The 115,343-nt window shown below is 56.9% G+C and carries 95 protein-coding genes and 2 tRNA genes (1 of these 97 running past the window's edge); 52 read left to right on the forward strand and 45 right to left on the reverse strand.

Annotated features, from left to right (window positions below; translation table 11 throughout):
• Positions 1-182 precede the first annotated feature (182 nt).
• The 3 genes from RISK_RS01380 to RISK_RS01390 are packed head-to-tail and all read right to left on the reverse strand — an operon-like array spanning position 183 to position 4,864.
• Positions 183-1,070 (reverse strand): DUF58 domain-containing protein, encoded by an 888-nt coding sequence (locus RISK_RS01380; RefSeq protein WP_047812469.1) that lies wholly within the window; start codon positions 1,068-1,070, stop codon positions 183-185.
• A complete protein-coding gene (locus tag RISK_RS01385) occupies positions 1,067-1,756 on the reverse strand; it encodes an ABC transporter ATP-binding protein (protein WP_047812470.1) in 690 nt (229 codons plus the stop codon). Before RISK_RS01385 ends, RISK_RS01380 begins: the two co-directional genes overlap by 4 nt.
• Before the next feature lie 39 nt (positions 1,757-1,795).
• A complete protein-coding gene (locus tag RISK_RS01390) occupies positions 1,796-4,864 on the reverse strand; it encodes a CRTAC1 family protein (protein WP_160311386.1) in 3,069 nt (1,022 codons plus the stop codon).
• A gap of 642 nt (positions 4,865-5,506) precedes the next feature.
• On the opposite strand from RISK_RS01390, the gene RISK_RS01395 reads away from it, so the two are divergent.
• From RISK_RS01395 to RISK_RS01415, 5 genes are all read left to right on the forward strand, one after another.
• On the forward strand, positions 5,507-6,766 hold the full coding sequence (locus tag RISK_RS01395) for a DUF1559 domain-containing protein (RefSeq protein WP_047812472.1): 1,260 nt from the start codon (positions 5,507-5,509) through the stop codon (positions 6,764-6,766).
• Between the two features lie 85 nt (positions 6,767-6,851).
• A complete protein-coding gene (locus RISK_RS01400) occupies positions 6,852-7,031 on the forward strand; it encodes a hypothetical protein (protein ID WP_150122462.1) in 180 nt (59 codons plus the stop codon).
• A 695-nt stretch (positions 7,032-7,726) separates the two neighbouring features.
• Entirely contained in the window at positions 7,727-8,830 is a 1,104-nt protein-coding gene (locus tag RISK_RS01405; RefSeq protein WP_047812474.1) for a DUF1559 domain-containing protein, read from the forward strand.
• A complete protein-coding gene (locus tag RISK_RS01410; protein ID WP_047812475.1) occupies positions 8,827-9,309 on the forward strand; it encodes an Ig-like domain-containing protein in 483 nt (160 codons plus the stop codon). The genes RISK_RS01405 and RISK_RS01410 overlap by 4 nt, the downstream gene beginning before the upstream one ends.
• Before the next feature lie 291 nt (positions 9,310-9,600).
• Positions 9,601-10,575 (forward strand): YdcF family protein, encoded by a 975-nt coding sequence (locus RISK_RS01415; protein ID WP_236695935.1) that lies wholly within the window; start codon positions 9,601-9,603, stop codon positions 10,573-10,575.
• Positions 10,576-10,589: 14 nt separating this feature from the next.
• Here the strand turns inward: RISK_RS01415 and RISK_RS01420 are convergent, their stop codons facing one another.
• On the reverse strand, positions 10,590-11,372 hold the full coding sequence (locus RISK_RS01420; RefSeq protein ID WP_047812476.1) for an SGNH/GDSL hydrolase family protein: 783 nt from the start codon (positions 11,370-11,372) through the stop codon (positions 10,590-10,592).
• 100 nt (positions 11,373-11,472) lie between these two features.
• Between RISK_RS01420 and RISK_RS01425 the strand changes: the two genes are divergently transcribed.
• Complete coding sequence (locus RISK_RS01425) at positions 11,473-12,813, forward strand: B12-binding domain-containing radical SAM protein (RefSeq protein WP_047812477.1); 1,341 nt, start codon at positions 11,473-11,475, stop codon at positions 12,811-12,813.
• Positions 12,810-14,180, forward strand: coding sequence for a hypothetical protein (locus tag RISK_RS01430; RefSeq protein ID WP_047812478.1), 1,371 nt, complete (start codon positions 12,810-12,812; stop codon positions 14,178-14,180). The genes RISK_RS01425 and RISK_RS01430 overlap by 4 nt, the downstream gene beginning before the upstream one ends.
• Before the next feature lie 23 nt (positions 14,181-14,203).
• Here RISK_RS01430 and RISK_RS01435 read toward each other — a convergent pair whose 3' ends face one another.
• Positions 14,204-16,120 carry a serine/threonine-protein kinase gene (locus RISK_RS01435; protein WP_047812479.1) on the reverse strand — a complete coding sequence of 639 codons (1,917 nt, stop codon included), beginning with the start codon at positions 16,118-16,120 and terminating at the stop codon, positions 14,204-14,206.
• Positions 16,113-17,297 (reverse strand): aldose 1-epimerase family protein, encoded by a 1,185-nt coding sequence (locus RISK_RS01440; RefSeq protein ID WP_047812480.1) that lies wholly within the window; start codon positions 17,295-17,297, stop codon positions 16,113-16,115. Before RISK_RS01440 ends, RISK_RS01435 begins: the two co-directional genes overlap by 8 nt.
• Positions 17,298-17,493: 196 nt before the next feature.
• Between RISK_RS01440 and RISK_RS01445 the strand changes: the two genes are divergently transcribed.
• The 4 genes from RISK_RS01445 to RISK_RS01465 all read left to right on the forward strand — a co-directional run bounded on the left by RISK_RS01445 (position 17,494) and on the right by RISK_RS01465 (position 24,296).
• On the forward strand, positions 17,494-18,744 hold the full coding sequence (locus RISK_RS01445; RefSeq protein ID WP_047812481.1) for a cupin domain-containing protein: 1,251 nt from the start codon (positions 17,494-17,496) through the stop codon (positions 18,742-18,744).
• Positions 18,745-18,999: 255 nt separating this feature from the next.
• Positions 19,000-19,084: transfer RNA gene (locus RISK_RS01450), tRNA-Leu, on the forward strand.
• Positions 19,085-19,326: 242 nt separating this feature from the next.
• A complete protein-coding gene (locus RISK_RS01455) occupies positions 19,327-23,142 on the forward strand; it encodes a secretin N-terminal domain-containing protein (RefSeq protein WP_047812482.1) in 3,816 nt (1,271 codons plus the stop codon).
• 266 nt (positions 23,143-23,408) lie between these two features.
• Positions 23,409-24,296, forward strand: coding sequence for a hypothetical protein (locus tag RISK_RS01465; RefSeq protein ID WP_047812484.1), 888 nt, complete (start codon positions 23,409-23,411; stop codon positions 24,294-24,296).
• Positions 24,297-24,682: 386 nt separating this feature from the next.
• Here RISK_RS01465 and RISK_RS01470 read toward each other — a convergent pair whose 3' ends face one another.
• The 4 genes from RISK_RS01470 to RISK_RS01485 form a co-directional block, all read right to left on the reverse strand.
• Complete coding sequence (locus RISK_RS01470) at positions 24,683-26,107, reverse strand: Gfo/Idh/MocA family protein (protein WP_047812485.1); 1,425 nt, start codon at positions 26,105-26,107, stop codon at positions 24,683-24,685.
• Between the two features lie 412 nt (positions 26,108-26,519).
• The gene (locus RISK_RS01475; protein ID WP_047812486.1) at positions 26,520-27,101 is read right to left on the reverse strand and encodes a histidine phosphatase family protein; all 582 of its coding nucleotides are present in this window, start codon (positions 27,099-27,101) and stop codon (positions 26,520-26,522) included.
• Complete coding sequence (rpe, locus tag RISK_RS01480; protein WP_047812487.1) at positions 27,098-27,805, reverse strand: ribulose-phosphate 3-epimerase; 708 nt, start codon at positions 27,803-27,805, stop codon at positions 27,098-27,100. The genes RISK_RS01475 and rpe overlap by 4 nt, the downstream gene beginning before the upstream one ends.
• A 784-nt stretch (positions 27,806-28,589) precedes the next feature.
• Positions 28,590-29,414, reverse strand: a complete 825-nt coding sequence (locus RISK_RS01485) for a GDSL-type esterase/lipase family protein (protein ID WP_047812488.1) — start codon at positions 29,412-29,414, stop codon at positions 28,590-28,592.
• A 314-nt stretch (positions 29,415-29,728) separates the two neighbouring features.
• Here RISK_RS01485 and RISK_RS01490 point away from each other — a divergent pair, with 314 nt between their 5' ends.
• From RISK_RS01490 to RISK_RS31260, 3 genes are all read left to right on the forward strand, one after another.
• Positions 29,729-30,346, forward strand: coding sequence for a ClpP family protease (locus RISK_RS01490; RefSeq protein WP_047812687.1), 618 nt, complete (start codon positions 29,729-29,731; stop codon positions 30,344-30,346).
• A 58-nt stretch (positions 30,347-30,404) separates the two neighbouring features.
• Entirely contained in the window at positions 30,405-30,992 is a 588-nt protein-coding gene (clpP, locus tag RISK_RS01495) for an ATP-dependent Clp endopeptidase proteolytic subunit ClpP (protein WP_007339633.1), read from the forward strand.
• Positions 30,993-31,149: 157 nt separating this feature from the next.
• Positions 31,150-31,223, forward strand: a tRNA-OTHER gene (locus RISK_RS31260).
• A gap of 369 nt (positions 31,224-31,592) precedes the next feature.
• Here the strand turns inward: RISK_RS31260 and argH are convergent.
• A complete protein-coding gene (argH, locus tag RISK_RS01500; protein WP_047812688.1) occupies positions 31,593-32,975 on the reverse strand; it encodes an argininosuccinate lyase in 1,383 nt (460 codons plus the stop codon).
• 126 nt (positions 32,976-33,101) lie between these two features.
• Here argH and RISK_RS01505 point away from each other — a divergent pair, with 126 nt between their 5' ends.
• Positions 33,102-36,056, forward strand: a complete 2,955-nt coding sequence (locus tag RISK_RS01505; protein WP_236695936.1) for a hypothetical protein — start codon at positions 33,102-33,104, stop codon at positions 36,054-36,056.
• Positions 36,057-36,414: 358 nt separating this feature from the next.
• Here RISK_RS01505 and RISK_RS01510 read toward each other — a convergent pair whose 3' ends face one another.
• Complete coding sequence (locus tag RISK_RS01510) at positions 36,415-37,725, reverse strand: outer membrane protein assembly factor BamB family protein (RefSeq protein ID WP_236695937.1); 1,311 nt, start codon at positions 37,723-37,725, stop codon at positions 36,415-36,417.
• Between RISK_RS01510 and RISK_RS32420 the strand changes: the two genes are divergently transcribed.
• Genes RISK_RS32420 through RISK_RS01525 form a run of 3 tightly spaced genes read left to right on the forward strand, consistent with a single transcriptional unit; the run spans position 37,724 to position 39,990 of the window.
• Positions 37,724-37,906 carry a hypothetical protein gene (locus RISK_RS32420; protein ID WP_047812490.1) on the forward strand — a complete coding sequence of 61 codons (183 nt, stop codon included), beginning with the start codon at positions 37,724-37,726 and terminating at the stop codon, positions 37,904-37,906. The genes RISK_RS01510 and RISK_RS32420 overlap by 2 nt on opposite strands.
• Before the next feature lie 8 nt (positions 37,907-37,914).
• A complete protein-coding gene (locus tag RISK_RS01520; RefSeq protein WP_047812491.1) occupies positions 37,915-39,252 on the forward strand; it encodes a GNAT family N-acetyltransferase in 1,338 nt (445 codons plus the stop codon).
• A 9-nt stretch (positions 39,253-39,261) separates the two neighbouring features.
• Positions 39,262-39,990 (forward strand): GNAT family N-acetyltransferase, encoded by a 729-nt coding sequence (locus tag RISK_RS01525; protein ID WP_047812492.1) that lies wholly within the window; start codon positions 39,262-39,264, stop codon positions 39,988-39,990.
• On the opposite strand, the gene RISK_RS01530 is transcribed toward RISK_RS01525, so the two are convergent.
• The 7 genes from RISK_RS01530 to RISK_RS01560 form a co-directional block, all read right to left on the reverse strand.
• A complete protein-coding gene (locus tag RISK_RS01530) occupies positions 39,973-40,902 on the reverse strand; it encodes an alpha/beta hydrolase (protein ID WP_236695938.1) in 930 nt (309 codons plus the stop codon). The two genes, RISK_RS01525 and RISK_RS01530, sit on opposite strands and share 18 nt — an antisense overlap.
• A 5-nt stretch (positions 40,903-40,907) precedes the next feature.
• The gene (locus RISK_RS01535) at positions 40,908-41,786 is read right to left on the reverse strand and encodes a hypothetical protein (RefSeq protein ID WP_047812494.1); all 879 of its coding nucleotides are present in this window, start codon (positions 41,784-41,786) and stop codon (positions 40,908-40,910) included.
• On the reverse strand, positions 41,783-42,307 hold the full coding sequence (locus RISK_RS01540; RefSeq protein ID WP_236695939.1) for a hypothetical protein: 525 nt from the start codon (positions 42,305-42,307) through the stop codon (positions 41,783-41,785). The genes RISK_RS01535 and RISK_RS01540 overlap by 4 nt, the downstream gene beginning before the upstream one ends.
• Positions 42,308-42,522: 215 nt before the next feature.
• Positions 42,523-44,016, reverse strand: coding sequence for an Asp-tRNA(Asn)/Glu-tRNA(Gln) amidotransferase subunit GatB (gatB, locus tag RISK_RS01545; protein WP_047812495.1), 1,494 nt, complete (start codon positions 44,014-44,016; stop codon positions 42,523-42,525).
• 66 nt (positions 44,017-44,082) lie between these two features.
• A complete protein-coding gene (locus RISK_RS01550) occupies positions 44,083-44,940 on the reverse strand; it encodes an alpha/beta hydrolase (protein WP_236695940.1) in 858 nt (285 codons plus the stop codon).
• Between the two features lie 5 nt (positions 44,941-44,945).
• The gene (locus RISK_RS01555) at positions 44,946-46,133 is read right to left on the reverse strand and encodes a dipeptide epimerase (RefSeq protein ID WP_047812497.1); all 1,188 of its coding nucleotides are present in this window, start codon (positions 46,131-46,133) and stop codon (positions 44,946-44,948) included.
• Positions 46,120-47,127, reverse strand: a complete 1,008-nt coding sequence (locus tag RISK_RS01560) for an NAD-dependent epimerase/dehydratase family protein (protein ID WP_083434719.1) — start codon at positions 47,125-47,127, stop codon at positions 46,120-46,122. The genes RISK_RS01555 and RISK_RS01560 overlap by 14 nt, the downstream gene beginning before the upstream one ends.
• 618 nt (positions 47,128-47,745) lie before the next feature.
• Between RISK_RS01560 and RISK_RS01570 the strand changes: the two genes are divergently transcribed.
• From RISK_RS01570 to RISK_RS32065, 5 genes are all read left to right on the forward strand, one after another.
• Positions 47,746-48,891 carry an RHS repeat domain-containing protein gene (locus tag RISK_RS01570; RefSeq protein WP_083434720.1) on the forward strand — a complete coding sequence of 382 codons (1,146 nt, stop codon included), beginning with the start codon at positions 47,746-47,748 and terminating at the stop codon, positions 48,889-48,891.
• Positions 48,888-49,832, forward strand: a complete 945-nt coding sequence (locus tag RISK_RS01575) for a hypothetical protein (RefSeq protein WP_150122463.1) — start codon at positions 48,888-48,890, stop codon at positions 49,830-49,832. The genes RISK_RS01570 and RISK_RS01575 overlap by 4 nt, the downstream gene beginning before the upstream one ends.
• 438 nt (positions 49,833-50,270) lie before the next feature.
• Positions 50,271-50,978 (forward strand): hypothetical protein, encoded by a 708-nt coding sequence (locus RISK_RS01580; RefSeq protein WP_150122464.1) that lies wholly within the window; start codon positions 50,271-50,273, stop codon positions 50,976-50,978.
• Positions 50,979-51,166: 188 nt separating this feature from the next.
• Complete coding sequence (locus RISK_RS32060) at positions 51,167-51,319, forward strand: hypothetical protein (RefSeq protein ID WP_160311387.1); 153 nt, start codon at positions 51,167-51,169, stop codon at positions 51,317-51,319.
• A gap of 474 nt (positions 51,320-51,793) precedes the next feature.
• Positions 51,794-51,946, forward strand: a complete 153-nt coding sequence (locus tag RISK_RS32065; protein ID WP_160311387.1) for a hypothetical protein — start codon at positions 51,794-51,796, stop codon at positions 51,944-51,946.
• A 308-nt stretch (positions 51,947-52,254) separates the two neighbouring features.
• Here the strand turns inward: RISK_RS32065 and uvrA are convergent, their stop codons facing one another.
• The 4 genes from uvrA to rimO all read right to left on the reverse strand — a co-directional run bounded on the left by uvrA (position 52,255) and on the right by rimO (position 58,365).
• Entirely contained in the window at positions 52,255-54,774 is a 2,520-nt protein-coding gene (gene uvrA / locus RISK_RS01590; protein ID WP_047812503.1) for an excinuclease ABC subunit UvrA, read from the reverse strand.
• Positions 54,771-56,066, reverse strand: a complete 1,296-nt coding sequence (locus RISK_RS01595; protein ID WP_083434721.1) for a CPBP family intramembrane glutamic endopeptidase — start codon at positions 56,064-56,066, stop codon at positions 54,771-54,773. Before RISK_RS01595 ends, uvrA begins: the two co-directional genes overlap by 4 nt.
• Positions 56,063-56,797 (reverse strand): CDP-diacylglycerol--glycerol-3-phosphate 3-phosphatidyltransferase, encoded by a 735-nt coding sequence (pgsA, locus tag RISK_RS01600; protein ID WP_047812504.1) that lies wholly within the window; start codon positions 56,795-56,797, stop codon positions 56,063-56,065. Before pgsA ends, RISK_RS01595 begins: the two co-directional genes overlap by 4 nt.
• A gap of 137 nt (positions 56,798-56,934) precedes the next feature.
• Positions 56,935-58,365, reverse strand: coding sequence for a 30S ribosomal protein S12 methylthiotransferase RimO (gene rimO, locus RISK_RS01605; protein WP_083434722.1), 1,431 nt, complete (start codon positions 58,363-58,365; stop codon positions 56,935-56,937).
• 335 nt (positions 58,366-58,700) lie between these two features.
• On the opposite strand from rimO, the gene lysS reads away from it, so the two are divergent.
• A complete protein-coding gene (gene lysS / locus RISK_RS01610) occupies positions 58,701-60,272 on the forward strand; it encodes a lysine--tRNA ligase (protein WP_236695941.1) in 1,572 nt (523 codons plus the stop codon).
• A gap of 50 nt (positions 60,273-60,322) precedes the next feature.
• On the opposite strand, the gene RISK_RS01615 is transcribed toward lysS, so the two are convergent.
• The 5 genes from RISK_RS01615 to RISK_RS01635 all read right to left on the reverse strand — a co-directional run bounded on the left by RISK_RS01615 (position 60,323) and on the right by RISK_RS01635 (position 65,094).
• A complete protein-coding gene (locus RISK_RS01615) occupies positions 60,323-60,541 on the reverse strand; it encodes a DUF5989 family protein (protein ID WP_047812506.1) in 219 nt (72 codons plus the stop codon).
• 7 nt (positions 60,542-60,548) lie between these two features.
• The gene (locus tag RISK_RS01620) at positions 60,549-60,956 is read right to left on the reverse strand and encodes an SxtJ family membrane protein (RefSeq protein WP_236695942.1); all 408 of its coding nucleotides are present in this window, start codon (positions 60,954-60,956) and stop codon (positions 60,549-60,551) included.
• A 10-nt stretch (positions 60,957-60,966) separates the two neighbouring features.
• Positions 60,967-62,796: a carbamoyltransferase family protein gene (locus RISK_RS01625; protein ID WP_047812508.1), complete on the reverse strand. Its 1,830-nt coding sequence runs from the start codon at positions 62,794-62,796 to the stop codon at positions 60,967-60,969.
• A gap of 259 nt (positions 62,797-63,055) precedes the next feature.
• On the reverse strand, positions 63,056-64,426 hold the full coding sequence (thrC, locus tag RISK_RS01630; protein WP_047812509.1) for a threonine synthase: 1,371 nt from the start codon (positions 64,424-64,426) through the stop codon (positions 63,056-63,058).
• A gap of 161 nt (positions 64,427-64,587) precedes the next feature.
• A complete protein-coding gene (locus RISK_RS01635; protein ID WP_047812510.1) occupies positions 64,588-65,094 on the reverse strand; it encodes a hypothetical protein in 507 nt (168 codons plus the stop codon).
• A 274-nt stretch (positions 65,095-65,368) separates the two neighbouring features.
• On the opposite strand from RISK_RS01635, the gene RISK_RS01640 reads away from it, so the two are divergent.
• Positions 65,369-66,460 (forward strand): substrate-binding domain-containing protein, encoded by a 1,092-nt coding sequence (locus tag RISK_RS01640; RefSeq protein ID WP_047812511.1) that lies wholly within the window; start codon positions 65,369-65,371, stop codon positions 66,458-66,460.
• Positions 66,461-66,672: 212 nt separating this feature from the next.
• The gene (locus tag RISK_RS01645) at positions 66,673-66,870 is read left to right on the forward strand and encodes a hypothetical protein (RefSeq protein ID WP_231845896.1); all 198 of its coding nucleotides are present in this window, start codon (positions 66,673-66,675) and stop codon (positions 66,868-66,870) included.
• Between the two features lie 96 nt (positions 66,871-66,966).
• Here the strand turns inward: RISK_RS01645 and RISK_RS01650 are convergent, their stop codons facing one another.
• A complete protein-coding gene (locus RISK_RS01650; protein WP_047812513.1) occupies positions 66,967-67,725 on the reverse strand; it encodes a metallophosphoesterase family protein in 759 nt (252 codons plus the stop codon).
• 4 nt (positions 67,726-67,729) lie between these two features.
• A complete protein-coding gene (locus tag RISK_RS01655) occupies positions 67,730-68,488 on the reverse strand; it encodes a metallophosphoesterase family protein (protein ID WP_047812514.1) in 759 nt (252 codons plus the stop codon).
• 108 nt (positions 68,489-68,596) lie between these two features.
• On the opposite strand from RISK_RS01655, the gene tsaB reads away from it, so the two are divergent.
• Positions 68,597-69,415, forward strand: coding sequence for a tRNA (adenosine(37)-N6)-threonylcarbamoyltransferase complex dimerization subunit type 1 TsaB (tsaB, locus tag RISK_RS01660; RefSeq protein WP_047812515.1), 819 nt, complete (start codon positions 68,597-68,599; stop codon positions 69,413-69,415).
• Between the two features lie 68 nt (positions 69,416-69,483).
• On the opposite strand, the gene RISK_RS01665 is transcribed toward tsaB, so the two are convergent.
• From RISK_RS01665 to RISK_RS01685, 5 genes are all read right to left on the reverse strand, one after another.
• Entirely contained in the window at positions 69,484-71,169 is a 1,686-nt protein-coding gene (locus RISK_RS01665; RefSeq protein WP_047812516.1) for a BamA/OMP85 family outer membrane protein, read from the reverse strand.
• Positions 71,166-72,617 carry a BamA/OMP85 family outer membrane protein gene (locus tag RISK_RS01670; RefSeq protein WP_047812517.1) on the reverse strand — a complete coding sequence of 484 codons (1,452 nt, stop codon included), beginning with the start codon at positions 72,615-72,617 and terminating at the stop codon, positions 71,166-71,168. Before RISK_RS01670 ends, RISK_RS01665 begins: the two co-directional genes overlap by 4 nt.
• Before the next feature lie 274 nt (positions 72,618-72,891).
• Positions 72,892-73,749 (reverse strand): hypothetical protein, encoded by an 858-nt coding sequence (locus tag RISK_RS01675; protein ID WP_047812518.1) that lies wholly within the window; start codon positions 73,747-73,749, stop codon positions 72,892-72,894.
• A 136-nt stretch (positions 73,750-73,885) separates the two neighbouring features.
• Positions 73,886-76,630: a PAS domain S-box protein gene (locus RISK_RS27820; RefSeq protein ID WP_053061018.1), complete on the reverse strand. Its 2,745-nt coding sequence runs from the start codon at positions 76,628-76,630 to the stop codon at positions 73,886-73,888.
• Positions 76,627-81,453 (reverse strand): CheR family methyltransferase, encoded by a 4,827-nt coding sequence (locus tag RISK_RS01685; RefSeq protein ID WP_047812519.1) that lies wholly within the window; start codon positions 81,451-81,453, stop codon positions 76,627-76,629. Before RISK_RS01685 ends, RISK_RS27820 begins: the two co-directional genes overlap by 4 nt.
• A gap of 552 nt (positions 81,454-82,005) precedes the next feature.
• Here RISK_RS01685 and RISK_RS01695 point away from each other — a divergent pair.
• The 4 genes from RISK_RS01695 (at position 82,006) to RISK_RS01710 (ending at position 83,536) form a co-directional block, all read left to right on the forward strand.
• Complete coding sequence (locus RISK_RS01695) at positions 82,006-82,185, forward strand: hypothetical protein (RefSeq protein WP_047812521.1); 180 nt, start codon at positions 82,006-82,008, stop codon at positions 82,183-82,185.
• A gap of 70 nt (positions 82,186-82,255) precedes the next feature.
• Positions 82,256-82,459, forward strand: coding sequence for a CsbD family protein (locus RISK_RS28895; protein ID WP_053061019.1), 204 nt, complete (start codon positions 82,256-82,258; stop codon positions 82,457-82,459).
• A gap of 145 nt (positions 82,460-82,604) precedes the next feature.
• Positions 82,605-82,940 carry a cupin domain-containing protein gene (locus tag RISK_RS01705; protein ID WP_047812523.1) on the forward strand — a complete coding sequence of 112 codons (336 nt, stop codon included), beginning with the start codon at positions 82,605-82,607 and terminating at the stop codon, positions 82,938-82,940.
• Between the two features lie 152 nt (positions 82,941-83,092).
• A complete protein-coding gene (locus RISK_RS01710) occupies positions 83,093-83,536 on the forward strand; it encodes a GNAT family N-acetyltransferase (protein WP_047812524.1) in 444 nt (147 codons plus the stop codon).
• A 120-nt stretch (positions 83,537-83,656) separates the two neighbouring features.
• On the opposite strand, the gene RISK_RS01715 is transcribed toward RISK_RS01710, so the two are convergent.
• Positions 83,657-85,225, reverse strand: a complete 1,569-nt coding sequence (locus RISK_RS01715; RefSeq protein WP_047812525.1) for a tetratricopeptide repeat protein — start codon at positions 85,223-85,225, stop codon at positions 83,657-83,659.
• Positions 85,226-85,471: 246 nt separating this feature from the next.
• On the opposite strand from RISK_RS01715, the gene RISK_RS01720 reads away from it, so the two are divergent.
• The 9 genes from RISK_RS01720 to RISK_RS01760 all read left to right on the forward strand — a co-directional run bounded on the left by RISK_RS01720 (position 85,472) and on the right by RISK_RS01760 (position 90,933).
• Positions 85,472-86,641, forward strand: coding sequence for a hypothetical protein (locus RISK_RS01720; RefSeq protein WP_236695943.1), 1,170 nt, complete (start codon positions 85,472-85,474; stop codon positions 86,639-86,641).
• Positions 86,642-86,845: 204 nt separating this feature from the next.
• Positions 86,846-87,223, forward strand: a complete 378-nt coding sequence (locus RISK_RS01725) for a hypothetical protein (RefSeq protein WP_047812526.1) — start codon at positions 86,846-86,848, stop codon at positions 87,221-87,223.
• 88 nt (positions 87,224-87,311) lie between these two features.
• The gene (locus RISK_RS01730; protein WP_047812527.1) at positions 87,312-88,013 is read left to right on the forward strand and encodes a hypothetical protein; all 702 of its coding nucleotides are present in this window, start codon (positions 87,312-87,314) and stop codon (positions 88,011-88,013) included.
• Positions 88,014-88,273: 260 nt separating this feature from the next.
• Positions 88,274-88,441, forward strand: a complete 168-nt coding sequence (locus tag RISK_RS28900; protein WP_007327517.1) for a DUF1328 domain-containing protein — start codon at positions 88,274-88,276, stop codon at positions 88,439-88,441.
• A gap of 97 nt (positions 88,442-88,538) precedes the next feature.
• Positions 88,539-88,892 carry a hypothetical protein gene (locus RISK_RS01740; protein WP_047812529.1) on the forward strand — a complete coding sequence of 118 codons (354 nt, stop codon included), beginning with the start codon at positions 88,539-88,541 and terminating at the stop codon, positions 88,890-88,892.
• Positions 88,893-88,910: 18 nt separating this feature from the next.
• Positions 88,911-89,210, forward strand: a complete 300-nt coding sequence (locus RISK_RS01745; RefSeq protein ID WP_047812530.1) for a Rho termination factor N-terminal domain-containing protein — start codon at positions 88,911-88,913, stop codon at positions 89,208-89,210.
• A gap of 46 nt (positions 89,211-89,256) precedes the next feature.
• The gene (locus RISK_RS01750; RefSeq protein WP_047812531.1) at positions 89,257-89,694 is read left to right on the forward strand and encodes a hypothetical protein; all 438 of its coding nucleotides are present in this window, start codon (positions 89,257-89,259) and stop codon (positions 89,692-89,694) included.
• 116 nt (positions 89,695-89,810) lie between these two features.
• A complete protein-coding gene (locus RISK_RS01755; RefSeq protein WP_047812532.1) occupies positions 89,811-90,224 on the forward strand; it encodes a DoxX family protein in 414 nt (137 codons plus the stop codon).
• Positions 90,217-90,933 (forward strand): ZIP family metal transporter, encoded by a 717-nt coding sequence (locus RISK_RS01760; protein WP_047812533.1) that lies wholly within the window; start codon positions 90,217-90,219, stop codon positions 90,931-90,933. The genes RISK_RS01755 and RISK_RS01760 overlap by 8 nt, the downstream gene beginning before the upstream one ends.
• Before the next feature lie 21 nt (positions 90,934-90,954).
• On the opposite strand, the gene RISK_RS01765 is transcribed toward RISK_RS01760, so the two are convergent.
• The 4 genes from RISK_RS01765 to RISK_RS01780 all read right to left on the reverse strand — a co-directional run bounded on the left by RISK_RS01765 (position 90,955) and on the right by RISK_RS01780 (position 94,475).
• The gene (locus RISK_RS01765; RefSeq protein WP_047812534.1) at positions 90,955-91,137 is read right to left on the reverse strand and encodes a YqaE/Pmp3 family membrane protein; all 183 of its coding nucleotides are present in this window, start codon (positions 91,135-91,137) and stop codon (positions 90,955-90,957) included.
• Between the two features lie 77 nt (positions 91,138-91,214).
• Positions 91,215-92,240, reverse strand: coding sequence for an NADP-dependent oxidoreductase (locus RISK_RS01770; protein WP_047812535.1), 1,026 nt, complete (start codon positions 92,238-92,240; stop codon positions 91,215-91,217).
• Positions 92,241-92,243: 3 nt separating this feature from the next.
• On the reverse strand, positions 92,244-93,617 hold the full coding sequence (locus RISK_RS01775) for an NAD-dependent succinate-semialdehyde dehydrogenase (protein WP_047812536.1): 1,374 nt from the start codon (positions 93,615-93,617) through the stop codon (positions 92,244-92,246).
• A gap of 78 nt (positions 93,618-93,695) precedes the next feature.
• Positions 93,696-94,475, reverse strand: a complete 780-nt coding sequence (locus tag RISK_RS01780) for an SDR family NAD(P)-dependent oxidoreductase (RefSeq protein ID WP_047812537.1) — start codon at positions 94,473-94,475, stop codon at positions 93,696-93,698.
• Between the two features lie 308 nt (positions 94,476-94,783).
• Between RISK_RS01780 and RISK_RS01785 the strand changes: the two genes are divergently transcribed.
• Together RISK_RS01785 and sugE are read left to right on the forward strand one after the other, a co-directional pair.
• Positions 94,784-95,482 (forward strand): hypothetical protein, encoded by a 699-nt coding sequence (locus RISK_RS01785; RefSeq protein WP_047812538.1) that lies wholly within the window; start codon positions 94,784-94,786, stop codon positions 95,480-95,482.
• 124 nt (positions 95,483-95,606) lie between these two features.
• The gene (gene sugE, locus RISK_RS01790; RefSeq protein WP_047812539.1) at positions 95,607-95,975 is read left to right on the forward strand and encodes a quaternary ammonium compound efflux SMR transporter SugE; all 369 of its coding nucleotides are present in this window, start codon (positions 95,607-95,609) and stop codon (positions 95,973-95,975) included.
• Positions 95,976-96,016: 41 nt separating this feature from the next.
• Here sugE and RISK_RS01795 read toward each other — a convergent pair whose 3' ends face one another.
• Positions 96,017-96,475: a DUF1569 domain-containing protein gene (locus RISK_RS01795; RefSeq protein ID WP_083434723.1), complete on the reverse strand. Its 459-nt coding sequence runs from the start codon at positions 96,473-96,475 to the stop codon at positions 96,017-96,019.
• A 271-nt stretch (positions 96,476-96,746) separates the two neighbouring features.
• On the opposite strand from RISK_RS01795, the gene RISK_RS01800 reads away from it, so the two are divergent.
• Both RISK_RS01800 and RISK_RS01805 read left to right on the forward strand, forming a co-directional pair.
• A complete protein-coding gene (locus tag RISK_RS01800) occupies positions 96,747-98,549 on the forward strand; it encodes an efflux RND transporter periplasmic adaptor subunit (protein ID WP_047812697.1) in 1,803 nt (600 codons plus the stop codon).
• Entirely contained in the window at positions 98,546-101,893 is a 3,348-nt protein-coding gene (locus RISK_RS01805; RefSeq protein WP_047812540.1) for an efflux RND transporter permease subunit, read from the forward strand. The genes RISK_RS01800 and RISK_RS01805 overlap by 4 nt, the downstream gene beginning before the upstream one ends.
• A gap of 12 nt (positions 101,894-101,905) precedes the next feature.
• Here RISK_RS01805 and RISK_RS01810 read toward each other — a convergent pair whose 3' ends face one another.
• Entirely contained in the window at positions 101,906-102,529 is a 624-nt protein-coding gene (locus RISK_RS01810; protein WP_047812541.1) for an HD domain-containing protein, read from the reverse strand.
• 112 nt (positions 102,530-102,641) lie between these two features.
• Between RISK_RS01810 and RISK_RS01815 the strand changes: the two genes are divergently transcribed.
• The 7 genes from RISK_RS01815 to RISK_RS01845 all read left to right on the forward strand — a co-directional run bounded on the left by RISK_RS01815 (position 102,642) and on the right by RISK_RS01845 (position 111,291).
• Positions 102,642-103,472 (forward strand): PhzF family phenazine biosynthesis protein, encoded by an 831-nt coding sequence (locus tag RISK_RS01815; protein ID WP_047812542.1) that lies wholly within the window; start codon positions 102,642-102,644, stop codon positions 103,470-103,472.
• An 11-nt stretch (positions 103,473-103,483) separates the two neighbouring features.
• Complete coding sequence (locus RISK_RS01820) at positions 103,484-103,960, forward strand: GNAT family N-acetyltransferase (protein ID WP_236695946.1); 477 nt, start codon at positions 103,484-103,486, stop codon at positions 103,958-103,960.
• A 241-nt stretch (positions 103,961-104,201) separates the two neighbouring features.
• Positions 104,202-104,675, forward strand: coding sequence for a MarR family winged helix-turn-helix transcriptional regulator (locus RISK_RS01825; protein WP_047812699.1), 474 nt, complete (start codon positions 104,202-104,204; stop codon positions 104,673-104,675).
• 242 nt (positions 104,676-104,917) lie between these two features.
• On the forward strand, positions 104,918-105,541 hold the full coding sequence (locus RISK_RS01830) for a sigma-70 family RNA polymerase sigma factor (RefSeq protein ID WP_236695947.1): 624 nt from the start codon (positions 104,918-104,920) through the stop codon (positions 105,539-105,541).
• Positions 105,542-105,572: 31 nt separating this feature from the next.
• The gene (locus RISK_RS01835) at positions 105,573-107,906 is read left to right on the forward strand and encodes a serine/threonine protein kinase (RefSeq protein ID WP_047812701.1); all 2,334 of its coding nucleotides are present in this window, start codon (positions 105,573-105,575) and stop codon (positions 107,904-107,906) included.
• Positions 107,907-107,977: 71 nt separating this feature from the next.
• On the forward strand, positions 107,978-109,252 hold the full coding sequence (locus RISK_RS01840) for a glycosyltransferase (protein ID WP_047812543.1): 1,275 nt from the start codon (positions 107,978-107,980) through the stop codon (positions 109,250-109,252).
• A gap of 260 nt (positions 109,253-109,512) precedes the next feature.
• A complete protein-coding gene (locus RISK_RS01845) occupies positions 109,513-111,291 on the forward strand; it encodes a LamG-like jellyroll fold domain-containing protein (protein WP_047812702.1) in 1,779 nt (592 codons plus the stop codon).
• Positions 111,292-111,309: 18 nt separating this feature from the next.
• Here the strand turns inward: RISK_RS01845 and RISK_RS01850 are convergent, their stop codons facing one another.
• The 3 genes from RISK_RS01850 to RISK_RS01860 all read right to left on the reverse strand — a co-directional run bounded on the left by RISK_RS01850 (position 111,310) and on the right by RISK_RS01860 (position 114,809).
• Positions 111,310-111,984, reverse strand: a complete 675-nt coding sequence (locus tag RISK_RS01850) for a DUF4956 domain-containing protein (protein ID WP_047812544.1) — start codon at positions 111,982-111,984, stop codon at positions 111,310-111,312.
• Complete coding sequence (locus RISK_RS01855; RefSeq protein ID WP_047812545.1) at positions 111,977-112,771, reverse strand: polyphosphate polymerase domain-containing protein; 795 nt, start codon at positions 112,769-112,771, stop codon at positions 111,977-111,979. Before RISK_RS01855 ends, RISK_RS01850 begins: the two co-directional genes overlap by 8 nt.
• A gap of 97 nt (positions 112,772-112,868) precedes the next feature.
• A complete protein-coding gene (locus RISK_RS01860; RefSeq protein WP_047812703.1) occupies positions 112,869-114,809 on the reverse strand; it encodes a CotH kinase family protein in 1,941 nt (646 codons plus the stop codon).
• A gap of 210 nt (positions 114,810-115,019) precedes the next feature.
• On the opposite strand from RISK_RS01860, the gene RISK_RS01865 reads away from it, so the two are divergent.
• Positions 115,020-115,343, forward strand: the beginning of a protein-coding gene (locus RISK_RS01865; protein WP_047812546.1) for a prenyltransferase/squalene oxidase repeat-containing protein. Its footprint extends 861 nt past the window's final position; only the first 324 of its 1,185 coding nucleotides appear in the window; the start codon lies at positions 115,020-115,022; its stop codon lies off the right edge, out of view.

Consider the following 115,343-nt stretch of genomic DNA (forward strand, 5'->3'; position numbering starts at 1 on the left):
GGGAGTTGGGGGCGTCCCTCGCTCACGCGTCGGGTTGTGATGGGTGGTTGCTGCAGAAACCCGCCAAAACCCAGCACCAGAAAACTGCACGACCTCTGGCAACGGGCGGGGTTCGCAAGATGCTACGAGCACGGCATTTGAAATGCCGCACGACCTCTGATCCGGGACAGATCAGCGACGCGTCAGAATCTGGCCTGGCGTTGTTGCAAGTACTCGGTCAGAGCACGGTCAAACGGCATGCTGGTGTCCAGCGGCACGTAGTCGATCCGGAGAGCGGCACACCCTTGCGAGTAGGTTTCGCGGAAGGCGGTGATTTGGTCGAGGTACTCGGCGCGAAACCCGGTCGCATCGACGGTGACGAGTTCACCGGATTCAGGGTCTTCGAACTCCACGGGACCTTCGTAGGGAAAGCGAACTTCGGCATCATCGAGGACATGAAAGACGATCACATCGTGGCCGCCATGTCGCAATCGAGCCAGGGCGGCAAGCGTCTCCTCGGGATCGCCTAGCAAGTCGGAGAACAACATCACCAGGCTGTGTTGCTTCAGCATCGCCGCGACCTGGACCAGACAAGTCGGCAGTTCCGTGGTGCCTTCGGGGGTCATGCCGGAAAGAGCCGCCAAGACGTCGCCCAAGTGCCCTCGTCGACTTCGGGCGGGCAGGATCGCGCGCAGTTTGTCGTCGAAGGTGAGCAAGCCAACCGGGTCTTTTTGCAGCGACATCAGATACGTCAGTGCGGCTGCCAAGCACGTGGAGTATTCGAACTTCGTCATCGAAGTTCCTTGGCGGAAACCCATCGATTTGGAAAGATCCATCAACAAGTAGCCGGTCAGGTTGGTCTCGGCTTCAAAGCGTTTGATGTAGTGCTTGTCTGTTTTGGCATACACCAACCAATCGATCAGTTTGGGATCATCGCCACGTGAGTAACGACGGTGATCGCTGAACTGAACCGAAAAACCTTGTAGCGGGCTGCTGTGCAAGCCTTGCAGGAACCCTCGCACGACCATCCGGGCACGCAGGTCGAGTCGTTTGATTTGCTGCAGCGTTTCCGGCGAAAGCGTCGATGTCATGCGGTGATGCCAAAGCGTTCGCGACGAACCAACACGCCCTCGACCAATTCAAAGCGTTCGTCCATTTCGTCGGCCAAGGACAGCGAGTGCGTCACCGTCACCAGCACGGTGTTCTGCTCGGCTTGCAAACGCAACAACAACTCCGTGATCGTTTTCGCGGTCTTGGAATCGAGGTTGCCAGTCGGTTCATCCGCCAGCACGACGGACGGTTGCATCAACAACGCTCGCGCGATCGCGACCCGTTCGCGTTCGCCGCCTGACAATTCTTGCGGCAAGTGAGTTGCGCGGTGGGACAACCCGACGGCCTCGATCAATTCGCTCGCACGCGAAACATCGTCTCGCGTGGGTTTGCCGTTGGCGAGCGCCGGGATGAGGACGTTTTCGGTCACCGACAATTGCGGCAGCAAATGGTGGTCTTGGAAAATGAACCCGATCGTTTGGTTTCGGTAGGCAGCGCGTTTGCGAGCGTCCAGGGCAAAGGGATCTTGGCCGTTGATGTGAACCGATCCGGAATCCGGTTCATCGAGCGTTCCGAGAATTTGCAGCAGCGTGGTTTTGCCACTGCCGCTGGGGCCAACGATGGCCGCCGATTGACCGGGGGTCAATTCCAGGTTGACGCCTCGCAGGACGGACAACGGTTCCCCCGCGGTGGGATACGATTTTGACAGTTCGGAAACGACCAACACGTCCGTGAACTCCGGTTTGACGACTGAAATGCAAGACGGTCAGTCTAGCAGTCTTCCGTCGGATCGTCGCGATGCGTTTGCGTTGTTCCAGACGGGTTGGTTTTCCACCAGGGTGACGCGTTGATCAACGCAATCGCTGGGATTGGGAATGATCTGAGTGAGGCCGGACGGCCAGTGAACCGTGAGAGATTGAATTTCAGCGTCTCCCAAAGAAATCTCGACGACGCTTTCATCGGTGCACATGTAACCGTCGCCCGCGACCACGTAGCCGTTTCGGACACCATCGTTGCACTGCACTTCGATTTGAGTTCCGGTTGCTCCGCGTTCGCTTTGTGAGCCGATCAATTCCAACTGGATCCAGCCACCCTCCCCAACGCACTCGTTGTGTAGCAGTGCGACGTCGCGATCCACGTGATTGACCACCAAGTCCATCCGGTGGTCACGATCAAAGTCCAGTTTGGCCATCGTTCGTCCCAGTGCCGGAGTGGTCCAGTAATCAGTGGGGCAATCAGGGATGACCGAGACAAAACCTGACGGCGTCGACGGGTTGGCGAGGAAGTCGCTGGATTGTCCTGATGAGAAGCCGCCTGAAAGAAAACATTGAGGAGGCATCTCGTACGGTTCACCAGGCATCCGATCGATGTGGCCGTTGACCAAACACACGTCCAGCCAGCCATCGCGATTCAAGTCAATCGCTTTGCATCCGAATCCCACCATCGGCCGGGTAGGCTGGTCCAGGCGTTGCCGCACGCATTGATCAGAAAACGAACCCGACTTGTTTTGAAGGTAAAGCGAAACGGATTCGGTGGAGAAGTTCGTGATGAACAGATCAAGGCCTCCTCGACGATCCAAATCATCTGCGGCGATGCCCATGCTGGCGGATGGCAGGCCGTCCACGGTGTTGGCGAGGCCGATCAGGTTGGCGATTTCTTGCCATCGGTTTTGGGAGGCATCGAACCGCAGCAAATGATTCGGACGACCGTCGTTGCCGACGAAGATTTCATTTTGGGTTGGTGTGGGGGCACTCTTGCTGAGCGGTTCGTTCGATTTTGTCGTCCGAGCTTCTTCCGAAAAGTCACCGACGATCACACCAAGCGATGTGCCTGCACGAGCAACCGATTCATCAATGGTCGTTGGCTGCCAGTTTTGCGTTTCGCTCTGAATCCAAATTCGGTCTGCTTCAGCGAATAGACTTCGCGGTACCTTCTGAGGCACTCGACCGTTTTCGTCGGGAGGCAAGCGAACAAAGAGGTCGTTTTGTTCCACGTAGTTGGCTTCGAAGAGATCGGGCAATTGATCGCCATTGAGGTCGGCGATGACGACGGAGGTTGTGAAAGCACCCGGATGATTTTCAACCGCTTGGTCTCCCAAAGAAGCGGTGTGGTTGGTGAACGTGCCGTCGCCGTTGTTGACATACAGCTGGTTGGTACCCAGTGTCGCGATCAGCAAGTCATCAAAGCCATCTTGGTTGATGTCTCCACAGGCAATCCCAAACGAGTAGCCGAAATTGGAGACGCCGGTCGCCTCGGTTTGCTCAAGGAACTGGCCCGCCAAGTTTCGAAAGAGGGCGTCACTCTGGTCGCCCATCAACTCGGGCGGTTCACTGGCTCCTTGCCCAAACACGATGTCGGGCCAACCATCTCGGTCGTAGTCGAGCACGCCAATTCCTGATCCGAGCGCTTCATGCATCCTCAGCGATTCGGTCCGCGTGCTCATGTCCGCAGCCACGTCCCTTTCATTCTGCCCTTGAGAAAGACGGCGCGGTTGAAAGCGAAAGTTCAGTCCGGCCTCCGCTGCCAAATCAGGCAGTCTTGGCTGGTAGGACTCCAGATCGCTCGACGGTCTAAAGGTGTTGTTGGCTGAGACCTGTGACTGACCGGAGGCGATGGCTTGGAGGGCCTGCGCGGATTGCGTTTCTTGTTCGACCATCGCGGTCCGAAGAGCCGTTTGAAAGGGGAAGTCCTCCGGACGAAGTTGCAAGCAATGTTCCTCGGCCAGGATGGCTGCCAAGTCGGGTGTGCTGGCCAACGCCTGCATCTGTTGGTGAATCAAGGCTCGGCTTTTCGCGACGTTGGATGAGGGGCCGCTATCTGATGGAGGGAGCGTTGGGGCCAAGACGTCGAGTTGGTGCAGTCGCCACTGGAACGATTCAAACGGCCGACCGGCTTCCATCAATGCCTTGGCGAGTTTGTCAGCGAGTCGAGCCCTTTGATCGCGACTGTCGCTGGCTTCTTCGCTGATCGGGTGCAGATGAATCCACTGGTCTCGCAGGTCGTTCGTTTCGGCGATCAGCCTGGCACGCTGGTAGAACAGTGCCGCATCGTGTTCCCGATCGATTGCCAGCAACCAATTTCCAACGCGTTGGGTGCTGAGTTGATCGGTTGGGTTCAGTCGAATTGCTTGCAGCGTGGCCCCGATCGCGGCGTGTGGATGCTGGTGGTGCCCCAGCCAGATTCCCAGCGTCGCCCAGAAGTTGGCTTGCTGACGAGTCGATGGCTCGCTTTGCCGAATCCAATGGGGGATTGCATCGAAATGCTGAGCTTCCGCGAGAACGCGTCCTTGCAACGCCTGTTGATCCGCCGTCACCGATGCAGGGGAGATTTCAAGCAATCGTTCCAGTGCCGCTTCGTATTCTCGGAGGCTGGAATGCCAGACCGCTTGGGACATTGCGGTGGGGCCCGGAGGAGCAAACTTGGCCGGCGGAAAGCTCTGGCCTTGAGCGATCAAGGAGAGAGATTCGTCCAGGGTGGCTTGGCCGGTACGCGAGAGTTGCGAGGCAATTCGGGCAGCTTCCGCCATTTGTCCCGCTTCCAGGTGCTGTTGCCAGCGGCGGTGTCGCTCAGCCATCGGGTCGGGGGATTCAGGGGCCGACGGCGAGAGCGAACGTTGTTGATCGGATCCAGGTTCGCTCAGCGATTCACCGGAGCCGGGCGTTTGGGACGGGCAGCCAACGGTCAATGCCAAGAGCAACAGGACGCCCAAACGCAGCAAGAGAGAATCGTCGGTTGCCGTCATGGTGGCTTTCGCAAAGCAAGTTGGAATATCGGTGCCGCGACGGCATGGGGGATCGAAGTCGGACGGCACGTCCATTTCAGGCGTGGCGTTCAAGAGGTTGAGCCGTCTTCCCATCCTCGACTGGTACGAAGCACGTTTCAACGGTTCTCTCTTCGCATTGGGCGGCCTGAAACGCCGTTCAGCGACAGCGACAGTTGCGAAACGGACCCTAGTCGGAGGAAAAATATAAAATTTTCAGTGGTGTACAAAACATATTTTCCGGCGACGGAGCGAAAGCGATCCGTTTGATTCAGTCACATCTGCGTTTGGCAATATGTGTTAGACGAAAGCGGGTTGAATGTGGGTTGGAGTGTGCGGCGCAACTGAGTTCAAGGGAGTCGTTGAAGGGCTCGGGACCATGTGTTGACGAGTTTGAGTGCGAATATACCGATGGTTTTGAGACCGGTTTCATTCGGGGGGATACCGCGATTCGCCGTAGAAAAGGCGTTGGCCTTCGTGGCGAAGTTTATTTGCTAGCGTGTCTACAAAATGATTCAGTGAAATGCGACAAGGGTGCAAGGAATGGCGTCACGCGGGCCTCCTAAGGGAGGGGTGACTTCGTAGTGCGTCTGTAAGGGTGAGGAATTCGTCTTACTGTAACGGAACAAATGAGTACGATTGGTTACACAGCGGCGTTTCTAGAGACCGTTGCTGAAATATCTTTTGATTTCATTTCCGTTCTTTTGAGGAAAACGAATGACTCACTTCAATCCCCGTTTCGCACCGCAGTCAGCCAAGCGTGGTTTCACGCTGGTGGAACTGTTGGTCGTGATTGCGATCATCGGCGTCTTGGTGGGGCTGTTGTTGCCCGCCGTCCAGGCCGCCCGAGAGGCAGCTCGCCGAATGAGCTGCAGCAACAACTTCAAGCAAATCGGCTTGGCGTTGCACAACTACCACGCTGCCTTCAACATGTTGCCGCAACAAATGTCGGGTCCACACCGGGCCGGAGTTTGGTTGCACAGCCAGGATCCTGCTGGCGGCGAATGGAACTCTGGCAATCCGGCTTACAACGCGATGGGAACCAACAGTTTCCTGGTTGGTATTCTGCCGTTCTTGGAGCAACAAGGTCTGTGGGAGCAAATTGCGAATCCCCGTGACAACGACGGTGACGGAAACATCGATGTTCCTGCGTTCGGTTACGCCGGCGACAGCGATGCAGGCAACAACTATGACCCTTGGTTGACGGAAGTCCCTGGTTTCCGTTGCCCCAGCGACCCTGGTGCCGGAGCGCCTGCTCACGGACGGACCAACTACGGTGCCAGCATGGGGGATGGCTTTGATTACATGACGCAGGGCACCTACGAGTGGGACCTGTCGGCTCGCAAGGGCTGGCCAGCCGAACGCTCGCCTGCTGCGACGCGTGGATTTTTCATTGGTCGTACAACGACTCGATTCCGAGATGTGTTGGACGGGTTGTCGAACACGTTCGCTGCCGGTGAATTGGCGACGGACTTGATGGATTTGGACAACCGCACCAACGCGGCCAACTACACCGAGTGCGAGACCGACGTGAACTTCCAAGAAGCTTACGTGGATCCAACCCGTCCTCAGTTTTACTTGGACACAACCGATCTGAGTGGGAACACCGCGACGTCATGGACGCTGCGTTACGGTCGTGGATTCCGTTGGCACAGTGGTTATCCCGCTCAGTCAATGGTCTCGACGGTCAACCCACCGAACTCTCCCATTTGCGTGTTCCAAACAGGGGATTGGTTCCCAGAACGCGATGGCGGAAACGTTTCGCCCAGCAGTCGTCACCAAGGTGGTGTTCACATGCTGATGGGTGACGGGGCCGTGAAATTCATCACGGAATCGATCGAAGCCGGCAATCAAGAGGCACCTCCAGTGATCTGGAACGGATCCGGAATCAATCGACCTGGTGCACAGAGCCCGTATGGATTGTGGGGTGCTCTTGGCACGCGTGCTGCAAAAGAAACGATCGAAGAAGAATTCTGATTCGAATTCTTCTCTGACTTCTCAAAATCGGTCTTCGTCGCGAGTGGTTCGCGGCGGAGGCTTTTTCATTCCAAAGGACAATAAGTTGATCTCAAGAATTTCTCTGGCTGCGTTGTTTCTCTCGTCATTGTGCGTCATCGGATGCGGCCCAGGACAAACGGAAAAAGTGGTTTCGCCTGAAGACCTCAGCGCTTATGAAACCCCCGCAGGAGCGATGGAAGACGCGATGAAAGACGCAAGTCAGGACGCGAAAAAACGCAACTGAGCGACCGAGCTCGATCTGCCCACTGCCACCTCCGTTGTTGTCGCTGAAGCGATGGCAACGGAGGTTTTTTCGTATTTGGTGACCAAACTCGGCAGATTCCGTGTTCGCATTCCTGTCTGAGAAGCAGAACGGCAGACCACGACGCCGGCTTGGATTGACTGTTGCTGAGGTGGATCGGTGTTGGGGAACACTTGAGGCAAATACGGAGGGGCCGTGTGTTCAGCTCAAACTTAAGTCGATCATGTGTGGTCGGTTCGATGGCTCGCAACTACATCGAGACGTTCCACAACGTTGCGCTGGCTGGTCGCTTGTTGTTTGGGCGTTGCCGCATTGTTTTGAGGCAATCCCGCCAGCTTTTGATGCGAGCTTGATGTTTTGAAGGGCATGGGGGGGGCGACTGGCCCGCAAATAACACATCCGAACCGACAAAAAAAACAAGATTTTCAGTTCGATAGAGGGTGATCCTCGTCACCTAGAGGCTCGCTGCGGTGGGACGGGATCCCTTGTTGCGGGCTGAATTTATCGTGTGCGCATTTTGAAGCAAATTGTTTGCAAACGGTGCTGTCGCAAAATCGCGGGGTTCTGACGCGGAATGATGGTTGCGTGACATCGCGTCATTCAAAGGTTCGAGTTCGCTCGATGCCTTCCAGCCGCGTCCCAGTTTTATTGAGAGTCCGATGTTGAAGTATCCGTCTATGTCATCGCGTTCCCCGATTGTTCCGGCAGGCACTGATCACACGATTCGTACACAACGTGGTTTCACTTTGGTTGAACTGCTCGTTGTCATTGCGATCATTGGCGTGTTGGTTGGATTGCTGTTGCCAGCCGTGCAGTCGGCTCGAGAGGCCGCTCGCCGGATGAGCTGCAGCAACAACATGAAGCAGATCGGATTGGCACTTCACAACTATCACTCCGCGTTCAAATCGTTCCCAGCTTCGGGGCGACCTGAAAACTACACCGCGAATGGTTGGGCTCGGAAGCCATCGTGGTTCATCGCGATTTTGCCGCAATTGGAACAATCCGCCATCTACGACGGCATTGATTTTTCGGGATCGTCCTTTGACGGGACGAACGCGAGTTGGGCGGCACCCGTTGTTCATTGGGAAGAAATGGATCAAGCACGTGTGCCAGGTTTTTGGTGCCCTTCCAGTGTGCTCGCGAAAACGAATCCGTACCCAACGAATGATGCGACTCAAGCGTTGGGTGCACCAGAAAATTTAGAAGTTCAGATTCCTGACTATGCCGGCAACAGCGGTTGCAACTTCACCGGAGGAACCATCGACGATCACCCGACCGCAGTTTGGGATTGGGGTGGCGTTCATGCTGACAACGGTTTCTTTGGCATGAAGATGCGATTCGATTCACCGTGGCCTGGTACCGAGACCCGATTCGCTTCGCTGTTGGACGGAACATCACACACCATCGCAGTGGGTGAGCAAGGCGGCGTTCACGGAACCTTCAACGATCATCGTGCCGGAGCAGTTCTCGGGGGGATGTGGTCGTGCGGAACCGCCACTGCCGGCAGCTCGAAGAACAACTACGTCGTGACTCGTTATCCCATCAATTACTCCGGCGATGATTGGCCGTCGTGGGGCGGATTGAACTGGGACGGCGGTTGGGCGAAGAACGGGATGGAAACCGCGTTCAACAACACCGCGTTTCGATCGCAACACGTTGGCGGTGCCCAATTCGTGATGGGCGACGGTTCGGTGCACTTCATCACGGACAGTATTCAGTTCGAAATTTACACGGCGTTGATGGATCGTGCAGACCGGTCCGCGATGGAAGGACTTGAATGATGAATTGGAATCAAAAAGCAATGTTGGAAAATCAAAGTCGACGTCAACGGAACCGGCTATTGGGCTCGTCATTCTTGCTCTTCGGTTTGTTGAGCGTGTTGTCTGGATGTGGCCCATCGGGCCCCGAGATCGCAGAGGTTTCTGGGGTGGTTACCATGGGCGGGAATCCTGTTCCTGATGCTTCGATCACGTTCTATCCTGTCTCCGGTCGACAGTCGTTTGGTAAGTCGGACCAAGATGGACGCTACACGTTGGAGTATGCCCAGGATCAGCCGGGAGCAGTGACCGGGCAGCACCGAGTCAAAATCATGACAGGAGGGATGGGAGCACCCAGCATGCCGACCGGCCCTGGGGAGAGTCCCAGCAAATCTCGAACGCGTTCCAAAGGGATGACGCCACCGAAGGAAGTCACGCTTCCAGAGATGGTGACGGTTGAGTCCGGTCCGAACGAAATCGATCTGATCATTCCTTCTTCTTGAACGAGTCGTTTAAGCAGGTCGACAGGAATCTTTCGATCTTGGAACCGTTTCAGGAGGCGTTGTGGTGCTCCCAAGTGCAACCGGGGCCAACTCCCAAATGGCTCACGTGATTCGGACCGATCATTCCTGCTCACCTGCTTCGTGTTGAAACTCCGATCACCTCGGCTGCGATTTTTCGCGGTCGAGGTTTTTTGTTTGGTTGATTGCGGGCACCAAGAGCCCACCGGATTTGATCCGGTCATTTTGCTTGCTGGGCAGGACATTTGTCTGTCTTTCACTATGATGTTTGGGATGAATCCATCTCCATCTCATTCGGCAGACGCCGACGAACCAGCTCGCTCGCCAAGCGGACCTCGAACCTTCTTGTCCGAGGTTGTTGTTTCGTTGATCGCTCCGGCCGCTCTCGTTTTCTTGCTCGTCATTGCGACTTGGATGCAGCAAGGGTTTGTCGCTGGGATCCGATGCGGGATGGATTTGATTCAGCCGGTCGGCTTGATTTGGCTGGGCTTGTTGGCGCTGGCGACTCATGCGGTCCGCCAATGGAGACGGGGGACGGTTTCTGGTTTCAAGCCGATAGCATGGTTGGTTGGCTTTGTCCTGTGGGGAATCGTTGGCAATCCGGGGTTTGCCAATTGGGCCAGTTCCCAGGTTGAAAGCCCGCTGGTGTCAGAACCTCACCCGGCGTTGGAGCAGCGGTCGCTGGATCGGCCGCTGGATGCCGTGGTTGTTTTGGGAGGCGGTTCCTCCGCGATTGCACCTGGTTTCTATGAACTGGGGCGAGACGGCGAGCGAGTGATCTCAGCTGCTCAGGCGTACCATGCCAAGGCAACACGCGCGATCATCGTGACGGGATCTTCCACCGATGGTTACGAACCGCCATGGAAGCAATCGACCCAGTTGCTTCTCTCTTTGGGGGTTCCTGAGGAGGTGATTTTCCGGATCGAAGGCGTCAACACTCGAGCGGAGATGAAATCGCTGAAGCAATTGATGGACTCGCCGCCGGCCCAGTGGAAGGATCGTTGGACGGAAGAGTCGATGGAATCCGGTGAGCCCCAGGTGGGGCTGATCACAAGTGCCTTTCACATCCCGAGAGCGATGCGTTTGGCCAGCAACGCATCGTTGGATCTGATCCCGCTGCCTTGCGCGTTCCGCGCCAAAAACAACCCACGACCTTGGTTGGCGTCGTCGCTGGTTCCTGGTGCCGGTTCACTGGATGACGTTGGCAAGATGTTCAAAGAAACCGTCGCGAAAATGGCGGGGCAGTGATCTGAGCCGGATGGCTACAGATTCAGTTTTTGAAAGGTCGGTTCCAGGGCGGCTTTCCATTTGGAGTAACCGGCTTCGTTGGGGTGCAGCAGATCAGGGAATTCTTCCGCTTTGGCATCGCCCTGCTCATTTGCAAACGGCGTCCAGGTGTCGACCACGTGTACCGTTTCATTCTCTTCGGCGATCTCGGTCAGCAGTTCGTTGATGCGTTTGATTTGAGTCGCTGGGCGGGACTTGGTTTCGCTGCTGGGCATGACCAAGCACAGCACGATGGGCATTTCCGCATCGTGTTCTGAGAGTGCTTGAAGAATCAATCGGACGTTGCTGGCAACCGTTTCCGGCGAGGCATGTTCCTCGAGATCGTTGGTTCCCATCAGCATCACGACGGCTTGGGGATCCAGGTCGAGCACGTCCTCTTTCAGGCGATACAACATGCCGCGAGTCGTGTCGCCACTGATGCCGCGGTTGGCGACCTTGCGGTTTTCGAACGTGCCACGGAAATCGTCGCCCCACCCTTGCGTGATCGAGTCGCCAAGAAACACGATCGCGTTTTGGTCTTGTTGCGTGCGGGCGTCAAAGGTGGATCGACGCCGCTGCCAAACCTGCTTCATCCAGTCGTAGCGGCGAACCGGTCCTGAACCGGCCATCGAGTCATTGGTTTCAGGGATCAGGAACTGTTTCTCGACGGTTGCGGTGGCGTCTTGCGTCATCGCCGGCAATCCTGTGAACAGCATTCCAGCTTCCAAGCCAATCAAAGTGCAAAGCAGACGGAGACTGGAAAATCGGCGTTGATTCATGGGGGCAAACTCATCGGGTGGAACGAGGTGGGACCGCAGTAGTTTATCATGGAAGACGCCCGACAATGATGTCGCCGCTGAATCCACAACGGAGGAGCCAATGCCCAAACCGAAGTTAACGTTGGTCTCGATGAGCGGGTTGCGAGTGGGGCATGAAGAGTTGCTTCAACGCGGGTTGAGGTTGCCTGGTTTGGCTCGGCGTGCGTCGGCGCTTTCCCAATTGCCGCCGCTGGGACTGCTGACCATCGCAGGTTTGGTGCCTGAGAGCTGGGACATGGAACTGGTGCTGGACGATGGGGCGAGCGACGAGAGGGAGGTGGCCGATCAGATTTTGCTGGGGACCTCTTCGCCGACACAGCCAGCCGTCGTGGCATTTTCTGCGTTGACGCCTTCGGCCGATCGCGCGGCACGAATCAGTCGACTGGTTCGAGGCCGCAATGTGACGACGGTGATCGGTGGGCTGCATGCCACGGCAGCTCCCGAGCATTGCCGCCCGCATTTTGATGTGGTGGTTCAGGGGGATGGCGAAAGCACGTTCGCGAATTTGTTGACGGATGTCACCGAAGGAAGCTTGGCGAGGTCGTATCAGGCCGATGGATCCTTCTCGCTTGCGGATTCGCCCCTTCCTCGCTGGGATTTGTTGGGAGTTCATTCGCCGCCGCGGTACACGATTCAGTCGATGCGAGGCTGCCCGTGGGCGTGTTCGTTCTGCGCCGCGAGCCGAATGCTGGGGCCGGCGAGAGTCAAACCGGACGAACGGTTCGAAGCGGAGATGCGTGCGATCGCGAGTCAGAAGTCGCGTCCATGGATTGAATTGGCGGACGACAATACGTTCGCCAGCGGACGCGACCATGGACCCATGCTGGAATCATTGCGGCGGCACGGGGCCAGATGGTTCACCGAATCGGATTGGCGAATTGCCAATCAGCCACAACTGCTTTCGCAAATTGCCGAGAGCGGTTGTCGGCAGATCTTGATTGGCTTGGAATCCAACGTGTTTCGCTATCCCGGCATGGGCGCCAAGAACGCGGATTGGCAACGCATGTTGGATGCCGTCGATGCGATCCAAGAGGCGGGCATTGTGGTCAACGGTTGCTTGATCGTCGGGGCGGATGGCGAAACGTCTGAGTCGATCGAAAGACTCGGGGACTTCTTGGAAGAAGCTCCGATGGGTGAGATCCAATTGACGTTGCAGACGCCGTTTCCTGGGACCAGCCTGTACGAATCGTTGTTGCGGTCGCAGCGATTGTTGCCGGGCGACTTTTCTCGTTACACGTTGTTTGATGTCGTGTATCAGCCCGACCAAATGACGGCGGAGCAATTGCAAAGTGGATTCAACGACTTGGTGGAGCGAGTGTTTCGGCCCGAGGCCCAGGCTCGACGCGATGCCATTCAAAAGCGGATTCGATCCTCCCGGCGCACCTCAGGAAAACAAGCATGAATGATTCAGCAGGCACTGATCCAATGACGTTGCGTTTGCGAGATCCGTTGCTGTTTTTGTTGGGTGTGGAGTCGTCCATCCGAAGAGTGCTTCGTTGTCCCTGGTCGCTTCTGTTGGGGTTGGCTCTGGTCGCGACCGCATCGATGGCGCGTGAGTATGACGCGGTCAGTTGGTGGGACGCGCCCCAGGACTTGCTCGGGCCGTTTGCTGCGTCGTTGGTCATCTGCACGATCTTGTTCATTGCGGTGCAGATCTGTTTGGCAATGACAGGCGTGAAGCGAGATTCAAAGACCAGCTTGATTGGTGACTACCGAACCTTCCTGACCGGATATTGGATGACCGCTCCGCTGGCGTGGTTGTACGCGATTCCAATCGAGGTCATGGCGGATGAAATGGTCTCGCTGCGTTTCAATCTGACGCTGTTGTCGATCGTGTCCATTTGGCGAGTGGTGTTGTTCAGTCGTGTGATCGCAATTCAGTTTGGACTTCGAATTGGGGCCACGCTGACTTGGATTCTGGTTCCCTGCATGGTGATCGCGTTCTTTGCACTGCTGTCGGCTCAGTTGTCGATGGTTTCCCTCATGGGCGGCATTCGGTTGACGCAAACGCAGCAGGTATTGAGGAGTTATCAATCGACCGTCGCAGCCGGATGCTTTTATGGCTTCATTCCCGTTCTGATCGCGGCATTGGGTTCGATTGCGATGTCGAGCAAATCGAAGCATCGCTGGGATGAAATTGGTCGTCGCAGCGTCCCGATGCGACGAATCGTTTGGTTGTGGCCCGCGGTGTCAGCGGTGACCTTGCTGGTCGCGGCGACTTTCTTTCAGCCCCAACTCATGCGATCGGCGAAAGTGGACGCAATGCTTCGAAGTGGTGACATCGACGACGCCGTCGCGACGATGCAAGCCTCCGGGGAGGAAGCCTTTCCGATTGTCTGGGATCCGCCTCCAAAGTATCCCGATCGAGCCGACTGGTCGCCGAAAATCTCACTCGTCGCCGATGCACTTCAGACGCAGCAGGTTGAGCGGTGGATTGTGGATCGGTTGATGGTGCAAGCCGACGAGATTGCACTGCGACAAGAAGGATGGTTCGAGGGCACTGCCGATTTGGAGTACTTTCAAGATTACATCGTGCACCGTGACGTGGACACAATCGATCGAATGTTGACGACGCTCGGGAAGCTTCGCACGCTCCAGGTGGGGGACCAGGAAACGCAAAATCATCGGGGCGAGCTGATTCGGGTGATGGAGGTCTCACTCGCGGCAGCGATTCAGCGGCAGGAAGCGGAGGCGAGTGAATTGGCGAGTGACGAAGAGGAACAGACGGAAGGGGCTGCGGCGGAGACTTCGGAGAAGCCCGGAAGCTGAGTTGGGACTCGGTGCGTCCTCACTCACTGAATTGCCGCCAGTTGTTGCTTGGCGTCGTCGACGATTTCGGTTGCCCAGGTTTGTCCTTCGTAGAGCGTGACAATTCCCTCCAGGACCTTGGCTTTGTCTTGCGGTTCGAGCGACAACGCGGTGGTGAGCCGAAGTCGCAAGGCTTGTTGTCGCTGGGTGTTGGCAACCTGATCCGTGGGATCGGAGTTCAGCCGCTCAATTTCGTCACGAACGAGTGTCTCGAGTTGTTGCAACTCTCGAAGCCGAAGGCGATGTTTGAGTTTGTCGCCCGGCGAAAGTATCTCGCCGGCGGCTTCGGGATCGACGTCGAGTGAATAGACGTCCAGCCAAGCTTGCAGGTGCTTCGCTGCGTCAGCTTGAGATGTTTCGCGAAGCGACAACGCATCCAAAAGTGCTTCTTCGGCTGCCGGCAATTGGGAGGCTTGGCCGGTGGACCGGGAGCGATTCTTGAGCTGCCGATAGGTGGATTCGAGCTGGGCGGAACGCTGCCAATGGAGGACTTGTTCGGCGTTTTCGTTGTCCGGGTAAGTTTCCAGAAACAGGTTCATTCGCGGGATTTCCGAAGCCAGCGAACCGTCCATTTCAGCTGCTTCGAACGCCCCGTACAAGGTCGAAGCCGAGGGGGTGCGGATCGAATAGACGAACAGTGCGATGCCACCCAACAAGATCAAGACCATCCCGGCGATGGATGCCCAATGCACCCAATTCGAATCATGGCTTTCGGCACGGTGACGGTCCGACAGGTACCCACCGGGCGTCGCGGTGGAATCGATCGTCTGGAAATGAGTCTTGGCCTGTTCCTCGTTGCGTTTCGATTGCGTCAACGACTCGTTGGTGCTGGTCAGAGCCGGGGCCGTCAACGGATCGGCAAGGTTGCTGGGGTGTTCGTTGGCGACGACGCGTCGACCGGTCACGTGGTTGCCGCCGGTTTCGTTGGTTGGCAGGTCGGGCGAAATTTCGCGGGAGGCATCGGTGTGATGGTGGCCACGCGTGTCCAAGTCACCGGCCAAGTTGGGCGGCAGTTCTGGCGTGAATTCTTCGTCACCCAGTTGGGTACGCGACGCTTGCTCGTTCAGCGTTCGGCCACGTTGCAATCCAGCCCGCGTCGCTTTCAAGCGGTTCATCACCGCCAGCGCCGTCGGGGGACGATTGGCCGGATCTTTTTCGAGCAATTGATGCACGATCTCAACGACTTCGGCGGGGATGTCCGGATTGATCAGATCCAGCGGCACCGGGCGGTCTCGTTGCAACGCCTCCACGACTTGGGTGACCTTCTTGCCTGCAAAGGGGGCTCGTCCAGCGAGCATGGCGTACATCACGCTGCCGAGCGCGTACAGATCGGTGCGAGGCGTGATCGAGTGGCTGCCTGCTTGTTCGGGCGCCATGTAATCGGCCGTGCCCAGCACCGAACCATGCAGTGTTTGCTCCCCAAATCCAAACAGCTTGGCGATTCCAAAGTCGACCAGTTTGACTTCCCCGGCCTCGGTCAGAATCAAGTTGGCAGGTTTGAGGTCACGGTGAATCACGCCGATGTCATGGGCATGTTTGAGCGCCGCGCAAACTTGCGATGCGATGTCCAGCGTCGGCAGCCAACCGAGTCGCTTGACGTCGCGGATTCGTTTTTGCAGCGTTTCGCCGCGGACCAATTCCATGGAATAGAACAGTTGCCCGGCTTCTTCGCCGTAGCCGATCAAGCGGACGATTCCCGGGTGCCGCAGCCGACGCAGGGTTTCGACTTCCGCATCAAATCGGCGGCGGAACCGCATGTCGTCGGCAACATGTTGTGCGATCAACTTCACGGCGACTTCTTCGCCGGTCTTGCCGTGCCGAGCCCGATAGACCGATCCCATGCCACCGCGGCCGATGACGCTTTCAATCTGATACGGTCCGAGTAGTTCAGGCTCAGCCATCAAGGTCCGTCCAATCGCCTCGTGGATCGTTGGAAATTTCGGTCGGCTCGCCTTCATCGGCCAGCGTTTGAATTTTTTGTCGCGTGGTGTCGACGGACTCAGCGTCCATCAAGGGCTGCAGTTTGATGCGAAAGGACTTGGTTTGCCCGGCACCGATGTCGAGCAATCGGCCTTGTTTTTCTTCGAATCCGCGGCGGTTTGGGAAACCGGTGGCAGGTTCCATGCCGGTCACGTACCCGTCCGCTTCGGCGGCTGTGTTCTTCCATAATACAAAGGCGGGCAGCGTCGATGTTTTGTAGCTGACAGCAAAACCCCGGTCCTGTTCGGGCGACGTCAGCATGGTGTGCGTGTAACCGGTTTCATCGGCCCGAGGGCGACCGAAGTAGACCCGTTCCGCTTGGCCGGTGGTGGGGCCGTCGAACTCGTCCCAGCGATCGATTTGGCCCGCCGCGTGAGCGTCTTTGGGGGCCAATTCGTCGAGGGCTGCTACCAGACGGCTGTTTTCGCCCAGAATCGGGGCGCCGATGTTGATGTGGTAAAGCAGTTGCATGGTTTGGGGCGTCTCCAATTCGTTGGTCACGTCGTCGAGCAGTTCGACTTCCGTGCGATCGGCATGGATGCGGATTTTGGATCGCATTCGAAAACGCTTGAAAAACAAGCGGGTTTCGACGGTGTCGGCGATCAATTCGACGCGACCACTGGCCTCGTCAAATTCCACCGATAGAGAGTCCGCTGGCGTGTTGGCGATGTGCCCGTGCAGGGGAAATTCCAGTTGGCCGTTGGCGTCGTGTTGTGGAGCACCATTGCTCTGCAAGCCACAGCGGACGACCAATTCGTCGAAACCCGACAACCACCCCAATCCACTGGGTTCGGAGACGGGCACGTGATTGGGGTGAACCGGCCCAATCACGGGGGAATGCCATCCAAACCGAACGCCATCGCACTCGATTCGCCAGATCGACATGCCCCGGGTTGGCAGCACATCGACATGCATTCGGCTGTTTTTCAGCCGGACAATTTCCACGCCTTCGCTGACGCCACCTCGAAAAACCCCGTGCCGGATCGTCCAGTCGCCTACCCGGGTGGACAAATCCAGGTGCATTGGGCTGGTGGTGTCCCACTGGATTCGTTGCTCACGGTCGTCAACTTCTCGGACAACGATGGATTCGGTGGCCATGAAGGGCTTCCAATTCAATTCGAGGGTGGCGTGCAAAGCGGGGGCATTCTGGACCCGGCCTCTGAACTTGTATAGACCTTCACGTCGGCCTAAAACATGTCGTGGAAACGGTCTGGGCGCAATCCGTGTGGATTGTGTTCCATGCTAGTGATCATCCATCCTCCCCATTCTCACCCGCCTCCCAACCGAGCACCCGATGAGCACCGTGAAGTTAGACGAAGGATTAATTCAGGGCGACAGCGTTTCCAGTATCCTCGATTCTGCCATGGACGCCCATGGTGGTGTACTGCGGTTGACGCCAACCTGGGTCCCACGTTCATTCTTGCATCCCGGCCGACGGATCAAATTGCATCCGTCGGATTACTATCGATTCGGTGCAGATCGCGGCGGGATTGACGAACGCTGGTTCGGAAGCACGACCGACGCGGCCAACGAAGGCCGAGTTTGGCACGAAGGGCAGAGTTTTTGCTTGTTCGAAGGCAAGAAATTCATGCTCAAGGACGCTGTGGCCGAACGCGGCAACGACATCGTCGGCGAAGCGATTTATTCGAAGTATGACCGTTGGCCGGTGTATTCGAAGTTCTTCGACAACATGGGCCCCATCCCGCACCACATGCACCAGTCGTTTGAAGACGCGGAATTGGTTGGCCAGGAAGGCAAGCCGGAAAGTTATTACTTCCCGCCCCAGTTGAACAACGTCGACAACAACTTCTCCTACACGTTCATGGGATTGGAGCCCGGCACCCAGCCTGAGGACGTGCGGCGTTGCCTGGAAAACTGGAACGAAGGCGACAACGGCATCTTGGATCTCAGTCGTGCCTACCGTCTGAAACGTGGGACCGGTTGGTTGATTCCACCGGGAGTTCTCCACGCTCCAGGGTCGTTGTGCACGTATGAGCCACAATGGGGCAGCGACGTGTTTGGCATGTACCAATCGATCGTCGAAGGCCGCTATGTGCCTTGGTCGTTGCTGGTCAAGGACATGCCGGAAGACAAACACCAGGACCTCGATTTCATCGTCGGTCAATTGGACTGGGACAAGAACGTTGACACGCACTTCAAAAACAGCAATTACCTCGAACCGGTTCGCGACGAAAAACGCAGCGGCGACGGGTACGAAGATTTGTGGATCGTCTACGGCACGGTCGATGGGGCTCAATTGTTCAGCGCCAAAGAGCTGACAATCGCTCCGGGTGCCAAGTGCGTTCTCAAAGACGGTGCGGCCAGCAGCTGGATCACCGTTCAGGGCCGCGGCCGGATCGGCAACCTCGACCTGCAAACTCCCGCGATGATTCGCTTTGGCGAGAACACGACCGACGAGGTGTTCATCAGCCACGTGGCAGCGACCAACGGCGTCGAGATCGAAAACCTGGGCAGCGAACCATTGGTCGGTTTGCGGTACTTCGGCCCCAACGCTCACACCGACATTCCAAAAGCCGGTAGCTGAGCCCATTCGTTCCAAACGAATTGAGACCATTCACGAAAAGCGAGCGTTCCTCCGTCTGGGACGCTCGTTTTTTTGCGTCAACTGACAAGGACGGATGGTCGTTGGCAACCAACAGCGGGGGATCTCGGTGGAGAATCTCGATGCTGAATGGAGCGGTGTTGCGGTTCGTACCGGCAATGTTTGCGAGACGTGTCCAAGACAGGATGGATGCGACTTGTCGACTTTGAGTTGAGACGATATCCTGCCGCTTTGCCCGCGGATGTGGCGGAATTGGCAGACGCGCTAGACTCAGGATCTAGTGCCCGATAAGGGCGTGGAGGTTCGAATCCTCTCATCCGTACTTGATTGAAATTCAACGAATTAGCCTCCTTTTGGGCCGCTGTGATTGAAACGGCGCCCGGCAAGGAGGCTTTTTTCGTGCCGTTTTTGTGTTCTGGGCTTTTGTAACAACCGACGCTGCCTCTCAATTTGATTGCAGTGGCTGGTCCGGTTGTGACGATGCAGTGGGTTGTGCGGAGGGGCTTTCTGCACCGGTGAGCGAGAAAACTCGGTCGCCGATTCATTCGAACACAAGGTGGCACCGTGACCGGCAAGCTCATTCGATTCAATCAACGGAAGCGTTCCGCAAAATTGGCGTCCGCGAAACGTGTTGCCCTTGCGTTGGCAATCGCGACGTCCACGGCGATGGGAGTTTCTGCCCAGCGTCCCAATCAGCCTCAGCTGAAGCACCTCAACGTGCCCGGTTCCGTGGCGGATTCCGTGGCGACTCGCTTGAGTCTCCAGTACCTCGACCAACCGGGCGTGACCATCACGCCCGATGACCGTCCCGGCGGTGGGTTGCTGGTGCTGGCTCCACCTGATTTGCAAAACAAAATTGCGGCTGACGCGGCGACGTTGTCCAACAGCTTGGCTCAAGTCGCTGGACCTCAGTCCGCGACGCCCATCACGGTGCACTTGGTCAACATCACGTGGCGGGAAGTGGAAGACGCCCTGCGGATCATCGCTGGCGAAGACGTGCCTGTGACGACCAGCCGCAACGGGGAGCGAGCGTCGTTCACGTTGACGATGGAAAAACGTGGCGGCACGACGACGCGAGTCGAAGTCGATCGACGATCCAACGCGGTGACGTTGACGACCAGCCCGCTGATGCACAACACGTGGCGGAAAACGATCCAAGCGATCGACCAAGCCCCTCGGTTTGCAGGCGAAGAAACTCGCGTGTACATGCTGCAACACGCCAAGATTTCGTCGGTGCAGCGTGCCATTCGTTTGCTGCGAGACCTGGACCCCAAGAGCGGTTCTGGCACCTCGGCACGCCCTGCTTCCAACCGGACTCAGGCCAACTTCCGCACCGCAGCATTTCAGAATGAGGGCGGCACTGCGGCGCCGGACGGAGCCGCTGATGTGGCGGCAGCCGATTCCGACTCGGAGGGCGACGATGCTGCCGGTCCGATCGGCGATCCCGAGATTCAGTTCGTTCCTGAGTCGGGTTTGATCATTGTCAAAGGCAACAAACGCGATATCCAACGCGTCATGGATATCGTCAAAGACATCGAAGAAAAGAGCAAGCTGACTCAGCCTGAGATCCAAGTTCGTCAACTTCAGCATGCCGATTCCAACGCGGTGTCGGCTCTGCTCACGCAGCTCTATGAAGACGTGTTGTCGGCTCGCCAAGGTGACGTCAGCATCACCGCACTGGATTCGCCCAACGCATTGTTGTTGATCGGTCGCAAAGAAGCGATCGAAGCGGTCAACGACTTGATCGAAAAGATCGATCAGCCGATTCCAGACTCGGATCGCTTGCGTGTCTTCCGCTTGCAGCACGCATCGGCAACGGACGCGGAAGCCACCATCCAAGGGTTCTTCACCAATCAACCCGGTGGCGATGAAGAAAATCGTCCTGGATTGGGAGTTCGCGTTCGGGTCACGGCCGACTATCGAACGAACTCGTTGATCGTCAGTGCGTCGCCGCGCGACCTCGCGGAAGTGACTCGATTGGTCGAGGAAATCGACGTCCAGAAAATTGCGTCGACGGCTGAAATCAAAGTCTTTCCGCTCACCAATGCACGAGCCGAAGACATGGTCGAAGTCTTGCAGGATGCGATTTCGGGCGAGCCTGAAAACATCGCCGGTGACACGACTGCCGCTGCATCGTCCTTGTCGATCGTTTCACTGAGTTCACCCGGCAACAAGATCCTTGATTCAGGGGTTTTGAACGGTGCCGTGATCACCGCGGACAGCAACGTCAACGCTGTTGTCGTTCGTGCTCCCGCTGGTGGCATGCCATTGATCGCTGAACTGATTCGTCAGCTCGATCAAACGCCCGGCATTGATTCGCTGGTCAAAGTGTTCACGATCGAAAATGGTGACGCGACGCAGTTGACCACCGCACTGCAGAACTTGTTCGGCGACGATGCTGCGACCAATGGGACCAGCGTTGGTGCAGGCAACCTTGGCAACCTGCAGACGTTGACAGCTTCCGAGAGTGCGTTGACTCCGCTGGTCTTCTCAACCGACATCCGCACCAACAGCATCATTGCCAGCGGTTCGGCCGAAGACTTGGAAGTGGTCGAAAGCATCTTGTTGCGACTCGACAGCGAAGGTTTTGCCGAACGCATCACCGAAGTGATTTGGCTCAAGCACCAAATCGCGGAGAATGTCGCGGCAGCCATCACGAACTATGTTTCGCAGCGTCAGCAATCTCGCAACGTGATCACGCAGTTCCAGCAAGGCCTGGGACCCTTGGACCTGCCAGATCGCGACATCGTCGCGGTTGCCGAAGCTCAAACGAACAGCGTGTTGCTCAGCGTCTCGCCACGGATCTATGAAGAGGTCCGTCAGCTGATCGATCGCTTGGACCGTCGTCCACCGATGGTTTTGATCAAAACCTTGATCGCCGAAGTGGAACTGGACGACGGCTTTGAAATCGGCGGTGAGTTCGGGCTGCAAGATTCGTTGCTGTTCGATCGTGGCAAGGCCACCGGTGCGATTGCCAACCCAGCCTCGGATCCAGGGTTCAACTTTGGTGGCACGAGTCTTCCCAACAGCAACTCGTTCGGACAAGAAAGCCTCGCGTCGCAAGGCTTGACCAGCTTCGGATCCAACGCCAGTCAGTTGACACAGCTCAGCGGTCTTAACTCCGGTGGCTTTGTCTTCTCTGCGGCCAGCGAGTCCGTCAACCTGTTTTTGCGAACCCTGCGAGTTGCCAATCGACTGCAGATTCTCAGCCGGCCTGAGATCATGACGGCCGACAACACGGAAGGCTATGTCCAAGTCGGTCAAAGCTTCCCTCGTCCCACTGAATTGTCCTTCACCGGAGGAACGGGCGGGACGGCGTCTCAACCGATCATCGGGATTGAAGACGAGGAAATCGGGATCATCTTGCGAGTCACTCCGCGGGTTGGTGCGGATGGCCTGATCATGATGGCCATTGATGCCAGTCGCAGTGACATCAACCCGAATGAAGGGCAGATCATTGGTTCGTTCCAAGACGATGTCCCCATTTTCGTGCCGGCGATCGATCGAACACAAGCCCAAGCCACCGTCACTGCGTTTGATGGACAGACGGTTGTCTTCGGCGGATTGATTCAGAAGTTCCGTCAGAACCGGACTCGTCGAGTCCCATACCTGGCCGACATCCCGCTAGTGGGAACGTTCTTCAAGTACGACTCCGAGATCGAAACTCGGAGCGAACTCTTGGTGGTCATGACGCCTATCTTGGTGACCGGCCACGAAGACCTTGAATACGTCAAACAGGTCGAGTCCAGCCGCATGAGTTGGTGCTTGGCCGACGTGGTGGAGATGCACGGTGACGTCGGTTTGTCGGGTGGCTATGGATTGTGGGGACCCGCCGTGGGCCCAACGATCTACCCCGATTTGCATCCCACCGTGGATGTCTTTCCTGCAGCCGATATGCCCGGTGGCAATCGAGCGATGAAGGCGGGCGTGATCCCACCAGGAAGCGTCATCAATTCGGTCGACGGAAACGTGGTCCCCGGTTCGGCAGGGCAATTGCCACCCGATGTGACTTTGAATCCAGGTGAATCAATCATTCGCAATGACTGGATCGAAGCTCCTCAGGGATCCGTGCCAACGCCTCAGCAAGGGTTGCCGGTCGATCAATTGCCCGCACCAGTGATGTCCGCACCGGGTGAGTTTCTGCCAGCCCCTGTTTCAGGTGGCGTTCCCGCAACGGGAGCAGGTTTCACCGGAGCAACGCCGACCAAGCAAGCCAGTAACGGCGCGACATCGCAAGTGCCGGTCAAGCAGGTCTCCGCTCGAATGCCTTCGCAGCCGTCTGCCAACCAGCCGACGAGCACACCTCCCGCTGACACGAAACCTGTGAGCGAAGAAGTGCCTGCCAAGAAACGTTGGTTCAACTTCAATCGATCGAAGTAGTGAGTCCATTGCCAAGTCACGCCGGCGTGAATCGCGTCCTGCACTCACGCTGACGTGACATGGCAACGAAGAAGTGCATCCGTTTGGGAACGTCCCAGCGGATCGTCAAAGACGACGTTGTTGCAAATTCATTCAGAACAATCCCGCAATTGTTCCGGTGATCTTCACCAGCGTTGATGGAATTTGTGTCGTCGTGAATCTTCGTCCCAAGGTGCCAATCGCACGGGGGAGCATTCGCGGTCAACCCTCAAAGCAGAGACCCAGACATGTCATTGAAATCTCGCGCCCGAATTGCATCCCGAGTGACACTCGGGGTTTGCTTGGTCAGTCTGACACTCAGCACCGGTTGTGCGTCGATGACCCAGTCCGACTCCGCGGCTCCGAAGAAAACACTGTTGGAGCGGATGCCCTGGGCCAAAAAGGATCAGGCACCTGAACCGTATCCCAACCCCGCGAAGCTGGCGGCCGTTTGGTCGACGGAGTCACTCACTCAGGTCGGCCGTGTGCCCACGCGTGGTTTTGGCGGACGCATCTTCTTCTACGATGAAAAATCCAAGCCGGTGCCGGTGGAAGGCACGTTGGTGATCCATGGCTTCGATGAAAAATCAAAGGACCCAAAGGCGGCCGTGAAACGGTATGAGTTCACTCCCGAGCAATTGACCAGTCACTTCAGCCAGTCGGACGTTGGTGCCTCTTACAGCGTTTGGGTGCCGTGGGATGCGATCGGTGGCGAACAACGTCACATCTCGTTGGTGGCGTCGTTCAAGACTCAAGAAGGCAAGACCATTCAGGGGCAACCAACCAATGTCTTGTTGCCGGGGTCGAAAACCGACGCTGACATGGCACTCGCCAATCGGTATTCGCCTGACTTCCGAGCGTGGCAGCACGCCTCGTCGGGCAAGACCTCGCCGAGCAGCGGTTTGACAACGACGACGATTTCTCGCCCCACGGTTCGGGATCGCTCGAGCGAGTTGCCACCCTCGGTGGGAAGCTGGAACGTCGCGCGTTCGACTTCTTCCAATTCGATTGACATCGCGATGGTGAACCAAGGCAACGCACCGGAGGACGCCAGTGGCGAACCGGCCGACGCAATCGCTTCGCCGGACAAGACGAGTTCGCCACAAGTCCTGCCGGCATCCACACGATTGAAGTGAGTGAGACCTCGGGGGACGTGTGTAGGCCAGGTCTTACCTGGCTGGGTTTGGACGGGCTGCGTTGAGTTTTGAGGGGTGGTTCGACGCCTCGCTTTGTTCCAAAGCATTGGCGTGAGTGCCAGGTAGAACCTGGCCTACGTCACTGGCCGGTTGATTTGCCAGGGCAGTGACATGCCCGGCCGTGAACACGCCTCGCTTTGTTCCAAAGCATTGGCGTGGATGCCATGTGGGACATGGCCTACGAGCGGATCGAATGTCGGCCAGGTGAGGTTCGGCCTGCATTTTGGGGGAGGTCGGCACGGCAGATCTACAAAAAAAGAGCCCGGTGGATACCGGGCTCTTGGCGTTTGTCATGGGGTTGTCGGCTCAATTAGCCGCAAGGCAGATCAGCCCAAGTTCCAACCGTCGCGGTATTCGCGTTGGACGAACTGGTTGACGGCTTCCACATTGGGGCTCGTCAGATCCTTGGCGTTCCATTCAATGCGTTGGCCTTCGCCGGCACGCATCGCCAAGTTGCCGACCAAGATCGTTTCGGTCAGGCGGCCAGCGTAACCGAAGTTTGACATGGTGCCGGGCTCGTACTCGCCTTTGATCGTGCTGACGAATTCCCATTTGTGACGCTCGTCGCCACTGGCTTTGAAGGGGATGCGAGGCAACCAAGGTTCGGGCTTCTTGAAGTCGACGTACTTGTCTTCTGGAAGCAAGTAGTACTTGGCTCCGTAATCGTCGGGTGAGAACACGAGGCCTTTGCTGCCGACGATGACTGCACCGGATTGTTTCCGGCCGCCGTCGCGTTGAGCTTGAACGCGTTTTTGGAACGACTCGGGCAATTGCGAGATGATGCTTTCAGGTGGCAGGTTGCCGCCGTCGTACCAGTAGAACTTGCATGGTGGCAACGTTTTTCCGTCGGCGCCTTCGCGTTCTGGAAATTCGAACATCAGCGAGCTGCTGCCGGGGTACTGTTCGCCTTCGACGATGCCAGGGTTCTTCACCGCGGTGACCGCGATGGGGTCCCACAGTTGAAGGGCTTTGACGGGCATGTTGGTGGTGTGACAGGCCATGTCACCGAGAGCACCGGTGCCGAAGTCGACCCAACCACGCCAGTTGAACGAGTGGTAAGCGCCTTTCACGAACGGACGCATCGGGGCTGGGCCGATCCAAGCGTCCCAGTTCAACGAATCTGGCACGGGGTCTTCGCCGGCAGGGCGTCCGCCACCTTGTGGCCACACGGGACGGTTGCTGAAGATGTGGATCTCGCTGACGTCGCCAATCGCGCCGCTTTGGATGACTTCCACTGCTTCGCGAAGACCGTCTTCGCTGGTGCCTTGGTTGCCCATCTGAGTGATGACGCCCGTCTTCTCAGCGGTTTCTCGCATCAGGCGAGCTTCGCGAATCGACCAAGTCATGGGTTTTTGGCAATAGATGTGCTTGCCCATGTTCATGGCTTTGACACATGCCGCAGCGTGTGTGTGGTCCGGCGTGCTGCAGGTCACGATGTCGACCTTGTCGCCCATCTTGTCCAGCATTTCGCGGAAGTCATCGAACTGTTCCGCATCTTGGAACTCACGTCCCTTCTTGGCCAGGGTGTCGCGATCGACATCGCACAGGGCGGCGATCTTCACACCTTGGTTGGCGATGTGGCTGGTGTCGCTGCCACCTTTGCCGCCGACGCCGATGCAGGCTGCTGACAACGAGTTCAATGCGGAGGATGACTCATCTTGTGCCACGCTGGTGCCAGCGAAGTAGCCGACTCCTGCGGTCAATGCGGCCGATTGGCCAATGAAACGACGGCGGTTGGTTTTCGAGGTCATGGACAAACAATTCCGAAGGTAGGAAGGGTGGGCGGGCGGAAGTGTGAATCGCCACCGCATCAGGCTGCAGCGAGATTCTGTAACAAGATATCGTAGGTGATCGCAGAGTGGAGCGATGATCCTGCAATCGGATTGTACTTCACCTGAGTGCCTAGATTAACAACTCAATAGAGGCCGTTCAATCTTTCCGCAAGAACGATTGTGAGTCCGCTGGTTCTGGGAATCTCGGAACAGGACAGGGAACAGCACAAATTTGGCGCAGGGGGGAACGAAATGACCATCCAGAAAAAGAGCCGCTCCCGAGAAGAAGCGGCCTGAGGCATTTGTTTTAGGGGGAATTCGCCCGTTTGGGCAGGCGATCACCGGAGGCCGTGTGCCGCAGCAAATCGTCGCCGTTGAGGCGGTTTCTCAATCAGGACGTTTCGATCAGCTGCCAATTGCCGGCATCGGTCTCGACCTTCCAAATTTCCGGGAGTGCTTCGTCTTTCAGTTGGCTGGCGACCAACGATGCCAACGGATCGGGGATCACAAAGGCGACGACTTGATTCCGGTTGCGTTTGAGGATTCGTCGGACGGCTTTGCCAACACGGTGTGCGGCTTCGTGCATCGACTCACCGCCGGGAGGGCAAGTCGACTCTGGTGTGTCGCACAATTCCCGATACAGTCGAGGCTGGTTGCGCCGGATTTCCTCGATCAGTTTGCCGTGCCACAGGCCGTGGTCCACGTTGCGAAACTCATCGATGACCTTGGGACGCAGATCGCGGCCTTCGGAAAGACAGGTTGCTGTTTCCACTGCGGATTGGCAGGGGGCACAGTAGATCGCATTCAAGCGAATGCCCGCCAATTCACTGGCGAGAGCTTCCGCCTGCAAACGACCGCGTTCGCACAACGGCACGTCCAGGTTGCCCTTCATGCGACCTTGTTCATCAAAGGTCGTCGCGCCGGGACGAATCAAAACCAGCTTGGAAGCTGCTTTGGGCCAAAGTGAAATCATGACTGTTCTCCTGATGGAGGAGGCGAACCATGCATGGCTTGGGTCAGTTCGTTGATCGCGGTTTCGTAATCATGCTGGCCGAAGATCGCGGAGCCAACGACGAACAAATCGCAACCGGCCGCGCGAGCGGCGCCAATGGTCTCGGCTTTGATGCCGCCATCGATTTCCAGCAGCAAGTCCGGTTTACGTTCTTTCAGGCTACGCAACCGATCCAGTGACACCGGATTGAATTTTTGGCCGCCGAACCCAGCGTTGACGCTCATCACCAACACCATGTCGACGCAATCCAGGCAGGCGTCCAACTGGGTGAAATCGGTGTCGGGGTTGATGGCAACGCCCACACCCACACCCAGGTCGTGAATCTTTCCCGCCACGTCGACGCTGTCATTCACGGCCTCGACATGGAAGGTCAGCATGTCCGCGCCAGCATCCACCATCGGCTTTGCATACGCCAAAGGATCGCTGATCATCAGATGGACATCCAACGGCATGTCCGTGTGACGACGCAGGCCTTCGACAATGGGCATGCCGTAGGACAGGTTGGGCACAAAGTGGCCATCCATGACATCCAAGTGCAACACACGCGTTCCCGCGGCGGTCAGCTTTTCAACCTCGGTGCGTAAATCACCAAAGTCACATTGCAAAAGGCTCGGCAAAATTGCCGGCCCAGCAGCACGGATGGAATCGAGCTTCGCTCGGCTCATACAGTTGTCTCATCGGGGAATGGATTCACCACGCAGGGATCACGCCAGGTGGCCAATGGAAACGTCCGAAAACGCTCAATCGAGGTCTCGCCGCCAGCTCGGGGAAACCGAGCCGCCTGCGATTTGCGATTGCATCCAGCTGATTTGTCAGCGGAATGCCCACATTGCGTTGGTGTGATGCGATCGACGTGCCAATCTTCGCGGCCAAAATCCGATCCGATCGGAAGGCGGAATACGAAATGACGACACACGATTGCATCGATGGGGCAACAGATTGAACAAGAGCCGGTGCCGCTGTCAATCGGCAGAGGAAACTCAGGGGGAGTCCTCCAAGCCACAATGGCGGACGTAACTCGCAAATTCAAAACAACCGGCATTTGCTAGCAATTGCAATGGCGGGGAATCTTCCGTAGAAATTTGATTGGGAGACGGTGAAGTTTGCGAGTTGGCTGCCTGTCCGGCAAGTTTTGCCTGGCAGGAAGCTTGGATCGCGGCAGCCCACCGACCACGCTTTAGGTCGTGCCGTGTTGCCAAGCGTTTATTATCACCCTCCCTTGGGACGTTCGAACTTGGGACGTTCGAAAAATAAATGGTGGCGGGCGTCTGGGTATCGCCCCGGATGGGGCCGTCATGCTTCGCTCGGGGCGGAAGCTCCGAGAGACCGATGCCGGAAAACAAACGGTCGCCCCGGATGGGGCCGTCGTGGGAGTTGGGGGCGTCCCTCGCTCACGCGTCGGGTTGTGAACTCGAGTGAATTCAACCGGCCGGTCAGGGACGGGACGATTCAATCGTGGGTCTGTTCGCGCAGGACCTCGATCAGGCGATTGCGAATGAGGTCGCCCCAGATGACATAGCCCTCTTCGTTGAGGTGCAATTGATCGCCCACGAACAGGTTTTCTCGCGGTTGGTTGTCGTGCGTCATGAACGTTTCCGCTGTGGAAACGAAGTGCACATTGGGTTCGGTGAAGCAAATCTCTCGCAATCTGGCGTTGAGTTCGCGGATTTGGGGCCACGCGTCGTAGCGTGAACGGGTCGGAGTGATTTCGACCAGCAGCACGGGGGCATCGGGACGGTGCTCGCGAGCGACCGCGACGACGTGGCGAACCAATTTCTCGACCTCGGCGGGGTCGGCATCGTTTTCACGCCCCGAGATGTCATTGGCGACGAAAACCACCACAGCGCGAAAATCATGCGGCGTGATCAGTCGCTCCGCGAACACTGCCAAATCGGAGAACTTCGCTCCGCCATAACCACGTGGGATGACTCGAAACGGGGCCAGATCTTCTGCCGCAGAGTCCCAGCGACGGATGCTGCTGCTGCCAATCAACAGGATCCCGTCAGCTGGATCGGTGGTTTCTGCATCCAGAGTCTCATATTTCTGGATTTCCTTTTCCCATCGCTTGGTGGCCGCGTCGCGGTAGGGCGCTAGGAGGTCGGGATCGGCTTCGGAGGCGTCTGGAGCGGCCGAATTGGGGGCAGACGCGTCTTGGGCTGTCGCGGCGGGAAGGATCGCGACGCACGTCAGTCCGCCCAGAATCCAAGCGGTCAATGGATGGAGTGTGGAACGAGTCAAATGAGGCGGATGGGGAGCGGTGGTTCGCAAACGCATGGTGGGATCGGGGGTGAGGGGAATGGGGCGGGAGCGGTGCCGCCGAAAGGGCACCGCGGAGGGAGTCGAAAGGGCCCGAAAGTTAAAATGCGTAGTTTAGCATGCATCGCAACGGCTTCGGAGAACACCTTCGTGGGTCAACCCGTCTTGTCACCTGGTGTTCAATCGCGAACACTGAACCTTCTTGCCCCGATTGGGCCTTTTGTTCATGACGGCAACCCTGTATTCCACGCCAAAGGCTACCACGAATGTCCGATCCGTTTGGTTCCCCGTTTCCGTCCCTGCATGATCAGAACCTAAACGCGCAACACGCCATGGCTTCGGATCATCGTCTCGCAAATGCGGCTTCCTATCAGAGTTACCAGCGTCAGCGTCAGATGACGCTGGGCGATTTGTTGCTTGAAAACCGAATCGTTTTCATGCAAGGCGAGATTCACTACGCCAACGCCAACGAAATCGTGATGAAGTTGTTGTACCTTCAGAGCGAAAATCGTCGCAAAGACATCCACCTGTACATCAATTCGCCCGGCGGCAGTGTGACCGCGACTTTGGCGATTTACGACACGATGCAAATGCTGTCGTGCCCCGTCGCCACGTATTGCGTCGGCGAAGCCTGCAGCGGAGCAGCCGTGTTGCTGGTCGGTGGTGCCAAGGGAAAACGATTCTGCTTGCCCAACAGCCGCGTGATGATGCACCAACCACTCGGTGGCGTTTCGGGTCAAGTCAGCGACATCGAAATTCAAGCCGCTGAAATGTTCCGTTACCGCGACAAATTGAACGAAATCATTTCCGGCCACTGTGGCAAATCGGTCGAGCAAATTGCCAAGGACACCGATCGCGATTTCTTCTTGGACGCCCAACAAGCCAAAGAGTACGGGCTCGTTGACGACATCTTGCTGGGAACTCCCGTGAGCGAAAACGACGAAGACTGATTCCTCTCAGACTTCGGACCTCCTCTTCTCAACGAACCAAAACAACTAGGACATCATCATGCCCGTCATCCCTTACGTGGTCGAAAGCAACGGCCGCGAAGAACGCACGTACGACATTTACAGCCGGTTGCTGAAGGACCGGATCATTTTTCTGGGGCAACAAGTCGACGACCAAATCAGCAACGCGCTCGTCGCTCAAATGCTGTTTTTGCAAGCGGACGATCCCAAGAAGGACATCCACATGTACATCAACTCGCCTGGTGGCAGCATCACGGCGGGAATGGCGATCTATGACACGATGCAATTCGTTTCGTGTGACGTCGCGACGTACTGCATTGGCCAAGCCGCCTCGATGGGCGCGGTCCTGTTGACCGCCGGTGCCAAGGGCAAGCGATTCGCATTGCCGAACGCTCGGATCATGATTCACCAGCCACTCGCTGGCATGCAAGGCACCGCGCGTGAAGTGGAAATCCACGTCGCTGAGTTGCGCCGAATCAAGCAACGCATGAACGAGATCATGATCGAACACACCGGTCACTCGCTCGAAAAGATCGAAGAGGACACCGACCGTGACCGCTTCATGTCAGCCGATGAAGCTTGCAGTTATGGTTTGATCGACAAGGTGGTCAAAAGCATCGACGACTGATCGATTTTGATTCAGTGAGAGGGCCGGTTTCCGCCGGCCATCTCGCAAACAAACCGTAGTGGACGAGGCAACGAGTCCGGCCGCGCAACGAGCCAGCACCGAGACTCGTTGCCTTGTCCACTACGCGTTGAGATTTTGTCTCAGCGGGTTTTGCCTCGCCCCCTTCGTCTAGTGGCCCAGGACGTCGGCCTTTATCCGGCCGAAACGCTCGTTCGAATCGGGCAGGGGGTACTCTCGCTCTGGAGGCGTTCTTGCAACGCCTGCGTGGTGCTGATTGCAAAGGGCAAGTTGACAATTGCAAAATGCAAAATCGCGGATTCAGGCAACCTGCTTCCAGCGTCACAGCAATTTGAAATTTACAATTGTCAATTTCACTTTTTCAATGCCCTGGTGGTCCCTCGCTCACGCGTTCGGGTTGCGAAGTGAGTGGTAGCTGGACTCGCTAGAATTCAGATGGTTGAGTTGGTGAGCGTCCGAATTCTGGCAAATCCGGCTACGGTCTGTGACCACTTCGCACCGATTCGTCAGGCTGGTGGGGCCTGGCCTACGTTGACCTCCCAGCGAGCGGCGTCGATGGGATACGGGTTGCGACCGCGTTGGTCACGCGTTTTCCAGGCGTGATGTCCAGAGCTGGATCTGCTCACGAACTCGGGCCGGTGCGGTGGAGCCTTCGCTGCGGAAAGCGGCGATCGCATTGGTCGTGCCGAGCACCTCGTAAATCGATTCATCGATTTGATCGCTGAGCTTTTGGTAGGTTGCCAGAGGCAATTCCGACAGCCTCACGTCCTGCTGCATCGCTTCCGAGACGATCGCACCGACCAAGTGGTGAGCAGTGCGTTGGGGCATCCCGCGAGCGATCATCCACTCCATCAAGGTCGTCGCATCGAGGTAGCCCTTCTCGATGCGTGCTGCGATGGAATCGCGTTTGAGTTCGGCTCCGCGAACGATCGGTGCGGCCAGTTCCAACATCGCTCGGGTTGTGTCGAAGGCATCGAACAACGGTGGCTTGTCTTCTTGCAAATCACGGTTGTAAGCCAACGGCAGATTCTTGATCAGCAGCATCAGGGTTTGCAGCGCGCCCATCACGCGAGCCGATTTGCCGCGGGTCAATTCCAAGGTGTCCGGGTTCACCTTTTGTGGCATGATGCTGCTGCCGGTGCAGAAGGCTTGTGGGATTTGGATGAAGTCAAACTCCACCGTGCTCCACAGGATCCACTCTTCCGCCCAGCCACTCAGGTGGGACGCGATCAGTGAGAGCACGAAGGTGGACTCCACCACAAAGTCACGGTCGCTGCTGGTGTCGAGGCTGTTTGCGGTGATGCCTTCGAAGTCGAGTGCTGAGGCGGTGTGATGGCGATCGATGGGAAGCGTTGTGCCAGCGACCGCGGCGATCCCCAGCGAGCATTGGTTGACCCGTTTTCGGCAATCCGCGAGGCGTTGTCGGTCCCGTTCCAGTTTTTCGATGTAGGCGAGCCAGTAGTGCGGCGCCAGCACCGGTTGGGCGCGTTGCAGGTGCGTGTAGGCGGGCAGGATGACGTCAAAGTCATTCTCACAACGCGATAGAAACGCCGCTTGCAGATCGACCAGCAACGCATCGATTTCATCGAGGGATTGCCGGATCCACATTCGGGTGTCCGTGCTGACTTGGTCGTTTCGGCTGCGAGCGGTGTGCAGTTTTCGGCCGGTGTCACCGATCCGATCGATCAGGGCTTGCTCGACATGCATGTGGATGTCTTCGAGTTCGAATCGCATCGGCAATTCGCCGCGGTCGAGTTCGCCTCGAATGGTTTCCAAAGTGTCCCGGATAAGCTTGAATTCCTCTTCTGTGAGCAGCCCGACTTCGCGAAGCATGTTCGCGTGGGCGATCGACCCGCGAATGTCGTGCTCGTACAACCGCGAGTCAAAACTGATGCTTTCGGCGTATGCTTCCAGTCGGGCATCGGTTTCGGCTTGGAAGACACCACTTCGAGACGGGCTGGCCACGGTTGACTTTCTGGGTGAGAGGTTTCGAATGTTCTGGATTCGCGTGCCCAAATTCAGGCCCGAATAGAATGTCGCAAGACACGGCTGGTGAAAACCACGCTGCCAATCTTCCACGAGACTCTGATCATGCCTTCCCCGTCTGAACAATCCAGCCCCATTCGCACTTTGTTTCCCGAGAAGCCATTTCTCGCGATCGTGCTGGCGTCCGTGGGGGGGATGTTGGGCCTGTTGATCGCGGGCGACGTTCGAATCGCCAACGCTCAGTTGCCCGCCACACCTCTGCAGCCCGCCCCGATCCCGCAGACCCCGTTTGCCTCGCCGGGACAGCCCGTTCCGAGGCCGGGTGGGTTTCCGTTTGGAGCGGCGGCGAACAGCGTCAACGTTCGTGCCCAAGCTGTCGTTGGCCAGCCCTACGGGGTCGCTGTGATCGAGATGCCGCTGCAGAATCCGATCGTGGGTCCTGGACCAGGACCGCTGACGATCGATGAAGAACCTGCTCCAGCGTCGACCAGGATCTTTTATCCCGTCAGCAACGACGTGCGGGTCACCATGGGGCGTCCGCCATCGGAGCAACCTGTGCCGCAGATCGGCCGCGGGCGTTTGCTCAATCGAGTCGGCAACCTGATTCGCGAATTGGCGTCCAATGATGACCCGAAAGACCAAACGGTCGGTCGGCGGGTGATGTTTTTGTTCACCGGCGACCAGCCGTTCTCGGTTCCTGTGCGAGATCACCTGGGAACCCTGACGATGGTCGACGTTCGACCGGTGACCGATCCCACGCTCGCTCGAACCCTGCAGACGGCGTGGTGGGAAGAAACCACGGCCGCCGCGAAACGACAAATGGATGCCACCGACACACCGCCGTGGGTCCCAACCTACCTGGTCGCGATGTTGTCGGGGCGTTTGAATCTGCCGTTGCCAGCGTGGTTCGGACGGGGGGACGAAACCGAAACCCAAGACCCGTTGCTTCACACGCTCGAGTGGATTGGTGGCGCGGCAGGAGTCGCCAACGAAGTTTTCGCGACGGCTGCGGCGGGTGGGGCGTTGCAACAAACTCTGAACGACCCTGCACCGGCTCAAGTCGCAGCGTTGCCCTTGCCCGCCTCTCCAGCGTGGCAATCGCCGATGGCGACCGCTCCGGTGGAAACACCTGCGATGGAGGTGTTGGCCGAGCATGTTCCGCCGGAATGTTTTTACTTGCGATACGGCTCGTTTGAAAACTACCTTTGGTTTCGCGACCTGACCTTGGAATACGGCGGCGATATCTCTCGCATGATCACCCTGCGTGGGATCAGCAATGAATCTGCTGAACGTTTGGAACGTCAGTTGGGCGTGCAAACCAACGCGATGAGCCGCTTGCTCGGCCCCAGCGTGATCGAAGATCAAGCCTTGATCGGTCGCGATTTGTACTTGGACGACGGCGCGTCGATCGGCGTGTTATTCCACGCCAAGAATGTGTTCTTGCTTCGCAGCAGTTTGAACAGCGACCGAACGAAGTTGGCGGACAGCAACGATGCGTTGACACTGAAGAAAGTCGATTTGCAGCATGGTTCTGCCACATTGCTTCGGAGCAGTGACAACCGAGTGCGATCGTTCTTGGTCGAGGCGGGCTCTTGCATCTTGGTCACGAACAGCAAAACGATCGCCGATCGTTTTCTGGAAGTTGCCCAGACAGGAGAGTCCTTGGCCGCCACGGCGGACTTTCAATTGGCACGCAGCTACATGCCGTTGGAACGCAACGACACCATCTTTGCGTATTTCTCGGCTGAGATGCTGCAAGGGTTGTTGGAACCGTCGTACTTGATCGAACTGCGTCGGCGGATGCAGGCGGAAGCCGACATTGCGCTGGTGCGTTTGGCTCGCATGGCGGCTCGCTCGAATGCCATTCCGGGTGAACCTCCCATGGAAGAGATCGACACGTTGATCGACATGGGATTTTTGCCTGAGAACTTCGGTGAGCGAGCGGATGGGACCGGTGTGGTTTCGTTTGGCAATCGTTTGGTGGACACTCGCCGAGGGGCTCGCGGAAACTTCTTGCCAATCGCCGACAATCCGGTTGATTTGGTAACCGCTAGCGAATCGCGTTGGTACGGCCAGATCGCGGCCGCCTACAGCGATCAATTCAGTTCCTTGGATCCGATCGTGATCGGCGTCCAACGGGAGGAATTCCCGGTGGATCCGTCGGGCGCTGCCGGTGGAGAACGCCGTGAAAGGTTGACGATTCACGCTGAGATCGCTCCTTGGCAACCCGAAAACTACGGCAGTTGGGCGAGACAGCTTGGGCCACCAACCCAAGTCGCGATCGACTTCGCTCCAGACGATGTGGTGGCGCTGCAGGCTCACGTGGCTTCCGAAACGCTCGGGCCACCAACGCATTTGTTTGCGGCGATCAAGGATTCGTTCCCGCCCGAACCGGAGTCGATCGGTGGTTTGATCAGCAAGTATCGAGCGCTGAAGGTGTTGCCCGGGTACTTGGGCGCATGGCCTCAACCTGGTGCGCTGGACCGATTGCCCTTGGGCCTGGGACGCGGGCAACCGGTTGGTCCAGGCATGAACCGATTGATTGGAGGTGTGTATCGCTACACGGGAGGCGGCTTCAGTGTGTTGTCATTCCAGCCGGAGGTGTTGAACGCATCTCTGTCACATCTGGCCGCGAACGAAGTCGAAGACCCTGCTCAGGTGCGAGGCCGGATCGACAACTTGAAAGGCACCAAACTGGAAGGTTGGGTGAACCAGCAATTGTACGAACGCGCCGCCACGGCCAGTCTGGCGGGAGCCGAGTTCCTGAATTCGTTGGTGGCCCAACTCAGCGTGCCAGTGGACGAAGTGCTCGACCAAGCCGAGTTGGTGTTGGGCGGTCGGCCTCAATGCCCACTCGGTGGCGAGTACCGGTTCGACCCGGCCCGTCGCCGCTTTGTCAGCACGGCTTGGCCGTCGGATGCAACGGGTCCGTCGCCCTATGCTCCGGTCGACTACCAAACGCCTTTGCTGGGTTGGTTCCGAGGGGCGGAGGCGCGTTTGACGCAGTACGCTAACCGCTTGATTGCCGATGCAACGATCGAGATCGCCCGAGCTCAATGAGTGATTCGAAACTCGGGACGACTTTTTCTAAGCAGGTACGCAGGTGTCATCGGGGATGTGAGCCGTTTGGCGTTCGCCACGGTTCCCGCACATTACCGCGGCTAACGCTGGACTGCTGAAAGTTGGTGTTGGAGCTCTGATAGCGGATGCAACTTTTCTTCCGGCTTCCGGCTTTTTCCATCCCGGGAGGGAGAGTGGCGACGCGGGTTGCATGTCCGTCGGTGGCGCTATCGCTTACCGACGGCTACCATCTGACATCCCTACCGGGATGAAAACTTTCGCAAACGAATACGCTCCGCAACACCGAATATTTCGCAGTCCAGGCGAACGCCCAAACGGCTCACGGGATTCAACCCAATCATTCCTGCCCACCTGCTTCCTTCGTTTTGAGGCAGCAGAGTTGGTCGTTGATGCGAAGGAACAAGTGACCTCCGGTGAACGCGGGGGTCGCGCCGACCGGGCCGCCAAGATCGAATTTGCCAGCTTGAGTTGCTGAATCGCTAGCGGACAACACGTGCGCGGTCCCGTCCAGCGAAATGGCCAGCAGTTGATCTCCGACGATGATGGGGGAGGCACCAAAGTTGCCGCCCAATCGTTTCGACCAAACCTTTTTGCCGTCTTGTGTCCAGTCAATGCAGGTGGCGATGCCTGAGTCCGACACCAGGAACATCAGGTTGCCTTTGACTGCGGGTGTTGGCACGTACGGTGCCGCGGTCGTGATCCGAAAGGCTTCCTCGGGTTGTTCCGACGCGCTCTTGGGGATCCGCACGGCGGACAGGTAATTCCCACCACCACCGCTTCCGCAGGTGCCGATGGCCAAGTCACCCACCACCAACGGTGAACTGCAAACTCGTTTGTTGAACACTTTGAGCGACCACAGCATCTTGCCGGTTTCTGGATCGAGGCCAAAGATACCATCGCCAGTGCTGGCACCGATCAGTTGTTGTCCATCCGTGGTTGGCACACCGTACGAAGGCCGCGTGGAGGTCACGGGGGTTTCCCAAATCGTTTTGCCAGTCTTGGGATCGAACGCCAACATGGAACTCTTGCCTGGTGTTTGCCACGCTTCCAATCGGCTGGACTGTTGATCGTTGAACAACAGCAGTTGGGAATCGATCACCACGGGGCTCGCACCAAAACCATGCACTCCCGACCAAGTCCCTAGGTCGCGTGACCAGACGGCTTCACCGTTCACGTTGTACGCCAACAACTCAGCGTGGTTGGCATCTCCGTAGACGAAGTAGACATGCCCTTCGTGCACGACGGGTGTGCTGGAGGCGGCCGTGTTTCGGCTGTGACGATGAGCTTCTTCAAAGGCGTGTGAACGACGCCAGAGGACTTTGCCTGTCGACACATCGATGCTGACCAAGTCCATCGTCATCGATTGATCGGACGGATTGACCGCGGTGTCGAGCAGGAAGACTTGGTTGCCTGCCACGACAGGCGAACCCACATGCCGTGCATTGAGTTGCACCTTCCAAGCGTAATCGTCATCGCTCCACTTGGTTGGCAACGTGCCGGCACCGGCGTCGCCGTAGGAGCTGGGCCCGTGGAATTGAGTCCACGAGGAAGGTGCGGGGCCTGTCGAAGTGGAATCGTTCGCGGGCAAGACGGAGCCGCAAGCGGTGCTGGCCGCGATGCATCCGCCCAAAAGTGTGCGACGGATCATGACGGTCCAACGAGGGGCGGCGTGCGATGCGGAGATGGGCATGGGTTTTGGTGGGATGAAGGATGGCATCGCGGCGGGTTGCGATGATTGTGCGGGTTGGGGTGTGTCTCTGCGTGAAGACGCACTGATTGTAGGTCAAATCAATTCGTTTGTTGCAATGGGCAATCGGGGGGTGGTCTAAAGTTCCGCATGATCCACATTGAAATCACCGATTCGCCCGAAGAACTGTTGTCCGACATGACTGCCTGGGACCGCCTGGCAGGCGGGATTCCGTTTCGGCAGACCGTATGGTTGCAATCCTGGTGGCAGCAGTTTGGCAATGCCGAACGAGCCTTTTTCATGGTCGCCCGAGATGAATCGGGCGTTTGCCGTGGGATGCTGCCTCTGGAGCGAACCGAGGGTGACCTGCGTCGGTTGCAGACCCTCGCCGCCGGCAATGTCTGCACCGATCACGTTTCGATTCTGGCACGCCCCGAGGATCGCGAAGAGATTGCCAACGCTTTCGCAAGCTTTCTGATCGAGTGTTCTTCGGATCGAAAACAGGGATGGGACCAAATCGATTTCGACGGAACCATCGCGGGTGACCCGGCGATGGAAATCTTCTTGCGACGTCTGGCGGCCGAAGAAGTTCCGACCAGCATTCGCACTCGGATGCACCTCTGGTTCAATCGTTGCGAAGCGACCTGGGAAGATCTGTTGGCGACGCGTTCACGCAAGTATCGCAACCGAGTTCGCGGTCTGCTTCGCAAGTTGGATGAAAGCGACGGAGAACTTTTTGTGCGAGATGCGGGATCCCCCGCGGAAGCTCGCCAAGGGGTGTCGAAGCTGATCGAGATGCATCAAAAGCGTTGGCAAGCGGTCGGGGAACCAGGGACTTACGCCGATGAGCGCATGGTTCGTTTTGTGACCGATGCCACGTTGAGAATGAGCGATCGTGGCCGGTTGCTGCTGCCTCAGTTGGTCTACCAAGACGAGGTCGTCGCGACCGAGTTGCACTACATCGGTGACGATGGACGTCAGTACTGCTACAGCACCGGTGTCAATCACGCGTACCCAGATCTCAAACCGGGCATCCTGTTGAACTCGCACATGTTCCGTGAGGCTCACCGTCATGGTCGCGCGGGCATCGACTACATGCGCGGTGACGAAACTTACAAGGGTCGTCTGCACTCCCACCCGACTCCCCTGTTAGAGATCTCTGTGTTTGCCAAGCATGCTCGCGGGCAAGTGCGAATGGCCCAAGATCGTGCAACCCAGTTGCTCAAAGTCCAGTGGCGACGCATGAAAGATCTGCCTCAAGAACAACCGCTCACTCTCGAGGAAGCCTTTGCTGAAGAGCATCGAGCTTTCCTTCCTGATCAAAAGAGCGTGACAGAATCGCTCGCGGTTGTGCCGGCAATTCTTTCGGTGGCACATCAAACCATTGTCGAGGAAAAGGAAGAGCCGTTGGAGTCGGCCATGATCTACTCCATTCAAGACTATCAACGTCCGGGTGCGTTTTCGCATGAACCCGAACCGAGCAATTGAGAGTTCATCATGTCCGCGACTCTAGCAACTCTTTATCGAGCGATACGGCGACTGCATGTGATGGATGTCACGTGTTTGTTGCATGCATCGCCGGTCCAACCGGTGGACGCTGCGGAGCCTCCTCCGATTCGTCCAGCATCCGATGAGTTGGTTGCCCATGTGATTGAGTTCGAAGAACTGGAGCCCCTGCGTCGCGACGACCGGATCAGTCCTGTTGTCGGAACGGGGATCGCTCGCACCGCTGCGTCGAGCGACCATGGACCGGGTGATCAATGGTTGTTTGGGATTCGGAACGACGAGCGAGTCATCTCATTCATTTGGGCTGCGACGGGCTACATTCCCGCCTCTGAAAACTTCAGTCGGAGTGCTCATCTGGGATCTTCGCTCAACATGCCACCGCATTGTGGCTTTCTATTCAATGCCTGGACCGATCCAGAACACCGTGGTCGCGGGCTGATGGCGAATCTGCTTCGTTCATTGATCCACGAAGACGCCTTGGGGTTGAATCTGCAGGATTGGTTCGCCACAACCGATTGGACGAATGTTGCCTCGCAGAGCACGTTTCACAAGTGCGGTTTCCAGCGGGTCGGACGGCTCTATCGCGTTGGTCGTGGACGCATGCAAGCCAGCGTGGTTCCTGACTTGGAACGTCGGATGAAGGAAACTGTGCAGTTAGAAGCCAGCCGTCAAAGGCCGCACATTGCCTCGGATGCGCCGGGGCTACGCTGGTCGTTGTGACCTGCGAATCACCCAGTCGAGCGCATTGTTGATCGCCGGGCGGTGTTCCTCTTCCAGTACATCGTCGTGGCTTAGGCCAGACAGTTCCACCACCAGTTTGGGACCAGCGTAAGCGGCATGGATTGCCTTTTGGTATTCAGGCAACACCAGCGAGTCTTTTTCGGACATCAGGAACACGGCGGGAATCTTGCAGCGGCCTGCCAAGTCGACTGCATCGACGTTTTGGGGCAACACTGCGGAGACATGCTGCATCGCGGTGGTTGCACGCCAGCGAGCCGAAATGTTCAGAATCACGCGACGCAAATCAGGTGGATTTCGCACCCAAAGAACCGCGGAAGGCCACGCCTCCTGAAGCAATGACGCAACGTGCATCGCGGGCAAGCACCCGAGGCTGTTGCCGCACAGCCAAATGCGTGTCTCGTTGCCACTGGAGGATTGCTGGGCACGTGCCGAGAGGACTCTGAGGGACCACTCCGCTGCTGCGTTTGAAAAATTCTGGAGCGTTGCTTTGCCAGGGCTGCCACCATAGCCAGGTGGATTCCAGGTCCACACTTCGGCGGACTTCGAAATCGGTTGCTTGGGTTGCATTGGAAACGGTGTTGACCGCTCCGCTCGTCCGCCCGTTCCGGGGAACTTCAGCACGAGATCCTCGGGTGGCGGGATCTCTCGCCAATCTTCCAGGCGGCTGTTGTCTTGGGCGCTGTTTGCCGAAGTGTTTCCGACGCGATGCACGAAGGATTCAATCCAAGCGTCAGGTGCACGACCGTTGGAATCGGATTTCGAGTGATCCGACAGTGAGACGCGACATCGAATTTGAGGGCGGTGGTCGATCGGGTCCGTGGTTGGGCGGAGGACAAAGCGGTTGAGCAGTCCAAACCGAATGCACCGGGACCAGTTTTGAATTGGACGCATGCGTTTCATCCACTCACGCCTGGGGTCGTTTGGGTTTCCAATGCGGAAGGCGTTTCAGCTTGGGTGCCTGCTCGAGGCAACCATCCGGCCAGCGACAACCCGATCAGCGGGCTCAACACGGAAAACAGCATGAAATTCGAGAACAAGGCAATGGAAGTGAACACGATCGCTCCAATGATTGCCGCCCAGCGAGCGGGAAGCAACCAAACACCCAGGCCCGCGACGGTTTCAATCAAGACCACTTTGCGACTGTAGAACGTCGCGATGGAGCGAAGCGTTTCGGTGTCAAAGTTGCCGCGCAAGAAGTTGAAGACCCAAAAGTCTCGGTCGAGAAAATAGATTTCCCACAACACATCGCCGGACCAGTATTCCGCCGTCCATTTCCCGGAGGCTCCTCCCAGCAACACCACCGAAACGATCACGCGACTGAGGAAGCTTGCTTTGCGTCCGAGTTCCTCTGGCGAGTCAAGTTCCAACCGCGTGGTGTACCAAAACGCCCACAGGCTGCACCACCAAAACGTGACGAAGGTCATGTCGTTGTAGCTGCCCTGATGCCAGATCATCACCGTCGCTGAGATCCACGTCACGCCAGCGGCGAAGCATCGCGGCCAGCGTTGTTCTGTGATCCATGCGGCAACAACGGAGATGGCAGCTGTTAAGAAGGCAACTCGCAACACCGTCGCCGATTGCAACCAAGTCGGGAAGAAATCGTGTTGGATCGGGATGGCTTCATAGATTCGATCGGCCAACAAGTAAAACGTCCACTTCCAAAACAGACCCAGCATCATGCCGACCCATGTTAGATGGAGCGGCGTCAGTGGCGTCCAGGACAGTTTCTTGAGAAGCGTTGAAAGCTGCCTCCTGAATTTGGCGACGAGATTCATTGCGCTGAATCCTCGGCCAGCATCATTCGCCACATCCCAGCGTCATCGCATGACAGCTCGTACGTTGATTGCAGCGATTCGCCACGGTAATGCGATTCCATCACCAACCAACGCGGTTCGCCGTCCTGCAGGTAGCGGACTCGCCCGTTGGCGAAGGTGAATTCACGTGCCGGGTAGTGGTTGATGGTTCGTGTTGCCAAGACGCCCAGTCCGGTCGCGTTCTCGTCCAAGGGTGACAACCAAAGCGGATCGACCAACCCGGCCAGTTCACCTTCCGGCGGCAAGTCACGAATTTCGGTGGTGTTCTTGAAGTTGTACATCGCCGGAATCGGCGTCTGGATCGCCCACCAAGCGAACGAAGGCGTTCGCAAGTGGAACCGCTGCATCGTTGAGTGAATGATTGGCGGGCACACGGGCATCAGCAGCAACCAAGCGGCAACGACCGCAGCGACCGTGATCAGAATGCGATATCCCCAATCCGGCTTCGATCGAAGCGTCGAAGGTTTCGCAGAAGCATTCATGGGGCCATGGCCGATGGAAGAAATTCGACGGGCGCGGTCGGTCAACGACATCACGCCGAGTGGGAATATTCAAACGTACCCCACACCCAATCATCGGCATTGGAGGAGGCGGTTCTGCGACATCACGTCGCCGTTCCAGTCACCGCCGGATCCAGACCGAAACGATTGTGCGGGTTGTGCCGGAACGCCGTCGTTGGCCACTGGCAGTCGGGTGACTACATCTTCGCGATCAGGTCGATCAGCAATTGGCGGACGGCCTGCGGGGATGCGTTGGGATTCTTCTTTTTGGCTTGTCCGATCAAGGCTCCGACCGCTTGTTGCTTGCCGGCCTGCACGTCCGTGACGACTTGTGGGTTGGCCGCCAACAGTTCCTTGCACAGGGATTCCAGTGCGTCGTCGTCGACCGCTTCGATGCCCAGCGACTTGGTGGCTTGATCGATCGTTTCGTCATGCGTGAGCAAGTGCTCAAACACATCGCGAGCACGATTGTTGTCCAGCTTCCCGTCGACAATCATCCGGATCAGTTCACCGAGTCGCTCGGCCGGAACAGGGAAGGCATCGATGTCGAGGTTTCGTTCCTTCATCGTTCGCATGACGTCCTGCATCATCCACGATGCTGTGCGACGTCCGTCGCCGCTGGCTCCCACGGCGGTCTCGAAGTATTCGATCACGTCGGGACCTTGGTTGACGATCACCTCGGCGTCGTAAGGTTTGATGCGGTGCTGCGTCTGCAATCGCTCGCGAGTCACGGCGGGCAATTCGCCCAACGATTCCGCGATGGAATCCACGTATTCGCGAGGCAGGCGGACGGGCAGCAAATCGGGATCGGGGAAGTATCGGTAGTCCGCCGACTCTTCCTTCTCTCGTTGAGCAAACGTTTGCTCGGCGGAGTCATCCCAACCACGAGTGGTCTTGGGAGAGTCATCGATCGTTTGGCGGTTTTCTTCCCAAGCGACGAGTTGACGTTGCACTTCGTAGTCAATCGATCGCTGGACGTTTCGGAAGCTGTTGAGGTTCTTGATTTCAACGATCGGCGTCGCGATTTTTTTGCCTTCGACGTCGATGTGCAAGTTCACGTTGGCGTCGACTCGCAGGCTGCCTTCTTGCATTTCGCAATCGGAAACCTTCAGGTGAGTCAGCAGCAACTTCAGTTCGCTCAGGTAAGCTCTGGCCTCATCGGCAGACCGGAGGTCCGGTTGGCTGACGATTTCCAACAGAGGTGTGCCGCATCGGTTGAGGTCGATCTTCGTATCGCTGATGCCTGACGCTTCATCGTGCATGCTCTTGCCAGCGTCCTCTTCCAAGTGTGCCCGTACGAGCCTGATTCGGCGTTCGGTCTCGCCATCGTCCGTGCTGATTGCCAGGTACCCATCGGCACAGATCGGCAAATCAAACTGGCTGATTTGATAGCCCTTCGGCAAATCGGGGTAGAAGTATTGTTTCCGATCCCACTTGGTCAGCGGGGGAATGTCGCAATTCAACGCCAATCCGGTTTTGACGGACAACGCGATCGCCTCGCGATTCATCACCGGCAGCGCTCCGGGCATCCCCAAGCAAACCGGGCAAACCTGAGTGTTGGGGGGGGCACCAAATTCGGTGGTGCATCCACAAAACAGCTTGGTTTGAGTTTTCAGTTGGACGTGGACTTCCAGCCCGATGATGGTCGTGACGGGATGTTTTTGGCAGGCCAAGATCGCGGAGGCAGTCATGCGGTGAGCCGGTGAGTCAGGAAAAACGGAGATGCACCGGCAATATCCCGCATCCTTCCCATGGGCTCAATCCCCAGCCGTTTTGCGAGCGACCCGAGTCACCCAATTCGTCAGATCACGAAAATAGGGCCGCGGGTCGGGTTCGAACTCAAACGTGTGGGCGGCCTGGTCGTAACACGTGCATTCTTTGTCGCTCGCCGCCATCTGACTGTACATTTCACGTGTTTTCGCGTTGTCGACGATCCGGTCCTGTCCCGCCAGCACCAACCAGGTCGGCGTGCGAATTGTCGGGACGACTTCCCGAGCGTGCTGGGTCAGCTTTCGGTCTTCCAACGCGAATCGGACGCTGACTTTCCGGAGCGTCAGCGAATCCTTTTGGATGAACGATTGCCAGCGAGCGACTCCGGTGAACAACGCGGGATCCTTCAGCGGAATCGGAACCCGCAACCCGCCAAGGCCCAACCGCGAAAGTCCGCCGAGCAATCGATACTTGGCCGGCGAAGGGAACTGCGCCGCGTAGATTCCAGGACAAACGAGTGCCAACCCATCAATCAGCTCAGGATGCTCAGCCGCCAGCACCGATGCCAGTTTGCCGCCCCAACTGATCCCGCCCAGGATCAACGGCACATCACGCGGTTGAGTTTTCAGAAAGCAAACCACGTCGTCGATCCAATGCCGCCAGTCATCGACATCACCGCGACGGTATGGGTTGCCTCCCGAGCCGCGACGGTCCAGGAAGTGGACTTCAAATCCATTTTGAGCCAGAGCATCGCAACTGGCCAAATACCATCCCGAGTGGCTGACGATACCGTGCAAAAACACCACGCGACCGCGCGGACGAGTCACACGCCATCGCCGCGACATCAATCGCAGCCGACCGGCACCGTCGAACATCTCGATCTCGCACTGTGGCGATTGCTGCATGCCATTCATTGAGCGTCGACCACAAACGTGCGTTCCGCTTTCGCGTTCTGCCGCAACCAATCTTCGCGAATCGTGACTCCCAGGCCTGGTGAATCGAGTGCCGGTGCCCAGCCGCCGTATCGGAACGTGATGTCCTCCTGCGTTGGTAAGGTGGTCAGCAAGTGTCGATCGTACGAACCTTCGAGATAGCGAATGTCGCGAACGGAGCTGGACCAGTGTCGGCCGGCAGCCGAGAGGACACCAGACTCGCCGGGATGACACCCGAGTTGATAACCAAGCCCCGATGCTCGGGCGAGCGCGGCCAATCGAAGGCAACTCAAGAAGCCACCGCACTTGGAAAGCCGAAGGTTGAACAGGTCGCAAGTTCCCAGCTCGATGGCCCGCTTGGCATCCATGCGGCTGGTCAATGATTCGTCCAGCATGATCGGAACGCCAATCGATTCGCGAAGCGACGCAAGGGCATCGACCTCATCGTGAGCCACCGGTTGCTCGATGCAAGTCACACCGAACTCGCGAAGCGGACGCATCTTCTCGATGACTTCCTCGGGACGCCAAGCTTCGTTGGCATCCAACCGCAGGTCCACGTTTCGGCCAATCCAGCGTCGAATGCGAGCGACACGTGACGGGTCGTCTTGCCCGTTCACACCGACTTTGATTTTGCACTGAGCGAACCCATAGGCACGCATTTTAAGAGCGGAGATGCGCTCGCTTTTGGCACCCGAGGATGTGATTGTGGTGGAGTAGCGAACGCGAGGTTGTTTCAGATGGATCTCTGCTGCTTCGGCAACGTGCGGCACCACCGCGCTGACAGGTTGCCCGAAGTGCTTGCCAAACGCATCGAGCAAACTGAGTTCGACCGCGCATCGCAGCGAATTGGATCCACAGCCACGAGGATCATCGGCTTCGTTGTGAAATTCCAATTCATCGCAGATTGAAATCACATCCGGCCAATTGGATGCCGGTCGCGTCAGTGCTGGTTGCAGATCGGATCGCGACAGTTGTTGCAAGCATCCTTCGGGTGTTTCCCCGGTCACATAGGGACGCGGGACGCCTTCGCCCCAGCCGATTGTGCCGTTGGCCAACTTGCATCGGATCAGCAGATTGATGCTTTCGGTTCGCGTGAACGAAGCGTGTTTGATTTCGCGTTTGAGCGGCAGCGGAACCAGGAACGCGGTGAGTTCAGTGACTTGCATTTTCTGCCGCCCACTTCAGTGCGTCTTGGATTCCTTCGCGAAAATCGATTCGCGGTTGATAGCCGAGCAAGCGTTTGGCTTTCTCGATGCTGAAGTCCAAATTCAGCGTCATGAACTTCATCGTCGCTCCGGTCAGCAAAGGTGGCTCGTCCGCACCGCGAATTCGGCCGTAGGTTTCAAGGACCGGGCGAGCGACTTTGGCGAACCACAGCGGAACACGTTTGGGAGGTGGAAGCTCAAGGAAGTCTGCCACCGCGCCGAGGAATTCCGCTCGCGTGACCAAACGCTCGTCTCGCAAGTTGAAGGTCTCACCCAGCGCCGCGTCGTGGTCGATGCACAGGAACAGTCCGTCGATGAGGTTGTCGATGTTGGTGTTGTTGAGCACTCGCTGGCCGTCGCCGATCATCCGGATCGAACCGTTTCTGAATCGCTGCATCAGCCTTGGCAAAATCCGTCGATCGCCTTCGCCATAAGTGAATCCGGGCCGAGCGATCACGGTTGGCATGCCGTCCTTTTGGTGGGCAGCATTCACGAGTCCTTCCGCGAGTGCTTTGGTGTGGGTGTAGCCATCGAAACCGCGAAGGTCGACGGGCGTGGTCTCATCGGTTCCGAAGTGGTGCTTGGCTTGGTAGACACCGAGTGCACTGAGGTGAACGAGCCGACGCAATCGATCCGAGCCTGAGGCAAAACGCAGCAGGTCCTCGACTGCATCCAAGTTGATCGCTCGGTAGGTCGACACCGGCCCCCAATCGCCCACATGAGCCGCGGTGTGAACGATCACGTCGCTCTTGCGAATCGCGTTCTGGTACGCAGCATTGGGATCGGTCAAATCCGAATCCACCCACTCCACATCGCAGCCATCCAGGACCGAACGATCCGATCCCGATCGCACAACCGCCCGCACGTGGTGCCCCGCAGCCGCCGCACGTCTCACCACCGGGGCACCGATCATGCCGGTCGCTCCGGTCACTAGAATGCTTTCGGGATGGGGCATGGTTGCAAAAGGATGGTTGTTTGCGGAAGCGATGGTGGGGAAATCTTCGGAACTGGGTGGTTTTACCCGCGTCCAAGATCAAAGAGAACGCAAGCCTAATCATGGCGCACGTCGTGGGAACCCACCTTGCTCCATCGAAACCTTGGTCTCAATCGAAAACGGATGCTCAGACTGCCGAGAGCTTTTGAGGGCATTTCGCGCCAAACAAGATTCTTCCTACTCTCTGAACGGTCGTGTTGGACAACTTGGATGTTCACACCAAGGGGGCATTCTGCGAATGCCTTCATTTTAAGCAGTCGAGCGAGGGAATGAAGCAGCTGGGTAAGCAATGAATTGGTGACGAGAGCGAGGCCTGGTGAAATACGAGGGATCAATTTTTGAATCGCATCTCTGCAAAACGCTCTCAAAAAGTGGGTTACGGGCGCTGACGAAGGCTACCACGCCAAGAAATCGTTCTAACGGAATGCAAATTGCGAGTCGAGTGAACTCCATTGCTCGGTACTCATCCGCCACAGTGACGCCAGTTGCAACCACCGATCTGCTATTTGACTCGATGGGGCGGCTTACCTCACTTGATCACGAAGATGGAGCAACCACGATGAAGGAAACTTAACTGTCATGACACGAGTCAGTTCGGATCCCGATGACGACAAAACGGTGACTTACACCTGGGACCATCGCAATCGTTTGATTTCCGTCACCAACAAAGACAACTCGGGCACCGTGACTCAGGTTGTCGAGCACACATACGACGTGTTTGACCGGCGAGTGAGCATGAGTGTGGATCTCGACGGAGCGGGGCCGCTTCCAGAGCAGACCACTCGCTACGTCTACAATGGAACCGATGTGCTTGCAACCAGCGATGAATCAGGTTCAGTAACCCAGCGAATGCTTCACGGACCTGCTGTCGACCAAATCCTAGCTATCGAAGATGTTGCGAGCGGTGGTGTGCTCTGGGCACTGGTCGATCATCTTGGAAGTGTTCGTGACGTGATCGATTCAGATGGGACTGTCGAGAACCATCTTGTCTACGACGCCTACGGAAACGTAGTCAGCGAAACTGACACCGACGTCGATTTCCTTTACGGCTTCACCGGCAGGGAACGAGACGAAGCCAGCGGTTTAAACTACCATCGCGCTCGCTATTTCGATACCAGCAATGGTCGTTGGATGAGCCAGGATCCGATTCGGTTCAAGGCAGGAGACTACAATTTATATCGTTACGTTGGTAATGAGGCGACTCGTTTCAACGATCCGTCAGGCTTAATACAAGCATCTGACGACGAAATGATTGGGGGACAAGGCCCCACTCCGCAGGAACAGTCAATTAGCGTCCTTGAAGAAGTAGTCGTTCCTGATCCGAAATTTTTCTGGGATCCGGGTTTTAAATGGAAGCTCCCCAAGCAAAACATCCCAGGAGCGAATGGGGAGCAGCCGCCCCTGGGCCCCGTGGGCGGTGTTGAAGAGCTTGAAGATTGGGGCAAGGACATCCTGAAAGAGAATCTCGTCGAACCAATGAAAAACGCGGCAAAAGAGCGTGCAGATAAAGTAGTCGAGAGCATAAAAGGTATCTTTGTGAAGCCGAAGAGAAATGAGAACGAGCAACTCGGTCCCGTGCGGCCGAAGGCGAGACCAAGGTTTTCGTTCCCGAAGCTATTTGAGTGGGACCTCAAGATTCGACCAAAAATTCACCGAGGTGACGGCATGAGCATTCAGGGCGGCGTTGAATTAGTACCCTTGTTACCACAGGAGCGAAGACGATGAGTGTCTCATTGCAGTTCCGGCGTGCACTCAATGCTGCCTTTGGAGTTCGTCGAGTGCTCTCTGGTTTTTTCATGGGAATCTATCGGCTAGCGGGCTCAAGAGTTCTCATCTGCCGTTTCCTTTCTGGGCTCATGTTATTTCTTTTCAGCATCCCGTGCGAAGCAGATTACGTTGAAGGGTTTCAATCTCAACTTATCCACAATGCACTGCCTGGAATCCAGGTTGACAGCGAGCAAGACTCCCTTTTGTTCATTCTTGATTCGGGGGCAACTGTCAATGTTATTTCATCCGACATGCTAGCCACACTGGTTTCAAGCGGGCGTGCGAATAGGCAGGGAGATCAATTCGCCTTGGATATCCCCGGGTTCGAAGGTTTGAAGTTCATTGCGATGGATCTTCAATCGATTCAATTGGGAGAACCAACGGTCCATGGTGTTGTGGGAATGGACTTCCTGATCGCCAAGAAACTAGTTTTGTCAAATTCCTTTGAATCCAAATTGTCAGTGGAGGATGCTACCGTCTTAACTGAAATTCCAATGCAGGTTGGGGAAGAGGGAAGGTTCTATTTCGACAACTGCGTAGTGGGAGGTGAGACGGGGCGATTCTTGGTCGATACTGGAAGCGATGGCTCGATAACGCTCCCTAAAGATCGTTTTTTAGCTCTCTTGCAAGAGCGACTGATAAGTGACGCAGAGGAAACAGAGCTTGTCCGGTTTGACCATGAAACCCAAAGGTTATCGTCCACGGTGGTGCAAGATGGATTGCTAAAGACCTTTCAACTCCGAAACCTCCTGATCAGGCGGGTCGGTGTGACTGCGGCTTCCCCTCAAAGTGTTGGGGCAGGATTCCTTCGTGACCTGAATGTTGAACTGGATTTTCAAAATCGGAAATGCACAGTGTTTAAACAGATAGAAGAGGCGGATCAAAGGGGACGGGGGTAAATTGACCAAGGTGCTGCACCGGAGCATCGGTCCGTCGCCCTGACGTCGACCTCTGAGTCCAGCAGCGACAGGACGCTGCCGCATGATTCGGTCGGGTGCAACGATGCTGCCCAGCGAAGGTGAATGGAAGGTGGACGGCGCGCTCCACGCCTTGATTGCCGTTGAAGGGCAAGAGCTTGAAATGCGGATCATGCGGGCGGATCAAAGGGGACGGGGGTAAATTGACCAAGGTGCTGCACCGGAGCATCGGTCCGTCGCCCTGACGTCGACTTCTGAGTCCAGCAGCGACAGGACGCTGCCGCATGATTCGGTCGGGTGCAACGATGCTGCCCAGCGAAGGTGAATGGATGGTGGACGGCGCGCTCCACGCCTTGATTGCCGTTGAAGGGCAAGAGCTTGAAATGCGGATCATAAAGGCCAGGATACATAAACGTTAGATTGCTTCAGAAGATCCGAAGCGGCAAACATCTGTTTTTACAAAGCAAGGGAATTTCGATGGTGTCGAAAGCGAGACAGACACAAGATTCGCCTGCATTTGCAATCCTTGCAGGCATCGCAATTGTTCTTTTCTGCACACGACTTCCGGCTGCAGAACCTCCTCAATCAGAGCGAAGCCTGTCACAACTAATTGACAGCAAACGCTACACACCGTTGGAGAGAGATTTCTTTCAACTTGTCATGAGCAACACAGGGCCTGATTCGGAAAAGCTTAAGGAAAACACTCTTGGAAGGTTCCAGGCCATGCGCATGGTATCGGCGTTTCCGGGGCGAACCAATGACGAAGTTATCTTTGTTTTCAGCGAGCTAGCCTACCCCGATGCAGCAGATTATGCCATTCAGACAATTGCAGCTTTTGTTACAGAGGAAGGGATTGTGCATTGGCAACTTATCTGCCCATCATCAGCCAGCATTGTCAGCATTGTCAGCATTGTCAGCATTGTCAGCATTCGCGGCTCCGCGAAGAGCGTGCACATCGAAGCTATTGCTAACTGGATTGTAAGGAAGAACGTGTTTGAGTATCGAATCGAAAAGAACGGCCTCTCTCTTGTCGGATCTCAAGTGCTGGCGGTTGAAGATGAGGACTCACCTTTGTTGCGTCGGCAAACGTATCTTGAGAGCAACGCCAAACCTGGACCTGCGAAATAGGCGGATCAAAGGGGACGGGGGTAAATTGCCCAAGGTGCTGCACCGGAGCAGCGGTCCGTCGCCCTGACGTCGACTTCTGAGTCCAGCAGCGACAGGACGCTGCCGCATGATTCGGTCGGGTGCAACGATGCCTCACAACGAAGGTGAATGGATGGTGGACGGCACCCTCCACGCCTTGCTCGACTGGGATGAAGAAGTCGAGTATCAAGGTGTTCGAGCGTCGCCCAGGGATGTTGCTGCTTGGTTGGCGGATCAGCATCGCCTGGGATGCAGTTCTTGCGGGAGATGTTGAATCGATTTGCGAACACGTTCCGTTGGAGGAAGCCGCCGTGTCGTTCTAGCGTTTTCGAATCGCCGGATGTTTCTCGTTGAAATCGTCTTGCCGCGAGCATGAGCGAGGTCGATGAACCAACGAGCAAGACAACGAGCCCTGCGTGACGATCATAGCTTGGGCACCCTCGCCTGTCCGTCTGAGTGTTCTCGGCCCCTCATCGAATCCACGCCGGCCCCATCCGGGGCGATGTCATTTGGTTCATCAACAGCCTCGGGGCTCCCGCCCCGAGCTATCGACGCGGACTCCTCCGGAGTCATCCACGAATTCGCCCTGGAAGGGGCTGGCTTAGGCGAGGCGGATCAAAGGGGACGGGGGGAAATTGACCAGGGTGCTGGACCGGAGCAGCGGTCCGTCGCCCTGGTGTCGGCTTCTGAGTCCAGCAGCGACAGGACACATCCGCATGATTCGGTCGGGGGAACGATGCCTCACAACGAAGGTGAATGGATGGTGGACGGCACGATCCGCCCCTTGCTCGACTGAAATGAAGAAGTCGAGTATCAAGGTGTTCGAGCGTCGCCCAGGGATGTTGCTGCTTGGTTGGCGGATCAGCATCGCCTGGGATGCAGTTCTTGCGGGAGATGTTGAATCGATTTGCGAACACGTTCCGTTGGAGGAAGCCGCCGTGTCGTTCTAGCGTTTTCGAATCGCCGGATGTTTCTCGTTGAAATCGTCTTGCCGCGAGCATGAGCGAGGTCGATGAACCAACGAGCAAGACAACGAGCCCTGCGTGACGATCATAGCTTGGGCACCCTCGCCTGTCCGTCTGAGTGTTCTCGGCCCCTCATCGAATCCACGCCGGCCCCATCCGGGGCGATTTCATTTGGTTCATCAACAGCCTCGGGGCTTCCGCCCCGAGCTATCGACGCGGACTCCTCCGGAGTCATCCACGAATTCGCCCTGGAAGGGGCTGGCTTGCTTGTCTCGGGTTGGAAACCTCGATAATCACCGCAGCCGCAGGAATTTTCCGGTGGCGGATTTGGGGCAGGCGGCGATGGTTTCTGGCGGGCCTTCGGCGATTAGGTGGCCGCCTTGTGAGCCGCCGCCGGGGCCGAGGTCCAACAGCCAGTCGCAGGCGGCCAGCAGATCGGATTGGTGTTCGATGACCAGCACCGTGTTGCCGGCTTCGACCAAGCGATCGAGCACGACGAGCAGTCGCTGCACATCAGCAAAGTGCAAACCGGTCGTGGGTTCGTCGAGCACGTAAAACGTTTTGCCGGTTGCCGGTCGCGCGAGCTCGGTGGCCAATTTGATCCGTTGGGCTTCGCCACCGCTGAGCGTGGTGCTGGATTGCCCCAGCGTCACATAGCCCAGTCCAACATCGACGAGCGATGCTAGCAAGTGATGGACTTTGGGCACGTTTTCAAAGAACTCTTGGGCCGCGTCGATCGTCATGCCGAGCACGTCGGCGATCGTCGCGCCCTTGAACCGGACTTGCAGTGTTTGGCGGTTGAAACGTTTGCCGCCGCAGCGTGAACACTCGATGAGCAAGTCGCTGAGGAAGTTCATCTCGATGCGTTCAAAGCCGTTGCCTTTGCAGACGTCGCAGCGACCGGCCGGACTGTTGAAGCTGAATCGATTCGCGGCGAACCCGAGCGTCTTGGCTTCTCGCGTGCTCGCGTAGACTTGGCGGATGGGATCCATGACACCAGCGTAAGTGGCCGGGCAACTTCGCGTCGTTCGGCCGATTGGGGTTTGGTCGATGGGAACCAGTTTGTCGATGTGCTGAGCACCGGTCAGCCGTTTGTGGGGCCCGGGTTGGTCGGCGACCAATTCCAGCTTGGCAGCCAGAGCTGGGTAGAGCGTGTCAACAATCAATGAGCTTTTGCCGCTGCCGGAAACGCCGCTGACCCCGACCAAGCATCCCAGCGGGATTTTTGCGGTGACGTTTTGCAAGTTGTTCAGCGTCGCACCGCTGAGCGTCAGCTGATGTGATTTGCGAGGCGTGCGTCTTGGCCGGTCCAGTCCAATCTTCGAGCGTCCGGACAGGTAGGCTCCCGTTGGGCTGGATTCGTCGTCGGCGACTTCTGCCGCCGTGCCTTGGCTGACCAACCGGCCGCCGTGGCGTCCTGCGCCGGGCCCAATGTCGATGACATGGTCCGCGGCTTGGATGGTGTCCTCGTCGTGTTCGACAATCACGATGGTGTTGCCGGCGGTCTGCAATTCCTTGATCGCGGCGAGCAACCGGTGGTGGTCGGCGGGATGCAGTCCAATCGAAGGTTCGTCCAGGACGTAACAGACGCCGACCAGGCCGCTGCCGATGCTGGTGGCCAGACGGACGCGCTGCATTTCGCCGCCACTGAGCGTTTCTGCTGAACGGTCCAGCGTCAGGTAATCGACACCGACACGCCGCAAAAAATCGATACGACGAACGACTTCGGATTGGATCGGAGCGGCGACTTTTTGTTGCAATGCATCGAGTGGTTTGGCAACGTTTTCCATCCACGACTGGGCGTCCGGCAACGGCATCCGGCACAGGGCATCAATGGAGACATCGTGAATCGTGACGGCGAGCGATTCCGCTTTCAATCGCCCACCTTCGCAAGTCGAACAGGTCACCATGTGCGATTTGTCACCGCGGACGGCAACTTTGCCGAGACCTTGGCAAGTCGGGCAGGCACCGTAGGGACTGTTGAAGCTGAATGTTCGCGGTTCCAGTTCTTCAAAACTTTCGCCACACTCCAAACAAGTCATCGAAGTGCTGAACAGTTTGGTTTCCGGTTCGCCGTCCCCGCGATCGATCAATGCCGAACACATGCCGCCCGCAAGCCGCAGTGCCAACCGAGTCGACTCATCCAAACGAGCGTCCACTCCGTCTTTGATGATCAGCCGGTCGACGATGGCTTCGATCGTGTGGTTTTTACGAACCGCCAACGGCGGCACATCCTCGAGCAGATACATCTCGCCATCGACGCGAGCACGCACCAATCCGTGCCCGGCGATTTGTTCCAGCACGTCCGCGTGAGCCCCTTTGCGGCCGCGAACCATGGGGCTCATCAAAGTCAGCTTGGTGCGATCGGGCAGAGCCGCCAAGGTCGCGACGATGCGATCGGGTGTTTGGGTGCTGATCGTGCTGCCGCAGGCGACGCAGTGAGGCACGCCAACGCGCGCGTACAGCAGACGCAGGTAGTCGTAGATCTCGGTGATCGTGGCGACGGTGCTGCGAGCCGAGTGCGAACCGCTCTTTTGATCGATCGACAGGGTCGGTGCCAACCCGTCGATCCAGTCCACGTCGGGACGTGGGATGGCGTCGAGGTATTGCCGGGCGTAAGTCGACAAGCTGTCGATGTATTGCCGCTGGCCTTCGGCAAACAGGGTGTCAAACGCGAGCGAGCTCTTGCCGCTGCCGGAGACTCCCGAGATGACCGTGATCGCGTCGCGAGGGATGTCGACGTCGAGGTTGCGAAGGTTATGAACCCGGGCACCTCGAATGCGAATCAAGTTGTCCGTGGACGGCGAAATCATGCCCGCGACATCTCGATCAAAGTCATCACCATGGTCAGTCCATTGAGCACGAAGTGGACAATGATCGGCGGAATCAGCGAACCGGTTTGCCGATACAGATAGCCCAGCCCGAGGGACAAAAAGAACAGTGGAATTGGCGCGAGGCCTTGTCCCCAGTGCAGCAATGCGAACACCAAGCTGGCGGCGAAGACGGGCCAGATCGCGGTGGGCGTCCAGTCGTTGGAGTCCACCTTCAGTGAAACGGCGCTGGAGGCCAGGGATGCCGTTTCATCGGTGGATTCCTCCGCATCCGTGACGCCAAACGCAAATTCGTCTCCGGGCGTTTCGATTGAAGCGACAGCCGGATCCAGGGATTTTCGAACGATCGCGAGTCGCCAATCGGCCAAGCGTTGCAGCCCACCTTGCAGCAAGCCACGGATCCAGAACTCCTCGACCACGGGTGTCACCAGAGCGGTAGTGATGAACAACAGAGCAAAGACGCCATAGTTCGGGCCGGTGTCCGCTTCGTCCGGTTGAAGAGCGTCCAAGACCGGGTGCGAATAATCCTGCATGATTGAGACCAAGGTCATGATCAACATCGTCGGCGGCAGGATCATCAACGCGGATCGAAAACCGAGACTGATGTCGCCACGTTGTGGAATCAGGCCAATTCGCGAAATTGCTTCGCGGTGGTTCAAGCACAACATCGCCAGCGTGATCAAGGTCGCCGACAACATCCCCAGCGAACTCAATGTCAGTTGCGGGACGGAGAGTCCCGGAGTGGGGGCCGCCTCGGTTTCTTCGACGGGAACTGTTTCTGTTGCCGCCACTTCGTTGACTTGATCCGTCGTCGGTTCCGACGGATCCGTTGCGACCAAGGGTTCCGAAGACGAATCCAGCAGGACAGCGGTGTCAGTGGCGGTTGGTCGTTCGATCCAGCCGGCAAACTGAAACGCACCTTGCAGCAAGGAGGTGCTGAAGATCAACGCCCCGATGAAAACCACGAAGTAGATCACCGACCAAAACGGGAGGTGCCTGGCACGGACCGGGACAAAGGCTTTTTCACCAAATGGTCGATGCCCGCGATAAAGCATCCGAATCCAACGCGACAGCGAGGTCGCGAAAGCCAACAGAATCAGAATCGACAAGATTGACAGTGCAATCTCGGTCGGGCCAAGCTCGACCACTTCCGCCGCGTCGACTGCGACCTCGCTCAAGGAAGGTGATTCGGCCGAGTCCGTTGGCACGGTCACTTCGCCTTGCGCCAGGAATGAAAACGCCCACCATGACGCCGATGCCAATCCGAAACTCATTGGGTTGGGAGTTCGTTGGAAACGGAGCGAAGGTCAGCGTCATCACCTGACGACGCCGGGTTCGTGCTCGACGGGCCTTGGTTGGCGTCGGGGTTGTTTTCGGAGGGCATGGCTTGCGAAGAATCGGAGGTGGCGGGGGTGACCGTGGGATCGGCAGGGACTTCGAGGCCCGCTTCGGACTGCATCACACGGGCTGCGATCAGGGTGTAGTCCACACCGGAGTAAACCGTCAGTCCAATGGCTCCCCAGAGTAAAACCCACGTCGTCCAGCCCAGCCACATCGGCAACGGGGTGACGATGTACGTTAGCAGCACGGCAACAACGGCGGCACATTGCAGCACCATTTTCCATTTGCCGAGCCAGCTGGCTGAAAAATCGCCTCCAGCACCTTCGATGATGCCTCGCAAACTGGTGACCAGTAGTTCGCGAGCAATCACGATCGTGGCCATCCAGGACGCGACTGGGCTGTGGGGGACTTCGACCAACGCAATGAAGGAACCGCAGATGATGATCTTGTCGACGAACGGATCAAAAATCCTTCCGAGCTTGGTGACTTGCCCGTATTTGCGAGCCCAATACCCATCCATCCAGTCGGTCGACGCCGCGATCAGAAAGACGATCATGGCCGCCATGTACTTGCCCGATGGGATCAACGCCATCACCGCGATCGCCAACACAAAGCGTGCTGTCGTCAGAGCATTGGGGACGTTGTAGATCGAGGGACCAGCCATGAGGCGACCAAAATCAGGGGAAACAAACGAGCAGTTGTGGGGAGGGAACGGTCAGGACGAGAAGTGTCAGATACCTTTTGCCAGGACGGCCCTGCGGGTGCTGTGCACAACAGGAAGCTCGCACCTCTCTCTGATTGTTAAGTCGCTGCGGCCACCAAGTCGTAGCCTTGCGACGCAACGATTTCGCAGGGGCGAATTTGACCGACTTCCACGGGCGAATCCGGGGCGACTTGCGAAACGTAAATCAGCCCATCAACATCGGGTGCCTCGCTCCGTGTGCGGCCAATGAAGACACCTTCCTGTTCGGGCATCTCGGCATCGATCAAAACCTCTTCGATTCCACCGACGCGAGAATCATTCCAATCAAACGCGATCTGTTGTTGGAGTTCCATCAAGTCATCACGACGTCGCGCGGCCACGGCGGGATCCACTCGATTGGGCAATCTTGCGGCCGGTGTGTCTTCTTCGATGCTGTAAGTGAACACGCCCAGGTTTTCAAATCGAGATTCCTTGACGAAATCCATCAGCTCGACGAAGTCTTCTTCGGTTTCACCGGGGAATCCCGTGATCATCGTGGTTCGCATCACCAACGAATCAATTCGCGAGCGAAGTTTTTGAACGATGTCGGTCTGCAGTGCACGCGTGGTTTTGCGGGCCATGCGTTTCAGCATCTTGTCGCTGGCATGCTGAAGTGGCATGTCGATGTACGGCACAATTCGCTTGGCCGATGCCAACGTGTCGATCAACGCGTCGTCGATGTACATCGGGTAAAAGTACATCAGCCGAATCCAATCGACCGATTCGATTTTGTCGAGTTCTTGCAGCAGCTGGTTCAGGCGAGGTTCGCCGTAGCGGTCCATGCCGTAGTAGGTGGTGTCTTGCGCCACGACCACAATCTCTCGAACGCCGCTGTCACCCAATCGTTTGGCTTCGTCGATGATCTGTTCAATTGGTTTGCTGAAGTGTTTGCCACGCATCTTGGGGATCGCGCAGAACGTGCACAGCCGATCGCAGCCTTCGCTGATCTTCAGGTAGGCAAAGTGACGCGGGGTGACGGCCGATCGCATCGCATCGCTGAGCGGATTGACCGCGGCGGGTTTGAAGATCGTGCGTTGTTCTTGCAGTCCCGAATAGAGTTCGTCAACGACCGAAACGATGTCGTTGCGACCGAACACGCCGACCAACGCGTCGATGTCGGGACGAGCCTCCAGCAGTTTGTCTTGTTGCCGTTCCGCCAAGCAGCCCGTGACGACGACGTTGCGAAGTTTGCCATCCCGTTTGAGCGCCAGCATCTCATCGATGGCGGCCATGGATTCGTCACGCGCCGAGTCGATGAACCCGCAGGTGTTGACCACAACGAAGTCGGCACCGTCGACCGAATCGACCATCCGGTACCCGTCGGCGTCGAGACGACCGAGCATTTGTTCGGTGTCGACGAGGTTCTTGGGGCAGCCCAATGAAACGACCGCGTACCGCCCCCGCGGTTTTCCCGTTTCAGGATCGATCAGCGGGTCTGTCCCCGGTGAAGCGACCGTCACGTTGTTCTGCGGGAGGATGGGAAGTTGCATCAAACGAATTCAGAAACGAGGGATGAGTGGCAAAATGCCCGGGAAATCAGCATCGAGGATAGTTCGTGCCTGTTCACGGCAAGCACTTCATTAGAACACAAACCACCGTTTTCGCAATTTGCAAACGCGTCCAATCGCTGACGGCGGTGCCCGGCCGAATGAAGGCGAGTGGCGTCCTCCCTCCAGAGCCCGTGGCGTGCCGATGCGCTCGCGAAATTCAGTGGGCCGACGAAAACCGTCGCACTCGCAAAAAACGGCTCCCTTGCGTGAATTAGTCGGCAAATTCACAATCGTCAGCCCGATTGATTTTTTCCACCTTCGCAAGTGCATTTGCCGTGACCGCTACGCCTTCCAAAGCCGACGACCTTGATTTGACCGACCCGCACGCGGCTCGTCGGCACAAACTGGAAGAAATCACCGCCAAAGGCATCGATCCCTGGGGGCAGCGTTTTGACGACCGTTTGTTGGTCAGCGAGTGCCGCGATCGCATTCCAACGATCCTGTGGCAGCCCAAGGAAGGCGAAGCGATCGCCCTGCCCGACGTCGAAAGCGATGACGTCGATTACCGCCAATGGAAAGCCGACAATGGCCCCGGAGAGGAAATTGGGCCGATTGTTCGTGTTGCCGGGCGGATCCAACTGTCGCGGCCGACGGGCAAGTTGATCTTCATGAACATCCGCGACTGGACGGGCGACATCCAGATCTTTGTCGGCAAGAAACAGGTCGGTGATGAAAACTTCGAATTGGCCAAGCTGTTTGACCTGGGCGATTTGATCGGTGTCCAAGGTCGACTGGGCCGCACCAACACGGGCGAGCTGACCGTGTTCGCGGAAGAAATGTTTCTGCTGACTAAAATGTTGGAAGTCCCGCCGGAAAAGCACGCCGGGATGACCAATCAAGACCTCCGTCAACGCATGCGTTATGCCGACTTGGCGTTCAACGATGGCGTGATGCAAACGTTCCTGGATCGAACCAAAATCATCAAGAGCATTCGCTCGACGCTGGATGATCAAGGGTTCTGCGAAGTCGAAGGACCCACGCTGCACACCGTTCCCGGTGGTGCCGCTGCTCGTCCGTTCGAAACGCATCACAACGCTTTGGACATGAAGTTGACCATGCGGATCGCATTGGAGTTGCACCTCAAGCGATTGATGGTCGGTGGGATGGAACGCGTTTACGAACTGGGGCGCGTCTATCGCAACGAAGGATTGTCGCCACGGCACAACCCAGAGTTCACGATGCTGGAAACCTACCAGGCGTACGGCAACTACGAATCCATGATGGATCTGACGGAGAAGATCATCTGCGACGCGATCGAAAAGATCGGCGGTGGATTCAAGCGTGAATACAACGGCACGATGTTGGACTTCACGCCGCCGTTCCAGCGTGCGACTTATGCGGAGTTGTTCCAAAAAGCCACCGGCATCGATCCCGCCGACGAAGACGCGGTCAAGGAATACGCCAAGAGTCTGAAGCTGACCATCGATGGCAAGCATCCCGACGTGATCCGCAATGAGATCTTCGAAGAGAAGGTCGAAGATTCGCTGCAAGGTCCGATCTTCGTGACCGATTACCCCGCCAGCATCTGCCCGTTGACGAAACGCAAAAAAGACAACCCCGAAATCGCCGAGCGATTCGAGATGTTCATTTGTGGGATGGAATTGGCCAACGCTTACACCGAGCTGAACGATCCCGATCTGCAAGAAGAGTTGTTCAAGACTCAGCTTGAAGGTCAGGACGACGAAGACTCGATGGCCAAGATGGACCACGACTTCGTCCGCGCGTTGCGTTATGGCATGCCGCCCGCTGGTGGGCTGGGGATCGGCATCGATCGCTTGGTGATGGTTCTGACGAACCAGAAATCCATCCGGGACGTGATCCTGTTCCCCGTGCTTCGTCCCGAGTGACTCGCTGATTGACCCACTGATTGAAAACGGGGCGACCGCTTCTCACTGAATCAAAACAGTGTGTAAATGAACGGTGCCGCCCCGCTGCTGGCCATGATGCTGAGCAATCCCACCAGCAGCAGTGATCCGATCAGTGGGATCAGCCACCACTTCTTGTTTTCACGCAGGAACATCGCGAATTCTCGTAGCAGGCCAATGTCCTGCTGTTCCGATTCACGCTCGAAATCGTTGGGAGGTGTGGGCTCGGAGGGGGTCTTTGGATCGGGCATGTGGAAGCTAGAACTGCTTGAAGTACTGGTCGGGCGTGGGCGTTGATTGGCGGTCATTCCAGTTGCTGGAGCGGCCTTCTTGTTGGAGGTTCAATGGGTCGTGGCCCGTCGTTCTCAACATCAGAGCGATGGGCGTCAGGACGAAAAAGTAGATCGTTCCGAGCAGCAGATGGCCAACACAAAAAGCAATTGGATAGGTCGCGTGTTGCCAGCCCCGAATGATTGGTTGCTGGGATGTTGGCCAAGCATAGTAAACAGTGACGACGACGAGTCCCGTCACCAGCAAGGCGGAATTGAGCCAGTGTCCAAAGTCGCTGATTAAAAACGAAGCGATGATCAGGAGCAGGCCCAGCGATAGCCCGAACCAGCGACGCATGGACGGCGATGGGGGCGCCTGGAGATCGATTAGCGGCATGGTGTTGGGATCAATCGGGAGCCAGGTTGGAAAGGTAAGTTTGACTGGAGGCGAACGCACTCTCAGGCTGTTCCTCGCGGAGCATCAGGTGATTGCCCACCACCAAGGCGTCCATTTGGGTCGCCATGAAGCACCGGTAGGCGTCCGCCGCCGTTCGCACGATAGGTTCCCCTCGCACGTTGAAGCTGGTGTTGATCAGTGCTGGGCAGCCGGTTTGCTCATGGAATTCCTTGAGCAAGGAATGAAATCGAGTTTGACGATTTTTGCTGACGGTCTGAACTCGAGCCGAATGATCCAGGTGGGTGATGGCGGGCAAGTCACTTCTGACTTGGCGCACGCGTTGGATGCCTTCGACGGGAGTGGTCGGTTCTTTTCGGAGAGACGGCAAGACGTCAAACGTGAACAGCATGTAGGGGCTGGATGCACCCTGTTTGATCTCGAAGCAGTCGCTAGCACATTCTTCCAAAACAGAAGGAGCGAATGGTCGGAATGACTCTCGGTATTTGATCTTGAGGTTCATCGTCGACTGCATCTCTGTGTTGCGAGGGTCGCCCAAGATGCTGCGGTTTCCAAGCGATCGCGGGCCGAACTCCATGCGTCCCTGGACCCAGCCGACCACCTTGCCGTCTGCCAGCAACCCTGCGACACGTTGGTCGAGTTCGGACGCGTGGTTGAATGTCTGAACAACGGCACCTGACCGAATCAACGAAGCAACTTCGCTGGATTCGTCGATGGGTGGCCCCAGCAAGGAACCATGCTGGGCGTCCTGAGGATTGGCTGTTCGCGAGTTCCCCAATAGTTGGTGCCAGATCAGCCAGGCGACACCCAGAGCGCCGCCGGCGTCCCCGGACGCCGGTTGAACCCAGACGTTTTCGAACGGTCCTTCCCGCAGCAGTCGTCCGTTGGAAACGCAGTTGAGAGCAACGCCGCCGGCCAGGCAAAGTGAATCACTCCCGGTTTGACGATGGACATGGGATGCGAGTTTTAGGATCACTTCTTCCGTGACAACTTGGATGCTTGCTGCGATGTCCATGTCGACTTGTCGGACCAGGGACTCTGGGGCTCGGCGTGAGACGCCCAGCAGACGTTCCAGTTTTTTATCGGTCATCCGAAGCGTATGAGCGAACGAGAAGTAATTCATGTTCAGTTCATAGCTTCCGTCGTCGTTGACGCGAATCAATTCTTTGCGAATGACGTCCGCAAACGTCGGTTCGCCATAGGGGGCGAGCCCCATCAATTTGTATTCGCCTGAATTGACTCGGAAGCCACAGAAGTAGGTGAACGCCGAATACAGCAAGCCCAGCGAATGGGGGAATCGAATGTCTTGTTTCAGCTCGATCTTTTCTCGGGTTCCGATTCCCCAGCTGGTGGTCGTCCATTCGCCGACACCGTCCACCGTGAGGATTGCTGCTTCGTCAAATGGGCTGGGGTAAAAAGCACTCGCCGCGTGCGATTCGTGGTGTTCGCAAAACACAATCCGGCGTTTGGTTTTGCCGCCAAGATGCTTTCGAATCTCGCGAGGAAGGTGCAGTTTGAGATGCAGCCAGGGTGGCATCGCTCGGGCGAACGACGCGTAGCCGCGTGGAGCATACGCCAAGTAGGTTTCCAGCAACCTTTCAAATTTCAGCAATGGCTTTTCGTAGAACCCGACATAGTCGATGTCGGAGACGCTGGCCCCGATTGACTCCAGGCAGCCTGCCAGTGCCTCGCTGGGAAATGCCGCGTCATGCTTCTTCCTTGTGAAGCGTTCCTCGCTTGCAGCAGCGACCACCGCCCCATCGTTGATCAGTGCGACGGCGGAATCGTGGTAGTAAGCAGAGACGCCAAGGATGAGTGTCATGGCAGCCGTCTAGCCAGGTCGTTTGCCCGTGAGTTGACCACTTGTTGGTGTCCCTTGTGGGGCAGATGAGTCATGTTTCCTGGCTGCGAAGCAGCGACACCAAAATAAAAGGGCAACACACATGCACCGTGTGGGCGTCCGCTCCAGTTGCACGTCGGAACCGTGCCCCACGCCAGGCGGCAAAAATGCCGCCCTGACTGCTTCGCACAAACCGTTTTTGTGCAGGCCTGCTTCAAGACAAGCTCGCCTTGCGAATGGATCAGCCGTTGTGTTGTTCCAGGCGGCGAGCGATCTCGTCTTTGACAGCGTTGGCGTCCGCGGGCAGGTGAACTGCTGGGTTGGCATGTTTGCTGTCGATGCCTTCGAGCGTTGACTCGTGATAGCCGACTTTGAAGTCGGTGAACTTCAACCCGTGAGCGGTGCTGATCACAACGGTCTTGTCTTTCGAGGAGATCTCACCTCGATCGATCAATTTTTTCAGCACAGCCAAGGCGACACCGGTGTGCGGGCACGTGAACATCCCGGTCAAGTCGGCGGACGCCGACGCTTCGGCGAGTTCGTTTTCAGTGGCTTGCTCGACAATGCCATTGGTTTCTTGGACGGCTTTGACCGCTTTGGCGTAGCTGACCGGATCGCCGATTCGAATCGCGTTGGCCAGCGTGTCTTGAGCGGTGACGCTGACTTTTTCCGCGAAGCCGTTTTTGTAAGCGGTGTAGAACGGGTTGGCGCGTTCGGCTTGGGCGGCGACCAAGCGTGGCATGCGGTTGATCAACCCCAGGTCCAGCATCAGCTTGAAACCCTTGTAGAGGGCACTGATGTTTCCGAGGTTGCCAACCGGGATGATGATCCAGTCCGGAACTTCCCATTCAAATTGGCGAACCAATTCGATGCCGACCGTTTTTTGGCCTTCGATGCGAAGGCTGTTCATCGAGTTGGCGAGGTAGATCGAATTGTCCTGCGTGACCTCTTGGACAATCTTCATGCAGCCGTCGAAGTCGGTGTCGAGTGCCAGCACGTGGGCGCCATTGGCGACGGGTTGGATCAGCTGCGCGGTGCTGACTTTTCCAGCGGGCAAGAAGATCACCGCGGGGATGCCCGCGTAGGCGGCGTAAGCGGCCAATGCCGCGCTCGTGTCACCGGTGCTGGCGCAGGCCACGGCTTTGACGCTGCTGCCTTGGGCCATCATTTGTTTGACGACGCTGACCAACACGGTCATGCCCAGGTCTTTGAAGCTGCCTGTGTGACTGTTGCCGCAGAGTTTGATCCAAAGATCGGGGACACCGAGTTGAGCTCCGAGTCGCTCGGCCCAAAACAGGTTTGTGTTTCCCTCGAACATGCTGACGATGTTCTCGTTTGCCAACGACGGAACAACCCACTCTCGCATGCCCCAGACGCCGCTGCCGAATGGCCATTTCGAAGTGCTGGCACGAGAATCGAAGAGTTGTTGCCACTGGTAGGCATTTTTTTGTTTCAGCGGTTCCCGCTCGTGATAGACCTCCAGCAGACTGCCGCAAGTGGGGCAGGTGTAGATCACATCAAAGATCGAGTGCTTTGCGCTGCAGCCTGAAATGCAACGAAAGTAGGTGGTTTGGTGGTCCACGTCCGATTTGGACTCAACGGCAAGAGACATGAGGGGATCCTGGTGCGATGGGAAACGGGGCCGACATTATGATCGCAGCCCACTCACAGGCAAAGGGCGAACCAAAAGAGGCGTGAACTTCGTTTGTCGGCCAAATTTGGGTCGCTTCGCCACCATTCCATCCCGACGATCGTTTGCTCCTGCTGCTCGTCTCAGCGGAACCCGTAGGTCGGCACGCCGTAGTAGCGTGGCACGGCATAGTAGGTTCCCGTTCCGAACTGCACCCCGCCTCCAGGGCCAACTTGCAATCCAGTTCCGCTGACCGTTCCAGGCACGAAACCGTACCCATAGCTGCGGTATCCGTACCCATATCCACCGTACCCGTACCCGCCGTAACCATACCCACCGCGGTAGCCAGATCGACGAGGGGTGTTGTAGTAATAATTTGTCACTGACCCGCGATTGGAGTTGGTGCCGCTGATGCTGGGACGGCGGGCGGTGTAGTTGTTTTGAGGCAAACCGCCCCGCTGGCCGATGATGGCGCTGCCGCCACGATCGAATCCGTTGCTTTGGATTCCATACCGGTAACCTTGGGCGGACGCATCGGAGGCAAAGAAAAACGCTCCCAGACCGGCGACAGCCAGCGCCACCAAGCCTGTCGAAGCCCAAGCGGGCAGGTGACGTTTCGTGGAACTCAGTGTTTTGAGAGGCGTGTTCATGTGGCACCTGAAGGGTTTGTTGGGAGGAGAGGTCGGGAAGTGTTTGCGGCGGGATCCATTGAATTTTATGCGTTCGCAAACTCGAAGTCCTGGGATCAAAATGTCTGATTGCGCCACCTTCTCCGCCAAACCTTTGGCTCAAAGGGCTTCATTTCGCGCGGGTTTCATTCCAGTTTCGGGCCTGCGTTGTGCCTCAGCGTCGTCCCATGGAAGCCGAACGACTTTGCTAAACTAGGGCGTTTCTTCTTCTGGTTCTCTTGCTTGAATGGTCGTTATGGCTCGCTGTTGGTTGGGATGTCTCGGTTTGGTTCTGCTACTTGGATGCAGCAAATCTGGTTCCAGTTCCTCGGAACAATCGCAATCCGGCCCTGAAACGGTGGGACAGGCTTCGGTGGATGCCTCCGGTTTTCCGCGTCAGTGCGGCAACTACACGGTGCTGGGGATTCTGACCGACAATCAGGACAATTCGAAAGCCAAAGAGAATGCCGAAACGACGTTGTTGCGGCATCCGAATGTCGGGTGCTTGGTTGGGCTCTGGAGCCAAAACACGCCGATGATTTTGGCGGGGCTTCGGAGCAGCGACGCGGTCGGAAAAGTTTCGGTGGTCGGTTTCGATGAGCACCCGGACACTTTGGCTGGTATCCGCGATCAGTCCGTCTTTGGCACGGTGGTGCAGCAACCCTATGCGTTTGGGTATCGCAGTGTGCAGTGGCTGACGACGCTGGTGAAAGGCGGGCAAGTCGATGTGCCTGAGTCAGGGATGATCATCATTCCTCACCGGTCGATCACCCTCGACAATGTCAATGAGTTCGCGGCGGACGTGGACGCGATGAAATCCGGTGAAGGCCCGATTTTGTCCGGTGAGGAGAAGATCGATGGGGCGGGGGTTCGTGTCGCCTACATCACCAATTCATTGGACCCGTTTTGGACGCTGGCCGATGCGGGCTGCAAACGAGCGGCGGAGCAGTTTGGTTGTGAGGTCGATGTGCAGATGCCTTCTTCCGGTTCCATCGAAGAGCAAAAGCGATTCTTGGAATCCAACGTGGCCGCGAACGTGGATGGGATCGCAATCAGCCCGATCGATCCCGAGAACCAAGTGGCGATGATCAACGAGGCGTGCCAAGCCACGACGGTGATTTGCCAAGACAGCGATGCGCCAGCCTCACGCCGGAAATTCTACCTGGGCACCAGCAACTACTTGGCTGGACGGGCGGCCGGCAAATTGATTCAAGAGGCCATTCCCGAGGGTGGCGAAGTGATGCTGTTCGTTGGCAAGATGGAAGTCCTCAACGCTCAAGAACGCAGCCAGGGCATCATGGACGAACTCGCGGGGAAACCAATTCCAGCGATCTTGCAAGGCAATTGAGTCGGTGAAGATCGCCGCATGAAAGTGAGGCGATGAGCCGGTGCGACCCGTAAAATCGGAATCAATGGTGAGGGCTTCGGAGGTTCAGTCGCGTTTCCATGGCCCCGCCAGGAGGATTGCGGCGGGGGGGCCGAAAGGTGACGTAGGTTTGCGTGTCGAGCGAGGGTGTGCCTGGTTCGATGCGACGTGCAAACCTTTTTGCGAGTTTGATCATGAGTGCCATTCCACCCGCCGTGCAGCAGGTCCTGCAAGCCCGCCAAGACGCGACCCAGACGCAGATTGATGTGGCGCTGCTGGGACAGAATCTGGACGTGCAGCGGCAGACCGGCGACGCGATTGTGCAGATGATTTCCGAAGTCGTTGACGTGCAAAAGCAACTCGCCAGCGGTCACATCGACGTCCGCGTCTAACGCGTCGATGATCGGATCCATTCCTGCAATGGATCGGAAGTGGGTCGAGCGTCGACCCAGCCGAACGGGAACCCTGTCTCGGCCACTCGTTTTTTCTCAGCGACCTTCGCGAAGCCGATAGCCCAGGAAATTGTCCAGCTCGGCTTCTTTCTCGATGGCTTGGACGGTTCGTTCGATGTCGTATTCGACTCGGCGAAACATCACCAAATCCGGTTCCACAATCGCGTAGCAACTGCGAGGGTCGCCATCACGTGGTTGGCCCACACTGCCGACGTTGATCATCAGTTTCGAATTGGGATCGGCCAGTGAGTACCCCGTGCCGGTGTCCGCCGGGCGGACGAAGCGTTGTTCCATCGTGAACACACCCGGAACATGCGTGTGGCCTTGGAAGCAAACTCGCGGGACCAGCGAAAATAGCTTTTCCATCTTCTTGGTGTTCTGGGCGTCTTCCGGGAAGACGTATTCGTTGGTTGGTCCACGTGGCGAACCATGGACAAACAACCAGTGATCTTCGCGTACGGTTCGCGGCAACGCACACAGGTATTCGATCCGTTTGCGGCTGGCGCCTGGATCGTCACCGGTTGCTTCGAGTTGGCTGCGGGTCCAGAAAATCGCTTGCTCGGCCGCGACGTTGAATCCTTCGGGGTCGAACAGAGAACTGCTGTCGTGGTTCCCGAGGACACAGAAATCGAACCCCATCACGATGTCCAGGCACGCACAGGGTTCGGGGCCGTAGCCGACCACGTCGCCCAAACAGACGATGCGATCGACCTTTTGAGCCTCGACATCGGCCAGAACGGCTTCGAGCGCGGAGAGGTTTCCGTGAATGTCGCTAAGAATGGCTGTGCGTGTCACCCGATCAATGTCCTCGTTTCAGCCGATCGCCCAGGGCATCGTCCAGATCGGGTTGTGCGTAAATCTTTTGAGCCGTCTTCTCGAAATCGTATTCCACTCGGCGGTAGGTCAACGTTTGGGCATCGGTGTCCAAGATGGCGTAGCACGATTGGTTGTTTTCGTCTCGCGGTTGGCCAACGCTGCCGACGTTGATCATCAGTTTGTTGTTGCCCAGAGCGTACGTGTGATCGCACTCGTCCGGCGTGACGAATTCGCACTCGGTGGTGAACACACCCGGCAAATGCGTGTGCCCCATGAAGCAGTACTTGTCGATTTTCCCGAACAAGATTTCCATCTTGCGAGCATCATACATGTACTCGGGGAAGACGTATTCGTTCGTCGGGTCGCGGGGCGAGCCGTGGACAAATTTGAAATCGCCGTCATCGATGAATCGCGGCAACTCACCCAGGAAGTCCCAGCGAGCGTTCATCTGAGCGGGACCGCCTTTGCCGCTGTCCAATTCGTCGCGGGTCCAGTAGATCGCCCGCAGAGCCATCGGGTTGAATCCGTCAGGATCAAACAGTGCTGCCTGATCGTGGTTGCCCAGGATGGTGTGTTTGCATCGCCGCATCACCAGATCCAAGCACTCACACGGGTTGGGACCATATCCAATGATATCGCCCAGGCATATGACTTCTTGGACCCCGACCTTGTCGATGTCTTCCAGAACCGCTTGCAGCGCTTCAAGGTTCCCGTGGATGTCGCTGATCAACGCTCGCTTCACAAAATTCCTCGGTCACCTCACCTGGATGCTTAACCTGCCGAGTGTCATTGTAGTCTGGACCAATTTTGCACGACAATCCCACGCAATTCACTCTTCGAGTTCTCGATCATGGACCCCCAGACCGAATTTGGCAGCCCACGACCAGTCATTGGATTGGCTCTGGAAGTCATCGGTCGCGAAGGATCGGTGGCTGTGATTGAGGGGGGCAAGGTCGTCCAGACGCTGGAATTGCCGAGCGATGTGCGGGCCACCGCATCGTTGACTCCGGCTCTGCAAACGTTGTTGCAGGCGATCCATCCAGGCGAAAAACGTCCTGAGGCCGTCTCGACGGGCAGCGGTTTTCGCGCCCCTGCAACTCGACCGGACTACATCGCGGTTGCCGATGGCCCTGGATCGTTCACCGGCCTGCGCATTGCCGCAGCCACCGCGAAAACATTGGCGTATGCCTGGGGAATTCCCGTGGTGACGTTGGATTCTCTGTCTGTTTTGGCGGCCGCCGTGTTGCCAGCCAATTCCTCCGAAAAAGATTCCACGCCGGCTGAGTGGCCAGCACCCGGGCAGCGATTGTTGGTCGGGCTGGATGCCTATCGCGGCCAAACGTTTGTGGGTTGGTTTCGGGAACAGGACTCAGGCTGGGTTTCCGAGGGACCGGTTGAGCTGCTGGATCGAGCCCACTGGCTAGAAACGGTGGAATCAGCTGCTCCAGGCATTTGGGCCACTGGAGACGCGATGAAGAACGGGTTGCCGGCGGATCATTTGAAGCCCGTCGTTCAGCAGCAAACGTTGGCGTCCGCGGTCGCGAGGCTGGCCAATCAAAAATATTTGGCGGGGCAGACGACCGATCCGATGGACGTGTTGCCCAAATACTTTCGGCCCAGCGCGGCCGAAGAAAAGGCCGCCGCCAACCAATCCGGATCGGCGAAGTAGTCCGCTGGCGAGACCACAGAGGTCTCGCCGTTCGGATTTCGAACCGAACCGGCGATGTCAGGCCCTGATCAGCGGATCGCACTCATGTAGAAACTGAACATTCGCTCGTCGTCCGTGTCGGCCATCGCAACTGGGAATGCAAAGTCGAACGCCAGCGGAGCGGGACCGAGCATTGGGATCGCGACACGCAGACCAAAGCCAGGAGCGACTCGGAAATTATCGGTGTCAATCTCGATGTCCTGTTCGACCGTTCCGAAGTCAACAAAGGCAACGCCGCGAAAAGCGTCGTCGGCGGTCAGCGGGAACATGTATTCGACCGAGTTCAACCATTGGAACTGACCCCCGACTTCCACGCCGTTGATGACGGGGCTGGCACCCCGGAAATCGAAACCGCGAATCGTCGCGTAACCACCGGCAAAGTAGTTTTCGAAGATCGGTGTTTCGTCGCCGCTGAAGCCAAGTTGGACACTGTAGGAAAGGGTTTGCTTCCCCGAGCCATCGGCTCGTTCGCGAAGCAACCAGTACTTGCGGTATTCGGCTTCGAAGGTGGAGTACTCGTAGTCGCCAAAGGTTTGTTCGAAACTCAATTCAAAGTAGTGACCGCGACTGGGCTGCAACGGGCTGTTGCGAGTGTCGTGGATCAGTGACGCCATGCCACTGAACAGAGCGTTGTCGCCGAGGGCCGAATTCAGTTCGGGCACAGTGTTGACTCGTGGGTCAGTGATCTCGACATTTTGTCCGCCGACGCCAAGCGAAATCGAAAGGTCGGGGGTCACGCGATAACCAAAGCTGGCTCGGCCGCCGAGGCGGTTTTCGTCCCAGTCGTCAAAGTTGCGATCGTACAAGAACCCACTCAGCGACATGCTAATGGGCAAGTAACCCAGCAGGTTGGGGTCCGCGAACTGAGCGGTGTACCGTTGATAATCACTCCCGGGAGCGGCTTCCAATCGAAACGTTTGGCCGGCACCACGGAAGGCGGTTCCGCTGAACAGGTCGCCAAAGGAGGTCGGCCAGCGACTGATGTCAAAGTTGCGTTCATCCACGGTGATCTGGCCGGTGACGCCGGCGTCACTGTTGACCGCACCGCCGAACATCAGGCGACCCGTGCGAGCGGGGTAACCTTGAATGATCAGGTCGGCCTCCCGAACGGTGGGTTGATTGACAACCGGAGGTGCCAAGCTGGGTGACGATGGAAAGCTGCCCTGCAAAGGACCGGATAGAGTTCCGCCTTGGTAAGCGTCACCTTGGTAGGTTTGGCCCTGGTAAGTTTGCCCCTGATAGGCGCCGTTGGGATAGGCCGCCGGCGGAGCTGCAACGTTTCCGCCATAAGTCGGCGCGGCGTAGGGGTTGGCTGCCGTGGGGGCAGGTGTGACTGTCGCGGGAGCAGTCGTTCCGGGTGCGCCGTAGGCGGACGGGCCGCCATAGACCGATTGGCCGTAGGTCGAATTGGTCGGCGCCGCTGTTGTGCCCTGCAACGAGGGTGGTGCTCCGTAGGCGGACGGTGGCGGCGGAGCTGGATAGTCCGTTTGTGCGGAGCTAGGCGACGACGACACGAGGCTGGACGACAATGCCAGCAACGCGGACGCGGAGACGCGAGTCCACAGCGCGCGGTGGATGTCATCGAGCCAACGCGTTGCTGCGCGATGCTTCGACGTGGCCGAAGGATCCGATTCAGAAGATTGGGTCACAGCACGCATCCATGACTTGAAGCGGGACTTGAGCGGGAGTGAATTCAGTGGGGGCTTGGAGTTCATCTCAACGATTCCTCCAATGGCTTCACGATGATGTCCGGCGGGGCGGCGATCGTGGGATTGGTTTCGAGCAGTTGGCTGCGTTCGATCCGGTTACGCCCGGTTTCTAAGTCGCGACGATCGATGTAATCACCTTCTCGCATCTCGATCAGGTTCAACATCGTGGTTTCTCGCATCAGGTGAGGTTCCCCGTCGATTTCGACGCGGATGCTGTTCACTTTCCAGCGATCGCCTTCTGTGATTTCGAACACCAAGTCGACGATGCCGTTTTCATCTCGCATGATCGTCTTGGGGTTGACCTCGGCGTAGATGAATCCGAGTTCACCGTAGCCATAGACGATCTCACCGATGTCTTTTCGCATCTTGGTGCCGCTGAAAACATCATTGGCTTTCAGTTCCAGACGTCGTCGCAGTGATTCTTCGGTGATGAATTCGTTGCCGACAATTTGAATGTCGCCGATGCTGAAACGTGGGCCTTCGTTGACGACGAACACGATTGTCATCCACTTGCCGGTTCGGTCGTATTCGATCCGACGTCCGACGGTCGCGGTCAGGAATCCAAGGTTGTGATAGTAGGACGCCAACACATCGACATCGGCGTCGATCTTTTTCATGTCCGCGACGTTGCCGATGTAGCTCATGATGCCCATCATGGGGCCACGGCTTTGAATGATTTTTTTCAACCGCGATTCGCTGACGATGGAAGCCCCTTCGATGCGAATGTCTCGGATGCGTTCTTTCGGGCCTTCGTTGATTCGAAAGACGACCGCGTTGGGATCACCGGGCAGTCCGATGGACGCAATGATCGCGGCTTGGTTGAAGCCCTCTTCGTGGTAGTAGTCGATCAAACGACGCTTGCCGGTTTCGATCGCGAATTCGCTGAGCGGGTCACCCGCGGTGATTCCCGAGCGTCCCGACAGTTCACGGTCGTTCATTCCGTAGTCGCCGTGATAGATGACCTGCGAAACCATCGCTCGTTCCCGAACGTAGAACGTGACCAGAACGCTTTTCTGGGGTGCACTGCCGTTCGAACCGGGAGTTGCCGTGAGGCGTTCCTCGGCTTCGAAGGTGACGTGATCGAAGGATCCCATGTCGTTCAGTCGACCAACATCAGAAAGAACGGTATCTTCACTGTAAAAGCGACCTTTGCGGGTTTGAATTTCCGCCAGAATGTCTGTGGTCCGGATGACTTGGTTGCCGACCAGCCGAACTTCGGCCACGACTGCGTCGCCCGCTTCGCGACGCAGTGCCATGCCGTCGCGGTTGTGAATGTGATCACTGAATTTGGGTTTGGTTGCGGCGGCGGGTGCTTGAGCTTGGCCTCCACCCATGCCTCCACCACCCATTTGGGCGTGAAGATGGTTGGATGAGAAGGCAATCGCCAAGCAGCAAACAAAACACGCTAGAAAGCGGTGCTTCGAAGTATCGCAGCGGTAGAATCGAAACGGCATGAGCAGCCATATCCGTGGCACGAGAAACAGGATCTTCCCGTCTCTACCAATGCTTCGGCGGGTGCCACAAGGCGAATACGACTCTCCCCTCGAACTTCAATCAAGTTTGCAAAATGGTTGATTTTGCGGAGGAACAAGTGATTGGCCGATGGGAGCCGTTTCGGCGCGATTTCCGCCCGAACACAGTCGTGGCAGCGGTCGTGAAACAGGTCAGTTTCCTGCTCGCGTTTCACAAGGGAAGGCTTGCCGCTGAATGGTTCCTACCGCGATGGCGTCAGGGAGCACCGTGTTCAATCAGCTTTTTCTGAAACGTCTCAAAGAAGCTGCGATCCTTGGCGTACTGGTCTGGATCGATCTGGTTTTTGAAGTCATCCAAGTAGTCGATCCAGCGTTTGGTCTCCTCGACGAAGGAGTATTCCGGGTCCGCCATGGGATTGACCCAGTCCGGATCCCCTGGTTCACGTTGCCCCGTGATCTGGCCGTCGCCGTTGACGAGGAAATTCGCAGTCAGCACAGGAAGCTTCATCCGCAACTCGTGAACCGCACGTTCGCCCCAGGACATGCCGGCGGTCGCTTCCTCCCACGCCTGCGTCACTTCGGGCGATGTCGTGCTATCAGGGAACCGAAGCCCGTTGGCTTTGCCTGATTGCGTGATCCCATCGCGGTTGAGGTCCACCTGGGCAGCGGGAGGGATCAAAAGGTTGAGCGCCCCTTCCTCACTTAGCGAATCGACCTGGATCGGATCGGCCAAGCGATGGATGGTTTGGACCGTTTCCAGTTCGTCGGCCGGCAATCCACGCAGGAAGTCTTTTGGCGAGGCGTAGCCGCCTTCGTCGTAAGCCTGGGACATCACGCCAGCGTACGACTCACCCAGAGCCGCGGCGTCCTCTTGGCCGCGATAACGCCCGAGTTGCTCGACGCGATACCACTGGGTCCACGATTGCTGAATCTGAGAATCCAGCGGCGTTTCAGTGGAGACCGGTTCAGCGCTGGCGTATCCCTCGCGTCCGAAGTTCTCCAGCACTTCGCTGAAGACGCTTTGCACGTTTTCGTTGGCAGTTCGGCGATGATCATCCAGTGTCGTCACACCGGATTGGGTCGTCACACCGGATTGGCGAGTGTCGATTCGCACTTGAGGTTTCGCTCCATGCAAGCAGGACGTTCCTCCCGCTTATCGACCGGTGTCCATGTTCAAGTTTGATGGTTCAGGACGAATTTTCGGAGATTGTCGGCTGGGGTGACCCACCGTGATTCGCTGCAAGAGCAAATCAAGTGGTCAGGCGGGCGATCATTTGGATCAACTTCTGTTGATCGAGCGGCTTGGTGGTGTAGTCGGTGCATCCCGCGGCCAAGCACTCTTCGCGATCGCTTTTCATGGCATTGGCGGTCAGGGCGATGATCGGCAGTTTGCAATCGCGCCGCCGGAGTTCCGTGGTGGCTTCGTAGCCGTCCATGATCGGCATCTGCATGTCCATGACGATCAAATCCACCGGTGGTGAATCGGGCGACTCGATGAACTCAATGGCTTCCTGCCCGTTGGTGGCGGTGTAGACCGTGCTGCCCGCTTTCTCAATGAAGTGCTGGGCCAAGTATCGGATGTCGCGTCGATCATCGACGACCAGCACATTGGCCGACAACCGGACCTCGGGGGCTGGTGTCTCTTGCGCAGGCAGGCTGTTCAGGTTGGGTTGGATCAATTTCCCGCTGGCGTCGACCTTCAGGCACAGTGTGAATCGACTGCCCTTGCCAGGTTGACTGGAGACATCGATTTGCCCACCCAAGGCTTGGGACAATCGACGGCAGATCGTCAGTCCCAACCCGGTGCCACCATGCGAACGCGTGGAGGTGCTGTCGACTTGTGTGAACGGTTCAAACAGCGAATCCAGTTTCTCCGACGGAATGCCCACCCCGGTGTCGATCACATCAAAGTTCAGCAGTTTGGATCGTTGGTCGTAGCGGATGTTCAGTCGCACTTCACCGTCGTTGGTGAATTTGATCGCGTTGCCGACCAGGTTCAAGAGGATTTGACGCAACCGGACCGCGTCGGTGCGAATGGTTTCCGGGATCGGGCCAGCGAACTCGACTTTCAGCGGCAGGTCTTTTTCCGCGGCGCGAACATCCATCAGCGAACGAATGTCACCCACGATCGTGTCGGGCCGGACCGGTTGCTTCTGCAGATCCATCTTGCCAGCATCAATTTTGGACAAATCCAAGATGTCGTTGATGATCGCCAGCAGGAAATTTCCATTGCGACGGATGGTTTCCACCACCAACAAATTGTCGGGGTCTTTCAGGTGGTCGTTCAGAATGTCGGCATGCCCGAGGATCGCTGACATGGGCGTTCGGATTTCATGCGACATGTTGGCGAGGAATTCGCCGCGAGATCGATTGGCCATCTCCGCCGATCGCTTGGCGCGTTGCAGCGATTGCTCAAAGATTTTTCGGTCGGTGATGTCTTGCACCGTGCCCACTCGCCGAACAACACGACGACTCCGTTGGATGCCCTCGCGAAAGGTGCATCCCGTGTCGATGAGCCAGCGAGTCTCTCCATCAGGACGATTGATTCGAAACTCGATGGAGTGCTGGTCGGGGCCGTCCGGCAACATGGAATGACGCAGTGTTTGCCGGAATCGTTGCCGATCATCGGGATGCACCAACGACGCATAGCGGTTTTCGTCCGCGGCCCCGTCCGCGGGCAAGCCGAGGATCCGGAACAATTCATCGGACCAAATGTTCTGCGAGTCGGTGGTGGTGATGTCGTAGGTGCCAAAGCCGGTCGTCTCCGCGGCCAAACGCAGGCGGCTTTCACTGGCCTCGATGTCGGCGGCCCGCTGCCGCAGCGATGTTTCGGCCACTTGGCGATCGTGAACATCGATCACGCTTCCGATGTAGCCTTCAAATTGTCCTTGGGAATTGAACTTGGGACGCCCGGCATCGATGGCCCATCGGTAGTCGCCGTTGACGGTCCGTAGTCGGAAGTCATGTTCGAAAGGGTCACGGCGTTCGAAAGCGGAGAGGATGATCCGGTGGGCGTCCTCACGGTCATCGGGGTGAACCATGTCGAGCCAGCCAATTCCCAAGCCGTCGGATTGAGATTGTCCGGTGTAGTCTTGCCAGCCTCGAGAGAGAAACGTGCAGGAATGGTCGGCACCGGTGACCCACAGCATCGCCGGGGCCGCGTCCGTCATCTCGCGAAAATATTGTTCGCGGCGTCGGATCGATTCCGCGACTTGCTCGTGTTCGGTGGCGTCGTAGAAATAGCAAACCACTCCGAAGCATCCGTCGGGCAGCGTCGTTCGCTCGATTTGCCACTCATAGGATTCGGCTTGGTCCGTGTCATGACGATTTTCAACGAACGCCGGCGCTTGATAGGGTTCACCGGTTTCCAGCGTGTGTTGAAAGAGCCTCATGATCTCGGTGGCAAACTCCTTTCGCCAAATCGTGAACATGATCGTTTCGAGATCGTGCCCTTCGATGGGATCAAATTGAGTGAAGTGCTCCCGTGCACCCTTGCTGATGTAACGCATCTTCAAGTCGGTGTCGACGACGTAGATGCCAAAGGGACTGTTCTGCACCAGGTTCTCAAACGTCTCTTGGGATCGTTTGAGGAAGTCTTCTTCCTGCTTTTTGTGAGTGATGTCGACGGCCGCCAGAAGTGACGAAACCGGAGTTCGTTGGCCGTCTCGCTCCTCAAAGATGACTTTTTTCCGAATGCTCAGCCAACGCACGTCTCCGTTGTCATGGATGATGCGATGTTCCATTGAGAATTCCCCCACACCATTGGGATCCATCGACTCGGCGAGATGCTCGTTGATCGCGACCGCATCATCGGGGTGGAACTTCAAATGAACTGTTTCCCGGTCGACCTGCACACCCGGGGGCAAGTCAAACAGTCGTGCGGCTTGCTGATCAGCCGAGGCGAGTTGGGTGTCGTAGTCCATGTGGATGACACCCATCGAGGACATCGACAATGCCAGACGCAGTTGCTGTTCGGTGGTGGTGAGTTCGCTCATGTCAATTTGCTGACCAGCTGAATCAGTTTGGCAGCATCAATGGGTTTACTGAGGTAGTCGTTGCAACCTGCTTCCAGGCACAGGTTCATGTCGCCCTGCATCGCGTCTGCGGTCAAGGCGATGATCGGCCCTTCGTAGCCGAGTTCTCGGAGCTTTTTCGCGGTGGCGTACCCGTCCAGTGTTGGCATTTGCATATCCAGAATGATGACATCCGGGCAATGTTCCTCGTTCATGCACTCGACGATTTTATGGACGGCTTGCAGGCCGTCCTCGCATTCGTCGACTGTGGCACCTGCTTTGGTCAGGATACGCCGGCTCAAAAAACGAATGTCGCGGCGGTCATCCACCACCAACGCGTAACAATTCAGTTCGATGGGATGCCCGTCCGGGGCTTCAGGAACATTGTCTTGATAGGCAATGGGTTCTGAGTGGTCCACCATGGGGACACCGGTCAACTCGCCAGGGGAAACAATCAGCGTGAATGTGCTGCCGACTCCCATGTCGCTTTCGAACGTGATGTTGCCGCCCAGCATTTCCGCCAATCGCTGGCTGATCGTCAATCCAAGCCCGGTTCCACCGAACGTCCGGCTGACGCTGGAATCGCCTTGCGAGAAAGGCTGGAACAAATGGTTTTGTTGTTCTGTTGCGATCCCGATCCCCGTGTCGATCACGTCGATGCACAAGCGATCGGGATCGGAATCCATCCGCACCACCAACCGCACGCTTCCCTCGTGTGTGAATTTGATCGCGTTGCCAACCAAATTGATCAGAACTTGTTTGAGGCGTTTGGAATCGGATTGAATCGATGCGGGGATGTGCTCATTGTATTCGACGGTCAATTCGAGCCCGGCTTCTTTGGCTCGGACTTCCATGATGCTGCGAACATCTTCGATCAACCGGCCTGGATCAAAGCGTTCGTTTTCGACATCCAGTTTGCCAGCTTCGATTTTGGAAAGGTCCAAGATGTCATTGATGATGTCCAGCAAGTAGTCGCCATTTCGCCGAATCGTTTGCAGATGCTGGCGAGCTTCGCTGTCCTCCACCACATCGTGCAGCAAATCGGCGTAGCCAAGGATGGCGGTCATCGGGGTGCGAATTTCATGCGACATGTTCGCCAGGAAAGCGCTCTTGGAAGCACTGGCTTCATTCGCGCGTCGCTCGCTCTCACGCAGCGTTTCTGCTTGCACGTGTTCTTGGGTGGAATCCCAATTGACACCGTGCATCCGAGTGACCTGGCCGGATTTCGAACGCACGATCTCCCCCATTCCGGTGATCCAACGCAACTCCCCATCGGGGCGTTGGATGCGGAACTCAAATTCGTAGTCGTGTTTGCCTTGGATCGCATCTCGCCAATGTTGTTTCAACCCCTCCGTGTCGTCAGGGTGAACGAGTGAAAACAATAGTTCGGAACTGGCTTGTTGGTCTGCTGAAACACCCAGCAGTTCGTACAGCTCTTTGGTCCAATAGCTTTTCGTTGGCGTCCATTCCCACGCGGCCATGCCTCCCGCCCGAAGTGCCATTTGCATCCGCCGGGAAGCGTTTTTCATGGCCCGTTCTGCTTTTTTACGATCGCGAATGTCGACGCCCGATGGAATCAGGTACTCGATGTTTCCATTGTCATCGAATACAGGTGCAACCATGAAGTCGATCATCACGCCATCATCACCGTGGGCGAACAAGGACACGTCGTAGCGCACCGGTTCACCCTGGAAGGCTCGCTTCATTGCCTCTCGAATCTGCTGAGCGACATCCGGGTCGTAGCTCCACCACGGAGCCTCGTGGAACGGTTTGCCAATCACGTCCGTGCGGTTGACTTTCGCGTGTTCCAGCGACCGGTCATCGATTTCCAACAGCAATCCGTTGCGATCGATCACCCCCACCAATCCCAGTTGGTTGTTGATCACGCGGCGCAGGTGAGCCTCACGATGAACCAATTCCAACCGGCTTTGTTTTTGATCGTGGATGTCGATGTTCATTCCCACCCAACGATGCACGGTTCCATCGGGGCGGTGTTGAGGAGCGGTCCGAACTTGGAACCAGCGGTGATCGCCATTTCGGTTTCGCAGACGATATTCCATCACCAGCGGGCGTCCCTTTTCGACCGCGTCGACCCAGACCTTCTGAGTCAGTTCCCGGTCGTCGGGATGGATCGCGTCCAGCCATCCAAAACCAGACCATTCCTCCATGGTTTGTCCGGTGTATTCACGCCAGCTCGTTGAGTCGGATTCGACCACACCTTTGGCATCGGCGATCCAGACGATCTGGGCCGAGGCACGGACCAACGATTGGAACAGCTCTTCGCTTTCTCGCAGCTGCGTGACATCGGTGAAGGTGAGCACAATCCCATCGTGATCGCCTGTGTGGGAGCGATACGGCAGCACACGACGGATGAATGCTTGGCCGGATTGAGCAACAATGGTGTGCTCGACGCCGTCTTCTTGGATCAATTGTTCCCAACTGGGAAGCGGTGGCATGACGCTCACATTGGGAACGATTTGCGTGAGTGGACGCCCCACATCGGTCGCGATCAGACCATAGATCTCTGTCGCCGCAGGTGTGAAGCTTCGGATCGACAAATCGTCATCCAAAAAGATGGTTGCAATGCGTGTGCTTCGCAGCAGGTTCTGCAAGTCCGCATTGGCACGGGCGACCGCCTCACTGCTGCTGCGGATTTCTTCTTTGGAGACCTCCAGTTTTTCGTTGGCGGTTTGCAGCCCTTGGTTCATCACCAGGAGTTCGTCGTTGGACGACTTCAGCTCCTCATTGGTAGCCTCCATTTCTTGCATCGACCGATCGAGGTCTTCCCGGGTGGCCGCGAGCTCTCGCTGGAGTTGTTCGATCAATCGTTGGGCGTCTTTCTCCGAGGTTTCCGGCGGATCGGAGCCGTCGGTTGACCCTTCCAAGTCCGAAGCGGGAGGGCTCCGATCCTGGAAGGCCACCATGAACAACTCGGTTTCGTGCCCCAATTGCATCATGGGTTGAATGGTCAGCTTCACCCTTTGTTGGCCGCCCTCGCAGGCGACCGACAGATCATCGCGGACAACCCGTCGACGATTGCTCTTGGCCTCCGCGAAGGCGCTGCGGAGTCCAACTCGCAGACTAGCAGGAGCGATCTTGATCAGGTTCTTTTGCAGCAACCCGCCGTCACTGGACAGATACGGGTTGGTCTCTGACAAGGAGCAAACGACTTGCCCGTCAAAGTCAACGACCACTGCCTTGGGGGCAAACTCATCCAGGATGATCCGCTGCAGAACCTGGTGGATTTCTTGGGTGTCCTCTTCGCCTGGAAGGATTGCCGCCGGTCGGGCAACTTCGATTGCGCTGAGGAAACCTCGTGAGTCTTCCGCCGCCGTGACCGTTTCGGTTCCTTTGCGTCGGTTGATTCGATGATTGGCGTTCACGCCATCAAACAGTTCGCCGTGCGAGGAAATGGATTCACTCGGACCAAGGAAGAGGTACCCGTTGGGACGCAAAGCATAGTGAAAAAGGGGGATCAGTTTTTTCTGCAGGTGCGGACCCAAATAGATCAGCAAATTCCGACAGGAGATCAAGTCTTGACGCGAGAAAGGTGGGTCGCTGATCAGGTTGTGCAGCGAGAAGAGAATCGACTCACGCAGGTTCCTTTTCGCGTGATAGCGTTTGCCACGCTGGACGAAGAACTGTTTCAGTCGGTCTTCCGAAATGTGCTCGCTGATCCCAAGCGGATAGACTCCTTGTCGCGCGATAGCCAACGCACGCTCGTCGATGTCGCTGGCGATGATTTGAAACGTCGGCAGGGATTCTTTGGAGAGGGTGCCACCTTGCTGTGTTTGCAATTGGTCAACGTATTCATGGCACAGGATCGCCAGGGTGTAGGCTTCCTCTCCCGTCGCGCATCCCGGCACCCAAATGCGAACCGGGTCGCTGGCAGTGCGCCCTTCGAAGATCGGAGGGATCACTTCGGCTGCCAACTTCGTGAACGATTCGGGATCGCGGAAAAATGCCGTGATCCCAATCAGCAATTCGCGAAACAGGTTCTGCGATTCTTCCTGGTCGTCCCGCATTCGGTTCAAGTAAGCCGCGACATCGGGGATCTGCAGGACTTGCATCCGCCGCAAAATTCGTCGGGTCAGCGTGCCCGTCTTGTAGTGTTTGAAATTGTGCTTGGTCTCCTGATACAGAATATCCGCGACTTCGGGGATTGCCTGTTCGATCTGTTCCAGTAGCGATCCGCTCACCCGTTCGTCCGAGTGTTGTTTCAGATAGCGAACGTAGTCCTTGAGTTGATCAGCGATCTTTGCTGGGGAGAGAACATGATCGGCCACACCGGTGATCGCCGCGTTTCTCGGCATCGAATCAAATTTTGAAGATTCGGAAGTTTGGGCAAACGTCATTCCCCCTGCGTCACTGATGGTTTTCAACCCCAGCGTGCCATCCGTGCCCGTCCCAGACAAAACGACTCCAACGCCTCGCGCTCCTCGCGTTTCCGCAATGGAATGAAAGAAATGGTCGATTGGCGTCGCAAAGGATTCTTCGGTGGTCTGTTTCAGCAACAACCGGGAACCACTGCTGATGGTGAGCAGGCTGTTGGGGGGGCAGAGGTAAACCGTGTTCGGTTTGAGAAGTTTGCGAGACTTCAGTTCGACGATTTGCAATGGCGTCGCACTCGCCAATTCACCAGCCTGGTGTGAATGCAATTCCGATGGATCATCGGCGACGAACACCACCGCCAGATCGGGTGAGTCACCCAATGACGTCAAGAATTCTCGCAATGCTTCCATCCCGCCGGCGCCAGCACCCACGCCGACAACCAGTGGTTTGGATTCCAGTGGTGGATCGCTCAACAGAAATGTCTCTCCCGACCCGCGACCACCGTCGGCAGGTAGTTCGGTCTTGGGTCGGTGGGGGTGGTTGGCATGGCTTCGTTTCGATGAGATTCAGAGGTCATCGAAACCTCTTCAACAACCTCGCTAGACGAACGTCCGGTTCGTCCTGATTGGACGCGACGAGCCCGCTGGGGTCAATCGATTGTGGGGTGCAAATGCCGTGTTCCACGCTTTGGCGAAACGTTTTGCAATGGTTGACGGTCGCTAGGGACGGATGATCACCCCGTTGCCTGCGTTGTTTGGTTTCCGATCAATCGACCAGTCATCGTGCAATCTCCACCCCGGTCGAGAATTCGCTTGGTTTCCACTGGATCGGCCGAGGGATGGCTCAAAACCCAAGCGGACATCACGTGACGACTGGTTGGATTCGCTCAAACCGATGCCGGTCATGTGATTTGGCTGCTTTGGCATCGCATTCGCGTCAGCGTGATTGCTCTCGAGACGCCTTCACGGCTTAGCCTAGCAGGTTGCCTCGATCTTAACCAACTTCGTATGCCAAAAGGTCCAGCCATGAGACAACCACGTGATGTCGTTCACTTTCTTTTGCTCACCGCGGCCATGGTGGCGGGTTTCATCGTGACCGGATGCGATCGGAAAGAAACCGTGCTGGACGTTGAAACTCCAAACGGTGGCGTGGAAGTGAACCGTGACGTCGACGATGGCAGTGTGAGTGTGGACGTCGAAGAGTAGGACACCGCAGAGCCCCGGGCGACGCTCGTCCGGGCGGGTTTCAGAATATCAATTCTTCAGGAGAAACGAAATGAATTGGGATCAAATCGAAGGCAAGTGGAAACAGGTCAAAGGTCAAGCTCAGCAGCAATGGGGGGACTTGACCGATGACGACCTTGATCGTGTCAACGGAAAACGCGAGGAGCTGGTTGGCGTCGTCCAAGAACGCTATGGACTGGCGAAAGACGAAGCCGAAAAGCAAGTCAAGAAGTTTGAGACGTCTTGCAATTGTTGAGTCCAACCAGGCTGCTCGATGGTGAGAGCAAAAATTCACCAATCGCGTTTGTCGTTTCAAGCGGGTCGCGTCGGCTTTGGTCGATTGCGGCCCTTTTCCGTGCTGGGAAAGCACCCCGTTCCAACCACAAAGCAATTCGGTGACCATGGACATTCCGCAAATCACAACTGGATCCGACGCCGAGCAAGGTGCGATGGGGCAGATTTATTTGGCGACTGGAAAGCACGTCGCTCTTCGCCGGTGGGAGGAAAGCCCGGGCGTGTTCAGCAAGCCAACGACCCGTGACTACGAGGCCGTCGGTTACCTGTTGGAAGGTGCCTTGGAGTTGGAGTTGGATGGGGGAACGGCGCAATTGAGCGTCGGCGATTCCTGGCTCGTACCGGCAGGTGCGATTCATCGATATCGCGTGCTCAAACCCATCGTCGCGATCGAAGCAACCAGCCCACCAGCTCGTTTCGGAGACCGTGATAAACCGGTGTGATGCGTCCGGCGTTGGGGAATGTCAGTGGCGAGGGGTGAGCGAACCTGGAGGCGCACCCTGCTATCTTGTTTCGTGTGCATCGTTCCCTCGCCCGCTCTGCGTCGGTCGCCTCTCGACCGTCGATGGGCAATTCACCTCTCCAGTCTTTTTGCATGGCCATCCGATACAGCGTCGGTCTCTCGTTGGAATCGACGCAATTCATTGATCTGCTGAAACGATCCACCTTGGCGGAACGCCGTCCCGTCGACGACGAGGCAAGGATTCGCGAGATGTTGTCGAACGCGGACGTGCTGGTGACCGCTCATTGGGTCGAAGATTCAGCGGTGGCCCATTCGGAAGCACCCGGCAAGCTCGTTGGTGTTTCGCGAGCCATCACCGACCATGCCTACTGCACCTATCTGTCGGATCTTGCCGTCGATACAGATCACCAAGGCCAAGGCATCGGTCGGGAATTGATTCGGCGTACCCATCAAGTCGCTGGCCTGCGAACTCGGCTGATTCTGCTGTCGGCACCTGCGGCGGAAAGCTACTACCCGCATGTCGGAATGCAGCCTCATGATTCTTGCTGGATGATTCCGCCCAGCGACGAAGGCTGAACAATGCCCTTCGGAATCGTTTGTCAATCTGTTCGTCGGAGCGGAGTGGTACGAATTGTCTGGTGGGCTGGCGTCCTGCTGAGATGAACTGAAATGCCAACGTGAATCCCGCGCGTTCACTCAGCGTTTGAATCCGACCAGCACGCCCACTTCCGAACGCTCGGTATCGAAGTCGTCGTTGTCCGAAGCAAATCGATCGTGCCCGGCGACGGCGGAGACGGAAAGCTGTTCAGTGAGCTGATAGCTCAGCTTCCCATCGACTCGCCAAAAAATTTCATCGCGACCAATCGGGTCGGTGAAGTCGGGGTAGTTGCGATAGCCCACACCCCAGGTCGGCGTGAACTTCCAGCGGTCGCTGATTTGCCAGTCCGTTGAACCATGCAGGTTGATGGAGAGATATCGATAATCGTCGCCTTTGGTGTTGGCGTATTCCAGGTCGGTTCCCAAGGCGACCATTGGCAGGGCTTCCCAACGCGTTCGTTTGAAGTGGCTGGCACCGAACGTCAGCGTTGTTCCGTCAAGTGAGGTTTGTGCTGGGACGGCACCGTCGTCTTCAAAGTTGGATTGCGCGACCGTGGTGTACCCATACCAAGCGTTCAAGTCAGGTCGGATCACGGTGACCGACGCTGTTCCTGCATGCCGATCGCCCACTTGATTCCCATCAAAGAAGTCATTGGAGAACACGTACTCCATTCGCCCAATCACTTCGTTCCCGCCGAATAAAAAGTCTCTTTCCGCAAACGCACCGGGTTGGAAACTAGCCAGGTTGAATTCCTGAAATTGGCTTTCGTTGGCGGTGAAATACCCGCGAAACAAAACCCCTGCACGAGAGCTTTCGCGGCGGATCAGTTTCCAGTCCAGGTCGGGACTGGCGAACCACTGAAAGCTGGCTTGCTCGTCTTGTGCGAGTTCACGGCTGATCGGCGTGAGCGTGACGTTGGTGTTGTAGAGCAGTCCCGTTTCCAAAAAAATTCGGAACGGACTGGTCGGATTTACCGCTTCGCTTTCGAGTTGTCGCAAGCGGTTCTCGAGGTCATCGGAACCATCGAAGGTTTGGATTTCGTAGCCGACTGTTTGAGTTGGCGCACCCGCAAGATTGGGCGGCGCGGGAAGATCGTTTGGGTGCGCCAGTTCGAAGGGTTCGGAAGTCATCCCGGTCTTCGCCGATGGTTGGTCGGCGAAGTCCGGGCTCGTGGTGGGTGCGATGAGTTGTGCGATCGCGGGGGCTGGGGCCTCGATACCCAGTGCACGGACTTGGTCGGCGTAGTTGCTCGAAGGAGCGATGTTCAGCACCTCCTGCAGATGAAAACGGGCCGCATCTGGACGCGCTTGGTCGTTGAGTAGTTGCCCCAAATCAAAATGAGCGGCGGCATTGAACGGATCGAGATCCAGTGCCTTCCGATTCGACGCGATGGCAGCGTCTGGGTCACCGAGTCTTCGTTGCAGTCGCCCCAACGTTCGCCACGAATCAGAGTGCTCCGGATTCTGGGCGACCTTTTGCTGGAGCATGACCAGCATTCGCTGTTGAGCAGGACTGGGGCCAGAAGCGGTCTCCAGATCGGGACTCGTCGAACTGGTTGGGGGGGAAACGCCTGCGAATTCGTCTGCCGAGGTGATGGAACTGAAAGCGATCAGGCCCAACCAACTGGTCCAAGCGAAACTTCGTAATCGGCGGTTCCAGTCAAGCATTCAATTGCCGAGCGAGAGTTGTTTTGCAACGTTGTCAAACAGATGGCTGCATAGTGAGCGTCGGAATCACCCTGGAAATTCGCGTCCAGGATCGCCTACTTTGCGATCGGTCTGAGGGCGGACGTCCGTTCGCCCCCAGTTGGTATCAGTCGGCGCTTTTCAGTTGCCACCCCGATTCACGAAGCTCGAGTGAAAGGGGCGATGGCTTGCAGGCGTTTGGAAATTCAGATGGAGTTGAACTCACGGATGAAACGTCACTCAAAGAATGCCTTGGCGATCGCTTGCATGCTGTGCACCGGTGGAACCGTTCAAGCTCAAGGATTGGATGGAGCCCTGTCGCGTGTTCGCGGGCAGGTTCAGCAGAATGTGCAAACCCAAGTTCAGCAACGAGTCCAGGCTCGCGTTCAGAGCCAAGTGCAAGCGAACGTCCAAAGCCAAGTGCAACAACGCATTCAAGCGAACGTTGCCAATGGTGTTCAAGCTCGCGTCGGAAACCAAATCGAAGCTGCTGCCCAAACCGCTGCTGGCTTGGCTGCACGTGCTCAGGCACAAGCCAATGCGACTGCCGACCGTGCGTCGCGAAGCAACGTCGGTGCCAACTCCGATGTCCAAATCAACGTCAATGCAAATGCGAACGTTGCCGGATCGCAGTCACGCACCTCGGCTGGGTTTGCTTCTTCGACGCGAGTCTCTGCCAGCCCGATCCAAATCAGCGTTGCTGAAATTCAGGCGTACGATTCTGTCTTTGGTCAGTTCAACCCTCTCCGCACGTCGGCCGTTTTGAACACTGCCGCGGCAGTTCGTCAGAATGCGACCGCCCAAGCCACCGGCGCTTTCGCTTCGAGCGACGCCCCATCAAGTTCGCCAAGCACGGCCAGCATGCCTTCGGAAAACGCCTCCGCACCGGAAGCAGGTTCACCAGAAGCCCCCGATGCATCTGGGGTTGCTGGATCGACCTTCGGCGGCGCGTTCAGCCAAGTCACTCAGGGACAAGCCGGTGCGTCCAATGGCCAATCGGTTCGTGGGACGGGCCAAGCGGCCGGGGACTTCGGCGTCGCCGGTGTTTTGGCGTCGAACATTGACTTCTCGTCGATGATCGCCGTGGCGGCACGTCAGCGCCAAGCTGAGATCGCTGAAATGCGTGACCAAGCCTTGGTCTCGGCCAATGCCGAATTGTTGGCGCAAGCTGACGCGATGGAGGCTCGTTTGAACGCGTTTGCATCGGCTCAACAAGAATCGATGGCGTCGACACAAACCAAGATTCAATCGTTCCAAGCAAAGGCGGCTAACCAAGTGGGAACAGCTGCCAGCCTGAACGTCAATGGTTCAGCCCAAGGACAAGCCACTGCAAACGGTGTCGGTCAAGCGGAAGCATCCGCCGCGAGCAACGCTCGTCTGAACGGTTCGATTCGCTAGTGATTTCCGACCGGTCCGCCGGTTTGGATCGTGATCGTTTTGAAAGGCGGGAGTTCAGCTCCCGCCTTTTTTATTGCGCCGATCCGATTTGCTGTCGTTGGTACGCGAGTTGCCTGTGTGTAGGGCGGAACACCCGCGACTGGCGGGAATCGTTGAAACCGCCCTACCCATGGGCGAGAACCCTTTCCCATTTGGAACAGTGCTATGAAATCGATCACCACATTTTTGATGGCCGTCTGCATGATGGTTGCCGTTGGATGCGACGAATCCGCCTTGGATCAAGAGGCCGATGCGATTCGCGATGCCACCCAGCAACAGGCCGAAGACATTCGTGATTCGTCACAGTCAACGGCTGAAACGATTCGTGATCAGTCTCAACAGCAGGCTGAAAACGTCCGGAATCAAGCGGAAAACGCTCCGGATGCAATGGAAGATGCCGCTGAAGAACGAGCTGACATGATTGAAGACCGAGGCGAAACCAAGGCCGATCAGAAGGAAAACCTCGGCGAGCAAAAAGCCGATGCATTGGAAGAGGCTGGTGAACAGAAGGCCGATCGTCTCGAAGAAATTGAAGTGGAGTGATTGCCCACCACCCCGGTGGATTGAACCCTATGAATGCTTGGTGGTCGTTTGGCCGCCAGGCATTTTTTTTTGTGAATCGAGGAATGGTATGAATCATCTGCTTGGGACTCCCGCTCGCATGGTCGTGACGGCCATGGTTGTCTTGTTGCTCGTCGCAGGAGGGGCCTTGGCTTTCCTCTCGCTCAGTTCGGTGGAGCATTTGGCGAGCGGTTCCGCTGAAAAAACGATTGTGGTGGAATGTGACTTCGAGAAATTTCGCCAAATCATGGTTCGGAAGAACGCGACCGCTGCGATCGTGGGTCAGTCCGGCATGACGTTGATCGATGAACGCGTGGAAGATCTCCAGGTCGACACCAGCCAGGATGATCGACCGCTGCTCAATGCCATTCGAGGTCGTTCAAAAACCGACGTTCAGGCGGTCAAAAAGTTGCGTGTGAGTTTGAACGACCCACACATCGCCGCGGATGAATTGACGTTGCGTCAGCGAGCCAATGTCCACCCCGATGGCATGGACGTGGTCACGGAATCGATTGCTGCAGCCGCGAATTTGGATTCGTATCGAATTACGCTCGATGCACGACCCAAAGGCACTCAAACGGAGGTCACGTTGACGGTGGCGTTGGATGTCCGGGTAACAGTTCCAAAAGCCTTCACTGGACGCGCGGATCGCGAAGTGCAGCAATCTGCGGTGGAGGCGGTGAGTGAGCAAGCGACCAGTTTGCAGCGGTTCGTGGCCGAGCACGCCGGTGAGAGATTCATCCTTCCAGAACTCGGTGGTGGCTCGGATTGATTCACTTCGGTTGACTCTGGTTCATTGCAGAGCATTCGCGATGGACTCTGGTCGGTTTCAACGCTGCCTGCATGATTCCCAATCAATTGCTTCTGGTGAAACGCGACTTGACGGTGAAAGACGGGCACTTTTGAGACTTTCAGGGAATTGTGGATCAACGGGATCTTGTTCGGCACGGGAATCGCTTTACCTCACCTTCGTTCGCTGAGAACACGGTGTTCGTGTTGGCGAAACACAATCAAAAATCTAAGGAGAATATTATGTTGGGTTGGGCTTTGACGTTTTTGGTAATCGCTTTGATCGCTGCCGCATTGGGCTTTGGTGGACTGGCCGGAACCGCTGCGATGGTTGCAAAGGTTTTGTTCGTTGTCTTCTTGGTTCTGTTTGTTCTTGGTTTGGTCATGGGCCGCCGTGGACCAACCGTCTGATTGAGGATGCGAACTCATCGTGACACCTAAACGATCTGCGTGTCTTCCGATGCGTCGATCGACACGGATCGTCACTTCATCCATCAGGATCAGAGACATGGATCAAGAATTGAACCCGCAAATGGAACGAGCGTTGGATGAACTCGCCACGCTGGTTTGCCAATCGCTCGAAGGCGATGGCGAGCAGTTCGTGGAACGGCAAGATGGCCTGCTGAAGACGCTGGTTATGAGTGGTCACTCATGGAAGTCCGAAAGGACTGTCATGGAAGAAGTCGAACGTCGGGTGAAAGAGCGATGCAGCGAATGCGCCATGCACCGCGGTGGCGCGTTGACGTCGCTGACTAGCAAGCTTGGTACGAAATTGCAGTCGCTCGCTCGTTGGGAATCGAATTCCCCCTCGGAGGATTCGCCCGCGAAACCCGCGAACATCAGTTCTGCGACAGACGCTTGACGCGTTGGAGGTGTGACAATGGCCAAGTGGACGGAAAAAGACGGTCGCCAGTACGAGCACATCAAAGAAAGTGAACTGGACCGTGGTCAGACGGAAGAAGAGGCAGAGGAAATCGCGGCTCGCACTGTGAATAAACAACGTCGAAACGAGGGACGAACACCGAATCGAACAACTCAAGGGACAGGCAATCCAAACGCTTCCTTGGAAGATCGAACGGTCAAAGAGTTGCATAACCTAGCTTCCGAACTCGCGATCGAGGGACGAAGCAAGATGAACAAGTCGGATTTGATTCAGGCGATTCGCAGCGAACGGTCTTAAACGCTCGCTGGGATCTATTTCAACGTCATCCCAGAAGGAGTTTGAAATGTCGACGGAAACGAGCGTGGCTCACGAAGCGGATTGGACCCGCGTTCGCTCAGCGGTGTGCAATCGCTGGCCACATATTAAAGAAGAAGAGTTGTCCAAGTGCCCAGACGAGGCGGAGTGGATGATTGAATTTGTCAAAAGCCGGGTGGATGCATCGCAAGATGAAATCGAGTCGGTCGTCCGCGAGTTCGCGCCTCAGGAATCGATTGCGGATCGAATCAGCCACTCCGCGGAAGACTCCGTCCGCAAGGCCAGCGAGTCGGCTCGCTTCGCTGTCATGCGAGCCGATGAGTGCATCGCCGAACGACCAACGCAATCGGTTTTGGCAAGCTTTGTGGCAGGAGCACTCGTTGGTGTCACGGTCACGGCATTGTGGTTTCGGCAGCATCGCGAACCAACTCGATGGGAACACTTCAAGACGCGAACTTGGGGCTGACCCGGTTTGGTTCACCCACTGACTGAGCGGGTGTTGCAGCGACGTTCGATCGTCTCTCTGCAGTTCCACGCTGGTAGCAAGAATCTTTTCATCAACCGACGAAGCGAGTGAGGTCAATGGTCCTTTCCTCGTTGCGTCGGTTGCTTTTCGTGGGGAGATTGGTGTGCTTGTGGCTGGTCGCCGCTCTATTCATTTTGGCGGGAATCAACCACTTCGTCTCGCCTGCTTTCTATGTTCAGATGATCCCGGACGGTTGGCCCAGCCCCCGATTGCTGGTTTTCGTGTCAGGGTTCTTTGAGGTTCTCGGCGGGACCGGTTTGCTTTTTCGACGGCTTCGCACGATTGCCGGTTTCGGTTTGATTGCGTTGTTAATCGCGGTCTTTCCAGCCAATGTGCACATGGCGATGCACGCTGATCGCTATGATGCGTTTTCACAGACGGGCTTGATTGCTCGACTGCCCTTGCAAGCGGTGTTGATCGCTTTGGTTTGGTGGGTCGCTTGTTCGAAAAGGAATCGCGAAGTTGAATGAATTGGCTCAGGTTTTGTTGCTGACCACAATGGCCGGATTGGCGATTCCAATCGGTGCTTTGGTCGCGATGGTCGAAAAGATCTCACCGGAGTGGTTGGAGACAGAACTTCGGCACAGCGTCATCGCATTTGGTGGTGGGGTGTTGGTTTCGGCGGTCGCCTTGGTGCTGGTCCCGGAGGGAATCAAAGAGCTGTCCCTGCCTTGGATCATTCTGGCGTTCGCGTTAGGGGGTCTCGTGTTCTGGGGCTTGGAGACGCTCCTGGATCGTTCAAAGAGTTCGATGGCTCAGTTGGTCGCGATGCTGTCGGACTTTGTGCCGGAAGCGGTCGCACTCGGAGCGGCCTTCGCGACGGGGGAAGGAGCGGGAATGTTGCTCGCCGTGTTGATTGGGCTACAGAATCTTCCGGAAGGCTTCAACGCGTATCGCGAGTTGGACTCCTCGTCCGAGCTGAGAGGCTGGAAACTCATCGCCTGCTTGGCGGCCTGTGTTCCTCTCGGGCCACTTGCGGGTTGGATCGGCTATGAACACCTTTCCAGTTTTCCTCGCCTCGTGGACTTCATCATGTTGTTTGCAGCCAGCGGTATCTTGTATCTCACGTTTCAAGATCTGGCGCCGCAAGCGAAGACTGAAAATCAGCGAGCGCCCGCGATCGGGGCTGTCCTGGGATTTCTCCTCGGCCTCATCGGAAACGTGCTGCTGGAGGGATGATCCTGGCTGATTTGTCAGCACTTAGGAAAGACGCGAAAGCCCCGGCGGCCGAGAGGCCATGATGTAGAGCGAGTACACCAGGCCTGGCACAAATCCGAGCAGCGTCAGGATCAAGCTGATCCAAAAATAGTGCCCCACACCGATTTGCATGTAAACCGCGACCGGTGGAAGGAGAAAGACCAGTAGGAGTCGAATGAAGTTCATGGGGACATTCCTCAATGGAGGGCACGAAATTTCTCTGCGAAGTGGTCTCCCATTCGTCGCATCGTCGAACATGGGAGTCAGCTGAGACGGACCAGTTGCTTTCCAAGATTGTCGCCTTCAAACAGCCCGATGAAGGCATTGGGTGCATTTTCAATGCCATCTGTGATCGACTCTTCCCAGACAACCTTGTCCTGTTGAATGAGCTTCGCCATGTCGGACACAAATTCGTCCTTGGCATCCATGTGGTCTCGGACGATGAATCCTTGGATTCGCAAGCGTTTGGCGATCACCTTGAACAGGTTGCGTGGTGCCGCTGGGGCTTCGGTGGCGTTGTAGGTCGCGATCATGCCGCATTCGACGCAGCAACCGAAGTCGTTCATGTTGTCGATGGCTGCTTCGAGGTGGTCGCTGCCCACATTGTCGAAGTAAACATCGATTCCGTCAGGAGCATGCTTGGCAAGTTCCTGGCTGAGGTTGTCGACTTCTTTGTAATGGATGACCGCATCGATGCCGGTCTTGTCCTGGAGCCACTGGATCTTTTCCTGCTTGCCAGCACTTCCGATCACGCGGCACTCGATGGCTTTGGCCAACTGACAAACAATGGAGCCAACTGCTCCGGAGGCTGCCGAGACAAAGACGGTGCTCCCTTTTTTGAGCTGCGCGATCTTGTGCAGCCCGACCCAAGCGGTCATGCCTGTCATGCCGAGGGCACCCAGGAAGGCTTGAGCCGGTGCGATGGTGGGATCGATCTTCGTGATTCCACCTCCGTTGGACGTCCAGTACTCTCGCCAACCAAGGTTGCCGAGGACCATGTCGCCCTCCTCGAAGTCGGCATTCTGCGATTGAATGACTTCACCGATGCATCCGCCCTCCAGCGGTTGGTCGATTTGAAACGGTGGCACGTAGCTGTCGCTGTCCTTCATGCGGCCTCGCATGTAGGGATCCACCGACATCCACCGGTTCTTCACGAGGATCTCGCCGTCCTGGATCGGCCCGACCTCTGTTGTCCGCAGTTCAAAGTTTGATTTTTGCGGCATCCCTTCCGGACGCGATACCAGCTCGATTTGTTTGGATTGAATCGCTTTGCTTGTTGCAGTGTTCATGAATTACTCCTGGTCTCCTAAGTGGATCAGTTTCTTGTTGACGAACTCCAAGATGCCCAGGTGCGAAAGTTCGCGACCGTAGCCGGAGTTCTTGATGCCGCCGAATGGCAGTTCGGATTGCGAGCGAGTGGGCTGATTCAAGAACATCATTCCCGTTTCAATTTGTTCTGCCACACGACGTCCTCGCAGGATGTCTTTTGTGTAGACCGATCCGCCCAACCCGTACGAAGATCGGTTCGCCAGTTGAATGGCAGCGGCTTCATCAGCGACGACATAAATCGTCGCGACGGGGCCGAACAGTTCCTGATCGAATGTCGGGTTGTCTGGTGTGACATCGGTCAAGATGGTGGGGTTGAAGAACGCACCATCCCGGTCGGGGCGATCGCCGCCCAGCATGACCGTGGCACCCGCATCGATTGATGATTGGACTTGCTCTTGTAATTTGACCGCGGCGTCCTCGGTCGAAAGAGGGGAGAGTGTGGTTTCCTCATCCATTGGATCGCCAAGTTTCAGTTCCTGAAGCTTGGCCTTGAAGCCTTTCATGAACTGGTCCGCGACTTCCTCCACGACGATGAAGCGTTTGGAGGCCACGCAGGATTGACCCGCATTGACCATGCGGCCCTTCACGGCTTGTTCGATCGTCAGATCCAGGTCCGCATCGTCAAGCACGATGAATGGATCGTTGCCGCCCAGTTCGAGAACGCTGCGTTTGAGGTTCTTGCCTGCCTGAGCCGCGACCGCTCGTCCAGCAGGCTCACTGCCCGTCAGCGAAACCCCTTGGACGCGCGAGTCGGAAATGATCGATTCGACGAAGTCCGATGGGATGAACAGGTTTTGGTACACACCCTTTGGCAGCCCGCAATCGTTGTAAAGCTCTTCGATCGCGGCAGCGCACTGCGGCACGTTGCTGGCGTGTTTCACCATGACAGTGTTGCCCGCCATGATGTTGGGCGTCGCGAAACGAACGACTTGGTAGAACGGGAAGTTCCAAGGCATCACGCCCATCAGCACCCCGATCGGTTCGTAGTGCAGGTACGCGTTGGCTTCGACGCGTTCGATTGGCTGATCCGCCAAGAATTCCTCCGCCCCGTTGGCGTAGAACTCAGCGATGTTTGCGCAGTATTCGATTTCGTATTGCGATTCCGAGATCCGTTTGCCCATCTCCAGCGTGATCATGCGGGCGTATTCGTCGGAGTCCGCTCGCAACAGGTTGGCAAATTGGAGGAGACACTTTTTCCGTTCCTCGAATGCCGTGCATCGCCAGTTTTGAAACGTTTTGTGAGCGGTTTCGATGGCCTGCATCGCATCTTGCTTGTGAAGCGGTTCAAACTCGCGAATGGTTTCGTTGGTGGCTGGATTGACGCTGGTAATCGACATGAAAAAGTCCTTGAGGAGTGAGTGGAATCGCAGCGATGTGTGATCGCCAGACAGGGAATTCACGGGATGGGAAGCAGGTCAGGCACTTTGCATCTTGCCGACCAATTTCCGAGTGGCGAAACGCGGCAAGAAACCTGCGGAAGTCACCATCAGACGGTTCTTCCAGCCGGGAATGACAACGTCTTCGTTTTTCATGTAGCCTTCGTATCCAGCACGCGCCACCGCATCGGCGGTCATGGTGGTCGAGGAAAACATGTCCAGGTTGCCCATCCCTGAGTCGGCACCAAATCCGGATTCGGTCGGGCCGGGTTCGAGGCAGGTGACGTGCAAGGAAGTGCCTGAAAGCTCCTCACGCAGCCCTTCGGTGAAGGACAGCACGTACGCCTTGGTCGCGTAATAAACCGCCATGTTGGGACCCGCTTGGTAAGCCGCAATCGATCCGACGTTGAGAATGCCGCCTCGGTTCTTCTGCAGCATGTTCGGAAGCAGTTGACGGGTGAGACGAGTCAACGCCACCACGTTGACCATCACCATGTCGGTCTGACGATCGGCCGAAAGTTCCGAGAATTTTCCGAGGGCACCAAATCCGGCGTTGTTGACCAGCGTGTCGATTGGGATCGATCGTTGTGTCAGTTCATGGCACAGTTGATCCACGGCCTCAGGACGAGACAGATCGCAAGGGATCACGGTGGCATGTCGGCCGGACTGAGATTCGATTTCGGTCGCCAATTCACGAAGTTTGTCTTCGCTGCGAGCGACCAGGACGACGTCGTCCCCACCCATGGCGAATTGGATCGCCAGTTCTCGTCCAATCCCCGATGAAGCTCCGGTGATGAGAGCGGTGTTGTGTTGAGTCATCGATCGATGTCCATGGAGGAAACGAGAGAGGTAAACTCGACACCCGTCAGTCGCGGAAACCGACGCCGTCGGCGTCGGCGCCCATCCCAAGTGTGCCGAGGGAACAAACACGGACGCACATGCCATGCCAAGAATTCGGTCGTTCGGAAGTCCCGGTTGTTCCGGCGTCTGAGGTTGGCGTTCCAAATGGCATAGGAAGTGCAATGAATAGGAAGGGCAATGAAACGAGCCCTCGGGCAACTGCAACCGGGGCAAACTGAATTTGGAGCCGATGGGGCTCCCCACTCTTCTGGCAAACATCTGTGACTATGAATTGGTTGACGCATCAGTGGATTCTCGCGGGCATGGTCTCTTCCGCTGCGAGATTCGTCCCGATTCCTTTTGTGGATGACGTGATCCGCGGCCAATGCCGTCGGTTTGTCGTGACTCGAACGCTGGAAGCACACAATCGAACCGACTCCCTGAAAGAACTGCGTGCTTTTTACGCGGAGGACTCAGGCTGCGTTGCCGGTTGCCTGGGAATGCTCGCCAAGGCACCGTTGAAGCTGTTGTTGTTCCCCGTTCGAAAGATCGTTGCGATTCTGACTTCGGTGCGAGGGGTTCCGATGGAGATCATCCGAATGGTTTTGTTGGGGCGGACTCTCGACCGACTTCTCAAAGAAGAAGTGATTGCGGCCGGACCAGTGAGACCTCAGCAAGTCGTGGCGATGCGAGAAGCATTCGAAGAGGCCTTTGCCCGAATGGATTTTCGGGTCGTTCGTGCAGGCATGTCGGATGCCTTGGCCGGAGCGACCGGATGGAAGGAGTCCGCGATGGATTTGGCGGCGAAGGTTGCTGGCCGTGAAAACGAAGCGCAGCCCGCGGGGGATCTCCGCGCCGACGAGAACATGGAAGCCGGTGCCAAGCAATTGGAAGAGGTTCTGGAACGCCCGGAGTTGGTCGCAGCATTCATTGAGTTCGATGATCGCTTTGATGACGCGTTCGCGATGAAGTCAACGAACGTCTGACGAACACAAGGACCGGTCTTGCGATCCCATTGCGTGCAGAGATACTGAGCGATTCGCCGCGAGTTTCAATTGCTTGGAATCGTATGTCGCGGCAGGCGGTTTTCGATTGTTTGAAAGAAGAACAATGGCTTGGGGTTACTTGTTGCTGGCCGGTTTGCTTGAGATTGGATGGGCCGTTGGATTGAAGTACACCGAAGGATTCTCACGCCCCGTTCCGACGTTGATCACCATCGTGATCATGATCGCGAGTTTCTTCACGCTTTCGTTGGCACTTCGAGAGATTCCACTTGGGACGGGCTATGCGATTTGGACCGGGATCGGTGCCGTTGGAACCGCCATCGCCGGAATGATTCTGTTTGGTGAATCCCGCGACGCGATTCGGTTGGCGTGCATCGCTGTCATCGTGTCGGGGATCGTTGGTTTGAAACTGGCTTCGTCGAACAGCCCTGCCCCGCCCGCTCAGGCAAATGCCGATTCGATCCCGCCTCGTTGAAGTTCAGTCAGACGAGGCGGCCAGAACTTCGCAGCAAAAACTCAGCCATCTCGCTGGAGAAAACGGAGGTGATGGGCAGCATGCAGCGAGTGAATTTCTTCGATTTCAGTCCGGCTCATCCGCCCGAAGGCCGGGTGAGGTGCGTACTCGCCCAGGTGTGAATGAAATCGTTTGACACTGTGAGCGAATGCATCGACTTCTTCTTGGTCAATGACGTCATCAGGTGGGACGAATATCGACGCGGTTCGGATTCCGCGTGGAGAATCAGGACGACGAAGTTTGGGCAGCAACCAGCGTCGCATGGCCGGACGCATGAATGCAAACAAAGACATCCAGGCGGGGTAGCCATCGACACTTGGGTTCTGGACCAGGCTTAGGTGTCGGCAAATTTGGCCCAGCGACCAATTGCCACAGGGGGTGTATCCAGCTTGCAGGAGCGATCGAGCCTCTTCGGCCGCGTCACTCAAGTCGTTGAACTGCAAGGTTCTCAGGTTCGTCATTGATTCAAAGGCTCTCGTTGGAAAACAAACGCCATGCTGCGCGTGGTCATGATTGGATTCATCGTACCCAAACGGGGCGCCACTTCATTCCTCGAACAGGTGGCGAATTGTCACGTCGTGTATCGAATCCTTTTGTGATGTTGCCTTGGATCTCCCCGGTTGTAGCTTTGCTGTTGGAATAGACTTGGTACAAACCGCGACGTGCTTTGGGCGTGGCTCTTCCGATTGGAAGATCATGCTGCAATTTCGCTCTTCTCTGATTGCCTTCTTGATGACAGCTTCTTCTTTCAAACCAACGGGGCATGCAGCCCGCTTGGCATCCCTTGTTTGGTTGATCGTGACGGTGGGGTGCGCACCAAAGGAAGAACGCCAGTTCGAAAAGGCGCCGCGACCTGTCGAAGTGATGACGCTGACGCGAACCGTTCCGGTTTCGTCCTATACCGCGACGGGCAGCGTGCAGTCTTGGAAGACCGAGGACATCGGTTTTGAGGTCAGTGGAAAAGTCTTGTGGGTTTTGGAACCAGGAGAAAACATCGACGGACGAGTCATCGACGTGGGCGGCGAAGTGGTTCAGCAGGGAACACCGCTTGCGCGGATCGATCCGGAACGCTACGAAATCGCCGTCGAGTCTGCGGTGGCGGATTTGGAAGTCGCTCGGTTGAACAAGGAAAGCATCGAAATACGGCTGGACGAGTCGTTGCCGGCGGAGATGGAATCGGCCCGAGCGAACTTGGCACTCGCCGAGATGGAGTTCTCACGCATTGATAATTTGAAACAGCAAAACGCTGCCTCCAAAAGCGAATACGACCAAGCTCGAAACCTCGTCCAAACCCGTTTGGCTTCGTTGAGTGGATTGCAGGCCACGGAAAAGCAGACCCGTGCGGAACTGAAGTCGGCCGAGTCGCAAATTCGACGCGCTGAACAAACGCTGCGCGACGCTCAACGCGATTTGGAACACACCACCTTGTTTGGTTCGTATCAGGGGCAAATTTCGGCGGTGAATGTTGTTCCTGGCAGTGTGGTCAACGCGGGGGATCCCGTGCTGACATTGCAGATGACCAACCCGATCAAGGTCGAGGTGGAGCTGTCGGCCAAACAATCGCGATCGATGCGGAGTCGCCGTCAGTTGCCCATTTCATACGCCCTGGCCGATGGAACCCAGCGTCATACCAACGGGTTGGTCTACAACGTGGACGCGAGTGCGGATCCCGGTACTCGAACCTTCACGATGACGATGTTGTTGTTGAATGAGCGAATGCGAGACCGATTGCCGGGAGATCTACCCGATGACAAAGTGGCTCGCTCGGAAGACCTTTGGCCCCTGCGACTCAATCGCATGATGGGGACTTCGGAGGAAGTGGTCTTGGTGGAAGAAGAGTCCATTCATCGCGACGACGAAGGTTCCTTTATCTATCTCGTCGCCAACAGCAAGCTGCGAGAACGCTTGCCAGAGGTCTTGAAAGTCCGCCAGCAGCGTTTGCAGGAGAACAAACTCAGGATTCCCTTCTTGGGGAACTGGGTTTTTCGAAGCGTTCAAATGCTGGGCGAGAACGGGGAACCGATCGACATCGATTTGGAGTCTTTGTATGTCGGGAAATTAGCAGGCGATCCCAATATGGATCCTGCGGAGGCGAAGCAAGGCGGAAACCCGCCCCGGAATTGGGACGGCGAGTCGGTGGTCTTGGACCCAGGGGCCGAATGGATGTTGCGTCCAGGTGAATTGGTGACAGTTGACTTGGCGGACCAAAATGAAGGCAAAGGTTTCTTTGTGCCGTTCGATGCGATCGACGAGGAGTCAGGTCAAACGTTTCTCTATGAGATCAAGGATGGACTGGCTTCCAAAGTTGGCGTTGAAGTGGTCGCTCGGGAAAATCTGGACACTGGTTCGATGATCGAAGTGCAATCGCCGGAGCTTCGCGAAGGATTGCAAGTCGTCGTTCGTGGGGTTCACTTTCTGACCGACGGCGAACGAGTGCGAAAAGTGGGAGCGCCTCGACGACTGGATGAACTGGAAGAGGGGCATTTGATTGGTAGCCCGGTGCCACCGATGGTGGTGGAGGGATCCGCAGAATGAACTTGCCAACCTTGGCGGTCAAATACCGTCCCATCGTTTTTTCACTGGCGGTTTTGGCCATGGCATGGGGAGCAGTCACCTATGTCACGATCCCCCGACGGGAAGATCCCGAATTCACGATTCGTGTTTGTGTGGTCTCAACCTCTTGGCCGGGAGCACCTGCTGAGACGGTGGAGGAACTGGTCACCGATAAGATCGAACAGAACTTGACCGGCATCGAGGAGGTCAAGCTGACTCGGTCGACCACGTTGACGGGCCAGTCCACTGTGTTTGTGGAATTGGAAGACAACATCCCGCCCGCGGACATTCAGAATGTCTGGGACAAGGTTCGGGCGCGCGTGGATCTGGTTCCCATGCCTGCTGCCCACGTCAGTCCCATTGTCAACGATGAGTTCGGTGACACCTCCGTGCTGTTGTTGGGGATCCATCAGACACCTTCCAAAGGACGGTCGGAAATCCGTCCTGGGGATCGTTACACACTGCGTCAACTGGAAAAGCACGCCGAAGAGGTGCAGGACGCTTTGCGGTTGTTGCCGGGCGTTGCGAAAGTCGACATGTTCGGGCAACGATCCGAGGCGATCTTCATTGAGACAGACCTCGCCAATTGGGCCCAGTTGGAACTCACCACCAACCAACTGGAATCGTTGGCGGATGATCGCAACATCATTCAAGCCGGTGGAGAACTGGACACCGATTCCGGGCACTTTTCGGTCAAGACCGAAGGTGAGTTCAATGCGGTCGATGAAATCACCCAAATTGCGAGCACGGTTCGAACCGGCCAAGGCGACAACAGCGTTTCTTTGGCGGAACTTGGTCTGACGGTCACGCGTGACTACGAAGATCCGGCGAACTACATCTGCCGAGTGGGCGATTCAAAAGGCAGCACACCCGCTGTGATGCTGGGGATCACCATGAAATCTGGTTCGAACATCATCGAAGTCTGCGAAGCGGCGAAGCACCGCGTGTGGGAGATGTCGGAGGTGGAGCAATTGTTGCCTCCGGACATTGGCGTGACCGCCGTTTCAGATCAAAGCGAAAGCGTTGCGAAGAAGATTCGCGACGTGATCATCAATGTCGTCGAAGCCGTTTTGATTGTGGTGGTGGTGGTCTACTTGGTCGTCGGTTTCCGCACCTCGTTTGTGATGGCGGCGAACATTCCGATCGTGGTGGTCGTCGCTGTCGGTCTGATCTCCTTGTTTGGCGTTCAACTCGAACAGATTTCGCTCGCTGCGATGATCATTTCGTTGGGGCTGTTGGTCGACAATGCCGTGCAGGTGTGTGACCAAGCTAGGTCCAATCAAATGGCGGGCATGGATCCGTTCCCTGCGGCGATTGATGGTGCCAACACCTTGGCGATTCCGATGTTGGTCGGCACACTCACCACGATGGCCGCGTTTGTGCCGATGTTGGTGAGCCTGGAAGGTGGCGGAAAAGAATACGTCTACAGTCTACCGGTCACGGTTTCGACCACGCTTGCGCTCAGTTGGGTGTTGGCGATGTCTCTGTGTGTGATCTTGGCTGGGATGTTCATTCGGGCTCCGCAGGGAGATCAAACGGGTTCGCCGGTGGTGGCGACATGGAATCGACTGGCCCATTGGATGCCGCGAAGAAAACGTCGTTCGGATCAAACCCCCGAAAGCTCCTCACGAAGCCTTTCCAACGACAAGCAAGAGAACCTGCCCTTTCGGTTGTACGGATGGCTGGGCGGTTTGGCGGTCAAGTTCAAATGGGTGACGGCGTTTGCCACCCTCGGACTGATGATTGGAATCTTGGCATTGCCAGTGAGTTCGGAATTTTTCCCGGATGCAGATGGGACTCAGTTTGCGGTCAAAGTGATCTTGCCTGAAACGGCAACGATTGAACAAACCGATCAAGTCACCCAGCAGGTTGAAACGATTCTTCAGCGTTTGGGAACCGAAAACCTCGCGGCCAACGGATTTTCCCAGCCTCCACTTCGCGTGTATCGATCTTTGGTTGGTGGTGGTGGGTCGCGTTGGCACTTGGGATGGAATCCGGAGCCGAAAACACGGTCCTTCGCGGAGATTTTGGTGCGGACGACGGATGCGTCGGTGACGAAACAGTTCGCCCAACGCGTGCGAGAAATCGCGGAGCGTGGCGACGAGGCTTTGGGGATCGATCCGATCGTCGGGGCTCGCATCGTGCCGGTTCGATTGGCGTTGGGACCACCGGCTGATCCGCTGGTCTTTCGGATTTCTGGGAATGGTTTCGCGAACCCTGCCGTGTTGCGGGAAGCCTCCGACATGCTGAAACAGCTCGTCACGGCACAGCACGAAACATGGGACGTGTCGGATTCCTGGGGAGTGGATGGGTATCAAATTCAGGTGGCGGTGGAACAGGATCGTGCGTCGTTGGTGGGGGTCACCAATTCGCAGATTGCTCGGACGCTGAATTCCTACTATTCCGGTTTGCAACTGACCACGTTTCGCGAAGGCGACCACGAGGTGCCGGTTTACTTTCGGTTGAAAGCCAGCGAACGCGAATCGGTTCGCGGACTGCAAGAGTCATATGTGGAAGGGGATCGTGGGAAGGTGCCACTGGCTTCCTTGGCGGTTTTGAAACCGGCGTTCGAAATTGCCAAGATTGAACGTCGGAAAATGAATCGAACGATCGAGGTCAGTTCGCAAATGGAACCGGGCGTCACCGGCAACGACGTGGTCGCTCGGGTGTTGAAGTCAGAAGAGATGCGGCAGATTCAGGACGAACTGCCCACGGGATATTGGATCGAACCGGGTGGGTCGTACGAAGAGAGTGCGGAAGCCGGTGGGCAGATGATGATGTCCTTTGCCATTTCGTTCCTGCTGATCGTTTTGTGTCTGATCTTTCAGTACAACGGTTGGTCCAAACCGCTGCTCATCCTTTCCACGTTGCCCCTGGCGTTGGTGGGAGCCTGGCTGGGGTTGTACCTGTCTGATAAGTCGCTGGGATTCATGCCGCAGTTGGGAATCCTGGCTTTGTTTGGCATCGTGCTGAACACCGCGATCATTTTTGTCGAATTCGCCGACATCTTGATCTCAGAACGATCGCGAGCCAAAGCCTCCTCCGGAGAAGAGGAGGGACCGATTGTTGGTCTGACCAAAGACGAGTTTCGTGATTGCTTGATCGATGCGGGCAAGCAGCGCATGTTGCCAATCTTCCTCACCACCGCGACAACGGTTGGTGGCCTCTTGCCCTTGGCTCTCAGCGGCGGACCGCTGTGGGAAGGATTGGCGTGGTGCATGATCGTGGGGCTGTTGCTGACGACCATGTTGACTTTGCTCATCGTGCCCGCTTTCTACGCCATCCTGGTCGAAACGTTCCGAGTGGTTCCGATCAAACGTGCCTGATGAAAGAGGTGGTCAGTCGGCCATCTCGCTCATGAATTGAGCCAAGAAGGTTTTCATGAACTGTTCCCGGTCCGTCGCGATTTGACGGGCTGGATCGGTGTGCAGCAGGTCACGCAGTCGAAAGAGCTTTTGATAAAAGTGACCGGCACCGGTCTTTGGTCCGCTCAGATCACTGGGGTCATTGCCAGCGATGTGAAACGGTTGGCCGACGGTTGCTCCGTACTCGATCGTTCGCACGATTCCGATCGCGCCCAGTGCGTCGAGCCGATCGGCGTCCTGCACGATTTTGCCTTCCAGGGAAAGTTCTTCCGCAGTTTCGTGTTTTCGAAACGAAAGGTTGTCGACGATGTGGGCGACGTGCTCGATCGTCATGGGATCCACTTTGAGGTCCCCCAGGATTTCGCGAGAGAACTCGGCGCTGCGCTCAACTCCATCATGGAATTTCGCGTCACCGACATCATGCAACAGCGCCGCCAGTTCGATGGTGAAAAGGTCGCTTCCAATTTGCTTTTGAATGTCACAGGCTGTTCGATGGACACGCCGGACGTGATCGAATCCGTGCCCGGCCTGTTGGTCGGCCATTCGCTGGCTCACAATCTCGGCAACTCGCCGGGTGATGGTTTCAGAGTGGTTCATCACCGAATCGTAACCGGATACGAAGCCTGATCGTAGGTGACGGCGAACCTGGGTGGTACCAAATGTCTCGTGCAAAGTGTCCCGACATTCTCTCCTTCAAAAAATGAATCCCATGTCGAACAACGACCCTTTGATTTGGCAGGTGGACGCGTTCACCGACGTGCCTTTTGGTGGGAACCCAGCTGCCATTTGCCTCGTGCAGGAGTATCCGAGCGACGAGTGGATGCAGCACCTTGCCAGCGAGATGAATTTATCGGAAACAGCGTTCCTGGTTCCGTTGGCCGATCCGGCCGAATACCAGTTGCGATGGTTCACTCCCAATGTCGAAGTGGATCTGTGTGGCCACGCAACGCTCGCGGCAGCGCACGTGCTGTGGGAACAAAATCGCGTGGAAGAACGCGTTGTGATTCGTTTTCAAACCCGAAGCGGTGAACTTGCTTGTTCACGAAGTGCATCGGGGATCACGCTGGATTTTCCTCACGCACCCTTGTCGGCACTGGACGATTCGAAACTGGAATCACAACTGAAGGCGGCCATGGGGATCGAACAGGCTGAGGTTTGGAGGACACCGTTTGATCTGTTGATGGTGGCGGAATCGCGTGAGGCGGTGATGGGGTTGCAGCCCGATTTTTCATTGTTGACCGCCATTCCGACTCGTGGTGTGATTGTGACGGCAGCAGAGAGTGACGCTGATTTTGATTTCGTCTCTCGGTTCTTTGCCCCTGGCTGTGGCATTGAGGAAGATCCCGTGACAGGATCCGCACACTGTTGCTTGGCCCCGTATTGGGCGCCGCGTTTAGGGACCAACACCTTGGTCGGTTACCAAGCGTCTCGACGCGGTGGAAGGGTTCGATGTGAGGTTGTCGATGATCGTGTGCGTTTGACTGGCAAGGCAGTGACTGTTTTGGAAGGTCGTTTGAAAATCGAAGTTTCTGGAAGGTGATTGAATTGAAGTTGCGTTCATTTCGAAACGAGGATGCTGTCGGATGCTGGCATCTTTTTCATGACACCGTGCATCGAGTGAATGGTCGGGATTATTCCCAGGAACAGCTGAACGCGTGGGCGCCGGAGGAGGTGGACCTGGAAGCTTGGACCGATCGGTTTCAAAATCGCGTGGCCTTGGTGGTGGAGTCGGATTCGAAGCTGATTGGATTCGCAGACATGACCCGCGACGGGCACCTGGACCGACTGTTTGTCTCGGCGGATCATCAACGACAAGGTGTCGCAAAGTTGATTTGGACCGGACTTCGCAAGCATGTTCGACGTTTGAACTGTGAAACTGTTTCTACCGAAGCCAGCGTCACCGCGAAACCTTTTTTTGAATCAGTTGGGTTTCAGGTGCGCCAGCGTCAGGAAGTGATTTGTCGCGGCGTCTGCCTGGTCAACTTCCGCATGCAATGGCGGGGGGACCAATTCAACGAGGCGACGTGAATTGGACTGCCGTTTCCTCACTGTCGGTACCATTGGAACCTCACCTGGTTTGGGAGGGGATTTCTGCCGGAAGAGGGGAGGATTCCTTGGCATTTTGGATGCAAGTCGCCGATTCATGAACCATGTTGTTGAAGTTGCTTCGGTCGTTTGCGAGCGAAGCATTTGGGGGCACCAGAACAATTTCAACTGCTTGGACGTGAAGGTACGCGCAGTTGTTGACGATTGCCCCAAGGATTCATTGATGACGCCGTCCTCTTTACGTGAAGAGCTCAAGAAAAAGGGGCCGTTCCAATCCCTCGAGCAAGAGGCCATGCTGGGGATTCTCCGTACCAGCGATCTGCTTGAAAATCGCTTGGCTCGCCTGCTACGAAAGTATGGGCTGACGCCGTCACAGTACAACGCGATGCGCATTATGCGTGGCGAAGGCGAACCAATGCCTTGCTTGGAAGTCGCCGATCGGATGATCCAGGTGGCACCCGCAATCACCCGTGTGGTCGATCAATTGCTCCATCGAGAGTTGGTCCACAAAACGCAATCCAGCCAGGACCGCCGAGTCTTTTTGGTTGGTGTGACGGAGGAGGGCCTCGCCTTGCTCCGACAATTGGATGAGCCGATCCAGAATTTGCATCGCGAATTGTTGGGGCATGTCAGTGCGGAGGATCTTCAAACGCTGAATCGAATTCTGCATATCGCCCGTGGAAGTGTGTCGGAGTAGTCTTGCTTCGATGTGTGCCGACCGGTTGGGATTTTCTGTGACGGATCGATCAGGCACGCTCAAGGCGCTCGGCACGGTTCATTTTGCGTTGAGGGTGGTTTGAAACTCCCAATCGATCCAACCTCTGATAAAGTTTCTTGTTTGAACGGCGGTTTTTTGGTTCAACTGCAACTGGTTCCAAGGTGCGGCAGGGTGTGCCACGAAATGGCGTCCATTCAATCGTGCCGCTGATTTAGAACAACATGACTGAACAACGTGACCCCGACGAAACTCAGACTCGGATTGCCAAGCTGATTGCCGATGCGCGATCGGGGGACCAAAACGCGTTGGGGGAATTGCTGGACAGTTACCGAAAATTCGTCAAGTTTTTGGCGCGATCCGGTTTGCACCATCATTTGCAAGGCAAAGCCGATCCGTCGGATTTGGCGCAGGAGGTTTGTATTGCGGCGCATGAGAACATGGCCGATTTTCGCGGCCAAACACCGGAGGAATTCGCGGGTTGGTTGCGAGGCATCCTGCAGAACATTTTGGCGATGCACTTGCGAAAGTACTTGGGGACAAAGAAACGCGATCCACGATTGGAGCAGAATTTGAATGCCAGTTTGGCGAACGCTTCCGGGTTCTTGCAATCAAAGATCGCCGCGGATGTGACCTCACCAAGTCAACACTTCGCTCGCAACGAAGCTTTCCTGCAACTGGCGGAGGCGATTGAGACGCTGCCTGAACACTACCGCGAGGTCATCGTTCTGCGTCATGTTGAAGGGATGTCTTTCGCAGACGTCGCGAAGACAATGGGAAAGAGTGTGGACAGTGTTGAAAAACTCTGGGTACGTGGACTTGCGAAATTGCGAACGATCATGACGTGAGTGTGTGAGAGGCCGAGCTGCAGACGACCAATTGAACGAAGAGGGAAATATGGCCACTTTCGATGAAACCAATGACAACGGCGTGGTCGCTGCGGTCAAGGATTACATGCAATTGCTTGATAGCGGGAAGGCTCCTTCGATCGACGCATTCGTGGCTGATCATGCCACCATCGAAGTCGAGTTGCGTCCGGCACTCGAAGGGCTGGCCATGCTCCATGGCGTCGGGGCACCGTCTGAGTCGCCCGTGAACGCGGTGGGGCCCGATGCCGAATTCACTGCCAAACCGATCGGTGATTTTCAAATCGTCGGTGAACTTGGCCGCGGAGGGATGGGCGTGGTCTACGAGGCCATCCAGCTCTCGCTCGGTCGCAAGGTGGCTCTCAAAGTGCTGCCGTTCGCCAGCGGTCTGGACGAAGTGCGTTTGCAGCGGTTCCGCAACGAAGCTCATGCGGCAGCGGCTCTGCACCACACCAACATCGTGCCCGTCTACGCCGTCGGCAGCGATCGTGGTGTGCACTACTACGCGATGCAGATGATTGAGGGACGCACACTGGCCGACGTGATCGACGAGATGCGGCAGAAGTCAGAGCAAGGCAAAACGGATGACACCGTGCCGTTCCGAGAAGAAGTAGGAACTGCTCCAACTCGACTGAACAACACGACTTCGATGGGCACTTCGCTGGGCCGGCGGCGGTACTACGAATCGGCGGTGCGGATGGCCTATGACGCTGCGATCGCAATCGAACACGCTCACCAGTACGGTGTGATCCACCGAGACATCAAACCGGGGAACTTGTTGATTGATGGTGCCGGCAAGGTCTGGGTCACCGATTTTGGTTTGGCACACATTGAGTCCGACACGAACAATCTGACTCGGACCGGCGATCCGATGGGGACGTTGCGGTATGCCTCGCCCGAACAAGCGTCTGGCAACCGAATGATTTTGGACCATCGCACCGACGTGTATTCGTTTGGTGTCACGCTATACGAATTGTTGACGTTACAGCCCGCCATTCAGGGCGAAGGTTTTCGCGATTTGCTCAATGCCGTGATCGAGGTGGAACCACCGTCTCCGATCTCAATCGCACCAAATCTGCCCACAGAGCTGGACACGATTGTTCGCAAAGCGATTGCCAAGCAACCGTCCGAACGCTACGCAACGATGAAGGATCTCGCGGATGATATGCAGTGTTGGTTGGATGACAAACCCATCCAAGCCAAACCGCCGACGGCACTTGAGCGATTGGCGAAATGGCGTCGCCGCAACAGCGGACTGGTCACTGCGGCCTTCGGAATGTTGTTCATTGCATCGGTTGCGCTGCTGGTGACAACGCTGTTGGTCTGGGAAGAACAAAGGAACACGAAACACGCCCTCGATCGCGTGACAAAAGAACGCCAGTTAGCCGAAGAGAGTTTTCAGCAGGCACGCGCCGCCGTGGATGCTTTCAGCACCTTGAGTGAAAGCGAGTTGGCCTATCGTGGTGACCTCCAAGACCTTCGCCGGAGCTTCTTGGAAACCTCTCTGTCGTTTTACCGAGATTTCTTGGAACTCCGTGCCGATGATCCTGCGCTCAAAAGCGATTTGGCACTGACTTCGGATCGCGTGGAAGCGATGGTGGAAGAGCTGCAGCTTCTTGAGAAAATTGGACCGCTGATGCAGTTGGCAGAAACCTCGGTTCAGAAAGAGTTGGGCATCGATCGTGAGAAAGCGGATGCAATCACGGAGGCCATCCGGTCTTTGCAAACGCAACGTCAGTCCTTGGCCAACCAGAACCCTGGGAATCTTTCCGAAAGCAACGAGGATATGACGTTGTTGCTCAACGCGTTCAATACTTTCCTGACTGGGAGATTGACCACGAGTCAACTTGAGCGGTTGCGACAAATCGCTCGTCAGCGACGGTTGCCATTCACGTTCAAATCCGCTGAGGTCGTCGCGGCGCTCAACCTCACAAGAGAGCAGCGTGCCAAGATCAATCAAATCATCCAAGAAACGCGACCTCCACGAGGAGGTCGATTCGACGACGGCCGCGGACCTCGGGATCACAACGACGGACGTCGCGGGCAAGGGCCTCGTGGATCAGATGGAATGCGCGGTGGTCCCGATATTGGGCCGGCTGTCGATGATCCACGGTCCCCTGGTGGTCGCCCTGATGAATTTGGTGGTCCGCCTGAGATGAATGGACCGCCTAGCTTTGGTTTTGGTGGACCTCCCGAGTTCAGCGGCCCCCCAGAATTCAACGGGCCGCCTCGTGATATGTGGCGGTCTGAGGCGACTCGGGTCACCGTGGGGCAGATCCTTGAGATCCTGACACCAGAACAGCGTGAGAAATGGGACGCCTTGATCGGCGACCCGTTTTGGCAATGATTTCCCGGCTGAGTGGATCGAAGATTGCCCAGTTTGACTAAAAGGTACCTGACACCTTTTTGGGAGGTTGAATGCGGATTTTGGTGCTGACGGTGGGGACGCGAGGGGATGTACAGCCGTATGTCGCGTTGGCCGGTGGGCTGAAGGAGGCGGGGCATGTGGTGCAAATTTGTACCTGTCAGGTGTTCGAAGGGTTCATTCGCTCGCACGGGATCGACTACGCTCCACTGAACAATGACCTCCGCGATTTCATGGAATCCGATGAGGGACGATCGGCCATGGAAACCACCACCAACCTGTTTCAGATGGTTCGGGCTGGCATTCGGCTGATGCCGAAACTCACCGACATGATGCACCGCCAAGTCAACGAAATGTGGACGGCGGCGGAGGCCTTTGAGCCGGATTTGATTCTGTTCCACAAAAAGGCGATCGGCGCAGAAGATTTTGCCGAACGTCTCGGTTGTCGTTGTGCCCTCGCGTTTTATTTGCCGCTCTATGTGCCCACGGGCGAGTCGCCAGCGTTTGGATTCCCACGCTTGCCGCTCGGGCGTTGGTACAACCGCGCGACCTATCGCCTCATCGAATTCATCTCGCGTCGCAGTGGCGCTCGGTTCGTGGGAAAATGGCGGCGATCTCAAGGAATGACGGCGAAGCGTCCAGCGTACTTTCGTCACGCGGGTGGCAGCCCGGTCGCCGCTTTGCATGCTTACAGCCCCTCCGTGATTCCGAGACCCTGCGATTGGCCGGATCACGCGACAGTGACGGGCTATTGGTTCCTGGATGCATCGACCGAATTCATACCTGATCCAACCCTGGTGAAGTTTCTTCAACAAGGACCACCACCGATTTACGTTGGCTTCGGCAGCATCTTCGGACGCGACCCGCGAGCGACTGCGGAGCGTGTCATCGAAGCGGTTCGGTTGTCTGGTCAACGTGCGCTGTTGGCAGCGGGCTGGGGAGGCATGGACCTGAACAAGTTCGATTTACCGGAGACGATGCTTTCCATCGATGCAGTTCCACATGATTGGTTGTTCCCCCAAGTCTCCGCGGTGGTTCACCATGGAGGCTGCGGGACCACCGCAGCCGGACTCCGCGCCGGACGTCGCACGATCATCTGTCCATTCTTTGGTGATCAACCCTTTTGGGGGCGTGTGGTTCAGGATCTCGGTGTCGGCCCCCAACCGATCCCACAACGAAAGCTGACACCCAAGCGGCTTGCCAATGCCATCTCTCAAACGATGGAGGATCGTGAGATGGAAGTCAGGGCGGACCAACTTGGCAAACCAATTCGATCGGAATCGGGCGTGCAGAACGCCGTGCGATTCATCGATGAACTGAGTGTTTAATCAGCTCACAGCGTTTACGTGGCATGGATCTCTCGATCGTTCCAACGCGTGTTGGATGGGCACTCTTGCCCGTCAGAGTTGTGGGTGTCGGCCAAGAGTGGCCAACCTACAACAAAATCAAGAGGCTGGTGAGCGAGGGAATGGACGTTACTCCCTTCCTCGCTGACGCTTCGGGTTATGATTGTGCGCTCGTTGTCGCGGTCCATTTTGGAGCTTTCGCGGTTGATCATTTCAGTCTCTCGTTGCTGCATCCCCTTTTGATGATCCGAACCCTTTTGTTGAGTCTGTTTGTCTCGGTTCCTGTCCTGACAGTCGCGAGCGAACCAGTGCGGTGGTCGGCTGATTCAACGCAATCGAGTGTCGTCGCAACGCACGGCAAAGCAGAAATCGGTGCCGGGATCGAAGGTGAGAGCTGGTTGCTCAACGGGCAAACCGTTCTGGAGCCGCAGGGGGCACGCGACGTTTTGGAAACGGGGGAGCATTCGATTGTTGTTTGGGTGAACCCCTACCGCTTGGATTCTGGCCAACAGATCATCGCGGCCAAGAATCGTTATTCGTTGGATGAACGCGAGTGGTCGCTGATGCTGGATCGCAATCACCGATTCAGCCTCTATGTTCATCAAAATGGATGGCGAACCATTTCTGGTCCTGTGCCTGAACTCGGCCATTGGTACCAACTCTGCTTGGTGATGAAACCTGACCAGGTTGAGTTGTATGTCAACGGTCAACTTTCTGGATCGGTGAAGCTGGATCGGCCCGTTCAACCCACCGATGCGCCGCTGACGTTGGGGGGAGTGAACGACGACGGGATTGCCCGGCAAACCTGGTATGGCGCGATCGATGAGGTTCAGCTAATGCCCCGAGCGTTGTCGTCCAAAGAAGTGGCCGCGTCCTATCATCCGGTCGGTTTGGTTCATGATATTCCGACCCCTCCCCCACCGTTCCCACTGTGGGATGAGAACTCACCGTTGGCCCCGGCCAATGATCTGCTGGAAGTTGCCAACGTCGACTTCCATGTGATCAAAAAATGGGACAAGCCCCGCGATGGATACACGTTCTTGCACGGGGTCGCGTTTGCTTGGCATCAAGGGAAGTTGTTTGCTTCGATCGGTCACAACCAAGGGGACGAAAACACGGTGACCGAGGAGGCGCAGTACCGAGTGAGCGAGGATGAAGGAAAGACATGGGGGCCGCTGCAAATCATCGATGCAGGGGACGAGGACAACCTCGCTGTCAGTCACGGGGTGTTCCTCTCACACGGGCGAACCTTGTGGGCATTCCAGGGGGCTTACTATGGGCGGATGGACAACATTCACACGCGAGCCTATCAGTTGGATGATTCCACGGGGAAGTGGAAGTCACTGGGTGTGATCATCGAACAGGGGTTTTGGCCCATGAACCAACCCGTTCGGATGGACGATGGCAATTGGATCATGCCGGGATTCCTTGGCAGGCGTTATTCGGGGGACGATGTGTTCCCGGCGGCGGTTGCGATCAGTCGCGGGGCTGACTTCACCCAGTGGGATTTGGTGAAGATTCCTGTGGAGCCCTCCGTTCATCGAATGTGGGGTGAATCCAGTTTGTGGGTGGACGGCCCAACCGTTTTCAACGTCGCCCGCTACGGTGGTGACGCCAAGGCTTTGGTCGCCAAGAGCGACGACTATGGTCGGACTTGGTCATCCTCGGCGATCAGCAACCTGCCGATGGCAACGTCCAAACCCGCGGCCGGTGTCCTGAGCAACGGCCAAAGGTACTTGGTCTGCACAACCGCTGCTAAGAACGGTGGCAAGCGGTCGCCATTGACCATTGCCGTTTCGCGTCCTGGCGAAAATGTGTTTTCCAAGGTGTTTGTCATTCGACGATCGATGAACGGGGGCGCGCCCGGTGAATCAGCCCCGAGTTTGAGTTTGTCGTATCCATGTGCGCTGGAACATGACGGCAAACTGTATGTTGGGTACTCCAACAACGGTGGTCGCCGTGCCAACCAGAACAGCGCCGAGATGGCTGTGTTGCCACTGGAGTCACTTCAGGTCCCGTGAAGTTTGGCCAGTCGGTGGTCAGATTGGTTTGGTGGCGACCGATTCGACAGTTGGGATCGCGTTCAGAGCAGCGATCAGTTGGCTGGCATCGGTGTCATCTTGCGGTTGATAGCGATAGACGAGTTCCAGCGACCCACCACGGCGAGCTGTTTCTGCAGAAAGGAGCTGGTAGCTCTTGGTCAGACGTTTCAGTTCGGCGTCCCAACTGCCGACGGAATGCAGGCCCACCTTGAGTGTCAATCGCCACTGGGGGCCATCTGTCAACGGCAGTTTTTTGGGCAGGGATGCGGAGCTTCCGCCGTTGAACTGTGTCGCCCAAGCGAGTGTGATCAAACCCAAGAACGAGACCCAGTATTGTCCGGCTCCGATCGCCATGCCGACGACCACCGCTGCCAAGACGAAGGCCACGTCTCGTGTGGAGGACACCGCGGCCCGAAATCGAACGATCGAAAGAGCGCCTACCAAACTGAATGCACGCGCGATGTTGTCGCCGATGATTTGGGTCGCCATGGCGATCAACACGCTCATCAGCACCAGGGTGAGCGTGAGCTGATTCGGCGAGTCGTGGGGCGATTTGATCCGCGCGATCAAAGCCACCACCCAGCCGCACAACCAAGCCAACGCAAGTCGTGTTGCCAGCGTTGGCAAGTTGGCATCCACTTGGGTGGAGACAGAAGGAAGCCATTCAGGCATGCGTCAGGGTCTCGTTTCGGGAATGCAAGTCAGCAGGTGCGGTGTTCGGAGTGTCAAACACTGGAACAGCCTGATCCAGGTTCCAACAGCGGATGGCGGCACGGTACTTGGAAAATCCTGTCACCGGAATTGGGAATTCACGCAGCAGTTCTTTGAAACGATGCGGCATGATTCGATGGAACTTCAGCTCGAGAATTTCGAGCGGCGTCGCTTTCACCCGTTGCGAACGATCTGACGAGGCATCTTCGGATGCCACTTCCCACTCAGACGCTGGGCTGGCGTGCAGTTGGCTGTCGATGGTCAAACGCATGTTTTGACCTTGTTCCGTGCCCATTCGAGCGAATCGTCGATAGTGGACTTGAATGGTCGGGCGAAGTTGACGCTCAGTGGCTTGGTCGCAGAACCAATCGCCGAACCAAGGCGTGGAGGTGGAATCGTCGTCCTTCTGCTCTGGGATGTCATCCAGGCCAATCAAGGCCTGCAACACTTCCTGTTCGGGGCCAGCGGATCGAGTCTTTTGGACCTCGCTCTTTTTCTTGGATTTGCTTTCCAACCAAAGCTGAGCTTCGCGGCCATAACGTCGAACCCGATACTTCCGTCGCCCGATCACTCCGGTCTGATGAAACAGATCCAGCTGTTGAGTGTCCAGGTACAGCGTGTTGACGTCGTAGCTGTCCCCCGTTTCGCAGTGAGGGTCCGCGGCGAGATGTTGACGGGCCCACTGTTTGACTTCCGATGCCAAACTGGGATCCAGTTGATATTTCAGTTCGATTCGCTTGTCGTTCATGACTGGATTGAATGCTGGAAAATGATTTTTGGGTCGCAACGCCTCGCGGTCACAACAGGGGCTTCCGCGAGGCGTCGATTGCAATGACGTCTTGACGCTACTTCAGCAGGAATTCGCGACGCCCATCGGCGAAGGCTTTCAAGTTCATCGCACCATGGCCGCGGCTCGGTGCTTCCGATTGGCCGGAGACATCGGTGGCACTGGTCATCGCTTGGAATGATTCCAACGTTCCCAGTTTTCGCGTGTCGACTTCCAACAGCGGTTCGATCAATTCTGCTTGTGCCTGAACGAACGGGCCGATGGTCTTCCAGTCCAAAGAGTTTTCCGCGAGTTGGCGAACTTTCGCGAGGTAGGCATCGCGGTACTGTGGGACTGCGAGCACTTTGCTGCGAAGCGGTTTGGTCGGATCTTCCAGGCCAATCAGCGGATCCAAACCAAGCGGAGACGTGGTTGTTTCGGGACCGGGACGGTTTGCATCGCGGGGACCGTTCTGGTTTGGGCCAGCAAATCCACGAGGTCGATCTGCATCACGAGGTCCATCTGCATCACGAGGCCCATCGAGTCCTCGGGGACCGCCAAACTCACCGGGGCCACCAAAGCCACCTGGTCCACCGCGTCCACGATCACCTCGCCCGCCCGGGCCACCACGACCTCCAGGTCCGCCGGGGCCACCAGGTCCGCCCGCAGCACGGAAGGCTTCGTTCATGTCGTGTGGGATGAAGTGGAACACGTCGTCTTTGTCCAGCACGATGCTGTAGTCACTCGCTCGGATCCAGTAGCCGTCCGAGTTGATCAAGGCATTGTCCAGAGCGAGGAACCAGAGCAATCCGTCGACGTTGACCATGGGTTCCAAGGCCGCGGGGAGTTCATTGGCTGGGGTTTGTTCGAGCACACGGCACAGATCGACCAGACGCTGAAGGTCTTTGTCATTGCCGGACTTTTGTTCGAAAGGATGGCGGTAGTTTTCCAGGTCTTCGCCGCGGTATTCCAGTCCACCGCCACCGCGAGGCGAACCGCTGACTTTCCAGCGTGCCCCTTTGGCACTGCCAAAGTTTCGCTTGACAAAGTCTTTGTTGAATTGCTCGACGTTGGTGTACACGCCCCAGTCTTCGCCGTTTATGACAACGCGAACGAAGTTGGCACGGGGAGCAGGAATGTGTTGGTTGGCAATGTGCGAGTACAGCACGGTGCTCATCATGGAATCGTCGCTCGCGCCGTTGAGCAGGTTCAGGGTTTTGTAGCCTCCGATCCGTTGGTCTTCGTTGGCCATGTCGACCGAGATGTTGAGCGATCGTTTGTAGCCTCGTGGGACCATGCCATACGACGAGGCACCTCGGAAACTGATGCCGCAGTCGGGATAAGATCTGCCATCGATCGTGATCGTGGCGGGGACTTCGACGTCGGTGCTGTGGAAGGTCTCCATCTCTTCTTCCCAGTCATCTGTGCCGAAGTCCAAGAACACGGTGCGAACGATCTGAGGATCGTAAAGATCGCCGTCGACTGGGGTGACGGATTCTTTGGTGATGGTTTGTCCGGGCGTGGGCTCGGGACGATCACGATTCATTCCGGGAGGTCCACCGCCACGTTGGCCACGACCGCGACGGGCTTCGTCGCCTGGGGGGGGGCCGAAGTCCGATGGAGGCCCAAATCCGGGGCCCGGACCAAAGCCTTGTGGCGGACCGAATCCGCCACGGCCACCTTCGCCTCGTTCACGCCCTCCTTCGAGGCCGCGACCTTCCCCGGGACCACGTCCTTCCCCCGGGCCGCGAGGTCCACCAGGGCCACCGAAACCTTGCTGAACGGGGTTGGCGGCGAGAAATTCGCGAGCTTCCTTGCGTTCGGAATCGTTCAACCAAGCGTTGCCGTCCGCGTCAAATTTCTCGACGAGTTCTTGGTCGGGTTGGTCTGGACCGCCGGGGCCACCAGGACCCATTCCAGGCGGTTGAGCTTGGATGTTGGGCGAACAACCGAGGCCGCCGATCAAGGCGACTCCAGAGAACAGCAAGGCTGCGGGGCGAACGAGCGGGAAACGGAGCATTCGAGATACCTGGCGAACAAGACTGGAGACCACGGGCAGAAAGCCTTCACCAGACCAGTTGTGTTCCGGATTCGAATCCGCCGCATAAAACGCGAAAAAGTTTCCAATGAGAAACGAGCGGCCACGAAGTGGCTGGCACATCCCTTGCTTTGGAAAGGCATCCGGCAAGACAGAGAGCGTTTCCTCCCCTTCGATCACTGAGAAACACAAATGCTTTGGGATTCCAATCCAGCACGTCACACTTCCGCTCGCCGGAAATTTCGCCTCGGTCGCCGGGTTTTTGTCACAACCTGTGCGGCAGCGATCATCAGTTTGCCCGCTTACGGCCAAAAAGCCGAGTCGACGGCGGGGAATCAACCGATCAGCAAAACAGAGCAGCTTCGCCAGCAGATCGTCGACAAGGGACTCGCCTTCCTCGCCAAAGAGGGGCAGTCCGAGCAAGGGACTTTTTCGGACAAAGTTGGTCCAGGCGTGACGGCATTGGCGATCACATCGGCGCTGCGGAACGGCCAGTCGATCGATGACCCGATGGTT

It is taken from the genome of Rhodopirellula islandica (genome assembly GCF_001027925.1).
Classification (GTDB): Bacteria; Planctomycetota; Planctomycetia; order Pirellulales; family Pirellulaceae; genus Rhodopirellula; species Rhodopirellula islandica.

Excerpts from the sequence above, each read along its gene's own strand:
- RISK_RS01800 (WP_047812697.1), top strand. The coding sequence starts at position 96,747 with ATGACAGCTTCTTCTTTCAAACCAACGGGGCATGCAGCCCGCTTGGCA.
- RISK_RS01465 (WP_047812484.1), top strand. The coding sequence starts at position 23,409 with ATGTCATTGAAATCTCGCGCCCGAATTGCATCCCGAGTGACACTCGGG.
- RISK_RS01710 (WP_047812524.1), top strand. The coding sequence starts at position 83,093 with ATGGCCATCCGATACAGCGTCGGTCTCTCGTTGGAATCGACGCAATTC.
- RISK_RS01485 (WP_047812488.1), bottom strand. The coding sequence starts at position 29,414 with ATGCGTTTGCGAACCACCGCTCCCCATCCGCCTCATTTGACTCGTTCC.
- rimO (WP_083434722.1), bottom strand. The coding sequence starts at position 58,365 with ATGCAACTTCCCATCCTCCCGCAGAACAACGTGACGGTCGCTTCACCG.
- RISK_RS01440 (WP_047812480.1), bottom strand. The coding sequence starts at position 17,297 with ATGGCCACCGAATCCATCGTTGTCCGAGAAGTTGACGACCGTGAGCAA.
- RISK_RS32065 (WP_160311387.1), top strand. The coding sequence starts at position 51,794 with ATGAAGAAGTCGAGTATCAAGGTGTTCGAGCGTCGCCCAGGGATGTTG.
- RISK_RS01430 (WP_047812478.1), top strand. The coding sequence starts at position 12,810 with ATGAATGATTCAGCAGGCACTGATCCAATGACGTTGCGTTTGCGAGAT.
- RISK_RS01665 (WP_047812516.1), bottom strand. The coding sequence starts at position 71,169 with ATGAACTCCAAGCCCCCACTGAATTCACTCCCGCTCAAGTCCCGCTTC.
- RISK_RS28895 (WP_053061019.1), top strand. The coding sequence starts at position 82,256 with ATGAATTGGGATCAAATCGAAGGCAAGTGGAAACAGGTCAAAGGTCAA.
- RISK_RS01525 (WP_047812492.1), top strand. The coding sequence starts at position 39,262 with ATGTCCGCGACTCTAGCAACTCTTTATCGAGCGATACGGCGACTGCAT.
- RISK_RS01570 (WP_083434720.1), top strand. The coding sequence starts at position 47,746 with ATGACACGAGTCAGTTCGGATCCCGATGACGACAAAACGGTGACTTAC.
- RISK_RS01540 (WP_236695939.1), bottom strand. The coding sequence starts at position 42,307 with ATGAATGCTTCTGCGAAACCTTCGACGCTTCGATCGAAGCCGGATTGG.
- RISK_RS01575 (WP_150122463.1), top strand. The coding sequence starts at position 48,888 with ATGAGTGTCTCATTGCAGTTCCGGCGTGCACTCAATGCTGCCTTTGGA.
- RISK_RS01415 (WP_236695935.1), top strand. The coding sequence starts at position 9,601 with ATGAATCCATCTCCATCTCATTCGGCAGACGCCGACGAACCAGCTCGC.
- RISK_RS01825 (WP_047812699.1), top strand. The coding sequence starts at position 104,202 with ATGACGCCGTCCTCTTTACGTGAAGAGCTCAAGAAAAAGGGGCCGTTC.
- RISK_RS01435 (WP_047812479.1), bottom strand. The coding sequence starts at position 16,120 with ATGGCTGAGCCTGAACTACTCGGACCGTATCAGATTGAAAGCGTCATC.
- RISK_RS01510 (WP_236695937.1), bottom strand. The coding sequence starts at position 37,725 with ATGATCCGTCGCACACTTTTGGGCGGATGCATCGCGGCCAGCACCGCT.
- RISK_RS01425 (WP_047812477.1), top strand. The coding sequence starts at position 11,473 with ATGCCCAAACCGAAGTTAACGTTGGTCTCGATGAGCGGGTTGCGAGTG.
- RISK_RS01755 (WP_047812532.1), top strand. The coding sequence starts at position 89,811 with ATGGTCCTTTCCTCGTTGCGTCGGTTGCTTTTCGTGGGGAGATTGGTG.
- RISK_RS32420 (WP_047812490.1), top strand. The coding sequence starts at position 37,724 with ATGACGGTCCAACGAGGGGCGGCGTGCGATGCGGAGATGGGCATGGGT.
- RISK_RS01640 (WP_047812511.1), top strand. The coding sequence starts at position 65,369 with ATGGCTCGCTGTTGGTTGGGATGTCTCGGTTTGGTTCTGCTACTTGGA.
- uvrA (WP_047812503.1), bottom strand. The coding sequence starts at position 54,774 with ATGATTTCGCCGTCCACGGACAACTTGATTCGCATTCGAGGTGCCCGG.
- tsaB (WP_047812515.1), top strand. The coding sequence starts at position 68,597 with ATGGACCCCCAGACCGAATTTGGCAGCCCACGACCAGTCATTGGATTG.
- RISK_RS01395 (WP_047812472.1), top strand. The coding sequence starts at position 5,507 with ATGACTCACTTCAATCCCCGTTTCGCACCGCAGTCAGCCAAGCGTGGT.
- RISK_RS27820 (WP_053061018.1), bottom strand. The coding sequence starts at position 76,630 with ATGAGCGAACTCACCACCACCGAACAGCAACTGCGTCTGGCATTGTCG.
- RISK_RS01595 (WP_083434721.1), bottom strand. The coding sequence starts at position 56,066 with ATGAGTTTCGGATTGGCATCGGCGTCATGGTGGGCGTTTTCATTCCTG.
- RISK_RS01720 (WP_236695943.1), top strand. The coding sequence starts at position 85,472 with ATGAAACGTCACTCAAAGAATGCCTTGGCGATCGCTTGCATGCTGTGC.
- RISK_RS01475 (WP_047812486.1), bottom strand. The coding sequence starts at position 27,101 with ATGATTTCACTTTGGCCCAAAGCAGCTTCCAAGCTGGTTTTGATTCGT.
- RISK_RS01405 (WP_047812474.1), top strand. The coding sequence starts at position 7,727 with ATGTCATCGCGTTCCCCGATTGTTCCGGCAGGCACTGATCACACGATT.
- thrC (WP_047812509.1), bottom strand. The coding sequence starts at position 64,426 with ATGTCTCTTGCCGTTGAGTCCAAATCGGACGTGGACCACCAAACCACC.
- gatB (WP_047812495.1), bottom strand. The coding sequence starts at position 44,016 with ATGACTGCCTCCGCGATCTTGGCCTGCCAAAAACATCCCGTCACGACC.
- RISK_RS01620 (WP_236695942.1), bottom strand. The coding sequence starts at position 60,956 with ATGCCGCTAATCGATCTCCAGGCGCCCCCATCGCCGTCCATGCGTCGC.
- RISK_RS01505 (WP_236695936.1), top strand. The coding sequence starts at position 33,102 with ATGCCTTCCCCGTCTGAACAATCCAGCCCCATTCGCACTTTGTTTCCC.
- RISK_RS01705 (WP_047812523.1), top strand. The coding sequence starts at position 82,605 with ATGGACATTCCGCAAATCACAACTGGATCCGACGCCGAGCAAGGTGCG.
- RISK_RS01815 (WP_047812542.1), top strand. The coding sequence starts at position 102,642 with ATGTCGAACAACGACCCTTTGATTTGGCAGGTGGACGCGTTCACCGAC.
- RISK_RS28900 (WP_007327517.1), top strand. The coding sequence starts at position 88,274 with ATGTTGGGTTGGGCTTTGACGTTTTTGGTAATCGCTTTGATCGCTGCC.
- RISK_RS01780 (WP_047812537.1), bottom strand. The coding sequence starts at position 94,475 with ATGACTCAACACAACACCGCTCTCATCACCGGAGCTTCATCGGGGATT.
- RISK_RS01520 (WP_047812491.1), top strand. The coding sequence starts at position 37,915 with ATGATCCACATTGAAATCACCGATTCGCCCGAAGAACTGTTGTCCGAC.
- sugE (WP_047812539.1), top strand. The coding sequence starts at position 95,607 with ATGGCTTGGGGTTACTTGTTGCTGGCCGGTTTGCTTGAGATTGGATGG.
- RISK_RS01860 (WP_047812703.1), bottom strand. The coding sequence starts at position 114,809 with ATGCTCCGTTTCCCGCTCGTTCGCCCCGCAGCCTTGCTGTTCTCTGGA.
- rpe (WP_047812487.1), bottom strand. The coding sequence starts at position 27,805 with ATGAGCCGAGCGAAGCTCGATTCCATCCGTGCTGCTGGGCCGGCAATT.
- RISK_RS01770 (WP_047812535.1), bottom strand. The coding sequence starts at position 92,240 with ATGAACACTGCAACAAGCAAAGCGATTCAATCCAAACAAATCGAGCTG.
- RISK_RS01550 (WP_236695940.1), bottom strand. The coding sequence starts at position 44,940 with ATGCAGCAATCGCCACAGTGCGAGATCGAGATGTTCGACGGTGCCGGT.
- RISK_RS01715 (WP_047812525.1), bottom strand. The coding sequence starts at position 85,225 with ATGCTTGACTGGAACCGCCGATTACGAAGTTTCGCTTGGACCAGTTGG.
- RISK_RS01810 (WP_047812541.1), bottom strand. The coding sequence starts at position 102,529 with ATGAACCACTCTGAAACCATCACCCGGCGAGTTGCCGAGATTGTGAGC.
- RISK_RS01845 (WP_047812702.1), top strand. The coding sequence starts at position 109,513 with ATGATCCGAACCCTTTTGTTGAGTCTGTTTGTCTCGGTTCCTGTCCTG.
- RISK_RS01730 (WP_047812527.1), top strand. The coding sequence starts at position 87,312 with ATGAATCATCTGCTTGGGACTCCCGCTCGCATGGTCGTGACGGCCATG.
- RISK_RS01725 (WP_047812526.1), top strand. The coding sequence starts at position 86,846 with ATGAAATCGATCACCACATTTTTGATGGCCGTCTGCATGATGGTTGCC.
- RISK_RS01535 (WP_047812494.1), bottom strand. The coding sequence starts at position 41,786 with ATGAATCTCGTCGCCAAATTCAGGAGGCAGCTTTCAACGCTTCTCAAG.
- RISK_RS01795 (WP_083434723.1), bottom strand. The coding sequence starts at position 96,475 with ATGACGAACCTGAGAACCTTGCAGTTCAACGACTTGAGTGACGCGGCC.
- RISK_RS01695 (WP_047812521.1), top strand. The coding sequence starts at position 82,006 with ATGAGACAACCACGTGATGTCGTTCACTTTCTTTTGCTCACCGCGGCC.
- RISK_RS01490 (WP_047812687.1), top strand. The coding sequence starts at position 29,729 with ATGGCTTCGGATCATCGTCTCGCAAATGCGGCTTCCTATCAGAGTTAC.
- RISK_RS01745 (WP_047812530.1), top strand. The coding sequence starts at position 88,911 with ATGGCCAAGTGGACGGAAAAAGACGGTCGCCAGTACGAGCACATCAAA.
- RISK_RS01530 (WP_236695938.1), bottom strand. The coding sequence starts at position 40,902 with ATGCGTCCAATTCAAAACTGGTCCCGGTGCATTCGGTTTGGACTGCTC.
- RISK_RS01625 (WP_047812508.1), bottom strand. The coding sequence starts at position 62,796 with ATGACACTCATCCTTGGCGTCTCTGCTTACTACCACGATTCCGCCGTC.
- RISK_RS01420 (WP_047812476.1), bottom strand. The coding sequence starts at position 11,372 with ATGAATCAACGCCGATTTTCCAGTCTCCGTCTGCTTTGCACTTTGATT.
- clpP (WP_007339633.1), top strand. The coding sequence starts at position 30,405 with ATGCCCGTCATCCCTTACGTGGTCGAAAGCAACGGCCGCGAAGAACGC.
- RISK_RS01830 (WP_236695947.1), top strand. The coding sequence starts at position 104,918 with ATGACTGAACAACGTGACCCCGACGAAACTCAGACTCGGATTGCCAAG.
- RISK_RS01840 (WP_047812543.1), top strand. The coding sequence starts at position 107,978 with ATGCGGATTTTGGTGCTGACGGTGGGGACGCGAGGGGATGTACAGCCG.
- RISK_RS01635 (WP_047812510.1), bottom strand. The coding sequence starts at position 65,094 with ATGAACACGCCTCTCAAAACACTGAGTTCCACGAAACGTCACCTGCCC.
- RISK_RS01785 (WP_047812538.1), top strand. The coding sequence starts at position 94,784 with ATGAATTGGTTGACGCATCAGTGGATTCTCGCGGGCATGGTCTCTTCC.
- RISK_RS01380 (WP_047812469.1), bottom strand. The coding sequence starts at position 1,070 with ATGACATCGACGCTTTCGCCGGAAACGCTGCAGCAAATCAAACGACTC.
- RISK_RS32060 (WP_160311387.1), top strand. The coding sequence starts at position 51,167 with ATGAAGAAGTCGAGTATCAAGGTGTTCGAGCGTCGCCCAGGGATGTTG.
- RISK_RS01775 (WP_047812536.1), bottom strand. The coding sequence starts at position 93,617 with ATGTCGATTACCAGCGTCAATCCAGCCACCAACGAAACCATTCGCGAG.
- RISK_RS01855 (WP_047812545.1), bottom strand. The coding sequence starts at position 112,771 with ATGAACGACAAGCGAATCGAACTGAAATATCAACTGGATCCCAGTTTG.
- RISK_RS01645 (WP_231845896.1), top strand. The coding sequence starts at position 66,673 with ATGAGTGCCATTCCACCCGCCGTGCAGCAGGTCCTGCAAGCCCGCCAA.
- RISK_RS01615 (WP_047812506.1), bottom strand. The coding sequence starts at position 60,541 with ATGCCCGATCCAAAGACCCCCTCCGAGCCCACACCTCCCAACGATTTC.
- RISK_RS01670 (WP_047812517.1), bottom strand. The coding sequence starts at position 72,617 with ATGCCGTTTCGATTCTACCGCTGCGATACTTCGAAGCACCGCTTTCTA.
- pgsA (WP_047812504.1), bottom strand. The coding sequence starts at position 56,797 with ATGGCTGGTCCCTCGATCTACAACGTCCCCAATGCTCTGACGACAGCA.
- RISK_RS01445 (WP_047812481.1), top strand. The coding sequence starts at position 17,494 with ATGAGCACCGTGAAGTTAGACGAAGGATTAATTCAGGGCGACAGCGTT.
- RISK_RS01750 (WP_047812531.1), top strand. The coding sequence starts at position 89,257 with ATGTCGACGGAAACGAGCGTGGCTCACGAAGCGGATTGGACCCGCGTT.
- RISK_RS01740 (WP_047812529.1), top strand. The coding sequence starts at position 88,539 with ATGGATCAAGAATTGAACCCGCAAATGGAACGAGCGTTGGATGAACTC.
- RISK_RS01555 (WP_047812497.1), bottom strand. The coding sequence starts at position 46,133 with ATGCAAGTCACTGAACTCACCGCGTTCCTGGTTCCGCTGCCGCTCAAA.
- RISK_RS01850 (WP_047812544.1), bottom strand. The coding sequence starts at position 111,984 with ATGCCTGAATGGCTTCCTTCTGTCTCCACCCAAGTGGATGCCAACTTG.
- RISK_RS01410 (WP_047812475.1), top strand. The coding sequence starts at position 8,827 with ATGATGAATTGGAATCAAAAAGCAATGTTGGAAAATCAAAGTCGACGT.
- RISK_RS01765 (WP_047812534.1), bottom strand. The coding sequence starts at position 91,137 with ATGAACTTCATTCGACTCCTACTGGTCTTTCTCCTTCCACCGGTCGCG.
- RISK_RS01470 (WP_047812485.1), bottom strand. The coding sequence starts at position 26,107 with ATGACCTCGAAAACCAACCGCCGTCGTTTCATTGGCCAATCGGCCGCA.
- RISK_RS01560 (WP_083434719.1), bottom strand. The coding sequence starts at position 47,127 with ATGCCCCATCCCGAAAGCATTCTAGTGACCGGAGCGACCGGCATGATC.
- RISK_RS01805 (WP_047812540.1), top strand. The coding sequence starts at position 98,546 with ATGAACTTGCCAACCTTGGCGGTCAAATACCGTCCCATCGTTTTTTCA.